The organism is Nostoc cycadae WK-1 (assembly GCF_002897135.1).
GTDB lineage: Bacteria > Cyanobacteriota > Cyanobacteriia > Cyanobacteriales > Nostocaceae > Nostoc_B.
In genome coordinates this window covers 57,672-173,014 of the sequence record NZ_DF978432.1, presented here as the reverse complement: position 1 = coordinate 173,014, position 115,343 = coordinate 57,672, and the positions used below count along the sequence as shown (strand labels likewise).

The 115,343-nt window shown below is 40.3% G+C and carries 110 protein-coding genes and 1 pseudogene (1 of these 111 only partly in view); 57 read left to right on the top strand and 54 right to left on the bottom strand.

What is annotated here, in order from left to right:
* Positions 1–65 precede the first annotated feature (65 nt).
* The 6 genes from lepB (at position 66) to NCWK1_RS18445 (ending at position 4,515) form a co-directional block, all read left to right on the top strand.
* On the top strand, positions 66–626 hold the full coding sequence (gene lepB / locus NCWK1_RS18470) for a signal peptidase I (RefSeq protein WP_103125726.1): 561 nt from the start codon (positions 66–68) through the stop codon (positions 624–626).
* A gap of 122 nt (positions 627–748) precedes the next feature.
* The gene (locus NCWK1_RS18465) at positions 749–1,747 is read left to right on the top strand and encodes an RNA polymerase sigma factor, RpoD/SigA family (protein ID WP_103125791.1); all 999 of its coding nucleotides are present in this window, start codon (positions 749–751) and stop codon (positions 1,745–1,747) included.
* A gap of 95 nt (positions 1,748–1,842) precedes the next feature.
* Entirely contained in the window at positions 1,843–2,220 is a 378-nt protein-coding gene (locus tag NCWK1_RS18460; RefSeq protein ID WP_103125725.1) for a sulfite exporter TauE/SafE family protein, read from the top strand.
* 121 nt (positions 2,221–2,341) lie between these two features.
* Entirely contained in the window at positions 2,342–3,178 is an 837-nt protein-coding gene (locus NCWK1_RS18455) for a sulfite exporter TauE/SafE family protein (protein ID WP_026081539.1), read from the top strand.
* Position 3,179: 1 nt separating this feature from the next.
* Positions 3,180–3,563 (top strand): DUF1634 domain-containing protein, encoded by a 384-nt coding sequence (locus NCWK1_RS18450; RefSeq protein ID WP_017307576.1) that lies wholly within the window; start codon positions 3,180–3,182, stop codon positions 3,561–3,563.
* A 253-nt stretch (positions 3,564–3,816) separates the two neighbouring features.
* Positions 3,817–4,515 (top strand): phosphatase PAP2 family protein, encoded by a 699-nt coding sequence (locus tag NCWK1_RS18445; RefSeq protein WP_103125724.1) that lies wholly within the window; start codon positions 3,817–3,819, stop codon positions 4,513–4,515.
* A 57-nt stretch (positions 4,516–4,572) separates the two neighbouring features.
* Here the strand turns inward: NCWK1_RS18445 and NCWK1_RS18440 are convergent, their stop codons facing one another.
* Positions 4,573–7,089 carry a heavy metal translocating P-type ATPase gene (locus NCWK1_RS18440; RefSeq protein ID WP_187308179.1) on the bottom strand — a complete coding sequence of 839 codons (2,517 nt, stop codon included), beginning with the start codon at positions 7,087–7,089 and terminating at the stop codon, positions 4,573–4,575.
* A 133-nt stretch (positions 7,090–7,222) separates the two neighbouring features.
* On the opposite strand from NCWK1_RS18440, the gene NCWK1_RS18435 reads away from it, so the two are divergent.
* The 7 genes from NCWK1_RS18435 (at position 7,223) to sigB (ending at position 16,256) form a co-directional block, all read left to right on the top strand.
* A complete protein-coding gene (locus NCWK1_RS18435) occupies positions 7,223–7,615 on the top strand; it encodes an ArsR/SmtB family transcription factor (protein WP_017307573.1) in 393 nt (130 codons plus the stop codon).
* Positions 7,616–8,015: 400 nt separating this feature from the next.
* The gene (locus tag NCWK1_RS18430) at positions 8,016–9,704 is read left to right on the top strand and encodes an efflux RND transporter periplasmic adaptor subunit (RefSeq protein ID WP_103125722.1); all 1,689 of its coding nucleotides are present in this window, start codon (positions 8,016–8,018) and stop codon (positions 9,702–9,704) included.
* Between the two features lie 120 nt (positions 9,705–9,824).
* Positions 9,825–10,325 carry a helix-turn-helix domain-containing protein gene (locus NCWK1_RS18425; RefSeq protein WP_103125321.1) on the top strand — a complete coding sequence of 167 codons (501 nt, stop codon included), beginning with the start codon at positions 9,825–9,827 and terminating at the stop codon, positions 10,323–10,325.
* Positions 10,326–10,330: 5 nt separating this feature from the next.
* Positions 10,331–10,897, top strand: a complete 567-nt coding sequence (locus NCWK1_RS18420; protein ID WP_103125322.1) for an IS630 family transposase — start codon at positions 10,331–10,333, stop codon at positions 10,895–10,897.
* A gap of 228 nt (positions 10,898–11,125) precedes the next feature.
* Positions 11,126–14,317 (top strand): efflux RND transporter permease subunit, encoded by a 3,192-nt coding sequence (locus NCWK1_RS18415; protein ID WP_103125721.1) that lies wholly within the window; start codon positions 11,126–11,128, stop codon positions 14,315–14,317.
* 162 nt (positions 14,318–14,479) lie between these two features.
* Positions 14,480–15,166 (top strand): SanA/YdcF family protein, encoded by a 687-nt coding sequence (locus tag NCWK1_RS18410; protein ID WP_103125720.1) that lies wholly within the window; start codon positions 14,480–14,482, stop codon positions 15,164–15,166.
* A 91-nt stretch (positions 15,167–15,257) separates the two neighbouring features.
* On the top strand, positions 15,258–16,256 hold the full coding sequence (gene sigB / locus NCWK1_RS18405) for a sigma-70 family RNA polymerase sigma factor SigB (protein WP_103125719.1): 999 nt from the start codon (positions 15,258–15,260) through the stop codon (positions 16,254–16,256).
* A 29-nt stretch (positions 16,257–16,285) separates the two neighbouring features.
* On the opposite strand, the gene NCWK1_RS18400 is transcribed toward sigB, so the two are convergent.
* The 5 genes from NCWK1_RS18400 to NCWK1_RS18380 all read right to left on the bottom strand — a co-directional run bounded on the left by NCWK1_RS18400 (position 16,286) and on the right by NCWK1_RS18380 (position 22,326).
* Positions 16,286–16,870, bottom strand: coding sequence for a hypothetical protein (locus tag NCWK1_RS18400; RefSeq protein WP_222838797.1), 585 nt, complete (start codon positions 16,868–16,870; stop codon positions 16,286–16,288).
* 117 nt (positions 16,871–16,987) lie between these two features.
* The gene (locus NCWK1_RS18395; protein WP_103125718.1) at positions 16,988–17,653 is read right to left on the bottom strand and encodes a cation diffusion facilitator family transporter; all 666 of its coding nucleotides are present in this window, start codon (positions 17,651–17,653) and stop codon (positions 16,988–16,990) included.
* Positions 17,654–17,732: 79 nt separating this feature from the next.
* Positions 17,733–18,110 carry a hypothetical protein gene (locus NCWK1_RS18390; RefSeq protein ID WP_103125717.1) on the bottom strand — a complete coding sequence of 126 codons (378 nt, stop codon included), beginning with the start codon at positions 18,108–18,110 and terminating at the stop codon, positions 17,733–17,735.
* Positions 18,111–18,312: 202 nt separating this feature from the next.
* Positions 18,313–19,236, bottom strand: a complete 924-nt coding sequence (locus NCWK1_RS18385; protein ID WP_103125716.1) for a cation diffusion facilitator family transporter — start codon at positions 19,234–19,236, stop codon at positions 18,313–18,315.
* Between the two features lie 3 nt (positions 19,237–19,239).
* Positions 19,240–22,326 carry a heavy metal translocating P-type ATPase gene (locus tag NCWK1_RS18380; RefSeq protein ID WP_245894932.1) on the bottom strand — a complete coding sequence of 1,029 codons (3,087 nt, stop codon included), beginning with the start codon at positions 22,324–22,326 and terminating at the stop codon, positions 19,240–19,242.
* Between the two features lie 133 nt (positions 22,327–22,459).
* Between NCWK1_RS18380 and NCWK1_RS18370 the strand changes: the two genes are divergently transcribed.
* Positions 22,460–22,891 (top strand): ArsR/SmtB family transcription factor, encoded by a 432-nt coding sequence (locus tag NCWK1_RS18370; RefSeq protein WP_103125715.1) that lies wholly within the window; start codon positions 22,460–22,462, stop codon positions 22,889–22,891.
* Between the two features lie 82 nt (positions 22,892–22,973).
* Here NCWK1_RS18370 and lnt read toward each other — a convergent pair whose 3' ends face one another.
* On the bottom strand, positions 22,974–24,605 hold the full coding sequence (lnt, locus tag NCWK1_RS18365; protein ID WP_422730874.1) for an apolipoprotein N-acyltransferase: 1,632 nt from the start codon (positions 24,603–24,605) through the stop codon (positions 22,974–22,976).
* Positions 24,606–25,987: 1,382 nt separating this feature from the next.
* Here lnt and NCWK1_RS18360 point away from each other — a divergent pair.
* From NCWK1_RS18360 to NCWK1_RS18325, 8 genes are all read left to right on the top strand, one after another.
* Positions 25,988–28,003 carry a heavy metal translocating P-type ATPase gene (locus tag NCWK1_RS18360; RefSeq protein ID WP_103125713.1) on the top strand — a complete coding sequence of 672 codons (2,016 nt, stop codon included), beginning with the start codon at positions 25,988–25,990 and terminating at the stop codon, positions 28,001–28,003.
* Between the two features lie 87 nt (positions 28,004–28,090).
* Positions 28,091–29,026, top strand: a complete 936-nt coding sequence (locus tag NCWK1_RS18355; RefSeq protein WP_103125712.1) for a vitamin K epoxide reductase family protein — start codon at positions 28,091–28,093, stop codon at positions 29,024–29,026.
* Positions 29,027–29,168: 142 nt separating this feature from the next.
* A complete protein-coding gene (locus NCWK1_RS18350) occupies positions 29,169–29,432 on the top strand; it encodes a TFIIB-type zinc ribbon-containing protein (protein WP_103125711.1) in 264 nt (87 codons plus the stop codon).
* A gap of 72 nt (positions 29,433–29,504) precedes the next feature.
* Positions 29,505–30,497: a cation diffusion facilitator family transporter gene (locus tag NCWK1_RS18345; RefSeq protein WP_103125710.1), complete on the top strand. Its 993-nt coding sequence runs from the start codon at positions 29,505–29,507 to the stop codon at positions 30,495–30,497.
* Positions 30,498–30,898: 401 nt separating this feature from the next.
* On the top strand, positions 30,899–31,459 hold the full coding sequence (locus tag NCWK1_RS18340; RefSeq protein ID WP_245894931.1) for a ZIP family metal transporter: 561 nt from the start codon (positions 30,899–30,901) through the stop codon (positions 31,457–31,459).
* 771 nt (positions 31,460–32,230) lie between these two features.
* Positions 32,231–33,880, top strand: a complete 1,650-nt coding sequence (ltrA, locus tag NCWK1_RS18335; protein ID WP_103125708.1) for a group II intron reverse transcriptase/maturase — start codon at positions 32,231–32,233, stop codon at positions 33,878–33,880.
* A 121-nt stretch (positions 33,881–34,001) separates the two neighbouring features.
* Positions 34,002–34,853 carry a CPBP family intramembrane glutamic endopeptidase gene (locus tag NCWK1_RS18330; RefSeq protein ID WP_103125707.1) on the top strand — a complete coding sequence of 284 codons (852 nt, stop codon included), beginning with the start codon at positions 34,002–34,004 and terminating at the stop codon, positions 34,851–34,853.
* Positions 34,854–35,551: 698 nt separating this feature from the next.
* Positions 35,552–36,223: a L,D-transpeptidase gene (locus NCWK1_RS18325; RefSeq protein ID WP_103125706.1), complete on the top strand. Its 672-nt coding sequence runs from the start codon at positions 35,552–35,554 to the stop codon at positions 36,221–36,223.
* A 93-nt stretch (positions 36,224–36,316) separates the two neighbouring features.
* On the opposite strand, the gene NCWK1_RS18320 is transcribed toward NCWK1_RS18325, so the two are convergent.
* The 3 genes from NCWK1_RS18320 to NCWK1_RS30460 form a co-directional block, all read right to left on the bottom strand.
* Entirely contained in the window at positions 36,317–37,237 is a 921-nt protein-coding gene (locus NCWK1_RS18320; RefSeq protein WP_103125705.1) for a cation diffusion facilitator family transporter, read from the bottom strand.
* A gap of 131 nt (positions 37,238–37,368) precedes the next feature.
* Positions 37,369–38,535 carry a hypothetical protein gene (locus tag NCWK1_RS18315; RefSeq protein ID WP_103125704.1) on the bottom strand — a complete coding sequence of 389 codons (1,167 nt, stop codon included), beginning with the start codon at positions 38,533–38,535 and terminating at the stop codon, positions 37,369–37,371.
* Between the two features lie 318 nt (positions 38,536–38,853).
* Positions 38,854–39,045 carry a CbtB domain-containing protein gene (locus tag NCWK1_RS30460; RefSeq protein WP_103125703.1) on the bottom strand — a complete coding sequence of 64 codons (192 nt, stop codon included), beginning with the start codon at positions 39,043–39,045 and terminating at the stop codon, positions 38,854–38,856.
* A gap of 280 nt (positions 39,046–39,325) precedes the next feature.
* Between NCWK1_RS30460 and NCWK1_RS18305 the strand changes: the two genes are divergently transcribed.
* The gene (locus NCWK1_RS18305) at positions 39,326–40,651 is read left to right on the top strand and encodes an Nramp family divalent metal transporter (protein ID WP_103125702.1); all 1,326 of its coding nucleotides are present in this window, start codon (positions 39,326–39,328) and stop codon (positions 40,649–40,651) included.
* 86 nt (positions 40,652–40,737) lie between these two features.
* Complete coding sequence (locus NCWK1_RS18300) at positions 40,738–41,421, top strand: tetratricopeptide repeat protein (protein WP_103125701.1); 684 nt, start codon at positions 40,738–40,740, stop codon at positions 41,419–41,421.
* Between the two features lie 425 nt (positions 41,422–41,846).
* Here the strand turns inward: NCWK1_RS18300 and NCWK1_RS18295 are convergent, their stop codons facing one another.
* The gene (locus NCWK1_RS18295; protein WP_103125700.1) at positions 41,847–42,533 is read right to left on the bottom strand and encodes a protein kinase family protein; all 687 of its coding nucleotides are present in this window, start codon (positions 42,531–42,533) and stop codon (positions 41,847–41,849) included.
* 290 nt (positions 42,534–42,823) lie between these two features.
* Between NCWK1_RS18295 and NCWK1_RS18290 the strand changes: the two genes are divergently transcribed.
* The 10 genes from NCWK1_RS18290 (at position 42,824) to rppB (NCWK1_RS18250) (ending at position 52,941) form a co-directional block, all read left to right on the top strand.
* The gene (locus NCWK1_RS18290) at positions 42,824–45,943 is read left to right on the top strand and encodes an efflux RND transporter permease subunit (protein ID WP_103125699.1); all 3,120 of its coding nucleotides are present in this window, start codon (positions 42,824–42,826) and stop codon (positions 45,941–45,943) included.
* Between the two features lie 35 nt (positions 45,944–45,978).
* Entirely contained in the window at positions 45,979–46,521 is a 543-nt protein-coding gene (locus NCWK1_RS18285) for a hypothetical protein (protein ID WP_073597752.1), read from the top strand.
* A gap of 33 nt (positions 46,522–46,554) precedes the next feature.
* Positions 46,555–46,914 (top strand): DUF190 domain-containing protein, encoded by a 360-nt coding sequence (locus NCWK1_RS18280; protein WP_073597753.1) that lies wholly within the window; start codon positions 46,555–46,557, stop codon positions 46,912–46,914.
* An 11-nt stretch (positions 46,915–46,925) separates the two neighbouring features.
* Positions 46,926–47,840, top strand: coding sequence for a cation diffusion facilitator family transporter (locus NCWK1_RS18275; RefSeq protein WP_073597754.1), 915 nt, complete (start codon positions 46,926–46,928; stop codon positions 47,838–47,840).
* 10 nt (positions 47,841–47,850) lie between these two features.
* Positions 47,851–48,009 (top strand): hypothetical protein, encoded by a 159-nt coding sequence (locus NCWK1_RS29645; RefSeq protein WP_187308177.1) that lies wholly within the window; start codon positions 47,851–47,853, stop codon positions 48,007–48,009.
* Between the two features lie 192 nt (positions 48,010–48,201).
* A complete protein-coding gene (locus tag NCWK1_RS18270) occupies positions 48,202–48,990 on the top strand; it encodes a hypothetical protein (RefSeq protein ID WP_017307562.1) in 789 nt (262 codons plus the stop codon).
* Positions 48,991–49,035: 45 nt separating this feature from the next.
* The gene (locus tag NCWK1_RS18265) at positions 49,036–50,022 is read left to right on the top strand and encodes an RpoD/SigA family RNA polymerase sigma factor (protein WP_017307561.1); all 987 of its coding nucleotides are present in this window, start codon (positions 49,036–49,038) and stop codon (positions 50,020–50,022) included.
* 328 nt (positions 50,023–50,350) lie between these two features.
* A complete protein-coding gene (locus NCWK1_RS18260; protein WP_017307560.1) occupies positions 50,351–50,794 on the top strand; it encodes a DUF2808 domain-containing protein in 444 nt (147 codons plus the stop codon).
* A 31-nt stretch (positions 50,795–50,825) separates the two neighbouring features.
* The gene (rppA, locus tag NCWK1_RS18255; RefSeq protein ID WP_017307559.1) at positions 50,826–51,563 is read left to right on the top strand and encodes a two-component system response regulator RppA; all 738 of its coding nucleotides are present in this window, start codon (positions 50,826–50,828) and stop codon (positions 51,561–51,563) included.
* Complete coding sequence (gene rppB, locus NCWK1_RS18250; protein ID WP_102205967.1) at positions 51,541–52,941, top strand: two-component system sensor histidine kinase RppB; 1,401 nt, start codon at positions 51,541–51,543, stop codon at positions 52,939–52,941. Before rppA (NCWK1_RS18255) ends, rppB (NCWK1_RS18250) begins: the two co-directional genes overlap by 23 nt.
* Before the next feature lie 66 nt (positions 52,942–53,007).
* Here the strand turns inward: rppB (NCWK1_RS18250) and NCWK1_RS18245 are convergent, their stop codons facing one another.
* Positions 53,008–53,340 carry a YnfA family protein gene (locus NCWK1_RS18245; RefSeq protein WP_102205968.1) on the bottom strand — a complete coding sequence of 111 codons (333 nt, stop codon included), beginning with the start codon at positions 53,338–53,340 and terminating at the stop codon, positions 53,008–53,010.
* 229 nt (positions 53,341–53,569) lie between these two features.
* On the opposite strand from NCWK1_RS18245, the gene NCWK1_RS18240 reads away from it, so the two are divergent.
* The 8 genes and pseudogenes from NCWK1_RS18240 to NCWK1_RS18205 all read left to right on the top strand — a co-directional run bounded on the left by NCWK1_RS18240 (position 53,570) and on the right by NCWK1_RS18205 (position 61,178).
* A complete protein-coding gene (locus NCWK1_RS18240) occupies positions 53,570–54,898 on the top strand; it encodes an Nramp family divalent metal transporter (RefSeq protein ID WP_103125698.1) in 1,329 nt (442 codons plus the stop codon).
* A 60-nt stretch (positions 54,899–54,958) separates the two neighbouring features.
* On the top strand, positions 54,959–55,636 hold the full coding sequence (locus NCWK1_RS18235) for a tetratricopeptide repeat protein (RefSeq protein ID WP_102205970.1): 678 nt from the start codon (positions 54,959–54,961) through the stop codon (positions 55,634–55,636).
* A gap of 493 nt (positions 55,637–56,129) precedes the next feature.
* A pseudogene (locus NCWK1_RS18230) lies at positions 56,130–56,768 on the top strand (efflux RND transporter permease subunit); the annotation flags it as partial.
* A 160-nt stretch (positions 56,769–56,928) separates the two neighbouring features.
* On the top strand, positions 56,929–57,432 hold the full coding sequence (locus tag NCWK1_RS18225) for a hypothetical protein (protein ID WP_103125697.1): 504 nt from the start codon (positions 56,929–56,931) through the stop codon (positions 57,430–57,432).
* A 383-nt stretch (positions 57,433–57,815) separates the two neighbouring features.
* A complete protein-coding gene (locus NCWK1_RS18220) occupies positions 57,816–58,745 on the top strand; it encodes a hypothetical protein (RefSeq protein WP_103125696.1) in 930 nt (309 codons plus the stop codon).
* Positions 58,746–59,116: 371 nt separating this feature from the next.
* On the top strand, positions 59,117–59,602 hold the full coding sequence (locus tag NCWK1_RS18215; protein ID WP_245894930.1) for a DUF2808 domain-containing protein: 486 nt from the start codon (positions 59,117–59,119) through the stop codon (positions 59,600–59,602).
* Between the two features lie 261 nt (positions 59,603–59,863).
* Positions 59,864–60,352: a DUF2808 domain-containing protein gene (locus tag NCWK1_RS18210; protein WP_103125789.1), complete on the top strand. Its 489-nt coding sequence runs from the start codon at positions 59,864–59,866 to the stop codon at positions 60,350–60,352.
* A gap of 352 nt (positions 60,353–60,704) precedes the next feature.
* Positions 60,705–61,178: a DUF2808 domain-containing protein gene (locus NCWK1_RS18205; protein ID WP_103125695.1), complete on the top strand. Its 474-nt coding sequence runs from the start codon at positions 60,705–60,707 to the stop codon at positions 61,176–61,178.
* A 558-nt stretch (positions 61,179–61,736) separates the two neighbouring features.
* Here the strand turns inward: NCWK1_RS18205 and NCWK1_RS29640 are convergent.
* A complete protein-coding gene (locus NCWK1_RS29640) occupies positions 61,737–61,907 on the bottom strand; it encodes a hypothetical protein (protein WP_155950516.1) in 171 nt (56 codons plus the stop codon).
* Between the two features lie 255 nt (positions 61,908–62,162).
* Here NCWK1_RS29640 and NCWK1_RS18195 point away from each other — a divergent pair, with 255 nt between their 5' ends.
* From NCWK1_RS18195 to NCWK1_RS18165, 7 genes are all read left to right on the top strand, one after another.
* Entirely contained in the window at positions 62,163–62,864 is a 702-nt protein-coding gene (locus tag NCWK1_RS18195) for a DUF305 domain-containing protein (protein WP_103125693.1), read from the top strand.
* A gap of 144 nt (positions 62,865–63,008) precedes the next feature.
* A complete protein-coding gene (locus NCWK1_RS30455; RefSeq protein WP_219724891.1) occupies positions 63,009–63,140 on the top strand; it encodes a YHS domain-containing protein in 132 nt (43 codons plus the stop codon).
* A gap of 16 nt (positions 63,141–63,156) precedes the next feature.
* Positions 63,157–65,331 carry a heavy metal translocating P-type ATPase gene (locus NCWK1_RS18185; protein WP_187308176.1) on the top strand — a complete coding sequence of 725 codons (2,175 nt, stop codon included), beginning with the start codon at positions 63,157–63,159 and terminating at the stop codon, positions 65,329–65,331.
* Between the two features lie 36 nt (positions 65,332–65,367).
* Positions 65,368–65,589, top strand: coding sequence for a DUF2933 domain-containing protein (locus NCWK1_RS18180; protein ID WP_017307545.1), 222 nt, complete (start codon positions 65,368–65,370; stop codon positions 65,587–65,589).
* A 27-nt stretch (positions 65,590–65,616) separates the two neighbouring features.
* Complete coding sequence (locus NCWK1_RS18175; RefSeq protein ID WP_017307544.1) at positions 65,617–66,270, top strand: methyltransferase family protein; 654 nt, start codon at positions 65,617–65,619, stop codon at positions 66,268–66,270.
* A gap of 17 nt (positions 66,271–66,287) precedes the next feature.
* A complete protein-coding gene (locus NCWK1_RS18170; RefSeq protein ID WP_103125692.1) occupies positions 66,288–66,983 on the top strand; it encodes a TVP38/TMEM64 family protein in 696 nt (231 codons plus the stop codon).
* 198 nt (positions 66,984–67,181) lie between these two features.
* On the top strand, positions 67,182–67,655 hold the full coding sequence (locus NCWK1_RS18165) for a universal stress protein (protein WP_017307542.1): 474 nt from the start codon (positions 67,182–67,184) through the stop codon (positions 67,653–67,655).
* A gap of 22 nt (positions 67,656–67,677) precedes the next feature.
* On the opposite strand, the gene NCWK1_RS18160 is transcribed toward NCWK1_RS18165, so the two are convergent.
* Together NCWK1_RS18160 and NCWK1_RS18155 are read right to left on the bottom strand one after the other, a co-directional pair.
* Complete coding sequence (locus NCWK1_RS18160) at positions 67,678–69,006, bottom strand: hypothetical protein (protein ID WP_103125787.1); 1,329 nt, start codon at positions 69,004–69,006, stop codon at positions 67,678–67,680.
* 32 nt (positions 69,007–69,038) lie between these two features.
* The gene (locus NCWK1_RS18155; RefSeq protein WP_010993914.1) at positions 69,039–70,133 is read right to left on the bottom strand and encodes a cysteine synthase family protein; all 1,095 of its coding nucleotides are present in this window, start codon (positions 70,131–70,133) and stop codon (positions 69,039–69,041) included.
* An 860-nt stretch (positions 70,134–70,993) separates the two neighbouring features.
* On the opposite strand from NCWK1_RS18155, the gene rppA (NCWK1_RS18145) reads away from it, so the two are divergent.
* Both rppA (NCWK1_RS18145) and rppB (NCWK1_RS18140) read left to right on the top strand, forming a co-directional pair.
* Positions 70,994–71,689: a two-component system response regulator RppA gene (rppA, locus tag NCWK1_RS18145; protein WP_103125691.1), complete on the top strand. Its 696-nt coding sequence runs from the start codon at positions 70,994–70,996 to the stop codon at positions 71,687–71,689.
* Positions 71,686–73,089: a two-component system sensor histidine kinase RppB gene (gene rppB / locus NCWK1_RS18140; RefSeq protein ID WP_103125690.1), complete on the top strand. Its 1,404-nt coding sequence runs from the start codon at positions 71,686–71,688 to the stop codon at positions 73,087–73,089. The genes rppA (NCWK1_RS18145) and rppB (NCWK1_RS18140) overlap by 4 nt, the downstream gene beginning before the upstream one ends.
* Before the next feature lie 155 nt (positions 73,090–73,244).
* On the opposite strand, the gene NCWK1_RS18135 is transcribed toward rppB (NCWK1_RS18140), so the two are convergent.
* The 4 genes from NCWK1_RS18135 to ssb all read right to left on the bottom strand — a co-directional run bounded on the left by NCWK1_RS18135 (position 73,245) and on the right by ssb (position 75,973).
* Positions 73,245–74,192: a ParB/RepB/Spo0J family partition protein gene (locus NCWK1_RS18135; RefSeq protein WP_103125689.1), complete on the bottom strand. Its 948-nt coding sequence runs from the start codon at positions 74,190–74,192 to the stop codon at positions 73,245–73,247.
* Positions 74,189–74,959 (bottom strand): ParA family protein, encoded by a 771-nt coding sequence (locus NCWK1_RS18130; RefSeq protein ID WP_053458067.1) that lies wholly within the window; start codon positions 74,957–74,959, stop codon positions 74,189–74,191. Before NCWK1_RS18130 ends, NCWK1_RS18135 begins: the two co-directional genes overlap by 4 nt.
* Positions 74,960–75,096: 137 nt before the next feature.
* Positions 75,097–75,516, bottom strand: coding sequence for a hypothetical protein (locus tag NCWK1_RS18125; protein WP_103125688.1), 420 nt, complete (start codon positions 75,514–75,516; stop codon positions 75,097–75,099).
* Between the two features lie 73 nt (positions 75,517–75,589).
* Positions 75,590–75,973: a single-stranded DNA-binding protein gene (ssb, locus tag NCWK1_RS18120; RefSeq protein ID WP_017307534.1), complete on the bottom strand. Its 384-nt coding sequence runs from the start codon at positions 75,971–75,973 to the stop codon at positions 75,590–75,592.
* Between the two features lie 235 nt (positions 75,974–76,208).
* Here ssb and NCWK1_RS18115 point away from each other — a divergent pair, with 235 nt between their 5' ends.
* On the top strand, positions 76,209–77,384 hold the full coding sequence (locus NCWK1_RS18115; RefSeq protein ID WP_103125687.1) for a hypothetical protein: 1,176 nt from the start codon (positions 76,209–76,211) through the stop codon (positions 77,382–77,384).
* Between the two features lie 41 nt (positions 77,385–77,425).
* On the top strand, positions 77,426–78,124 hold the full coding sequence (locus NCWK1_RS18110; RefSeq protein ID WP_103125686.1) for a hypothetical protein: 699 nt from the start codon (positions 77,426–77,428) through the stop codon (positions 78,122–78,124).
* Between the two features lie 3 nt (positions 78,125–78,127).
* Here NCWK1_RS18110 and NCWK1_RS18105 read toward each other — a convergent pair whose 3' ends face one another.
* The 5 genes from NCWK1_RS18105 to NCWK1_RS18085 form a co-directional block, all read right to left on the bottom strand.
* A complete protein-coding gene (locus tag NCWK1_RS18105) occupies positions 78,128–78,799 on the bottom strand; it encodes a hypothetical protein (RefSeq protein ID WP_103125685.1) in 672 nt (223 codons plus the stop codon).
* 78 nt (positions 78,800–78,877) lie between these two features.
* Positions 78,878–79,753, bottom strand: coding sequence for an AAA family ATPase (locus NCWK1_RS18100; RefSeq protein ID WP_103125684.1), 876 nt, complete (start codon positions 79,751–79,753; stop codon positions 78,878–78,880).
* Complete coding sequence (gene holA / locus NCWK1_RS18095) at positions 79,750–80,709, bottom strand: DNA polymerase III subunit delta (protein WP_103125683.1); 960 nt, start codon at positions 80,707–80,709, stop codon at positions 79,750–79,752. Before holA ends, NCWK1_RS18100 begins: the two co-directional genes overlap by 4 nt.
* Before the next feature lie 123 nt (positions 80,710–80,832).
* A complete protein-coding gene (locus tag NCWK1_RS18090) occupies positions 80,833–81,615 on the bottom strand; it encodes a hypothetical protein (RefSeq protein ID WP_103125682.1) in 783 nt (260 codons plus the stop codon).
* Positions 81,616–81,703: 88 nt separating this feature from the next.
* Entirely contained in the window at positions 81,704–83,521 is a 1,818-nt protein-coding gene (locus NCWK1_RS18085) for a 3'-5' exonuclease (protein ID WP_103125681.1), read from the bottom strand.
* A gap of 141 nt (positions 83,522–83,662) precedes the next feature.
* Here NCWK1_RS18085 and NCWK1_RS18080 point away from each other — a divergent pair, with 141 nt between their 5' ends.
* Positions 83,663–84,289 carry a 2-phosphoglycerate kinase gene (locus NCWK1_RS18080; protein WP_103125786.1) on the top strand — a complete coding sequence of 209 codons (627 nt, stop codon included), beginning with the start codon at positions 83,663–83,665 and terminating at the stop codon, positions 84,287–84,289.
* Between the two features lie 114 nt (positions 84,290–84,403).
* Here NCWK1_RS18080 and dnaX read toward each other — a convergent pair whose 3' ends face one another.
* From dnaX to NCWK1_RS30450, 15 genes are all read right to left on the bottom strand, one after another.
* Entirely contained in the window at positions 84,404–85,693 is a 1,290-nt protein-coding gene (dnaX, locus tag NCWK1_RS18075; RefSeq protein WP_103125680.1) for a DNA polymerase III subunit gamma/tau, read from the bottom strand.
* Positions 85,694–85,757: 64 nt separating this feature from the next.
* The gene (gene dnaN / locus NCWK1_RS18070; protein WP_103125679.1) at positions 85,758–87,092 is read right to left on the bottom strand and encodes a DNA polymerase III subunit beta; all 1,335 of its coding nucleotides are present in this window, start codon (positions 87,090–87,092) and stop codon (positions 85,758–85,760) included.
* Positions 87,093–87,171: 79 nt separating this feature from the next.
* Positions 87,172–88,164 carry a DUF5895 domain-containing protein gene (locus NCWK1_RS18065; protein ID WP_103125678.1) on the bottom strand — a complete coding sequence of 331 codons (993 nt, stop codon included), beginning with the start codon at positions 88,162–88,164 and terminating at the stop codon, positions 87,172–87,174.
* A gap of 111 nt (positions 88,165–88,275) precedes the next feature.
* Positions 88,276–88,563, bottom strand: coding sequence for a hypothetical protein (locus tag NCWK1_RS18060; protein ID WP_103125677.1), 288 nt, complete (start codon positions 88,561–88,563; stop codon positions 88,276–88,278).
* Positions 88,564–88,783: 220 nt separating this feature from the next.
* Positions 88,784–89,839, bottom strand: a complete 1,056-nt coding sequence (locus NCWK1_RS18050; RefSeq protein ID WP_103125675.1) for a DNA methyltransferase family protein — start codon at positions 89,837–89,839, stop codon at positions 88,784–88,786.
* Positions 89,802–90,149 (bottom strand): hypothetical protein, encoded by a 348-nt coding sequence (locus NCWK1_RS18045; protein WP_103125674.1) that lies wholly within the window; start codon positions 90,147–90,149, stop codon positions 89,802–89,804. Before NCWK1_RS18045 ends, NCWK1_RS18050 begins: the two co-directional genes overlap by 38 nt.
* Positions 90,146–90,829: a hypothetical protein gene (locus tag NCWK1_RS18040; protein ID WP_103125673.1), complete on the bottom strand. Its 684-nt coding sequence runs from the start codon at positions 90,827–90,829 to the stop codon at positions 90,146–90,148. The genes NCWK1_RS18045 and NCWK1_RS18040 overlap by 4 nt, the downstream gene beginning before the upstream one ends.
* Before the next feature lie 44 nt (positions 90,830–90,873).
* A complete protein-coding gene (locus NCWK1_RS18035) occupies positions 90,874–91,731 on the bottom strand; it encodes a ThiF family adenylyltransferase (RefSeq protein ID WP_103125672.1) in 858 nt (285 codons plus the stop codon).
* The gene (locus NCWK1_RS18030; RefSeq protein ID WP_103125671.1) at positions 91,719–92,315 is read right to left on the bottom strand and encodes a Mov34/MPN/PAD-1 family protein; all 597 of its coding nucleotides are present in this window, start codon (positions 92,313–92,315) and stop codon (positions 91,719–91,721) included. Before NCWK1_RS18030 ends, NCWK1_RS18035 begins: the two co-directional genes overlap by 13 nt.
* A 2-nt stretch (positions 92,316–92,317) precedes the next feature.
* On the bottom strand, positions 92,318–93,040 hold the full coding sequence (locus NCWK1_RS18025) for a prokaryotic E2 ligase family D protein (RefSeq protein ID WP_103125670.1): 723 nt from the start codon (positions 93,038–93,040) through the stop codon (positions 92,318–92,320).
* Positions 93,037–93,765, bottom strand: coding sequence for a hypothetical protein (locus NCWK1_RS18020; RefSeq protein WP_103125669.1), 729 nt, complete (start codon positions 93,763–93,765; stop codon positions 93,037–93,039). The genes NCWK1_RS18025 and NCWK1_RS18020 overlap by 4 nt, the downstream gene beginning before the upstream one ends.
* Positions 93,766–93,808: 43 nt before the next feature.
* Positions 93,809–94,231, bottom strand: a complete 423-nt coding sequence (locus NCWK1_RS18015) for a hypothetical protein (protein ID WP_103125668.1) — start codon at positions 94,229–94,231, stop codon at positions 93,809–93,811.
* Positions 94,232–94,236: 5 nt separating this feature from the next.
* A complete protein-coding gene (locus NCWK1_RS18010; RefSeq protein ID WP_103125667.1) occupies positions 94,237–94,719 on the bottom strand; it encodes a hypothetical protein in 483 nt (160 codons plus the stop codon).
* Positions 94,720–94,721: 2 nt separating this feature from the next.
* Complete coding sequence (locus tag NCWK1_RS18005) at positions 94,722–95,738, bottom strand: bifunctional DNA primase/polymerase (RefSeq protein WP_103125666.1); 1,017 nt, start codon at positions 95,736–95,738, stop codon at positions 94,722–94,724.
* A 51-nt stretch (positions 95,739–95,789) separates the two neighbouring features.
* Positions 95,790–95,915: a hypothetical protein gene (locus tag NCWK1_RS30450; protein ID WP_281259137.1), complete on the bottom strand. Its 126-nt coding sequence runs from the start codon at positions 95,913–95,915 to the stop codon at positions 95,790–95,792.
* A 345-nt stretch (positions 95,916–96,260) separates the two neighbouring features.
* Between NCWK1_RS30450 and NCWK1_RS18000 the strand changes: the two genes are divergently transcribed.
* Positions 96,261–97,451, top strand: coding sequence for a hypothetical protein (locus NCWK1_RS18000; RefSeq protein WP_146034007.1), 1,191 nt, complete (start codon positions 96,261–96,263; stop codon positions 97,449–97,451).
* Between the two features lie 367 nt (positions 97,452–97,818).
* Here the strand turns inward: NCWK1_RS18000 and NCWK1_RS17995 are convergent, their stop codons facing one another.
* The 5 genes from NCWK1_RS17995 to NCWK1_RS17975 all read right to left on the bottom strand — a co-directional run bounded on the left by NCWK1_RS17995 (position 97,819) and on the right by NCWK1_RS17975 (position 103,808).
* The gene (locus NCWK1_RS17995; protein WP_103125664.1) at positions 97,819–98,565 is read right to left on the bottom strand and encodes a hypothetical protein; all 747 of its coding nucleotides are present in this window, start codon (positions 98,563–98,565) and stop codon (positions 97,819–97,821) included.
* A 100-nt stretch (positions 98,566–98,665) separates the two neighbouring features.
* Positions 98,666–101,386 (bottom strand): DEAD/DEAH box helicase, encoded by a 2,721-nt coding sequence (locus NCWK1_RS17990; protein WP_103125663.1) that lies wholly within the window; start codon positions 101,384–101,386, stop codon positions 98,666–98,668.
* Positions 101,387–101,480: 94 nt separating this feature from the next.
* Complete coding sequence (locus tag NCWK1_RS17985; protein WP_187308175.1) at positions 101,481–102,314, bottom strand: glycosyltransferase family 2 protein; 834 nt, start codon at positions 102,312–102,314, stop codon at positions 101,481–101,483.
* Positions 102,311–103,501 (bottom strand): bifunctional 5,10-methylenetetrahydrofolate dehydrogenase/5,10-methenyltetrahydrofolate cyclohydrolase, encoded by a 1,191-nt coding sequence (locus NCWK1_RS17980; protein WP_103125662.1) that lies wholly within the window; start codon positions 103,499–103,501, stop codon positions 102,311–102,313. Before NCWK1_RS17980 ends, NCWK1_RS17985 begins: the two co-directional genes overlap by 4 nt.
* A 64-nt stretch (positions 103,502–103,565) precedes the next feature.
* Positions 103,566–103,808, bottom strand: coding sequence for a hypothetical protein (locus tag NCWK1_RS17975; RefSeq protein ID WP_103125661.1), 243 nt, complete (start codon positions 103,806–103,808; stop codon positions 103,566–103,568).
* A 35-nt stretch (positions 103,809–103,843) separates the two neighbouring features.
* Between NCWK1_RS17975 and NCWK1_RS17970 the strand changes: the two genes are divergently transcribed.
* The gene (locus tag NCWK1_RS17970; RefSeq protein ID WP_103125660.1) at positions 103,844–104,257 is read left to right on the top strand and encodes a hypothetical protein; all 414 of its coding nucleotides are present in this window, start codon (positions 103,844–103,846) and stop codon (positions 104,255–104,257) included.
* Between the two features lie 230 nt (positions 104,258–104,487).
* Positions 104,488–104,871: a nuclear transport factor 2 family protein gene (locus NCWK1_RS17965; protein WP_103125659.1), complete on the top strand. Its 384-nt coding sequence runs from the start codon at positions 104,488–104,490 to the stop codon at positions 104,869–104,871.
* A 150-nt stretch (positions 104,872–105,021) separates the two neighbouring features.
* Here NCWK1_RS17965 and NCWK1_RS17960 read toward each other — a convergent pair whose 3' ends face one another.
* The 10 genes from NCWK1_RS17960 to NCWK1_RS17920 all read right to left on the bottom strand — a co-directional run.
* Positions 105,022–105,849: a hypothetical protein gene (locus NCWK1_RS17960; protein WP_245894929.1), complete on the bottom strand. Its 828-nt coding sequence runs from the start codon at positions 105,847–105,849 to the stop codon at positions 105,022–105,024.
* Between the two features lie 2 nt (positions 105,850–105,851).
* Complete coding sequence (locus tag NCWK1_RS17955) at positions 105,852–106,307, bottom strand: hypothetical protein (RefSeq protein WP_103125657.1); 456 nt, start codon at positions 106,305–106,307, stop codon at positions 105,852–105,854.
* Positions 106,308–106,671: 364 nt separating this feature from the next.
* Positions 106,672–107,514, bottom strand: a complete 843-nt coding sequence (locus NCWK1_RS17950; protein WP_103125656.1) for a hypothetical protein — start codon at positions 107,512–107,514, stop codon at positions 106,672–106,674.
* Positions 107,515–107,542: 28 nt separating this feature from the next.
* Positions 107,543–107,761: a DUF6884 domain-containing protein gene (locus NCWK1_RS30515; protein WP_340641210.1), complete on the bottom strand. Its 219-nt coding sequence runs from the start codon at positions 107,759–107,761 to the stop codon at positions 107,543–107,545.
* On the bottom strand, positions 107,710–108,975 hold the full coding sequence (locus tag NCWK1_RS17945) for a DUF6884 domain-containing protein (RefSeq protein ID WP_245894928.1): 1,266 nt from the start codon (positions 108,973–108,975) through the stop codon (positions 107,710–107,712). The genes NCWK1_RS30515 and NCWK1_RS17945 overlap by 52 nt, the downstream gene beginning before the upstream one ends.
* A gap of 73 nt (positions 108,976–109,048) precedes the next feature.
* Positions 109,049–109,249: a hypothetical protein gene (locus NCWK1_RS17940; protein WP_103125655.1), complete on the bottom strand. Its 201-nt coding sequence runs from the start codon at positions 109,247–109,249 to the stop codon at positions 109,049–109,051.
* Positions 109,250–109,253: 4 nt separating this feature from the next.
* A complete protein-coding gene (locus tag NCWK1_RS17935) occupies positions 109,254–110,060 on the bottom strand; it encodes a hypothetical protein (protein ID WP_103125654.1) in 807 nt (268 codons plus the stop codon).
* A gap of 301 nt (positions 110,061–110,361) precedes the next feature.
* The gene (locus NCWK1_RS17930; RefSeq protein ID WP_103125653.1) at positions 110,362–112,872 is read right to left on the bottom strand and encodes a hypothetical protein; all 2,511 of its coding nucleotides are present in this window, start codon (positions 112,870–112,872) and stop codon (positions 110,362–110,364) included.
* An 86-nt stretch (positions 112,873–112,958) separates the two neighbouring features.
* Positions 112,959–114,746, bottom strand: coding sequence for a type IV secretory system conjugative DNA transfer family protein (locus NCWK1_RS17925; RefSeq protein ID WP_103125652.1), 1,788 nt, complete (start codon positions 114,744–114,746; stop codon positions 112,959–112,961).
* 142 nt (positions 114,747–114,888) lie between these two features.
* Positions 114,889–115,343: the 3' end of a hypothetical protein gene (locus tag NCWK1_RS17920; RefSeq protein ID WP_103125651.1), read on the bottom strand. The gene runs 958 nt beyond the window's last position; the window shows 455 of its 1,413 coding nt (coding positions 959–1,413); its start codon lies beyond the right edge, outside the window; it ends in the stop codon at positions 114,889–114,891.

Genomic DNA, 115,343 nt, shown 5'->3' with positions numbered 1-115,343 from the left:
TATTTGCTCACTAATAACTTTTAGGGTTTATCTCTGTCTAATACTTGTTATTTATTGTCAACATTATGTCTAATATTCGTCAACAACAACCACATCCCTCAAAGAATGAAAATATTGTATTTGAAACAATTAAAACAATTGGTTTAAGCTTGGTTCTTGCTTTTGGTGTTCGCACCTTTGTTGCTGAAGCCCGTTATATACCCTCTGGATCAATGGAACCAACACTCCAGATTAATGACCGCTTAATTATTGATAAAGTTACCTATGACTTTATCTCACCTCAACGGGGTGATATTATTGTTTTTAATCCAACAAAAAAACTACGTTCTGAAAACTATCATGAAGCTTTTATTAAACGTGTAATTGGCTTGCCAGAGGAAACAATTGAAGTTAAGAATGGACTAGTTTATATTAATGGTTCGCCTTTAAAAGAGAATTATCTTGAAGCTAAACCAGACTATCAATGGGGGCCTGTAATTGTACCAAATAATTCTTATCTAGTTCTTGGAGACAATCGCAATAACAGTTATGACAGTCACTATTGGGGTTTTGTTCCCCGCAATAAAATCATAGGTCGAGCCATTGTGCGCTTTTATCCCTTCAACCGAATTGGATTTGTCAATTAAACTGTTTATTGAATAAAATTCATTATTTCATTCTAATTTCATTTCTTGATGCCATACTAACTACACAGAGTCACAAATTATTTACTCCAAGTCAATCAGTATTTATGAAGGTTCAAAAAACTATGAAAAATATATCTCATCCATCTATAGAAGTAAGCGATAAAAATGAAAAATCCTTATCCAATGCTGATATTGTGCATACTTATCTGCACGAAATCGGACGTATTCCTTTGTTAACTCATGAACAAGAAATTGATTTGGGCAAACAAGTACAACAAATGATGATTTTACTTACTGCCAAAGAAAAATTAGCTACTCAATTAAAGCGTCAACCTACGCAAAAAGAGTGGGCTGAAAATATAAATATCAGTGAAGCATTACTAGTGCAACAACTACACCAGGGACATCAAGCCAAGCAAAAAATGATTAGGGCTAATCTACGACTTGTAGTGTCTATTGCTAAGAAATATCAAAGACGTAATCTAGAATTTCTCGACTTAATTCAGGAAGGAAGTTTAGGTTTAGAGCGAGGAGTTGAAAAATTTGACCCTAGCAAAGGGTATAAGTTTTCAACTTATGCTTATTGGTGGGTTCGTCAAGCAATTACACGAGCGATCGCTCAACAAGGACGCGCCATCCGTTTACCTATTCATATTACAGAAAAACTGAATAAAATCAAACGAACCCAACGAGAACTAGCTCAAAAATTAGGTCGTACTCCTACAGCAGTTGATATTGCTGAAGAACTATCTTTAGACCCCAAACAAGTTCGAGAATATTTACTCATAGCACGTCAACCTGTCTCTCTGGAATTACGAGTTGGCGCAGAACGAGAGACGGAATTACAAGATATGTTGGAAGATGAAGGAGTTTCTCCTGAATTTTACACCGATCAAAAGTTTCTCCAACAAAATATTCAAAATTTATTGTCAAAACTAACTCCCCAACAACGGGAAATATTAACTTTACGTTTCGGTTTAGTAGATGGAAATGAACTTTCCTTAGCGGAAATTGGTCAACGCATGGGTGTTAGTCGAGAACGAGTAAGACAGGTAGAGCTACAAGCTTTGAGTACCCTACGCAGGTATAAAGAACAGGTGCGTAGTCATCTCGCTAGTTGATGCTGAGAGCATAATACGAGTAGCAACATCAATTTCAGCTAACAAAAAATTCTGTGATACTAGCAAAAGTACATTAATTAGGAATAAGTTTAATCATGACTAATATTTGGCTTTGCATAATTTTGGGATTGATAGCAGGAATTGTTAGTGGCATGACAGGCATTGGTGGTGGAATAATTATCTTACCTGCTTTGATTTTTTTCTTAGGATTCTCTCAGCACCAAGCACAAGGAACAACATTGGCTTTGTTAGTTCCACCAATAGATTTATTAGCAGCATGGACTTATTACAAGCAAGGATATGTAGATATAAAAGTAGCTGCACTTCTCTGTCTAGGATTTATTTTAGGTGGGTGGTTCGGTGCCAAAATAGGAACGATTTTACCGAGTGGGGTTTTAACTAAAATATTCGCCTTGCTACTAATTATGAGTGCTGTTAGAGTTTTATTTGCAACCCCTAATGATTCCGTATAATTAATTATTTCTTAACTTGTTTATCATATAATGCAGGCGTTGCTATTGAGTTTTTTAATAAGCAACGTTTAATTTAGAAGCGAGGGTGCGTTGGCGTGACGCGCCCACCGGAGGTGTTCGCTTGAATGTTTTAGAATTTACTCTACTAGTCTGGATTAGTTCTGCTACGGCAGGCTTTTTGGGAGCGTTGACAGGCTTAGGTGGTGGAGTGGTGCTTGTTCCTCTGTTAACTTTGGTTTTTGGTGTTGACATTCGTTACGCAATCGGTGCTTCGCTAGTATCCGTAATTGCAACTTCTTCCGGCGCTGCTTCTGCTTACGTCAAAGAAGGCTATACTAATTTACGCTTGGGAATGTTCTTGGAAGTAGCAACGACATTTGGAGCGATCGCAGGTGCAACCATAGCCGCTTTTGTTTCCACTAGAATACTCGCTGTGGTGTTTGGATTTGTTTTACTTTACAGCGCCCATCTCTCGCGTCAATCCCGTCCTGAACACTCAGCTGATACTCCACCTGATCGTTTAGCAACTCGTTTAAAGCTAAATAGCACTTACCCAACACAGTCAGGTGAACAACCTTACAATGTCCATGCTGTTCCCGTAGGATTTAGTCTGATGTTTGTCGCCGGAGTGTTTTCCGGGTTACTTGGTATTGGTTCTGGCGCACTTAAGGTACTAGCAATGGATCAATTCATGCGGATTCCGTTTAAAGTTTCTACTACTACCAGTAATTTTATGATTGGGGTGACAGCAGCAGCTAGCGCGGGTGTGTATCTGAAACGAGGTTACATTGACCCTGGACTAGCAATGCCTGTCATGTTAGGAGTACTTTTAGGCGCATTGTTGGGAGCTAAGGTATTAGTAAAAGCAAGAGTAGGCGTTTTAAGAAATATTTTTAGTTTAGTCATTGTGCTATTAGCTATTCAAATGATTTTTAACGGCTTTATTGGGAGAATTTAAAATGTCCCAAAATCGACACAAGTTGAGTGAAAGACAAGTCGAAATTTTGGTCGGTAATTTGTTAAGATATGGCGTACTTTTAGCTTCAGCTTTAGTCTTGCTTGGTGGAGCTTTATACCTAATTTATCACGGCAAAGAAACTCCTAATTATCAAATATTTCGTGGTGAACCTCCAGCTTTTCGCTCTCCTGAAGGAGTTGCAAACTCAGCATTATCAGGTCGTCGTCGTGGCATTATTCAACTTGGATTGTTGTTATTAATTGCGACTCCTGTTGCTAGAGTTGCTTTTTCTCTATTAGCTTTTATCCGCCAGCGAGATATCACCTATATTATTTTGACTTTGATTGTTTTGACTGGGCTGATTATTAGTTTTATAGGTAGTTAATAAATAAGAATTAAGTTTAGTCATAGTTGGAAACCTCGTTACTTAGTGTATCCCAATTTAGCTGCACTGCCCTATGTAGTAGTAGCTCTGGCAAGGGCAGATTCAGAGGATAGATTACTAGATTACTTTAAACCAGGTACTTAAAAGCTTAGTTTCAATAAAGTAACTAAATTTTTGATTTAAAATTATCTTTTCAAGTTCTTGACTATTATTTTGTAAGCTATAAATTCATAACAGATTTAGACATAATTCAATGATACGAAAAATTTCTACCTTTTGGTTACGACATATATATCCTCGTTTAGCTCCTTTAATTGCCACGATTGGTGTAGTTGGACTCATAGTTTGTCTACTGATTTTGTTTATTGTCTCCAAGCTTGCTGAAGAAGTTCTGGAAAAAGAAGCTTTTGCATTTGATACATCTTTCTTATTATGGTTACATCAATTTGCCAATCCGAGTCTTGATAATTTAATGTTATTTATTACGAATCTTGGTAATCCCAAGACAGTAGTAGTAGTCGCAGCAATGACTTTAGGAATACTTTGGTGGCGACGTTACCGAGTAGAAACATATATTTTTGTGCTTACTTGTATAGGAGGGTTAACTCTAAATACAGGTTTAAAGTTATTTTTTTCAAAACCCCGTCCGCAACTTTGGACACTTTTGATTTCTGAAAAATCTTTTAGTTTTCCTAGCGGTCATGCACTAGGCTCTATGGTAATGTATGGTTTTATTGCCTATATACTAGCTACTAATTATCCTAAATTTTCGCGGCTAATCTATGTTGTCGCAGTTATTCTAATAGCGGTAATTGGGATTAGTCGGCTATATTTAGGTGTCCATTGGCCCACAGATGTAATTGCAGGATATAGTGTTGGATTTTTGTGGTTAATGATATGTATCACGATGCTGAAACTACAGAGATTAAGGCAAGGGCAATTACTAGAGTAAAACATTCAATAACGTTCGCTAAACGTTACTCATTCCAGTAGAATATGCGTCATTTACTTAATTTTTCAAAGTTTTGGTTTTAAATAGCCGCATTCCATTTGCAGTTACTAGCAGGGAAGTTCCTGTATCAGCTAAGACGGCGATCGCTAAACCAACAAACCCAAAAGTCCCTAATAGCAAAAATAAAGCCTTAGTTACCAGAGAAAAAACCACATTCTGTTGAATCACTGACACAGTACGTCGGCTTAAATCTACTGCGTAAGCAAGTTGTCTCAAGTCACTACCTACCAGCACCACATCTGCTGTTTCTAAAGCGATATCAATTCCACCCACAGCAAAACTAATATCTGCCGTAGCTAAAGCGGGTGCATCGTTAATGCCATCTCCAACCATACCTACTACTCCGTGACGACGCAACTGTTGAATTACTTGCAGTTTATCTTCAGGTAACAGTTCTGCCTGATACTCTGTAATTCCAACTTGTTGGGCAATTTGCTTGGCCACAACAGTGCGATCGCCTGTCAACATCACCAACTGCTTCAATCCAACCCGCTTCAACTGTCGCAGGGCTTCTGTTGCTTCCAAGCGGATACCATCAGAGAGTGCGATCGCTCCTAATAATCCTTCATTTGTCCCTACAAGTACCGGAATCTGACCCAGTTGTTCAATTTCAGTTAACAAAGATTCAGCTTCATCAGACAAGCAAATACCTTGGTCTGAAAACAACCGTCGATTACCAACTAAATACAACATCTGACTTAAGTTTGCCTGAATCCCTTTACCGGGTAATGCGGTAAAATCAAGAGGCGTTGCTAACTCCAGCCCTAAATCTTGAGCCTTTGCCACAATAGCTTTTGCTAAGGGATGTTCAGACTGTTGTTCTAAGGAAGCGGCAATCTGTAATACCATATCTGCACTTACTTTCCCCAAATCATAAACCTGCTGCACAATGGGTAGCCCTTGGGTAATTGTGCCAGTTTTATCAAAAGCAAGGGTAGTCAGATGTCCAGCAGTTTCCAGTGCATTACCCCCTTTAAATAAAACGCCCTGCCGAGTTGCAGCACCAATAGCACTGACAACTGAAACTGGGGTAGAAATGACTAAGGCACAGGGACAAGCAATTACTAGCATGACCAGTGCGCGGTAAAGCCAGACGTTAAAAGGTTGAGCAAAAGCCAAGGGCGGTATTAGAGCAATGGCGATCGCTGCTAAAATCACTATCGGAGTGTAGACCTGTGCAAACTTATCCACCCATTGCTGTGAAGGTGCGCGGCTTTCTTGAGCTTGTTCCACCAAATTAATAATTTTGGCAACGGTTGTATCGCTAGAAGTGTGCGTAACTTTGACTTCTAAAAAGCCTGTCTGATTTAAAGTGCCAGCAAAGACAGTATCTCCAACAGCTTTATCTTCTGGGATTGACTCTCCTGTAATTGGAGACTGGTCAATGGCACTGTTACCAGAAACAACCACACCATCCAACGCCACACGCCCTCCTGGTCGAATTGTCAAAATTTCACCTAGCTGAATACTTTCGACCGGAACTGTAAATTCCTGATTCCCGCGCTTAACTGTAGCAGTAGGTGGAGTCAAATCCATTAGTGAGCGAATGGCATTGCGGGTACGACCAAAGGTGAAAACTTGTAATGTTGTGCCTAAAGAGAACAAAAAGACAACCAGCCCCCCTTCAAACCAGTCTCCTAAAATCACTGCCCCAATCACCGAAATAGTCATCAGCAGATTCATATCGGCGCGGCGCAAGCGCAACTCAAACAAACCAGCCCGTGCGATCGGATAGCCAGCAATTACTATACCAATGCCATAAAAAGCTCGTGCAATCCAGATGGGTAGCACTAAATACTGAGTAAGTAAACCTAAAACTAAACCTATACCTGCAAGTATGACACTCTGTCCTCGACGATTTTCAATCCAGAATCTCCAGCTTGTTAAGTCGGATTTTTGTTTTTGTTTGGACTTGTTTATTGGCTGAGAATGCTCGTGGTCATGACCACAAGCATCAGTGTGATGATTGGAACTTGTTTCAACACCCTCCTCGACCGTGTAACCTAAATCTTGAATCCGGTCATAAATTGCTTTCTCATTTACCAATTGTGGGTCATAGGATATATGCAATCTTTCGCTGGCAAAGCTGACTGATGCTTCTTGTACGCCTATGATCTTCTGCACCCCAACCTCAATGGTTTTGGCACAACTGCTACAATCCATCCCGCTAATTTGTAGCTGTAGCGTTTGCAGAGAAACTATATCTACGTTATGGTCATGATTTTGGTGGTCATGGTCGTGTTCACCGCCACAGGAATGAGTATGCTGATGGGATTGCGCCTGATGACTTTGCTCTATCGTATAACCCAAACCTTTAATTTGGTTATAGATACTCTTTTCACTCAATACCTCTGGATCATAAGAAACCCTAGCCTTACCAGTTGTAAAGTTTACCGTTGCTTCTGTCACACCATGTAACTGTTGCAAAGCGACTTCAATTGTCTTGGCGCAGCTTCCACAGTCCATACCGCCAACTTGCAAAGTTTGGGTTTTGAGGGAAGGAGTTTGAGTCATAGCAGCTTTAGAATCAAGGCAAAAAGTTAACTGCCAATATTCTAATACAACAATTGAACAACTATTCAATTGTACAATGGTTATCATTTTAGGTATTATTGAGATTGATAACCATTGCTAAGTAAAATTTGCTATGAATAAGCACAAGAAAAAGCAGGACTTAGAGTTAATTCCAAGTTCTGACACCCCTACCTGTGATACTCATCTGGTGCATCTAGATAATGTACGCTCATCTCAAGCTCAAATCTTACCGACAGATAAAGCACAACAAATGGCAGAAATTTTTGGGGTGTTAGCAGATACAAACCGTATACGCCTCCTATCAGCTTTGGCTTCTAGTGAGTTGTGTGTTTGCGATCTAGCTGCATTAACCAAAATGAGTGAATCAGCAGTTTGCCATCAGCTGCGGTTATTGAAAGCTATGCGTTTAGTCAGCTATCGTCGAGAAGGTCGGAATGTTTATTATAGTTTGGCTGACAGTCACGTTATTAACTTATATCGCTCTTTAGTGGAAAATTTAAATTAATAAAATATTGAAGTTTTAACTTATTGGTTTATCAATTTTATTCTATAAAAATCAAAATACATAAAAAAAATTATATATATGCTTTGCGTATGCCTACAGCAATCCCAATGCGTATATGTATTATATATTTTTGAGGTATTTTGTAGTTATGAATAATGTAAAATTCTAAACACGAATATAGCCTAAATATCATAGTTATTCCTAACAAAAATTCCAACTAAAAATTTCACCCAAATTTCATATCGATATGAAACACTGGAAAAAGACTACTATTCAAACTCCTTAAACTACTCACAAAAGCGATGTAACTACCTAAAGAAAGCGGTAGTCCAAATTTACACATTAAATGCCAACATCCAAAACGATTCTGCTTTCTCACTAACTTAGGACACAACAAGCGATGGGAATCTCTAATTTGTTTCAATGTTCTGCTCCACTGCGTTATGTTTCGTTGACAATGTTGAGTTTGTTACTACTAAATACTCCTACTACTGTTTTGGCTGGTGCTGGACACGACCATAGCGGTGCAAGTTCATTTCAGGGTAGTGGAAGCGAAGCACCTGGTTCTGTTGAAGTTGACGCAGAAACCGCAAAATTGCTAGGAGTTAAGGTCGAACCAGTGCAACGCCAACGATTAGCTATCGGCATTAAAACTACTGGACAGATTGAAACCTTACCTAGCCAGAAAGTGGAAGTCACCACCCCAATTCAAGGGGTAAAAGTAGTTGAACTGCTGGTAGAGCCAGGCGCATCAGTGAAGAAAGGTCAACCTGTCGCTGTTGTAACCAGTCCAGATTTAGTGACATTGCGCGTGGAATCTCAAGACAAATTAGCACAAGGTCAGGCTGATTTACAGCAGGCTGAAGCTGACTTGAGGCTGGCTCAACAAAATTACGATCGCTATCAACAAATAGCCGCAGCAGAAGTCGCCCAAGCTCAAAGCCAAGTAGCATTCGCTCAAGAAAAGTATGAGAAAGATCAAGTGTTAGCCACTGAAGGTGCTTTGGCACGTCGCAACGCTCTTGAATCTCAAACCCAACTAGCAGAAGCTAAAGCTAAACTAACCACAGCCAACAGCCGCCGCGATGTCATTGCGGCTGAAAATCAACTCAAACGCGCTCAAGCAGCAGTTAGCCTAGCAAAGTCCAATATTAATCGCAGCAGTGCTATTTATGAAACTCGCCTTTCTCAACTAGGAAACCGTGCTAATACTAAAGGACTAATCACAGTAACGGCTCCAATTTCAGGCAAGGTTATTGATAGGGAAGTTACTATCGGTCAATCATTTCAGGACGCGGGTGGTAAATTAATGACGATCTCAGATGATAGTCAGGTTTTTGCCACAGCGAATATCTATGAAAAAGATTTAGATAAAGTGAGGACAGGTCAACAGGTAAGGATGAAGGTTGCTAGTGTGCCTAATCAAACCTTTATAGGCAGGATTACACGGATTGGCTCAGTAGTCGAAGGAGAAACGCGAGTAGTACCAGTACAAGCCGAAATCAATAACGCTAGAGGGCAGCTAAAACCCGGAATGTTTGCCGAACTTGAAGTTGTAACAGACCAGACATCTACAGCTACTTTGGCAATTCCCCAGTCTGCTGTAGTAGATGCAAATAATAAGAAATTGGTCTATGTCCGAAACGGCAATGCCTTCCAATCTGTTGAAGTTGAGTTAGGACAAACCTCTGGAGATTTAATTGAGATTAAAAGCGGTTTATTCGAGGGAGATTCAGTAGTTACCCAACGTGCGCCACAACTTTATGCACAGTCATTGAAGGGTGGTAGTAAATCCAACGAAGGAGAAGAACAGGAACAAGCACATTCAGAGGAAACTGAGGCTAAAGCTAACAGTTTCCCTCTACCTTTATGGTTACTAGGTGCAGGGGGAGGAGTGGTGATCGCAACTTTGGCTTTCCTAGCTGGTAGTTTCTGGTCTAGCCGTCGTAACCGTTCCCGTTTAGTACCAGTAGGTGACGGTTTTAATTATGAAACCGAGGTTTATATCGACAACCACAAACAACCAAGCTCCTCTACTCCCGCCATTTCTGTTGAGAAAAATGACAAGGATACTCATTCCAATTACTAATAAAAAATTTGCGGTGCTGATTAAGAGTATGAATTTATCGGGCTACGCCCCGCTAACGCTAATACCATTTCACTAAAAAAATGATAAAGGTAATTAGGGAAGAAATATGAGCAGAAGTGTATGGCAGGAGTCACCAAAGTAAAAATAAAAGAGTCAGCCGAGGAATTACATGATCTGCTGAGAAAACAAAAAACAGCATTAGGGAAAGAACGAATAAGCGCGTTGTATTTACTGAAGATAGGGCATGTAAAGACAATACAAGATTTGGCAGTGGTGTTGGGAAGAGGGAGTGCGACGGTACAAAGGTGGTTAAAGGCTTATACAGAGTCGGGAATTACCAGTCTAGTATCAAGAAAGAAGGGATCAGGGCGACCACCAATTATTAACACGGAAGTAAGAGAGCAACTTTTAAAAGAACTGGATGACCCCCAGGGATTCAAAAGTTATGAAGAAATCCGAACATGGTTAAAAGCGGTGGAGGGGGTAGAAGCTTCATATAAAGTAGTACACGATACGGTGCGTTATCAAATGAAAGCGAAGCTAAAAGTGCCGCGTGCAGTAGGTATAAAACACCAGGAAGAAGCGGAAGAAGAATTTAAAAAAAACTTCCCCAATACTTAGAAGTAATTAAAAAACACGTCATACCAGAAAAAGACAAAAACAGAAGCATCAGATATTGGTGTGAGGACGAAAGCCGTGTGGGGTTGAAAACTGAAGCTGGCAGATTAATTACAATAAAAGGTACCAAGCCTGTTGGTATCATCCAATGGAAACGAGAGAATTTTTATTTATATGGATTGGTAGAACCATTAACTGGAGAATACTTTATCTGGGAATTTTCTCATTTAAATGCAGCTTGTTTTCAGGTTTTCTTAGAAAAGTTCTCTGCTACTTATGCCCAAGATATACATATCATTCAGTTAGATAATGGTGCTTTTCATTTTAGTCAGCATCTTCAGATACCAGAGAATATAATTTTATTGTTTCAACCTCCACATACACCACAAGTTAATCCCATCGAGCGATTATGGGAGGAAGTTAAAAGACATTTGGCGTGGGAAAGCTTTGGAACGTTAGATGAATTGAGGTATTTTATCTGGAAGCGTTTAGAGAAATTAAACACATCAATCGTTGCTTCTATTACAGGTTGGGATTTTATTCTTGATGCTTTATTTGCATCAGATTTTTCGTGAATTGGTATAACACGCAGTACCGCTTTCGCGTAGCGTCCCGTAGGGAAGGCAGAACCCGCAGGGTGGCGCAGAGAGTAGGAGTTTTAAATCCCTGATTTTTTATTTCATACTTCAATTCAGCAGCGCCAAAAAATTAATAATGTGGAATTTGAAATTCTCTCTTATAAAGTTGTGGATTTGAAATAATTAACAACTAATAACCAACAACAATTAACAACTAAATAGATAATGATTAGTACAGTTGCTAAATGGGTAATTTCTCGACGGTGGTTAGTAGTGATTGCGGCACTTATTTCTACAATAATCATATTATTTAATACTATCCCGCAAATGCCGTTGGATGTTTTCCCCAACTTTGCACCTCCCCAGGTCGAAATTGAAACAGAAGCTCCCGGACTCGCTCCTGAAGAAATAGAGTCTCTGGTGACATTACCAATTGAAAGCTCAATCAACGGCACACCAGGGATTAGCGCAGTTCGTTCTTCCTCCTCAGCAGGACTTTCTGTAGTCAGAGTTGTTTTTGGCTGGGGAACAGATATCTATCAAGCCCGCCAGTTAGTACAAGAACGACTGCAACAAGTAGTAAGTAAGCTACCTGAAGGAATTGAAACACCAAGACTCGCTCCTATCAGTTCACCTATCGGCACTGTATTAAAATATGCTTTCACAGTGGAAGAGGAGGGACAGAAAGGAGAAACATCCATCCAAAACCCAACATCTAAAATCGACTTGATGGAAGTACGCCGAATCGTTGATTGGCAAGTTACAAACCGCCTTTTAGCAGTTCCTGGCGTTAGTCAAGTACTAGTGTATGGCGGTGATGTACGCCAGTATCAAGTATTAGTATATCCAAACAAACTCAGAGCTTTTAATGTATCCTTACAGCAAGTATCTGAAGCAGTACAGGGGGCAAATGTCAATGCTCCTGGTGGCTTTTTAATCAGCCCTGACAAGCAAACTCTGATTCGGGGAATTGGTCGAATTGAATCCTTGGATGATTTAAAACAATCTGTAATTGTTGCCCGTCAAGGAACGCCTGTACGCTTGGGAGATGTTGCCGAAATTCAAATTGGCGGTGCGATTAAGATAGGCGATGGCAGCTTAAATGGTAAAGATGCTGTAGTGGTGATGGTGAATAAGCAACCTCTAGCTGATACTCCCACCGTCACCCGTGCGATTGAAGCCGCAATATCTGAGCTAGAAGCAGGTTTACCGAAAGGAATTAAAGTAAATGCAACCTTCCGTCAAGCTGATTATATTGATGCTTCAGTAGAAAATGTTAGATCAGCCTTGGTGGAAGGTAGTATTATTGCCGCACTTATCCTCATTCCTTTTTTGATGAATTGGCGGACTCTATCACTTTGCTTGTTAGATTTTGTTTTGACTTTTGTGTTCTCCTTACAAATATTATCCTGGCTAGGCTTGGGGCTAAACACTATGACTTTAGGCGGATTAGCGATCGCCATTGGGACAGCAATTGATGATGCCATTGTCTATGCAGAAAATACTTATCGCAACCTCCGCCAAAATAAACATTCTGCCAATCCGCGTCCGGTACTAGAAGTCATTTTTGAAGGCGGACAAGAAGTCCGAGAATCTCTCCTCGGTGCAACTTTAATTACTATTGTCGTCTTTTCTCCAATATTTGCCCTCGCAGGTGTAGAAGGCCGAATTTTTGGACCAATGGGAATGACTTATTTAGTGGTGGTTATGGTTTCCAGTTTAGAATCATTACTATTGAGTCCGGCTTTGTGTGCAATTTTACTTCCACACGGAAAAATGCCGTTAAAAGAACCATTAATACCCCGAATTTTCAAGCGGCTGTATTATCCTTGTTTAAATTTTGCTATCCGCAGTCCCATGATCATTATCTCTGGGGCTGTGGCGGGGATGATAGCGGCAATGGTGATTTTTCCAGCTTTGGGACGGGCTTTTTTACCAGAATTTCAAGAATCAACTTTGGTCAATACTTTAGCTCTTTATCCAGGTTCATCTTTAGAAGCTACTAACAGTGCCGCCTTTGTGTTGGAGAATAAACTCAAAGATGATCCCAGGTTAAAATATGTGCAGTTACGCGCAGGACGCGCCCCTAGTGATCCAGATGCCGCACCCGTAAATCTTGGTCATCTCGATATTGGGCTGAGTGACAAAGGAATGGAAAAGCGTAAAGAAACAGTAGAATGGTTGCGGGAAGAATTTAATAAAGTACCGGGTGCTGCTGCAAATATTGGTGGATTTATTTCTCACAGAATTGATGAAATATTATCTGGAGTAAGAAGTCAAATTGCTGTGAAAATATTTGGACCAGACTTAGAAGAACTCCGCCAAATTGGTCAACAAGTTGAAAGTGCAATGTCATCCGTGTCTGGGCTTGTAGATTTACAATTAGAACCGCAAGTTCCCATCGAACAGATTCAAATAAAATTTGACCGTGTTGCCGCATCACGTTATGGTTTAACAGTTGGGCAACTATCTGAACTTGTCGAAACTGCGCTCAATGGTAAAGTAGTATCGCAAGTTTTGGATAAGCAACAAAGTTTTGATTTAATTGTCTGGTTACAGTCAGAATACCGTAATAATTTACAAACAATTGAAAATTTGTTAGTTGATACCCCTTCCCAAGGTGGAAATGAAGGAGGAAATAAAATTCCTTTAGCTAACGTGGCTAAAGTTACCTATGGCACTGGCCCAAATACCATTAACAGGGAAAATGTTTCCCGTCTAATTGTAGTATCTGCTAATGCTCAGGGCAAAGATTTGCGATCGGTAGTCAATGAAATTAAAAATAAAGTCAAGGCACAAGTGCAATTGCCCTCTGGATACTTTATTCAGTATGGCGGTCAATTTGAAGCCGAAGAAAGAGCCTCACAAAATATTTTGATTTTCAGTGCCATTTCCTTCGTAGTGATTACGGTATTAATGTATCTTTCTGTCAAATCCATTGCTTCTACAGCAATGATCATGATTAACTTGCCCATCGCTTTAGTCGGAGGTGTAATTGCTGTGGCACTAACAGGGGGCGTTGTTTCAGTCGCTTCCTTGGTAGGTTTTGTGACTTTATTTGGTGTAGCTACTCGCAACGGACTACTTTTAGTAGACAATTACACTACTAAATTTGCTAGCGGAATGTCGTCAAAAGAAATTATTATAGCCGGGTCAATGGAAAGACTAAATGCTATTTTGATGACATCCTTCACATCCGCTTTGGGATTAGTACCGTTAGTAATTGCAGTGGGGCCAGGTAAGGAAGTTTTACAGCCACTTTCGATAGTGGTTTTGGGTGGTTTGTTTACTTCTACAGCATTAACCTTGCTGGTTTTACCTGCTTTGTACTCGAAGTTTGGTAGGTTTTTATTACCTAAGCGAAGTGCGGTTGTTGAGGAAAATGGGAAGGTAGCTGGGGTGGTGTTGGAGAATTAATTAGCATCACTAAGTTAAGCGCAGATGGAACAGTAATTTTGCTAAATTAGAGCCAGTGAATTCTTTACTGGCTGATAACATAAGAATTAATTATAGGTACACATAAACTTCCAATAATGGGCATCGCTGATTCAATAAAATACTCTGTACAATATCACTTTTATGAGATTTTTTGAAAAAAGTATAGGGGGAAAATATTTCAAGTTGTTCCGTTACCTGCGATGGATTTTGCTAGGTTTAGTAATTAGTGTATTAGCAAAACCTTTAATAGCAACGGCTTATATAGGTTTAATGACGAATGGCTCCCGCTACCTTCAACCAGAATTAGTCCCAAAAGAACAGGTTGCAATAGTATTCGGTGCAGGAATTCTTCCCAATGGTAATCCCACACCCATGTTGTCAGACCGTGTAGAAGCTGCTGTCAAACTTTATAAAATGGGAAAGATTAGTAAACTCTTGATGACAGGAGATAACAGTACAGTTTCCTATAATGAGGTCAGGTCTATGCTGAAATATGCCCATGATCTGGGTGTACCGATGAAAAACATTACCCTAGATTATGCAGGTTTCAGCACTTATGAGAGTTGTTATCGCGCTCATAAGGTTTTTGGTGTACATAAAGCTGTTGTCATCACTCAAAATTATCATCTTCCCCGCACTGTTTATACCTGTCGCCAATTAGGACTGAAGACAGTTGGTTTAGGAACTCCAGATATAGAAATTTATGGACTACGAGGAATGATTCCCGATTTATTACGAGAATCATTAGCGAATGTCAAGGCTTTGTGGGAAGTTGACATTACCCGTCCCCGACCTACTTTTTTAGGACAGTTTGAACCAATTAATTGATGAAGTTTTTAAAATTTATCATCTCGATTATTTTGTGCTTATTTATTTTTATGTAAACATTTGATTTTATTCAATTGAGGCTAACATATTTATGCCTAATTCAACATCCCAAGTGACTAAACTTAAGAGCAAGAATAACGAATTTTCATCTACAGCAGATATAGTGCGTATCTATCTTCATCAAATTGGACGTATACCTCTGTTAACCCATGAGCAAGAAATTTTTTTTGCTCAACAAGTTCAGCAAATGATAGCAATTATTACTGCGAAGGAAAAACTATCTGAAAAATTACAGCGTGAACCCACTCTGCAAGAATGGGCTAACAAGATGCAGTTGAAAGAAGATGTGCTGCTGCAACAACTCAGTCAAGGAAAAATTGCCAAGCAGAAGATGATTCAGGCTAATCTGCGGCTGGTGGTGTCTATTGCTAAAAAATACCAGAAACGCAATATTGAGTTTCTAGACTTAATTCAAGAAGGTACATTGGGGCTAGAACGAGGGGTAGAGAAATTTGATCCAACTCTTGGATACAAGTTTTCTACTTATGCTTACTGGTGGATTCGTCAGGGAATTACACGAGCTATCACACAACAATCCCGCACCATTCGTTTACCCATTCACATGGCTGATAAGCTGAACAAAATTAAGCGTGTTCAACGAGAGTTATCTCAAAAGCTTGGTTACATTGCTGGCGTGACGGAAATCGCCCAAGCCCTCAATCTGGAACCTAGTCAGATTCGAGAATATTTGCAGCTTGTTCGTCAACCTGTTTCCTTAGATATGCGAATTGGGTTTGAGCAGGATACCCAATTACAGGATCTGCTGAAGGATGATGGAATGTCTCCCGAACGCTACGCCGAACGAGAATTGCTCTATCAAGACATTCACAACCTATTAGCAAACCTGACTCCCCAGCAAAAGGAAGTCTTAATCTTGCGCTTTGGTTTAGCAGGTGAATACGAACTTACCCTCGTACAGATTAGTCAACGTATGGGCATTTGTCGGGAACGAGTGCGACAAGTGGAACAACAAGCTCTCACACTTCTACGAAGATATGGGATGAACATACGCAGCTATCTAGCTGGCTGATGTTCCTTAATTTTGAAAGCTTGTAGTGGTTATTTGACTTTCGTCCTTTGCTTTAGCCACCAAAAGGTTCCCAAACCTGCAATCATGACACCGAGCGCCATAGCTCCGGTAAACCATTGATTCCCAGACTTGGTTGACTGACTTGATGGTAATTCTTGCTCAATTTTTTGGGAACTTGTAACTGGTGCTGATGTCGATGCTGCTACACCACTAGCTACTATTACCTCATACTGCATCTGGAAGGATTTAAAATTACTTTCGACTTTGGGAGTGCAAGCTAACTCTAACTGATAAGCTCCTGTTTTAGGAAAAACAACATCTGCACCAGGAATACCCTGATATCTCTCAACTGAAATCGCTTGCACCGTAGGCTGTAATACAGGCGAATCTTCCTGTTTACGGGGTTGAGAGTAGACAGCCATTTGGCAATTCGCCTCCGACACTGGCAAGATTTTCCCTCCCTTGCGGGTGAGTGCAACCCAGACTCTCGCTGTTTCTCCTGCTTTGGGACTGTGATTTGGTTCAACGTGCCAAGTACCAGCCACATCCCCCGATAGTTGAATGTTATGTGCTAACACTGGGGTGACGAGCAGTGACAGAAATACCGCTCCCATCAAGCTTATATTAATCTTTGATTGGTGTGACATTGTGGTGCATGGCAGCTGGTAGTCGAATTCTTAACTATAGCGATCGCTTCTGTCAAGAGACAAGGTGTCAAACTGAACCGAACGTCATAGCTTGCAAGTAAGTTGAAACTGCCTCAGACTATCTTTAATTAGAGAAATAGCACTGATGCTCAAAAACAAGGCAACTAGTAAACTAGATACTGCATCTGCCCATAGCCAATTAAAAAAATAAACACAACCAGCAGCCAGAATTACACCGATAGAACTGCCAGCATCAGCAATCCCGTGTAAGAAAACTCCCCGCAGATTTAAATCATGATGACTGTGTTTGTGCAATGGTTGGATACTCAAACCGTTAATTACTATGCTCAAGGTAGCTACAATCAGCATGGGTAAGCCTGATATAGGTTGAGGATTTTGAAGACGTTCCACAGCTTCTAAAGCAATGAAACCAGCTAAAGTTACTAAACTCACCCCATTTAGTAACCCTATCCAAGCTTCTATTTGCTGGTACTTAAAATTCGTTTCACCTGAAGATTGACGCTCTGTTAACCAAACCACTAACACTGTCAATCCCAAAGTCACCACATCGGAAAATAGGTGTCCCGAACCTGCTAAAAGTGACAGGCTACCTCCCCCAATTCCAACTCCTAATTCTATTAAAAATAAGCTACTCCGTAGCCCGAAAATTACCCAAAGTAAATTTAACTTTTGCGTATCATCTACAGTTTTGGTGTGGGAATGTTGCAATTTTGGGTTGGTAAAACTCATCTTTATTTTTTACATTCAAAGCTTCTAATTTAAAAATTGAGGATAGATGAAAATTAAAGCAATGGAATATAACGGATACTCAACGATGTTTTAATGCCGGTGACAGTATTGAATACATTTGAAATAGCCGAATATAAAGCCTAGCATCTTTGTGTTGTTGCCACTCAATCCAGGCAATCACCCATTGAAGTTTGCTATGCAGTAATAACCAATACCAAAGACGTTCGCTCCAAGTATCTAAATCCTGGGGTACTATAACATTCAAGTGTAATAACCGGATGGCGTAGTTAATAGCAGATTTCTCGGCATTTCTAGCAAGGATGAGTAACAATTGTCGTCGATATACCAAAGCTTCCCGTTCAGCCAAGGCTTGGTAAAGACGGAATGCAGATCGTTTATGACGATAACTGCGTTGGAGTCTAAAACACAGGAGCGATCGCAGTATGTCTGTGTCCATAAAATTTACCGTCTTAGTTAAGAGTAAATTGCAGAACGAGGAGATAGAAAGAGAAACAGAAATTTATTGCTCCAGATGCTCTTATGTTTCAATTTACCGATTACCATGACCAAGCAAATAAACCTTTCCCCTTTTACCGGACTTACACCCATTATTTTTGAATTGGTGAACTACAAGTTTATCCACCCTTACTTAATTAGTTTTAAACAACGTTTTCTTCAGCAAGAGGACATGGGTAACTCGGATCGCCAGTTTCTATCTGAAACGTGGTGTGTTCAATTCCAAAATGATCTTGAAGCTCTCGATTTACCTGGACTAAAAAAGCATCGCCGGGATGTCCTGTGGGCATTACCAAGTGAGCTGTAAGGGCTGTCTCTGTGGTACTCATACCCCAAATATGAAGGTCATGGACACCAGCTACATTGCGGAGTTCAGCTAGGTAAGTACGGACGGCAAGCGGTTCAATACCTGCTGGTACAGCATCTAATGCCAGGTTTAGAGAGTCTTTCAACAGTTGCCAGGTTCCAACTACGACAACGACAACGATAATTAAACTCACAACTGGGTCAAACCACAACCAGCCAGTGAAAACAATGGCGATGCCAGCTAATACAACCCCCAACGAAACTCCGGCATCAGCCGCCATGTGCAGAAATGCTCCTCGAATATTTAAGTCCTTTTGACGACCGGACATAAACATCAAGGCAGTAACTGTGTTGATGATAATTCCTACTACAGCAACGCCGATGACTGTACCTCCCGATACTGAGCTAGGTTCGCTAAAGCGGCGAACTGCTTCCCAAGCGATCGCACCCATCGCTAGAAGGAGAACAAGTGCGTTGATCAGAGCCGCTAAAATTGAGGAACGACGCAATCCGTAGGTATGCCGTCTGGTTGGGGGTCGCTGGGTGAGGGCACTTGCTCCCCAAGCTAATAGTAGTCCCAATACATCACTCAAATTGTGACCAGCATCGGCAACCAAAGCCAGCGAGTTTGCTCGGTAGCCATAGATTGCTTCAACAATCACAAATCCGATATTGAGGGCAGTACCAATTGCGAAAGCGCGGTTGTAGTTGCCCTGTCCGTGTTCATGTCCCTGATGCTTGTGGCTGTGGTTGTGTACCATTGCTTAATCCTTAACAGTCTTGGTTTTAAATAGCCGCATTCCATTTGCAGTAACTAATAAGGAAGTTCCTGTATCTGCTAAAACGGCTACAGCTAACCCAACAAATCCAAAGGTTCCCAATAGCAGAAACAAACCTTTTGTTACTAAAGAAAAGACAACATTCTGTTGAATTACAGATACAGTGCGACGGCTTAGTTCTACTGCATAAGCAAGTCGTCTGAGGTCACTTCCCACAATCACGACATCTGCTGTCTCCAAAGCAATATCAATTCCACCAACCGCAAAACTGATATCCGCAGCAGCAAGTGCAGGGGCATCGTTAATACCATCCCCAACCATACCTACTACTCCCTTTTGACGCAGGAGTTGAATTTCTTCAAGTTTATCTTCGGGTAGTAGTTCTGCTCGGTACTCTGTAATTCCAACTTGCTGGGCAATCTGTTTAGCAACAGCAGTGCGATCGCCTGTCAACATCACCAACCGCTTTAATCCAACCCGCCTCAACTGTCGCAAGGCTTCTGTCGCTTCCAAGCGGATGCCATCGGAAAGTGCGATCGCTCCTAATAAACCTTCGTTCGTCCCTACTAACACCGGAATTTGACCGAGTTGCTCAATTTCAGCCAACAGAGATTCAGCATCACCAGATAAGCGAATACCTTGGTCTAAAAACAACCTTTGATTGCCTATGAAGTACAACTGCTCCCTCAAGTTCGCCTGAATCCCTTTCCCAGGTAGTGCTGTAAATTTAATAGGTGTTTCTAACTCCATGCCTTGCTCATGAGCTTTGGCTACAATTGCCTTGGAGAGCGGATGCTCAGACTGTTGCTCAAGTGAAGCTGCAATCTGTAACACCATGTTTGCGCTTACCTTGCCAAGGTCATAAACCTTTTGTACAACGGGTAGCCCTTGCGTAATCGTACCAGTTTTATCAAAAGCAAAAGTAGTCAAACGTCCGGCGGTTTCCAGCGCATTACCCCCTTTGAACAAAACGCCCTTACGAGTTGCTGCACCAATGGCGCTGACAATTGAAACAGGAGTAGAAATTACTAAAGCACAGGGGCAAGCTATTACTAACATCACTAGCGCCCGATAAACCCAGACGTTAAAAGGTTGAGCAAAAGCCAAGGGCGGAATTAAGGCAATGGCGATCGCAATCAAAATTACAATTGGGGTGTATATCTCTGCAAAGCGATCCACCCACTGCTGAGAAGGAGCGCGACTCCCTTGAGCTGATTCTACCAAATGAATAATTTTAGAAACAGTTGTATCACTAACAGTGTGAGTTACTTTAACTTCTAAAAAGCCTGATTGATTCAACGTCCCAGCAAAGACAGTATCGCCTGGAGCTTTATCTTCTGGAATTGACTCTCCTGTAATTGGCGATTGATCAATGGCACTGCTGCCAGAAATAACTATGCCATCCAACGCCACGCGCCCTCCGGGTCGAAGCGTCAAAATTTCACCAACTTGAACACTTTCAACGGGAACTGTAACTTCTTTATTTCCCCGCTTGACAGTAACAGTAGGTGGAGTTAAATCCATGAGAGCGCTGATAGCATTGCGCGTACGACCAAAGGTGAAAACTTGCAGTGTTGTACCCAAAGAAAACAGAAACAGGACTAGCGTTGCTTCAAACCAGTCCCCCAAGATCACTGCCCCAATAACTGAGATGGTCATCAGCAGATTCATATCGGCGCGGCGCAAGCGCAACTCAAACAAACCTGCCCGTGCAATAGGATAGCCTGCAATTACTATGCCAATTCCATAAAAAGCCCTTGCTATCCAAACCGATAGTGCCAAATGTTGAGTCAGCAAACCCAGGACTAACCCCACTCCCGCTAAAATTACGCTCTGTCCTCGGCGGTTGTTAATCCAGAATTTCCAGCTTGCTGGGTCGCGTTTTTGAGTTGGTTTCGAGATTGAATTATCGTGGTTACGAGTGTGGGTATGTTGATGAGAGCTTGCCTCACCAATCTGTTCAAATGTATAACCCAGAGTCCGAACTCGATCTGAAATTGTCTGTTCATTTACCTGTTGGGGGTCATAGGATACCTGCATTCTTTCAGTCGCAAAGCTAACCGATACCTCTAAAACTCCAGCGATTTGCTGCAAGCCAACTTCAACAGTTTTGGCACAACTGCCACAATCCATCCCACCGACTTTGGCCTGTAACTTTTTACTAATGCCCGCTTTAACGTGGCCATGGTCGCTGTTACAGTCAGGGGTGTGATTATGCGGCTTTACATCCTGACTCTGCTCAATCGTATAACCTAAAGCTTTAACTCGGTCGGAAATTGTTTTTTCATTAATCTGTTGCGGATCGTAAGATACTTGCAATCTTCCAGTTGCAAAGCTGACTGATACCTGAAGAACGCCTGCTATTTGCTGCAAGCCCACCTCAACTGTTTTGGCACAACTGCCACAGTCCATCCCACCGATTTTTGCTTGTAGTTTTTGAGGAGAAGCTACTTCCAAATGCTCATGGTCGCTGTCACGGGAGTGGGTGTGATGATGGTCGTGGTTGCCATTACAGTCAGGGGTGTGATTATGGGGCTTTACCTCATGGCTTTGTTCAACCGTATAACCCAAAGCTTTTACTCGGTCGGAAATTGTTTTTTCACTAACCTGTTGCGGATCGTAAGATACATGCATTCCTTCAGTCGCAAAGTTAACCGATGCCTCTAAAACCCCGGCGATTTGCTGCAAGCCAGCTTCAACAGTTTTGGCACAGTTACCACAGTCCATTCCACCAACTCTTGCCTGTAGTTTTCCAATAACGGCCACTTCAACATCACTGCGATCGTGATTATGGTCGTGTTCACCTTCACAAGAATCGCTGTGATTATGAGACTTTACTTCACTACTCTGCTCAACTGTATAACCCAAGGCAGTTATACGATTTATAATTTCAGCTTCTTTCAGGATCTCCGGGTTATATAAAACTTCGGTTTTTGCAGTTGCAAAGCTCACCGACACTCCCATCACGCCGCGCAACTGCTGTAAGTCTGCTTCAATTTTCTTAGCACAGCCTCCGCAGTCCATACCATCAACTTGCAAAAACTGGGTTTTGAAGGAAGGGGTTTTAGTCATGGCAGCTTTACATAAAAAACTACAAAGTTAACTTTCAATATCTTACTACAACAATTGATAAACTATTCAATTGTACAATGATTCTCATTTTAGGTATGATTGGAATTGATAACCATTACTTACGCACAACACCATGAACAAGGGCAAGGCAAAACAAGACTTCGACAACCGACAAAACTCTGATGTGCCAAGCTGTGATATTCATTTGGTGCATTTAGATAATGTGCGTTCAACTCAAACGCAAATATTAGCAACTTCTAAAGCACAGCAAATAGCAGAAGTTTTTGCAATCCTGGCAGATCCGAATCGCCTACGCCTCCTCTCAGCTTTGGCTAACCAAGAGTTGTGTGTTTGCGATTTAGCCGCATTAACAAAAATGACCGAATCAGCTGTTTGTCATCAACTGCGATTATTTAAAGCGATGCGTTTAGTCAACTATCGTCGAGAAGGTAAAAATGTCTATTACACTGTGGCTGACAGTCATATCATTGACCTGTACCGTTCTGTAGAGGAACATTTAGATGAAAATAATACAAGTACAAACTTTGTTACGCAACGTGTTTAGCTTTCAAAAATGTTAAGAAAAACTTTGCTTTTTTATTTTTTTGATCTACGATGAGTACTGATTAAAGGGAAGTAGCTACTAGTTACTTACTTAACCAGTCATCTAAATTAACATACCTAATGCTGATGCCCGTGATAATGCTCACCAATAACATCGGTGTTAGCCAATCGCCCCAACGCACATATAAGGTCTGCGTATGCCGCCGATAAACTGTATGTGTATGAACATCATAAGTATTAATCCTAGAAATCCATAAAGTTCTACCATGAGGGTTTACGATGCCGGAATAGCCTGTATTTGTGGCTCGAACTGCCCAGCGGTCAGTTTCAATAGCCCGCATTACATCCTGAGCATGGTGCTGGGCTGGCATTGCTTTACTATAATGGGCATTGTTAGATGCTGTGAGGATAAACTGCCCACCTGCTGCTGCCTGACGTTGGAAATGCTGGGCAAAAGCCGACTCGTAGCAAATCCCCACAATTGCTCGACCAAAAGGTGTCTCAAATAGCTGGTTTGGCTCCCCAGCAACTAGGTTAGCCTTCAAAGGTGAAAGCCTATTAATGATACTGCCTAAAACTTGCTCAAAGGGAATGTACTCCCCCAAAGGTACCAGCTTTACTTTGTCATAACGACTGAAAGTTTCGCCAGTGCCGATGATACTAAATAAACTATTTGTATAAGCACGCCCCCGCTCTCCATACGCTCCTACCCAGGTAACAACGCCTTTATCCAAAATGGCTAAATAGAATGACTTGCGCTTTAATTCATTCAAAAAAAATGGTAAGGCTCCTTCTGGTGTTAAAACCGCCTGGACTCTTTGGTTTGCTAAAGTCTGATAGCCATTAGTGTATCTTTCCAAAGCTCGACGCTTACCTTCTGAGAAAAGCTTGATGTTGTTGGGAATGTTCCCCTGAATAATGCCCATCTTCAATGCCGCCTCTGGTTGCTCTCTGAGAGGATGGCTGTACAGTCCAAATCCGAGCAGGTGCAACCCCACCAATAGGCCAATGGCTAGGTTTAAATAGCTCAAGTTAAGGTGGATGGAATTTAAGCTTATGGAAATGTGATAAATCGTATCTTTGCCACGGTTAATCCACGCCTCTGCCATCAATCCATTTACTGCTACGAGCGCAGCTGTAACAGTACTAGGGCCAGAGAGTTGACCCAAATGCAAAATCGCCAGATTATAGGGACTCTGAGTAAAAGACAGGGAAGTCCACCACAGTGGCCCAGTGCTCCAGATTGCTTCAAGACTACACCACAGCGCAACGCCAATTAGGACACGATAGCATATTGGAATTGGGGAATTGGGGAATTGGGAATTGGGAGGAATTAAAAGTGGGCAGAGAAACGTCATCCCAACTGCCCAGATGACGACTAATGCAGTTCCCCAGAAGGTGATGAAAAGCCAGCAAAAGAGGGCGATCGCCAAGCTTGCCCACCAGTTCACTCCCATCCAAGTCATAGGGTGAATTCCAGTGATCCAGGACAGTGCAAGTCCGTGATAGCCAATGCCCCACCAAACTGAAGGATGAAAAACGAAGGATGTACGCTCTTGGCGTTTGGGTTCCCCATTCCTCGAAAAGAGGGTTAAGGGCTTTTTCTGCTTCGCTCTGGTAATAACCAATACCCAGAGAGGAGCCAAGGCAATCCATGCTAGAGGCCATGCCCCCACGGGCACGATACTAAGTCCCATCAAGATACCACTTACCATTGGCAGGTAGAAGTTAGAAGGCAGAAGGCGAAAGACAGAATAATAATTCTTCATTTATCAAAGTTGGTCACGGCAAAAGTTTTTATTCCTATGGGAATTGCGGTTATCAGATAACCCACACTGTCCTTAAGTTTTATACACTTCTAGAGCCAGTGAAGAGGTTTTAACTTGTTTCTACCAATGGTAGTAAACGAGAAACATCTATATAGTGCATAGTGCCATTTCAAAGTTCATGGATTGTTAATTGGAGACAAGGGCTATGTCAGTTAGTTCCTAAATAAGAGCTGATTCGTAAATAAAATCTTAAGGATACCTAATCCAGTACTAGGCATGACTTTCAGAGAATAAACGCTTGATTGGCTCAAACCACTGAAATCCTTAAGAGATAAAGACTTTACTCTAGTTTACAAATTAGCTCTAAGGAGTAAATATCCTTATATTAGAACTACGGTTCGATTAATGAAAAGTTTTTAAGATAAAAGCCTTGTTGAACAAAAATTGTAGTCTCACTATACTTTCAAAATTCAAGTCGGGTTCCTATATGTTCAAATTTTGTAAAACTATAGCAGTCCTAAATCATTTGTGAAAATTATATATCTCTTTCTTCTTTTTTCCCTTTGCGCTCTTAGCGTACTTTGCGGTTCGTTTTCAAATTTTATATTTTTCACGAATCAAATAGGACTGCTATAAACATATAAACGTTTGAAATATCTAAAATTAATACTCAAAAACTCTGCGTATAATCAAAGAGCCTTTTTACTAAAAACTAAACATGAGCAGCGGAGCAAATGGGTCAATCCTTTAATCTGCCTGACTGAATATAAATTATTTTAATATTAAACATTATCTACAAATATTGGATTTTGTCTATTCAGTATCACAATACTTGAAACAAAAAGATATCACTCATAAAAAAATTAGAGCAGCTAACAGCTGAAGCTGTTTGGTGATCGAACACTACTGTAGTACCTTTAGTACCTTGAAATCATTACTTAAAACAGCAATTTTTGACAATAAAAATCATTCTTATTAATATCTAAATTGTTAATGATTTTTATTCTCGCACGGAGATTTATAGAATAATAATAGTTCTCACTCCAAATTATAATTTAATTTTGACTTGAGACGTTGAATCAACAATGGTTTTCATCTAAAATCAAGATTTATAGCCATTATTTTAGCTTGACTAAAAGCTAAATCTTTGACATAAATTAAGTAAGAAGTGGGCAGCTTTATCAAAAAACTTATTGAGTTAGCTATGGAGCTATTTTTAAGATTAATTAGAGATAAACATAAGAAAACTGTTTTCTCCGTTATCGGTTCTGCTCCTGTAGCATTTCAGATTTCAAACTCTGTTCTTCGCTGTTCAAAGAAATACAATCATGCCAAAGTCACATTCAAACCATTCGGATTGTTGCGGTCATGATGACGATCATAGTCAGGTTAATCACAACCCCGGAGTCCATAATCATGACCATGACGATGACCATGACCATGATCACGGGCATAATCATGGTGACGGAGATTTCAGCCTCAAGAAGGAACTAGCTCCTGTTGTTTTTGTTGTTATTCTGTTTATCCTCGGTTCAATTTTTGAAAAACAACTTCACGATACGCCTTACTCGGTTGGTGAATATCTAGTTTTCATCCTTGCCTATCTCTTAAGTGGCTGGAATGTCTTGACTAGCGCTGGTCGCAACATCCTTAAAGGCAGAGTCTTTGACGAGAATTTCTTGATGACTGTGGCGACCTTGGGCGCAATTGCCATTCACAAACTACCAGAAGCCGTCGGCGTAATGTTGTTCTTCAAGGTTGGCGAATTATTTCAGGAAGTCGCAGTTAGTCGTTCTAAAAAATCGATCAAATCTCTTTTAGAGATACGCCCTGACTATGCCAACTTGCAGACAAATGGAAAAATCGAAAAAGTATCACCAGATCAAGTAGCGATCGGGGATGTTATCCTTGTCAAGCCTGGGGAAAAGATTCCCTTAGACGGTGAGATTTTACAAGGTACTTCTCAACTCGATACATCGGCTTTAACCGGAGAATCAGTGCCTCGCACTGTGAAAGTTAAAGAATCCGTGATGGCTGGGATGATCAATAAAACGGGCGTTCTCAGTATCAAAGTTACCAAACTCTTTGGTGAGTCTTCAATCTCTAGGATTTTGGAACTGGTACAAAATGCCTCTAGTAAAAAAGCTAATACCGAGAAATTTATTACCAAGTTTGCCAGATACTATACCCCATTTGTCGTTTTTGGCTCACTAGCAGTGGCTCTACTTCCCCCTCTATTTATTTCAGGAGCAACCGCAGCTGATCGATATCTATGGGTTTACCGCGCCCTCATCCTGTTAGTTATTTCTTGCCCCTGTGGACTCGTCATTAGCATCCCACTGGGATACTTTGGTGGTGTTGGGGGTGCTGCCAAGCGAGGGATTTTAGTCAAAGGCTCTACCTTCCTAGATACGCTCACAGCCGTTAAGACAGTCGTTTTTGATAAAACAGGAACCCTGACTAGAGGTGTTTTCAAAGTAACGCAAATTCAACCTCAGAATGGGTTTAGCGAAGCCGAGCTACTTGCTTTGGCTGCAAAGGTAGAATCGCAATCTAATCATCCTGTCGCTCAATCTATCCGAGAAGCCTACGGGAAAAAGATTGATTTATCTGAAGTTCAAGATTACGAAGAAATAGCCGGTCACGGCATCCGAGCTAAGGTACAAAACAAGGTAGTTATTGCTGGAAATGACCGCCTGTTGCATCTAGAAAACATTGAACACAATGCCTGCAATGTTGAGGGTACAGTCGTCCATTTAGCGGTAGATAATCGCTATGTTGGGTATATTCTGATTGCTGACGAAATTAAGGAAGATGCGGCACAAGCAATTATTGCCCTAAAGAAACTGGGTGTTAAGCAAATCGTGATGTTAACGGGAGATAATGAGGCAGTCGCTGCAAATATTGCTCAAAGGTTGGGTCTAGATTCTTACGTAGCTGGGTTACTGCCTGAAGGAAAAGTTGATGCAATTGAAAAACTCCTTCAAGCAGCTGGAAAAGATCATAAGGTTGTCTTTGTCGGTGATGGAATTAATGATGCACCCGTTATTGCTAGAGCCGATGTGGGTATGGCGATGGGTGGGCTAGGCTCTGATGCGGCGATTGAAACGGCTGATGTTGTACTCATGACAGATGCACCTTCAAAAGTAGCTGAAGCAATAAAAGTTGGCAGAAAGACTCATCAAATTGTTTGGCAAAATATTATTTTTGCCATGTCTGTCAAAGCTGTATTTATCGTACTGGGTATTCTTGGAGTTGCAACCATGTGGGAGGCAGTTTTTGCGGATGTCGGCGTCGCTTTAGTTGCCATCTTTAACTCAACCCGAGTCATGAGCACGAATTGATCTGGAAATAACAACGCTGATAGATACTTGCAACCTGCTCTTGTAACTAATGTCTTTCATTAACTGCATTTTGAGTTAAATAGTGTCATGAGTCGCCAACGTTCTACTTCCTGGATTCATCGCTGGTCGCGTCTGCTAATAGCAGCGATCGCCACTGTGGGTGTAGTGGTAACGGCTTATTTAACAACGGTCAAGTTAGCAGGAGGAACGGCTGTCTGTCCTACCAGTGGATGCGATCGGGTTCTCTCAAGCCCTTATGCCACGGTTTTTGGTCTACCTCTCACCCTGTTTGGCTTCCTCGCCTACGCCAGCCTGATAGTTTTTGCAGTTACTCCTCTATTTGTGAAGTCAACACACAAGAAACAACTCCCTTCAAAACTAGAGAACTGGACCTGGCTGTTGATGTTTGGAGGTGCAACGGCAATGATGATTTTCAGCGGCTACTTGATGTATCTGCTAACTTTCCAAATCAAGGTAGTTTGTATCTATTGCGTCGCCTCGGCACTCTTCTCCACCAGCCTATTTGTACTAACTTTAATCGGTCGTGATTGGGAGGACATTGGGCAATTGTTTTTTGTTGCGATCGTAGTTGGGATGATTACCCTAATTGGGACGTTGGGTATTTATGCTAACGTTAATAACCCTGTTGCTAAAATCAACAGTTCTATTCCTGGAGAAGCAGGCTTACCTATTACCACCACTTCCGGCGCAGCAGAAATAGCTCTAGCACAGCATTTGAAACAGGCGGGAGTCAAAATGTATGGAGCATACTGGTGTCCCCACTGCCACGCGCAGAAGCAACTGTTTGGTCAAGAGGCGTTTAGTCAAATCGATTACATTGAGTGTGACCCCAAGGGCAAAAACCCACAGACAGACCGCTGCCAAGCCGCCAAAGTTAAGGGCTATCCAACCTGGGAAATCAATGGTCAATCTTACTCTGGTACACAATCTTTGGAGAAACTAGCAGAGTTATCTGGCTATAGCAGACCCCGTAATTTTAAGAATACGGTTTCTCAACCTTAGCTTAGGAATTGCGAAGAAAGCTTTATAGAACAACGGGTTAGAGAATACAAATTGCTTCTAGTTTTATCTGCTACTTATAGCAACTGTAGCAAGCCGATATCTGTAGACTGTAAAGTTAAATTTTTTCAACGAGGTGAAGATTATGAAGTGTCCTGTTTGTCACATTGAACTAAGACGGGCAGATCGTCAGGGGGTTGAAATTGATTACTGCCCTGAATGCCGAGGAATTTGGTTAGACCGTGGTGAACTTGAGAAACTGATTGAACGATCAACTACGATGCCCTTTGAAGGTGAAGATCATCGAGGTGGACATTATAAAGAAGGGGATCGAGGTAGGCATCAAAGAGAAGAGTATCGAGGTGAGCGTAAACGTAAATCATTTCTAGGAGAATTATTTGATTTTTAATTAGCAATTTCTCTTACCGAACGCTCTTTTTTCAGTGATGTCCAAATTGGCTTAGTTTTCGTATTGAATCAAATGATTTCTAATGAAACGACACATTTATCAAAAGAATGTTGTGATGTTAACAACTTGATCGCTGATCGTGACGACAGACCATCCCATCTGAGCCATACAAAATTTACACAAGCTACACAAAAGCTACGGCTCCTTTGGATGGTTTTGGGACTGCGGAGTATTTTTTTCGTGGTGGAACTGGGAGTTGGCCTAATTAGCCACAGCCTTTCACTTCTAGCTGGTGCGGGGCATTTACTCTCGGATCTGGTTGCTCTGGGATTGACGCTACTGGCAACAAAGCTGGCGCAACGTCCTGCCGTAGGTCAAGCTACCTTTGGATATCAGCGCTTAGAAATTTTGGTAGCGTTGTTGAATGGATTGGCACTGATAGCGATCGCACTTTTCATTGCTTGGGAAGCCATCAATCGCTTCCAATCCCCAGAGCCATTGTTAGGCTTACCGATGCTGATGGTAGCAGGACTGGGTTTTGTAATTAACAGCTTGAACATCGGCTTGTTACACTCTGATAGCTATCATGACCTAAATCTGCGGGGTGCTTTCCTTCATGTAATTGCCGATGCTGCCAGTTCCGTGGGTGTAATTCTAGCGGCAATCTCCGTTTATTACTTCAATTGGTTGTGGGCAGATGCCGTCGCCAGTTTACTCGTTGCCTGTCTGATCACGCTCAGTGCTATTCCCTTAGTTCGGGATAGCTTGAGAATTCTGATGGAATATGCTCCTCACAACCTTGACGTGGCTAAGGTTGAAGCTGCCCTGAGTTCCCTTGCAGGCGTCCGACAAGTGCAAAAGCTACACATCTGGACAATTACATCTGGGCAAGTGACGCTATGCGCCCAATTGGCTGTGGAATCTCTGAGCGCCCAAGAGCGTGATAGACTGCTCTTTCAGTTGCAAAACTACTTAACTCAAGAGTTTGGCATTAGCGAATCTACTGTACAGATAGTAGCTTTTGATGAAAGCGATGTCGTTAGCGTTGAGGGAATATGTAATTAATCAATTAATGTAGTATTTATGACAAATATTGATATTAAATAGACAGTCAATTCCGCAGGTGCTGTTTGGCTATACGCAAAGGCTATATGTCTTTCAGGCACTGAGTTATGGGGTGTTACTGATTACATCTGAGAGTATTTATTTCCAAAGCCTATCAGGTCAGGCAATTTTTCCAACAAGAAATAGCAAGTCGGCTCGAAACTGAGAATTGGATATTATGTCTTCCATTAAGCGTTTCAATAACCATAGAGGGTACAACATTGGCTAGCGTACTCCTGAATGTGTTGACCTACACCCTGATCCCCGTGGCATCGGCTACCGTAGGTGGGGTAATTGCTGCATGGCGAACGCCGGGAGCGAGGCTAATAAGCTATGTCCAGCATTTTGCAGCGGGTGTGGTAGTGGCAGCAGCAGCGGGTGAATTGTTGCCGAATGTAGTCCACGAAAAGTCGTTATGGGCGGTCGTGATTGGTGGTGGACTTGGAGTTTTGGTAATGCTTGCCGTGAAGGAACTGGCGAAGAAAGCCGAAGGCTACATAAGTTTGATTGCAACGGTGGGTGTAGATGTTCTGATTGATGGACTCATTATTGGGATTGGGTTTGCGGCGGGAGCTAAAGAAGGAATCTTGCTCACTATTGCTTTGACTATCGAACTTTTGTTCCTCAGTTTGTCCGTTGCAGCTATGCTCAGCCAAGCTAAGGCATCGCGTGGGAAGGTAATAGCTACAACTTTTGGGATTGCCTTGTTGCTCCCACTCGGTGCTGTGATAGGTGTGGTTTTGCTTGCGGGGCTTTCAGGTTCTACATTGGCAGGATTCTTTGCGTTTGGGCTAGTTGCACTGCTGTACTTGGTAACAGAGGAACTGCTAGTTGAAGCACATGAAATACCCGACACCCCCTTAACCACTGCAACATTCTTTGTGGGGTTCTTGTTGTTAATTATTATCGAGGAAACGCTGTAGTAGGTTGATTGATGTTAGGGAGATTTAATAAAAAAATGCCCCTGTTGAGGCACGCCCTGGGGGGCGAAAGCGCCAAAATAAGCGTCGTATAGCAACAATTTCCTTGATACGCAAGAGTGCTTTTTTCGCGGGCTTGTGCCTTATGGACAAAAGCTGGGTATAGGGGTGCGACCCGAACTGGTCGTTTAGAAAGGGAAGCCCACTTCCCTAGCGGATTCATACCCGCTACTCTCACGGAAAAGACTCTGCGAGAGTCTGGTCACGTCCAAGTAGGTAACGAAACAGACGGAGTGCAGACCCCGAAAGTAACCGAGACTAGCAGCCTAAGCCGGTTAGGAGCGAGAGAGAGTCATCAAACGGTGAACTAACGTGAACTATTGTTTTAAACTGCGTTATCCAGCAAGGAGCTAAATAAGGCTGATAAGCTCCAACCAAAAGGTAAGCAAGCGGATATTTAACTCCCTGTTTTAAATATCGTATGAACAAAATCTTGCCGCAGAAGAAATAGCACCTAATTGATGACATAAAAACTAAACGACACAACGGGGTAAACCCTACAGAGTCTAGAAAATGTCGATATTTCTAGTAAGCCAACCGTAAGGAAAGCAGAAATCTCTGGAGGGGAGAGGATGGATGAAAAAGCGAAGGCCTATCTGTAATGGATAGGATAGAGGTTCAAAATTTGCCTCTAACCGAAAGGAAAGCAGACTTCATCTGGGTCTTATACGAAAGAACTAAATGTCAAAGAAACTTAATCCGAGGACAAGTTAGATGCAGGCAGTAATGTCTACAAACGGACTAAAGAAACAACTTGAAAACTGGAGCGAAATTAATTGGCGTAAAGTTAACAAGCTTGTTAAGAATCTACGACATAGAATCTTTCGTGCAAGAGAACTTGGTAACTTCCGAAAGTTGAGAAACTTACAGAAGTTGATGCAAAGAAGCTACGCAAATCTATTATTATCTGTTCGACGTATTACTCAAACCAATAAAGGCAAAGCAACGGCAGGAATTGATAAAGAAATAATCAATACCCCAGAGCAAAGAGTGATTTTAGTTAATAATTGGAACGGCGGAAATCTACAACCTACAAAACGGGTGGAGATACCCAAATCCAACGGTAAGAAACGACCGCTCGGAATCCCAACCGTGCGGGACAGAATCGAACAAGCAATAATAGTTAACTCACTAGAACCTGAATGGGAAGCCGTGTTTGAACCAAATTCTTATGGATTCCGACTCGGTAGAAGTTGCCTAGATGCAATTAGTCAGAATTATATCAGACTGAAAAGCGATAGAGACAAATGGGTTTTAGAAGCTGATATTAAAGGATTCTTTGATAATATTGCCCATGAATCCATCCTAAACATGATTAGCAAGTTTCCGAAAAGGAACCTAATTGAAGGATGGTTAAAAGCTGGATTTCTGTTCAGAGGGAAATTTAACCCAACGAACACTGGTACACCACAAGGTGGGGTTTGCTCGCCCCTACTTGCCAATATCGGATTGCATGGATTAGAAACATTCATAAAATCCACCAATCCAAAACTTGGAGTGGTTCGCTATGCTGATGATTTTATCGTTACAGCTAGAGATAAATCCTGTCTCGAAATTGCCCAAATTCAGATTCAGCAATGGTTATCTAAAAGAGGACTCGAACTCAGTTCGGAGAAGACGCTAATTACGTCAATGGAAGATGGTTTTGATTTTCTTGGTTTCAACCACCGCCACTACAATGGCAAACTGCTTATCAAACCCTCGAAGAAAAAAGTCCTAGATTTTTGTAAGCGAATTGGGAAAGAAATTAAAGCAATGAATGGGAGCGAACAAGAGAAAGTTATTCAAAAACTTAATCCAATTCTCCGTGGTTTTGCTAACTATTACAAAGGGGTAGTAAGCAAAGAAACTTTCGCCTATGTTAAAAGCAGAACATGGGAATACCTTTGGCGTTGGGCAAAGCGTAGACACCCAAACAAAAATACAAAATGGGTACACAAGCGTTACTTTAAAACCATCAATGGCAATAAATGGACGTTCGCTACAACAACCAGCGACCGCCGAGGGAAACAAAAGGATTTAATCCTATACCCAATAGCGCACACGCCCATCGAACGCCATGTAAAGGTCAAGGGTAAAGCCTCACCAGACGACCCCTCACTCGGAGAATATTGGGAAAAACGCTACCAACAATATGGAAAGAGCTACTGGGAAAAAAACTCTCGGAACCATAAAATCGCTCAGAACCAAAATTGGACTTGTCCAATCTGCGGTGAACCATTATTCAATGGGGAAGAAATTGAAACCCATCATATATCTCCTGTTGCCCAAGGTGGACTAGACGACCTAGAAAACCTTCAGCATTTACACAAAGCGTGTCATAAACAGGAACATTCAAAAACCAAGTCAACTCGCTTGAAGTAAGGCTTGAGCCGTGTGAGTACGAAAGTCTCACGCACGGTTCTCAGGGGAGGGGAGAGCGGTGACGCTCAAACCTTACCCAACGAGAAGCTCAGATGAGAACTCTCGATAGTAAATTGATCAAATGCCAACACCTAATTTGAACTTTGCTTATTTTGCTCGCTATCCCGCACCCGCGCGGTTAGGTATCTTTGTGCTGGCTTTGCTCGTACTATGGCTACCTTTTGCTGCACCTATCTACTTACTTTGGGGTACTGGCAACACAGTTAGTATCATTACTATGCTCGTGTTGTATAGCGATTTCGTGTTTCTCCTGCGACTATGGGGAACAAAAGTTCATTTCTTACCCCACCCACTTGAGAGTCACGGTTTAGTACGAACTAGGAAGAACGGGTTGGAGCTATTAAGGGGACTATGTTTGGGACTAATCAGCCTTTTGTGCCTGTTTTTCTTGGAAGCTAAATTTGGCTGGTTAATTTGGCAACAAACTCCCCAATTTTTACCCAAGATTATACTGGAAGGATTGCTTGTAGCTTTGGGAGTTGGGTTAGCAGAAGAGCTGCTGTTTCGAGGCTGGTTAATGGATGAATTGCAATTTGATTATGGTTCTAAAGCGGCTTTATGGGCTAGCAGCACCATTTATGCAGTGTTGCATTTCATCAAACCTTGGGCAGAAATTTTGCGGACTTTACCTAGTTTTCCAGGGCTATTGCTGCTTGGTCTAACATTGGGGTGGGCAAGGCAATTGTGTAAGGGGCAGTTAGGATTTGCTATTGGATTACACGCAGGTTTAGTTTGGGGCTACTACATTATCAATGTAGGGGATTTGTTATTATACACAGGTAGAGTTCCCGTTTGGATAACGGGTATTGACCGCAATCCCCTAGCAGGAATAATGGGGTTGCTGTTTCTTATTTTAATCGCTCTGGGATTACACGTAATTTCAGTAATTAAACGACGGCATAAATACAGCTAATTAATATGCCTAAGCCAGTGAGTCACCTATCAAAAGAATTTAATGATTTTTATCAAACGCTCTATAAAAATTCTCTTAGTAGATAAAATTTTATTTTCTTTGTTTTGTTGCTGGTTTAATGCTATTTTAGCTTTCTTGTGTGAGGATAAGTTTTTTTGAAAATTAGAATCATTCCTATCATTTATTGGATGGTTAATAATTTTATTTTAATTTTTGACTTTATAGAATAATAATAATTCTCAGACTGGCTCAGGAGTTAAAATGCCCCCACAAAGTAAGTTTGACAACTTGTCTTTTAACGCAGGTAGTGGTTTTGTGAGAAGGTTCCAATAAAATGCGATGCCACGCTTATCAAATATCAATAAAACTCTAGGCTGCACGCTGTTTGTAGCCTTAGACTAGCTTAATCGTTTTGGGCAGTGTAGGCTAGTTTTTTTTAGGCGCTTGTAGTGGCAGTAATCAAGAAGCTAATAAAAACGCCGATGCAGCAAAATCAACTACAGAAACAGGTGCCAAAACTGAAAAGTAGGATTTTATATTCTAGAAATAAGTGATGATTAGAGACTTAAGCTACTGAAATTTAGCCTATGCAATCACAAAATAACCTAGTAGTGATAAGTTGATCAACTCTGACATAAAATAAAACTTAATTCTCAATGCAACCAGGCATCGGCTGAATCTGATGAAGAGAATAGACAATAGTAATGGTAAGAAATCAATCTGTAGGGCGTATATTGATGTTGCTCTGTTTTGGTACAGCAATTCTATCTCTCGCTGTCCATTGGCGCATTAGTGCTTCTATGAAACCTTATAGTAAGGCGGCTACAAGTGGAAATGCCATAGCTATTGAAGCTTCAGTAGCAAAGACGCCAAGGAGCTTGATACAGAGTAAGAAACAAAATACAACTGTAAATAACTTGCTTCCATCATTATTGGCTCAAGTTTCAGCTAAACAAAAACCATCCAGTAACCTTGCCACTAATGAGATGCAAGTAGTCGTTGATTTAAGCGATTACCGCGTTTATATTTACCGCTTAGAGCAGGTCATAGCTAGTTACCCAATCGGTGTAGGTAAGAAGGGTTGGGAAACTCCCACAGGTTCTTTTCAGGTAATGCACAAGCAACTCAATCCCATCTGGCGTCACCCGATTACTGGCAAAGTATTTCCACCTGGTCCTGATAGTCCTTTAGGAGACCGATGGGTTGGTTTTTGGTCAGATGGACGTAATCAAATTGGCTTTCACGGTACACCGGATAGTGGACAAGTAGGCACTGCCGTATCCCACGGTTGCTTGAGAATGCGTAATCCTGATGTCCGATTGTTGTATAAGCAGGTAAAAATGGGGACACCAGTGGAGGTACGCCCTTAATAAATAGTCAGGAATCAAGAGTAAATAGCATGGCAAAGAAGGTAGTTGGACTAGACGCAGGGGCTGAAACTATAGCTGGTAGTGATTATCCAGTCATCTTTGCAACTTGTTACTCGTCCGCTCCAACTCCAGATCATCCCAGGAGGTAGGGTCTTCCAAAGGTTCTAAATGTGTTGTCACACTCGTTAGAGGCAATGCCTGGATGATGGCAAGCTCAATCACCTCGCACAAATCATGCCCTTGCCGAACTGTCCAAGCTCCAGGTACAAGAACATGGAAGGAGACAAAGCGGCGCGTTCCAGCAATGCGGGTTCGCAGCGCATGGAATTGGATACCTTGGCGTTTGTATTCGTTTAGAATTTTGAAAATTACGTCAATTTCTTCAAAAGGCAAGCCAGCATCCAGCAGCCCGGAACCAGTTTCCCGCAGCAAACGAAATCCTGTCCAGACAATATTTGCTGCTACTAACAGAGCGATAATCGGGTCAAGCACGTCTAAGCCTGTTACCTTAACCAGAAGAATTCCGAGTACTACACCACCTGAAGTCCATACATCAGTAAACAGGTGGTGAGCATCAGCCCTGAGTGTAATGGAACGTAACCGCCGCCCCGCCCGCAGCAAAACAAAGGCAACAACGCCGTTGACTGCCGTTGCCAAGAGCGAGAGTACTAATCCTAATCCCATCTGGGTTAGCGGTTCTGGATGCAACAAGCGTCCCCAAGCTTCAATGGCTATAATGATGGCTGCCACTATAATCAATATGCCTTCGGCTGCACTCGAAAAGTATTCAGCTTTGGAATGCCCAAAGGCGTGTTCTGCATCAGCTGGTTTAGCAGCATAGGTCAATGCCCACAGTGCCACCAGTGCTGCCACGAGATTCACACACGACTCAATGGCATCTGAGAGCAGCCCTACCGAACCAGTTAGCAGGTAAGCCCCAAACTTCAGGACAATTGTGACGACTGCCGCTACAATCGACAAGAAAGCATAAGAGCGAGCTGTTCGACTACTCATTAAGGTCAAGCAACAGAGATTCAGAGCTAACAGTAACAAATCTTGCTTTAACCTTCATCATCCTTAAGATGACTACGGAGGCGCTCCTATACTAATTAAATTTAGCTAGATTGAGAATAAAGTGCTAGATACTAGCTTACCCTCACTTTTGGTGTTCGCCGCTGTTGTATTAGCAATCCTATTGCCATACCAATACCGACAATGGCAGTAAAGTAGAATAAACCAATCAGCCGGATATAAATCGGTGGTGCAATTCCCTTAACTTCTATCTCTTGGGCTACTTTCACCTCAGAAAATTGACGACTAGAACCAGGGTTGGGAGTTGCTGACACCTCAACTTTGTGAGGTGAGCCATCAAAAAATTGTTCTAGCCACGTTAACTTGCCTTCTGCGTTCGGAATTCCTTTGTATGCAAAGACTGTGAAATCATGTTCTAGAGCGATCGCTTTGACTTGTAACGTGACATCTTTAATAGGTAGACCTGTTGCGCTATCCTTCACCTGCACTGTTAGATTAGCAAGTTTGCCTACAGTTGCGTTTTTATCTCCCTCAAGGCGGACTGACAACCCCTGAGATTTCTGGACTGAGGGTGCAATAGCTTCAGTAGTGCTATTGTGTTCGCTGCCATGAGCTTCAGCAACTTCTGCACTAATGTTAATAAACAACAGAGTTACTATAGCCACTACTGTTAAGGCACTTAATAGCAAACGCACTGAGGTTGGTGCAATTTCTCCTTGTCGCAGTTCTTGTTGTCCGCCGATAACCCAACCACCCAACAATCCAAGTGATAGTAAAATAGCTGCGACAACAGCAAAATATTTATACTTGACTGGATTTTCGTGGACGTTTAGATTCAAGGTTTGCTGATATGGAGCAAAAGCGTTTGCTATCAAAGGTGACACATTCACCCGCAATTGGTAATTACCACGAATCGGTAATATCTGCTCAACTTCTAGCTTTCCATCAGGTGCAGCCGCATCCATTTGCAGCAATTTTGTTCCCTCAACAATCGGAAAATCTGTTGTCAACCAAGGATGGGGCTGTGGTGTCAGAATTTGTAAACTGATTAAAGCATTTTCTAAAGGTTTACCCGCAGCATCAACAGCTTGTAACGTTAAGGTAACAGGAGACTGTTGTTTTTGTGCTTCTGCTTCAAAGGGAAGAATATGCTCTAAAGGTGGATTAGTAGAAAGTAGCACTCTGGGTGCAGGAGTTTGGGAAACCCCTACAAAGGAATAAAGAATTGACAACGCGATGCAAACAGCGCCGATCGCCCCAAACAGTCGATATTTTTTCATAAAATCTTGCCTTCTGTGTGCAAAATGCGTATCTTTTAGTACCGATACATTGACAGCGCTAAATGAACTCATTCCACCTAATAATGCTTCTGTTGATTAAAAGTGGAAAAATTACAGTCAAAGTATAAGTGATAAATTAAACATGCTATCAAATTAAGCTAAGACAATGTAGAAATCGTAAGCGAAGCATATCTACAAATCTAAATTGATTTGGTAGTAAAAACATTGGCGCGAAAGCCGCGCCATTTTAGTGTCCTTAATTTGTTGGGCGTTTTAGTAAACTTGAATACATCTAAAAAATCTCAGAATTATGATGATTTAATGACATGCAACGCCTAAAGTGTGGTGACGTACTGAGTGAGTTGTATTGTGAACCGCAGGATAGGTAGAGAACAATACAGTCCAGATAACCAAAGAAGATAGCAGCATGTAAAGAGTTACTTGAACAGGCTTGGATAGGGTAATACCTGCGGTCTTTTGCAATACTGGATTAGAAGAAAAAGCAGTCATTTTTGACCTTCCATAGTTAAATTGGCTAGTTCATCAATCAAGGCACTTTACTACTTGATTGCAAAAACATATACGATCAGCCTTGTTTTGACAAGGGTGTATAAAATGTGTTATGCAATTTGACTTGGCTAAATCTTCACATAAATATTTTTGATGATAGTTAAAAATACTTCTTTTTATGCATGAGTGCATAGAGCAATATCTATATTGAGTATATTGATATTTCTGCCAGTTTTTTTGACATTATGAGAGAAATATGAAAAACTCTCCGGCAGAATAGATGACTATCCCAGAAAACAAACCCAGCTTACCAGAGGTTCACCGCAGCATCAGAGTCCCTAACAGCAAGAGCTTTTGGCGCAAAATGCTGGCTTATGCAGGGCCAGGATATCTGGTTGCAGTGGGATATATAGACCCTGGAAACTGGGCAACAGACATCGCTGGGGGAGCTAAGTTTGGCTATACCTTGTTGACAGTCATTCTGCTGTCGAACCTGATGGCGATATTACTGCAATCGCTATGTGTACGTTTGGGAGTTGCTACGGGGCGAGATTTGGCGCAAGCTTGTCGGGACTATTTTGGCCAAAGGGTAAGTTTTTGTTTGTGGATACTGTGTGAGATTGCGATCGCCGCTTGTGACTTGGCGGAACTGCTGGGAAGTGCGATCGCCCTGCAACTTTTATTCGGTATTCCTTTGGTATGGGGTGTGTGCATCACTGCGCTGGATGTCTTGGTATTGCTATTCCTGCAAAGTAAAGGCTTTCGCTATACAGAAGCCCTGGTAATAATGCTGGTAGCAACCGTAGGCTTTTGTTTCACAGCAGAAATTCTGTTCTCCCGACCTAATATGGGGGGGATTTTGTTGGGGTATCTGCCTAAGAAAGATATTTTACAAAATCCAGAAATGCTCTACATTGCCATTGGCATTTTAGGCGCGACAGTGATGCCTCACAACTTATATTTACACTCCTCTATTGTGCAAACCCGTGATTGGCAACCTACTACTGAAAAAAGATGGGAAGCAATTAAGTTTGGCACAATTGATTCAACTTTTGCTCTATCATTGGCACTGTTTATCAACTCAGCGATTTTAATTGTATCTGCCGCTACATTTCATTTTTCTGGTAATCAGAATGTGGCAGAAATTCAAGAAGCTTACAAACTGCTTTCACCATTGTTAGGTGTTAGTGCTGCTAGTGCCATCTTTGGGATTGCCTTACTTGCTTCTGGGCAAAGTTCGACACTAACTGCAACTCTGGCTGGGCAGATTGTCATGGAAGGCTTTTTACAATTTCGCCTTCCATCCTGGTTACGGCGTTTAGTTACACGTCTGCTTGCTATCATTCCAGCGTTGATTACAATTATTATCTTTGGAGAACATAGCACAAGCAGCCTCATAGTTCTTAGTCAAGTTATCCTTAGCTTGCAGTTACCCTTTGCAGTAATTCCATTGGTAATGTTTACGAGTAACCGTCGCTTAATGGGAGAATTTGTAAATCCTTTGTGGCTCCAATCTCTAGCTTGGCTGGTTGCTATTATTATCGTCGGGTTAAATGTTTGGTTGCTATTACAAAGTATTTTGGTTTGGCTGGGTTTAAATCTCTAAATCTGTTTAAACCGCTTAGGATGGATCTAGTCGAGGACAATCCCGTGCATCTGTCTTGATATATCTATCAAGGAGAAAGTCAAGCTATGAACTATATTCACAAAGCTACTATCATCTTAGGAATAACAACTAGCGTACTGAGTGGAATACCTGTTGCTGTCTATGCTGCACAGGAAGCACCAACGCGCATCCAACAGATGAATTTTCAGGAATACTATAACCAGGGTGTGCAAAAGCTTGAGCAAGGTAACTTCAACGGCGCGATAGAAGATTTTAGTCGGGTAGTACAGTTAAATCCCAAATACTACGAAGGTTTTTGCCTAAGAGGTTTGGCAAAGTCTCAATTAGGAGATTTTAAAGCAGCCGTTATTGACTTCGATCAAGCACTGCGATTAAATCCCAATCATACAGATGCTTACAACAGCCGGGGGACTGCTCATGCGGAACTAGGAAGCATTGAAGCGGCTATTACCGACTTTAACCAGGTACTAAGAATTGATCCAAAGTCTGTAGATGCTTACTACAATAGGGGCTTTCTGAATTATAGACAGGGAAATCATAAACTGGCGATCGCAGATTTTAACCAAGCACTACAAATCAACCCCAACTTAGCTGATGCCTACGGCAACCGAGGACTTGCTGAATATGCTTTAGGCGATCGCAAAAGCGCCATTACCGATTTACAGCAAGCTGCAAATCTGTTTCAACGGCAAGGAGATACCCCAAGGTATCAGCAAACACAAGCTCTCCTTCAGCAGATTCAGATGTAACTAATTCAAATAATTGTCAAACCCAACTTTTCAAAAAACCTTACGAAATAGTTGGGTTATTCAATTTTGTTATCGAATTGTTGAGGAAACTATGGGCTGCTTTAGCTCAATTTTTTCCAGTTATTACCGCCATTTTGTGATTGAAAGACATTATTGATAGTCTGCTGATTTAGCTCATACGCGCCAAAGGGTAACACCCGCTTGTGTTGTCACTTTCTCTATTATTTTTCCCCTGGCGATTGAATTGTCTGACAAATGAGACTTGGGTATGATAACCGAGTTCGACTTTAATAAAAATGAACTTAATTCTGGATAAAATTTAGTTTTTGTGAATAGCGTCACCCTTGGCTATACAATTAACTCTATATTGGGTAATTATTTTGGCTAGAATATAAACAGTTAAGTCTGTTTGATTGCTAGATAAATCACCGTTGCTTTAGCCCGGTGAGGATGTCAAGACAGGAAGTTTTGAAAGAAGTTCCTAGACGATAACATTTGCGGATCATATCTAAGGCAAAGTATGGTACGCGCAATCGAAGTGGGTAAAACACGGGGAGATATAGGCAGTAATAAGCCTTTTTCAGGTCATTCCACTTTGAGCAGGCTTCTGGATGCAGAAAATCTGAGATGTCTACGACTAATCCTTTGCCTTGGTGCATCATGACATTACGACCGTGGACATCATGAGGGTGGAGTCCACGACTTTGAGCATAGTCAAGAGCTTTATCGATGTCCTGTATTACTTGTTTGGGAATAGGTAAACCCAAGTACATACAATCATAGAGCGTTGTTCCATAAAGCCGTTTCAAGACTAAAAAGGCATCTTTAGCATAGAAACATTCAGAGAATGCCGGATGAGAACCTAGACGATGGTAAACTTCTACTTCCTCTTCATAGCCTGGCCGTCCTGGGGCATAAATCTTGACTACAGACTCAGAGTGGTTAGGGTGATAGACTACTGCGGCATAATTTCCTTTACCAAGCAGCCGCCAGGGTTCTGGAAGATAGCTAACCTTGATTGGATTCCGGGGATTGACGCTTTCAATTTGTAAGCTAGGCAGTAGTTGCTGATAAATACTTTCAAGCAGCTGCTTTGGAGGCGATTTGTCCATATTGGATAAGTATCTTACACCCAAGAAGAAATTAAACTACTTTATGTCAACTATTACGGTAACAATTGGAATCACGTAAAATCATCAAAGCTGACGTTTGCCATTGATGGTTTGTAACAATGCTCAAAAATTCATCCCACGCTTCCTGAAGGGACAGACGTGGGGCAACTTTAAGTTGAAGCTAAAAATTTCATCTCAATTTCATCTTCATTTGGGAGAGTAGGTAAAGTACTTGATCTTTAAACTTACTTAGCTGCACAGCAAGCAGACATCCCTTAACGCTTCTAAAAATGCTTAATTCTATTGTTAAATGGTCGATTGCTCAACGCTGGCTAGTGGTTATTGCCTCCATCCTCATATCTGTTTGGGGCTTTCTCGTCCTTACACAAATGCCACTGGATGTATTTCCCAACTTTGCTCCACCGCAAGTGGAAATTATGACCGAAGCTCCAGGACTAGCACCAGAAGAGGTTGAATCCCTAGTTACTCGACCAATAGAAAGTGTGATTAACGGTACTCCCGGACTAGAAGCATTGCGTTCTTCCTCAGCCGTAGGTCTTTCGGCTGTGAGAGCGACTTTTAGCTTGGATACAGAAATTTATCGCGCCCGCCAATTGATAACGGAACGGTTGCAACAAGCACGCAGTCAACTACCGCAAGGTGTAGAAGACCCAGAGGTTCTGCCGGTTAGTTCCCCCTTGGGATGGACTGTCAAATACGCCTTTACTTCTGAAACCACTCCTTTGATGGAGGTCTGGCGGATTGTCAACTGGCAAGTGAAGAACCGCCTGCTAGCTGTCCCTGGTGTAAGTAATATCGTCATATTTGGTGGGGATGAACGTCAGTATCAAGTGCTGGTAAACCCAGATAAGCTGAAGGCGTTTAATGTTTCCCTTGATGATGTCACCAAGGCAGCACAAGCAGCTAACGCCAATGCACCAGGGGGATTTTTAATTACTCCTGACCAAGAAACATTGGTGCGAGGGGTAGGGCGGATTGAATCTATCGAGCAGTTGAAAAAATCAGTAATTAAAGCCAAAAATGGCACACCAGTTCTGTTGGAACAAGTGGCAGATGTACAAATAGGTGCAGCACTCAAACGCGGCGATGGCAGTTTTGCGGGTAAAAAAGCGGTAATTTTGACAGTCAACAAACAGCCAACAGCAGATACGCCAAAAGTAACGAAGGCGGCTGAAAAAGCAATGGAGGAAATTCAAGCAGGTCTGCCCAAAGATGTCAAAATTACAACTACTTTCCGTCAGGAAGATTTTATCGAAGCTTCGCTTAAGAATGTTGAAGAAGCTTTGCGTGATGGCACGATCATCGTTTGTGTCATCTTGATTTTATTTTTGATGAACTGGCGCACGGTGATTATTAGTTTGAGCGCAATTCCTGTGTCTTTGTTGTTAGGAATGATGATCCTGAATTGGACAGGACAAGGCATCAATACAATGACTTTGGGCGGATTGGTTGTTGCGATTGGTTCGGTGGTGGATGACGCAATTGTCGATATGGAGAATGTCTACCGCCGTTTGCGAGAAAACCAGATAGCAGGCAATCCTGTACCACCACTGCAAGTTGTTTTTAATGGCTCAGTGGAGGTGCGGGTAAGCGTACTGTTCTCGACAATCATTATTGCAGTCGTCTTTGCACCAATTTTTGCTCTTTCCGGTGTAGAAGGTCGGATTTTTACACCGATGGCTGTAGCTTATTTGCTGTCAATTGGTGCTTCTACCTTAGTAGCACTGACATTGACTCCAGCACTGTGCGCCCTTTTGCTAGTAAATCGGCGTTTACCAAGTACAGAAACTTGGGTTGAACGACTTTCTCATCGCCTGTATCGTCCACTTTTGAAATTTTCTATTCGTCGCCCCAAGATTATTTTGACAGGTGCGATCGCTGCCTTTGTGGCTTCAACGATGATTCTACTCTCGTTAGGGCAAGTTTTTTTACCAGAATTCCAAGATCGCTCTTTAGTAATCGCCGCAGTTTTAATGCCTGGTCAATCTCTGGATGCGACTAATCAAGTAGGGTTAGCGATCGAAGAAGCCCTGAAAAAAAATCCTGGGGTTGAAACGGCTCAATTGCGCTCTGGACGGGCTGTAGGGGATACTGAGGTAGCTGGTGTAAACGGGGCGGAAATAGATGTCCAACTCAGCGAGGAGGGAGGAAAAGATCGAGAAAAAACAATTGAAATGATTCGTAAAGAATTTGATAAAATTCCCGGAGTCGTTCCCAATATCGGCGGGTTCATTTCGCACCGGATGGATGAAGTGCTTTCTGGGGTACGGAGTGCGATCGCTGTGAAAATTTTTGGACCCGATTTGGAAGAACTCCGCACCCTTGGTCAACAAGTACAATCAGCTATGGGCGGTGTTTCGGGTCTAGTAGATTTGCAACTAGAACCGCAAGTACCAATTAAACAGGTACAAATTCAATTCGACCGCAATGCAGCAGCCCGCTATGGTTTAACTATTGGCGAATTGTCAGAGATAATAGAAACTGCACTGAATGGGCGAGTCGTTTCCCAAGTATTGGAGCAACAACAAACCTTTGATATGGTGGTTTGGTTGCAAGAGAAATACCGTAACAATATTGAAATTATCGGTAATTTGTTAGTTGATACACCCAACGGACAAAAAATTCCCTTAGCCCAAGTCGCAAAAATTGACTACGGTACAGGCCCCAATACTATTAACCGCGAGAATGTCTCTCGTTATATTGTTGTCTCCAGCAATGTGGCTGGACGTGATTTAGGTTCTGTGATTAAAGATATCCGGGACAAAGTTAAGCAAGAAGTACAATTACCTCCCGGCTATTACATTGAATACGGCGGTCAATTTGAAGCACAAGAAGGAGCTACAAAAACTTTACTTTCGGCTGGTGGATTAGCTTTTGTCGCTATTGCAGTTCTGATTTACTTTGCTGTCAAGTCGATTCCTGCCACCATCATGATCTTGATAAACTTGCCCTTAGCCTTAGTGGGTGGAGTCATTTCCATCGCTTTAACTGGTGGTATTCTCTCTGTAGCTTCAATGGTAGGATTTATTACCTTATTCGGCGTTGCTACACGTAATGGACTATTACTGGTTGAGAACTACAATTCTAGGATGGCAGAAGGACAACCTCTGCGACAGGCTTTGATGGAAGGGTCAGTAGAAAGGTTGGCTGCTATCTTAATGACGGCGCTATCATCGGCTCTGGGTATGGCACCCTTGGTAATTGGTAGCGGAGCCGGAAAAGAAATCCTCCAGCCGCTAGCCGTTGTAGTGTTAGGTGGATTGTTTACCTCAACCGCTTTAACCCTGTTAGTGCTTCCGGCTTTGTATGTACAGTTTGGTAGATTTTTGGTGCCGAAAAAGACTGAGCCAATTATTCAGCCAGAAATTGCAGGAGAGGCAAGTTTTTAGTTGTTAATTGACCAAAAATTGAGGAATGTAAATCAATGAAATTTTTGAAACCCAGCTTCGTAATTTTAGGTAGTGTAAGCTTGCTTTTCTTAGGTGCTTGTAGTGGCAGTAATCAAGCTATAAATTCAGAGAATAAATCGGCATTAACAACAGAAACGGCTGCCAAAACTGAAATCGCAGCGAAAGATAATCACTCGGAAAATGATGGTCATTCTCATAGTAAAAATAATGCTCTTGAGCATTCCGAAGATGGTAAAGGTGAACATTCACATGGCGGTCAAGTTTTAGAGTCTGGGCAGTATCATTTGGAGTTTGTTACTGAAGCAAAGGATAATGAAACTCATTTAGATTTCTATTTAAAGAAAGGAGAAAAACATACTACAGTTTCGGATGCAAAAGTAACTGCTCAAGTTCAGCTACCTGATGGTAGTCAAAAATCGCTTCCCCTCACTTATGAAGCTAAAGAACAACATTACCATGCTGTACTTTCTGAAAAAGCAGCAGGTGAATATAAAGTTGCTATTCTTTCTGATGTCAATGGTGAAAAAGTAAACGGTCGCTTTACCTTCAAGCGATAATTAATAGCAAGTGGTAGCGATAGGATAACAGTTATGGTTCAACAGTACAATTACGAACCAATTAAATGGAAGGAGCTAACAATCTATATCAGTGAGTCTGATAGTTGGAAGCACCAACCACTTCACCAAACTCTATTGGGAATCGCCCGCCAACAGGGAATAACAGGGATGACGGTGATGCGAGCAATTTCTGGATATGGCAAACATGGAATTTTTCGCACTATGAACGAGCTAGATCCATCTATTGAGTCTTCTGTGCTACCACTTGTCATTACAGTTATTGATAGTGAAAGTGTAATAACCGAATTTTTTTCCTTGGTCAAAGATATGCTTAAAGATAAGTTTGTCACTTGTCAAAGCATAGAAATTCTTTCGCCATTAGTAACGCTTTAAGGGCAGTATTCATGTCTCACAATCACAGTCACGGACACAGCCACGAACCGACTAATTACAACCGTGCCTTCATTATTAGCGTTGCTCTCAACACTGGATTTGTTGTCATTGAAGTAATTTATGGGTTAGCTGCCAATTCCCTTGCCTTACTTGCCGATGCTGGTCACAATTTGAGTGATGTTCTAGGTTTGTTACTTGCCTGGGGAGCAAGCTTCCTCGGTCGTCGCCAACCGACACCACGCCGCACTTACGGGTTACGTCGCTCCTCGATTTTAGCAGCTCTATTAAACGCTATCCTCGTACTTGTAGCTTCTGGTGCAGTTGCCTGGGAAGCCATACAGCGTTTTGCTCAACCTAGTCCAGTATCAGGTAGTACAATTATCGGCGTGGCTGCGGTAGGTATTGCCATCAATATGGGAAGTGCCTTGATGTTTCTGCCTGGTCGTGAAAGAGACTTGAATATTAGGGGAGCCTTTATTCACTTAGTTGCTGACGCGGCGGTGTCTTTGGGTGCAGTCCTGGCTGGTATTGCGATTGTTACCACTGGTTGGCTATGGTTTGACCCAGTTGTAAGTTTGATGATCGTTGTCGTGATTATTGTGAGTACTTGGCAATTGTTCCAAGAATCTTTGAACTTAGTCACAGATGCAGTACCAGCAGGTATTGAACCACTTGCAGTCCGTACATTCTTAGCTGAACTTCCTGGTGTATCTAGTGTTCATGACTTGCACATCTGGGCAATGAGTACCACAGAAACAGCTCTCACTGCTCACTTAATTATGCCTACTAGAAATCCTAATGATGCTTTTTTAGTTGAGGTAAATCAACAACTTCACGACCATTTTGGTATCGAACACACTACAATTCAGATAGAAACAGGCGATCCAAGTTATCCATGTCCTCTTGCTCAAGAAAACGTGGTTTAAATCAATTGAGTTGAGTATATGGATAGAGAATTTGGTGGCGATCGCATTTAGAATAGTTACTGTGACTGAATACCCAATCATCTTAGCTTTGCGATCGCCAATCATCAAAGTAAAAGTAATAGTTATTCAAGTAAAATTTGCCGTTTTTAATATATACGAAAATAACTAAATCTGGAAAATTTTTATAAAATACGGATTTTTCATCTTAATTTCATCCTGTTTTTGTAAAGTAGAGTTTAGAGATTTAAACTTTAAATCTTATAGCTATTTAAAATGCCACAGTTGTCTCACTAAATTATGGGTGCAACTAGAATTGTGATGCTTATAAATTAAGATGAAATCAAAGTCATCATCTCAAAAGATGAGCTTTATTCCTCGCTCTATCCTGCGGACGATAGGAAAATTTCAACAGACGTTAGATCCAAATGCCGAAGCAAAGGCTATCGAAGAGTTTCGCGTTTCTCGACTGCAAACAATTTCCTACCTCCGTTTTCTGTTAATTCTGATTGTAGTTCCATTACTGATAAATCAGCTTTCTAGAAACTTTTTCATCGCTCCCCTAATTGAGAAGTTTTGGAATTCACAAGAGTTAAATATTTTCTTAAATTATTCTCAAGAAGAAAAAGCTTTAGCGGAACTCAAAAGATTTGAGCAAAGTGTTTATTTTGAAGCTCGAATAAGTAAAATCACCACATTCTCTGACGAGCTTGTTCAAAAGAAGATTAAGAAAAAAGCTATTGCGTTAGTAGCAGACAATAAAATTAAAAGTATTAATGCAGTAACAAATGTTTTTACAGATATACTTACAGCCATCACATTAATTATTTTAATCTTAATAGGTAAGCAGCAGCTATCCATTCTTATGTCTTTTGCTGGCGATATAACTTATAGTCTAAGCGACTCCGCTAAGGCTTTTTTAATTATTCTATCTACAGATATATTTGTCGGTTTTCACTCTCCTTATGGATGGGAAATAATTATAGAAAGTACTTTAAAGCATTACGGTTTACCAGAAAACAAAAGTCTTACTTCTTTATTTATTGCTACTGTTCCAGTAATCATGGATACAGTTTTTAAATATTGGATATTCCGCTACCTCAATCGCAGTTCTCCTTCAGCTGTGGCTACTTACCATAACATGAATGAATAATTTATAAATATATCTAAATCTTTACATACAAAAAATACTGAAATTATGCCAACTCTCAACATGATTACAACAACTTCAAATACTAAATTCAGCACAGATATAGTTCGGAATTATCTGCAAGATATTGTTCGCGTACCATTGTTGACTCATGAGGAAGAAATTGTATATAGCAAACAGGTACAGCAGATGATGGTGTTACAGAAGAAGAAAGAAACTTTGAAGAAACAACTCAACCACGAACCCTCTCAAAAAGAATTAGCCAAATATGTACAGCTTAGTGAAATAGAAGTGAAGAATATTTTTCAGCAAGGTACACAGGCAAAGCAAAAGATGATGGCAGCAAATCTTCGTTTAGTGGTTGCTATTGCCAAAAAATATCAAAGAAGAAATTTGGAGTTGATGGATTTAATTCAGGAAGGTTCATTAGGTTTAGAACGTGGCGTAGAGAAATTTGACCCCACTCGTGGCTATAAATTTTCTACCTACGCTTATTGGTGGATTAGCCAGGCAATGACACGAGCAATATCTCAGCAATCACGAACTATTAGACTGCCAATTCATATTACCGAAAAGTTGAACAAACTAAAAAAAGTGCAAAGGGAATTATCTCAAAAACTAAAGCGCAGTCCTAGTATGTCTGAAATTGCAGAAAAAATGAAATTAAAACCTGCCCAAATCCGCGAACTTGTGATGATATATCGTCAACCTGTTTCATTAGATAAACAAGTGGGTGATAACGAAGACACAGAATTGCAAGAACTTTTAACAGAAGTTCCAGAAGCCTCGCCTGAAATCCTAGTAACTCAAAATTTAATGCGTCAAGATATCTATCTCTCACTGAGAGAATTAACTCTACAGCAGCAACAAGTCCTAATTTTGCATTATGGCTTGGAAGATAATTGCGAACTCACCTTGACGCAGGTAGCTCAACATCTCAACATTAGTGAGAGGAGAGTTCGTTACTTAGAAAAACAAGCACTGAGTTACCTCCGTCTTTGCCACACAAATCTACAACACTATATTTTCAGTTAAATATATGACAAAACATCAGTACGAACATCTTGGTTCTTCAACTGTTTGTCAATATCGTTATAAGCTGAAACGAGGTTAGAGAGCTTTGAGACTATAAAGAGATACGTTTAGGAAAAAGTTACAGATCCATCAAAGGTCACTTATTTGTTTTTTAAAAAAATCCCTGTAACTAGCTAAAATTTCACCCAAATTTCATCTCACTTTGTCAAGCTATTAAGAGGTAACATCTTTCAACGAAGATGATTCTGATGATTGATGGATCTAGTAAAGTGATTATAAAAGCGCAATGATTAGAATACTGAGATATACTGCTATTTTTGCCTTGACTATGGCAGTTTTAGTTCCAGCTACTTATGCAAATTCTACACCACAATCTAGTAGCTTTCCTCACGTTATTAGCCTAGTGGAATCTCCTCAAGGTATTCGCCACTGGAGAATTCTCAGGCATACTTTAAAAATAGCAGTTCCCGAAAATAGCAAGGCTATTTCTCAGCTAATTATCGAAGCTCCAGCTAACATTGTTCTCAGAGAAAATATTGATGTGTCCGAGGAATCTGGTAAAAAAATTGCTGCAAAAGTTTCTATTCAAGGCAAAAAAGCTACATTAGAGTTTGCCGAATCAGTCGCTTCTGGAACTACCATCATCGTAGAGATGAATAATGTTAAAAAAACAGCAGTGACTACTGGTGATAAGTTCTACAAGATATCTACCATTTTCGCTGGTACGAATGCAGAGTTACCAATTGGTGTCGCTCAATTGCGTGTAATTTAATGAATAAATTACTAAAATACATCTGCTGCTTATGAAAGTTTTGCTTGTTGAAGATGAGCCGGATCTGGGTGCATCGATTCAGCGAAAGTTGAGTAAAGAAAGATATATTGTTGACTGGGTTTTGGATGGAAATGAAGCCTGGACTTATCTAGAACATGATTGGACTCAATATACACTGGCAATTTTTGATTGGTTGTTACCAGGAATGTCAGGCATAGAACTATGTAAGCGATTACGGGATCGGGGTGATGCTTTACCCGTGCTGATGCTAACTGCTAAAGATAGCATGGCAGATAAGGTAGCAGGACTAGATGCAGGGGCAGATGATTATTTGATCAAGCCGTTTGGCATGGTAGAACTGCTGGCACGGTTGCGGGCTTTGCAAAGGCGATCTTCCTTTGGAGGTACAGCACTTACGTCTCAGTTCCAGTCTTTACAATTGCAAGTTGGTGGTCTGATCCTAGACTGCGGTAATTGTACAGTTTCTCGACAGTACCCTAATGGTGAAAATAAAATAATTTATTTAACAAAAAAAGAATTCCAATTATTAGAATACTTAATGAAACGTCCCAATACAGTTATTACCCGCGACCAAATTTTAAATCATCTGTACGCTTTTAGTGCAGAACGGGTTAGTAATGTAGTAGCAGCTCAAATCCGACTTTTGCGACGCAAATTATCGGAATATGGTTGTGATGGGCTAATCGAAACTGTTCCTAGTATGGGTTATCGTTTCAATCCTGGCAATGCAGATTCGACTATTTCGTAAGACTCGCTGGCAATTGGCTACCTGGTATGCGGTAGTTATGGCTCTAATTCTATCCTTATGCGGTTTCGTAGTTTACGAGGTAATCATTGATGCTTATGTGGTTTCTATCAACCGGGAACTGGAATCGGTAGCAGGTACACTACATGATGTAATTGAACCGAATTTGAAACAACCTGGTATTACAGAGCTAGTTTTCCAGCAAGTTTTACCAAATATTTGTTTAGCTGAGTCCAGTTGTCCTACCCAAAAGATCCTAAGCCACAGTCAAAGCACCCATAATGAACACGGTATTTTTAGTCCTGTATATAAAGATAAGCAATATTACATCCGTTTTGTCGATGGTTCAGGACGTTTAATTGCGGTAGCAGGTTTCCAAGCTAATGAACTGCCACCGACTGTGGAAACCCAAGTGTGGCAAACAGTCAAAGACTTACAAGGCAATCGTTACAGTCAAAAGTCTCTACTGCTGCACACTCAAGATAATCAAGATTGGGGCTATATTCAGGTAGGGCGCAATCTCAATGACCTTGATAATCGTCTCGCTGCTTTGAAATTAATTTTGGCGGTGGGATTGCCAATTACGGTATTGTTAGTTGGCGGTTCTAGTTGGTGGCTGGCGGGGTTAGCAATGCGGCCAATTGACTCTTCGTATAAACAAATGCAACAGTTTACGTCTGATGCCTCTCATGAGTTGCGTACTCCTCTAGCAGCGATTAATGCAACGGTAGAAACTTTATTTGATATGGATTATCTGCCGGAGGAGGCGCGAGATGTTTTGGCCTCTATTCAACGTCAAAATCATCGACTAGCTGAACTAGTTCAGGATATGCTGTTACTGTCTCGATTGGAACAGCAAACGCTAGCGACACAACAAGTACATTGCTGTCTGAATATTTTGATTAATGATCTCATAGAAGAATTTTCAGCGTTAGCGGCTGCGGCTTCTTTGCAGCTAACATCTTTGGTGTTATGCCAAGAGCTTTTATACGTGATGGGAGATGAAGACCAACTGTTGCGTGTGCTTTCTAATCTCATTGCCAATGCTATTCAATACACCCCTGCTGGCGGTTATGTAACTGTTATCCTCAAACGCAGCAACGGTAATGCTGTAATTGAAGTTCAAGATACAGGTATTGGTATTGCATCGCACGAGCAAAAGCGGATTTTTGACCGCTTTTATCGAGTGAATAGCGATCGCTCGCGTCGTACTGGTGGATCTGGATTGGGATTAGCGATCGCGCAAGCAATTGTTCAGGCTCATGGAGGTAGTATACAGGTGCAAAGCCAAATTGGTAAGGGTAGCACCTTCATCGTTCACTTACCCTTGACAGACGAAGCGAGCGATCGCGTCGTACTGAGGGATCTGGATTTGGGTTAGCGATCGCGCAAGCAATTGAGAATTGAATACTCTCCTAGAGAATCTAGTAGAGTAAACTCCTCTTTTCTATGCTCTGGGTGCATACATGATAATTAACACACTCAGTAGCGCCAAACAAGCTCCTAGCATATCGTAGTAATCTGGAGCTACCCCATCTACTTTCCAACCCCAAAGCATTGCCAGCACAATAAATACCCCTCCATAGGCAGCATACACTCTACCAAAGTTAGCAGGCTGGAGAGTAGCAAGCATACCGTATAAAGCTAACCCAATACCTCCGGCAATTCCCCACCAGACAGGCTTTCCATCCTTTAACCATTGCCAGACAAGATAGCCACCGCCTATCTCAAACAAGCCAGCCCATATGAAGTTAAGTAAGGACTTTAGTATTTCTTTCACTCAAGAATATCCTATCTATTATAAAGATTCTTTACGAACTTCAAATCTTATTTGATTTGTGTTTTAGCAAAAGTATAAAAACACACGGTAGTTATAAGTGGTAAGACAAGATTTTTACTTTTTAAATCTTGAGGAGATTAATATTCATGCCAGATTTTTTCAAATAATGAGAAGAATATGAAAAAATAAATTATGAAAAGAATATGAGAATATTTCATAGCAAAGTAGAATGACTCCCCCAGAAAACCGACCTAGTTTACCAGAGGTTCACCGCAGCATCAGAGTCCCTAACAGCAAGAGCTTTTGGCGCAAAATGCTGGCTTATGCAGGGCCAGGATATCTGGTTGCAGTGGGATATATAGACCCTGGCAACTGGGCAACAGATATCGCCGGGGGGTCTAAGTTTGGCTACACTTTGTTGACAGTAATTCTGCTATCGAACCTAATGGCTATATTACTGCAATCGCTATGTGTGCGTTTAGGTGTTGCCACAGGACGAGATTTGGCACAAGCTTGTCGAGATTATTTCAAACCAAGGGTAAGCTTTTGTTTGTGGGTACTGTGTGAGATTGCGATCGCTGCTTGTGACTTAGCGGAACTATTGGGAAGTGCGATCGCACTGCAACTTCTATTTGGGATTCCTTTAGTGTGGGGTGTTTGCATCACAGCACTCGATGTCCTGGTATTGTTATTCCTGCAACACAAAGGCTTTCGCTATACAGAAGCTTTGGTAATAATGCTAGTAGCAACTGTAGGCATCTGTTTTACAGCAGAAATTCTGTTCTCTCAACCTGATGTGGGGGGGATTTTATTGGGATATCTACCTAAAAAAGAAATTTTACAAAACCCAGAAATGCTCTACATTTCCATTGGCATTTTAGGGGCAACAGTGATGCCTCACAATTTGTATTTACACTCCTCTATTGTGCAAACCCGTGATTGGCAACCTAGTACTGAAAAAAGATGGGAAGCGATTAAGTTCGGCACAATTGATTCAACTTTTGCTTTGTCATTAGCACTATTCATCAACTCAGCGATTTTAATTGTGTCTGCTGCAACATTTCATTTTTCTGGAAATCAGAATGTGGCAGAAATTCAAGATGCTTATAAATTACTTTCACCACTGTTAGGAGTCAGTGCTGCTAGTGCTATTTTTGGCATCGCATTACTTGCTTCTGGGCAAAGTTCGACATTAACTGCTACTTTGGCAGGACAAATTGTTATGGAAGGCTTTTTGCAATTTCGCTTTCCTTCTTGGTTACGCCGTTTAATAACCCGTCTGCTTGCCATCATTCCAGCGTTAATTACAATCATTCTGTTTGGTGAAAATAGTACAAGTAGCCTCATAGTTCTCAGTCAAGTCATCCTCAGTTTACAGTTACCATTTGCAGTAATTCCCTTGGTGATGTTTACAAGTAATCGCCGCTTGATGGGTGAGTTTGTTAATCCCGTGTGGTTAAAATCTTTAGCTTGGTTAGTTGCTATTGTTATCGTTGGCTTAAATGCTTGGTTGCTATTACAAAGTCTTTGGGGATGGCTATTACAAGTTCCCAGTTAAAATAAAGGAACAGATCCGTGGCAATCCAATGTCATGCTGCAAGAATGAAGGGGTAAAGCCATGAAATATATCAAGCGAACAATAGCCATTCTGGGAATAATGAGTTTACTGGGTGTAATGCCTGCTGCTGTTTCTGCGCGAGAAGTACAAATACCTTTGAAGGCGACGAACTTCCAAGAGTACTATAAGCAAGGGGTGCAAAAGCTTGAGCAAGGCAACTTCAATGGTGCGATCGCAGATTTTAACTCTGTAGTACAGATGAATCCACGGTTTTATGAAGGTTTTTGCCTTCGTGGTTTAGCTAAATCTCAATTGAGAGATTTCAGTGCAGCCATTTCTGACTTTAATCTAGCGCTGCGGTTAAATCCCAAGCATACAGATGCTTATAATGGTCGGGGAATTTCTTATGTAGAACTAGGAGATTTTCAGAAAGCAATTGCCGACTTTAACCAGACAATAAAGATAGATCCGACTTCACAAGATGGTTATTATAATTTAGGACTTGCTCATTTTAGACAAGGAAATCATCAGCAAGCGATCGCAGATTTTAATCAAGCACTACAAATCAATCCCAATCTAGCTGATGCCTATGGCAACCGAGGACTGGCACAATATGCTTTAGGAGACAGTAAGAGTGCTGTTACAGACCTTCAGCAAGCTGCAAAACTGTTTCTTAAACAAGGTGATACCCAAGCTTATCAACAAACACAAGCCCTGATTCAGCAAGTTCAGCGTTAATAATTTGTTTAGGGTAATGATATCAGTGTTAATAAACCCGGTTTCCTTACGAATCGGGTTCGTAAAAATTTAAATGCACACAATGATTTAGATTTTTGTGAGTAACAAGATTTTTTTTTGAGTTTCATACTAAATAAAATTCGTGTCAGATTGAATCGTTTTATCAAAAAATGATAAGCCACAAGAATACTAATACTTGAAGTCAGAAGAATACACAGAAACTTCAGCATCAGTGCAGTCTTCCATTGCACAATATAGAAGCCCTGACTTTTCCCGTTAAGTCTCTTTTGCAAGCTGCCAACCCTCGCAAAGATCGTGTAATTTGCCTGACTGAATTTTCTTTAAGAGCGGACAATAATTTTTTCCTTGTTTAGCTTCACATAAAGCATTTAAGTCTTGATGATATTGAGTGCAACAAAATCCTAGCTACACAACATCACAAATCTTCAACCTTGATTTCATCTTGATTTCATTTTCATTTGAGACATTAAATAAAGATGTACGCGATCGGGTTAAGCAAATTCAACTATCTGGAGGATACTATGTACAATTTGGCGGTCAGTTTCAAGCACAGGAGGAAGCAACGCAGACATTAATCATTGCAGGTGCGGTTGCGATCGCAGTAATTTCCGTACTGATTTACTTTGTCATTAAATCAATTCCTGCCACTGTAATGATTATAGTTAACCTACCACTAGCATTAATTGGTGGTGTAATCTCCGTCGCCTTGGGTGGTGGTATTATTTCCGTTGCTTCAATGGTTAGTTTTATCACTCTATTCGGTGTAGCTACTCGTAATGGTTTGCTTTTAGTGGATAACTATAACAATCGCCTAGCTGAAGGAATACCACTTAAAGAAGTAATCGTTGAGGGTTCGATGGAACGCTTGGTGGCAATTCTGCTAACAGCCCTTGCATCAGCACTTGGTATGGTTCCCCTAGTAATTGGTTCTGGTGCAGGTAAAGAAATTCTACAGCCTTTAGCGGTGGTGGTGTTAGGAGGTTTGTTTACTTCCACTGCTTTGACATTGTTAGTTTTGCCAGCTTTGTATTCCCAACTCGGGAAGTTTTTGGTTCCGAAAACTACTGCACCAGTACAAAATCTTGAAGTTACTCAAGGTTCAGTTGTATAAAAATTTAAGTTTTTATTTGTTTTCTATCTTGCATCAGTTAATGAAAATTATCAAATATCAAAGAGGGTAGCTGGAAAAGGGGTTTTCAAAAATAGGTGCAAGAACTAGGTCTACCCAAGTTTGTTTCAATTTTTAACTAATCCAGATGAGGAGTAAATCAATGCAATCACTCAAACTAGGCTTTGTTATTTTAGCAAGTACAGGACTATTATTTTTAGGAGCTTGTGGTAATCAAGCATCTGAATCTAATAGTAATTCATCAGTACCAACCTCTGAAACCACAACTAAAACAGAACCTACAACTAAATCAGAAACCGTTGCCAAAACTGAGTCATCTGGTCATAGTGAAGCTAATCGCGGCGGTCAAGTTGTTGAGTCAGGTGCTTATCATTTAGAGTTTGTACCTGAGAAAGAAGATAACGGAACGCATATAGATTTCTACATCCAGAAAGGCGATAATCACGAAGCAATACCTAACGCCAAAGTAACAGCTCAAGTTCAGATACCTGATGGCAGCCAGAAAACTTTAAATCTTACATACGATAAAGAAGGTAAACACTATACTTTTTTGCTACCAGAAAAAGCTTCCGGTGAATATCAAGTGAAAATGCTTGTGGATGTTGACGGCAAAAAAGTAGACGGTCGTTTTAGTTTTAAGAACTAAATCACCTACAAGCAATTCTAAAAAAACAATCATTTCCTAGCAGCTTTTACTGTACTCTTTACGGTTTTGGGTTAAATTCATAGCTCTCGGAAATTTATTGAGTTGGGATTACTAAACTCTATGATGCTTTAGTCTTGCTTGTACTAGGGGTAGAGATAGTTGGCTACTGCTGCTCTAATAAATGAATAATTCTACCGCTTTTGGTAATTTACCTGATTATGAAATACTGGGCGATCGCCAAGAATAGTAAATAGTGTCGTGGTTGATTTCATCCTGATTTCATCTTTTCAACCTAATGTTGTAGTTAGCGCAGTAGTTCTACTCTGCTTACTTTGTTTATGCCTTGTTCAACACTTAAAACGGACTAGCTGGAAGTAAACTTTATGAATCGTTTTGTTGCTGTATTAGTGAAATCCACTATAGGTATTGCTGTCCTTACAACCCTGCTCATAGCTCAAGGTTGCTCACCACGAGTAAAATCTCAGGAAGCTGCTGCTGATAAAGAAAAGCCTACTACAGCACAACCAATGGGTAGTATGGATCATCAGGAGCATGAGACAAGTAAATCAGAACACCAAAAGGGTGGTATAGATCATTCAGAACATAGTGGTAACAAGGTAACTACTCAGGTAAAACTCACTACTCCAAAAGATATCAAGCCTAATACTACTGTGCCTTTGGTAATTAATGTGCAAGATAAAGATGGAAAAGCGATCGCCAATTTTGATACATTTCAAGAAAAACTGATGCACCTGATTGTGGTTAGTGATGACCTCCAGTTTTTCAACCATATTCATCCTATTTATAAAAACAATGGACGCTTTGAAGTCCAGGCTAATTTTCCTCAACCAGGTAGTTACACGCTTTTCAGTGATTACAAACCAACTGGAAACACAGAACAAATCTCCGTACTCAAAACACAACTTCCGGGTAAAAGTCCATCCACACCACCAATTGACCTAAAATTAAATAAGACTTTTGGTGATATTAAGGCTAATCTCACCTTCTCTCAACCAACATTAAAAGTAGGTGAAGAAGTCACCTTGAGCTTCGATTTAAAACAAACGTCTAATAATCAACCGGTTCAAAATTTACAACCATATCTGGGAGAACTAGGACATTTAGTAATTCTCAAACAGTCGTCACCATTGACAAGAGCCGATTATATTCATGCTCATGCGCTAAAAAACACTCCATCTGGAAAGGTGAATTTTATGACCAACTTTCCGACTCCTGGTACATATAAAATGTGGGGTCAATTCAACCGCAATGGCAGAATTCTTGTGGTTGATTTCGGGGTAAATGTTCAATAATTATGCTAAATATTCATCTAGATTTCATCTCTATCCATTTATACTAATATTTAGCCGTTTAAACTTACGCTTTAATGCAGATTCAGGCTTTTTAGCTGTGCTGTCATAGTGCAAATAAAAGCCTGATTTCTTTTTAAGAAATAAAAAAACTTTATATCCGAAAGCTAGTTTGTTTTTTAGTTTATTTTTCAGATTTAAATTATTGAATTTTTCGTTACTTCATCAAAGTTTTACTTTCGGACTGGCTACCTAACACAACATCAACAAATTATTTTTTGAACAAGTCAAAATTTCACCCTAATTTCATCCTGACCTGTCAGACTTATTATGTAAAGGTCTATTTAGTAGAAAATTGTAACTTATTTTACATAATGGCTGTTTCACAATTCAAGATGAAGAAAATATGGATTTACACAGGTACAGTGTTTGCTCTTGGCACTATAGCTTTCATTTGCATGACCAAGGCAAATGCTAAGGAGACTAATGTTGATAAGAATTTGCAATATCCTACTAATAGCTGGCGTTTTGTAAAACATACTTTTCGGTTAAATATCCCCAAGAATAACAACGCTCTTTCTCAACTTATTATTGAAACTCCATCTACTGTAGCAGTGAGTAATGATATTGATGTATTGGATGTGAATGATCAGAAAATTAATACTAATATTTCCGCCAATGGTAGACAAATTATTATAGAGTTCCCTGAAAAGGTTATTTCTAACACTAAGCTCTTAGTTAATTTTAATAAGGTTCAACAACCAGTTACAGGCCCGGATTCTGTATACCGCTTTTCAGTGAAAGTTGTTGGTAGTGAGGTAGAGATTCCCATTGGTTTAGCTAAATTTCCTACATTTTAATATTTAGATTTTTATGTTAATCAAAAATTTCATCCAGATTTCATTATGACCTGCCAAACTTGATTAATAAAGGTAGTAGACCTTTTTGACTTAAAACAGTAAACGAGTTAATGAGAAGGCTTTTAACTTCTCTTAATTCTTGTGTGAATGTAGGAGATAGATAATTCTGTCTTTACCTAGTTGTTATGTATTAGTTGATAACGGCTTACTAAACACGAATCTAAATATTTGCTGATGTTACTGATTAAATTAGGAGTAAATATGAAAAAACTGGTAGCTTACATTGCTATATCTACTCTAGCTGCTGCATTTTTAATTCCTGCCAACTATGCAAGTGCCAATGAAGAAAATGATAGTCTTCCTCATGTTGAGGGTAACTATCAATTTCCTCCGACTCGCTGGGCGGTTGTTAGACATACTTTGCGAGTACACGTTCCTAAAAATAGTAAAGATGTTTCGCAGTTAAATATTGAAGTTCCAAGTACTGTAAGGTGGAGCAATGATATGAATGATATTGTTGTAAACAAAGAGAATGGTCAGAAAATTAACGTTAATGTTTCTTTGAATGGTAAGACTATACTACTAGCTTTTGCTGAACCAGTTGCTCCTAACACTAAGCTAGAGATTGACATCAAGAATGTCAAGCAACCATTTCTTGGTAATGGGCCTGTTTATTATTTATCTGCTAATCTCATTGGTAGTGATGTAAAAATACCTATAGGTGTAGCTAGATTTCGTATTAGTCCTTAAAATCTTTGCTATCCAAATAAAGCTCCTGATAGTTAACTGATTTTTGAGTTAACTATCAGGAGAATTTTTAATTGATTTTAAAATTTGAATATTTGATAGTTTAACCATAAATAATTTTGAGTAATTACGTTTAGCAACTACATTTTAAATTTCTTTTGGCATAACAATATTTCATCTTTATTTCATCAATAGCTTTCATAATTATAAATATATAGAATCCCATTTGATTGTTGAAAAGTCAACCTGACTGAAAGCCTGTCAAATAAGGTTTGGCTTCTCAGTATACATAGCAAGACTCAAGTTGGATTCCTATAGAGATAGTTCATTGATTAACTAAATAAGGAGAATATCGATGAAAAAGCTGATTTACACTGTTACTTTTACCTTAGTTCTTGCATCTTCAGTTACTACTGCTTGGGCTAAAAATCCAAATGATGCTAAATTTTCTCATCTAGGCAATAGTGCTGCTGTTCCTAATGTTGCCCGTATCCCAGATGCTACTCATAAATTTGATGTTCATGTCCAAGGTAAAGCACTTTCAGAATTGGCGATTGATTTACCAGAAGGAATAAGTATTAATAAAGGAATTGAAGTCCAAAACAAATTAGGTCAAAAAATTCCTACAACGGTTTCCATTAACAACAAAAAAGCTACTGTAGCTTTTTCGGAACCAATAGTTCCTGGTACAACTATATCAATTCGTATGAAAGGAGTTAAGACTCCAGATTATGAGGGAACTTGGCATTATCCTGTATCTGTTAAAAAGATTGATATGAAAGAAGAAATTCCACTTGGTTTAGCTCGGATTCAGACTTACGGTGGCTAGGCTGATTAACTGCTGTTAATTTTGGGTGTGGCTGGCTGTCAACCAAATTAATCGGTAGCTGTAGGGTGGGATAGTGGATTTTGCCTACCCTATATCATCTTGCCAGAGTTAGTTATGAAAAAGTCAATTTATGCGGTTGCAGCATTTTTTCTAACAGTAACTTCTTCATTTCCTTGCTGTCAGAAGAAAAAATCAAATTTATTACAAATTATTAATATTGTATTTTTTAGACTTGACTCTCCTGTTAGGTGGAGGATTGAAAATACTAGTAAGGTAATTGTTGGTCAATATTATGGCAAAATAAATGTCAAATTCAGATATTTACAGCTAATTGCCCTCTTTGTGAGGATACAGTTTGTACAGCGTAAGAACTAGCTGGCTCAAATTGTGAAGTATTAGTTGATGACTTGTGTTCAGTTCAGGAGCAGCAGACTTATCTAGCGAAAGTTGAACAGTATGGAGTTCAGTCAATGCCAGCAATCGCCATCAACGGGGTGCTGGTGTTGACTAGTAAAGCAACTCATGACCAATTGCTAGCAGTCGATGTGGGACAATCCCTTAATCTAAGTAGGCATGGATGTTACACAAATGCCAAAAAGCGCGATCGCCCACGGTAGATTCGGAGACCATCGCATCTATCACGACACCAACGAAGATGCGATCTACTGAAAGCAGTCCTTTGCTATCGCCTTGATTTGTAAAGAAACGTGTACAGAAAAAATATTTCATCCTCTTTTCATCTCTAGGTGAAAAGCTTAAAGTATAGGATTTTATGGAAGATAGAAACATCTGACTAAGTGCTTGAAAAGAAAATTAGCTTAATTGTTTCAAGAAAATGAAGCTTTAAAAAAGTCTTAATTACCGCTTTCTAGTTGAGCAATTTTATTGAGTTAATCGAAGATTTTTTATCTCACAAGTTCCTCACAATCTCTCGATAATTTCATAAAGGTAAGTTGTTTTTAACTCCTAAAATGAGGTGGTGCTATGAAAACAAAAACATTTTTTTATGGCTTGGCTGGTCTATTAACCAGTAGTACGCTCGCTGGATTAGTAATTTTAAATAACGCACAAGCACAGGTTGCAAACTCAGAACACAATACTCATCACCCATCTACAGAAACTACTCCTCCTCCCCAAAGAGGGATGATGACTAATATGGATCAGCATTTCATTGAAATGATGGTTCCCCATCACACTCAAGCAATGGAAATGGCTGATATCGCATTAAGTCGCGCTCAACGCCCAGAAATTAAAAAGCTAGCAGCAGCGATTAAAAACGACCAAAACCGTAAAATTCAGCAAATGAAAGCTTGGTATAAGGCATGGTATGGGAAAGAAGTACCTGTAACAGCCATGACTCGTCAAGAAATGATGTCAATGCATCAGCGTATGTGCCAACAGATGAACCCAGGCATGATGAAAATGCCGATGAACTGCAACATGATGGGTATGAAGGTAGATTTGGCAGCCTTGAAAGATGCACCAGATTTCGACAAAGAATTTATCCGTCAGATGATTCCTCATCATCGCATGGCTCTAATGATGTCGCAGATGGCTACTAAAAAAGCTACCAAACCAGAAATTCGTAACTTAGCTCAGTCCATCATTAAAACTCAAACGGCTGAAATTAACCAGATGGAGCAATGGTATCAGGCTTGGTATAAGTCAAAGCCTGAAGCAAGTTGAATTCCAGGCAGGAAGCAGTAGGATAGAGAATTTGGCTTGTTTCTTTGATTCCTAGCAGGTGGTTTACCGCAAGTGCATCTGCTCTCAAGGAGGTCAATTATGTGAAATTTTTTTAGACGCAAACGTCAACAAGATAGTGACAACATTGCTGTAGACCCAATATGTGGCATGACTGTAGAAAAGGCTACAGCATTGAAATTAGAGCGAGACGGACAGACTTACTATTTTTGCAGCCAGAATTGCCTGCATACCTTTGAATCACAATCAGTAAGATGAAGGAGTTCATTGAAAAATGGCAAGAACTCACGAGCATCACGGACATAGACACGCAAACATTGTACCCCAAGGTGGGATGGCGAAAGACCCTATTTGTGGCATGACAGTACCTAAAGCCACATCCTTGAAGACAGAACGAAGTGGACGCACTTACTATTTTTGTAGCCAAACTTGCTTAAACACATTTTTAGATCCTGAGAGAGAACTCAAATCTATGCGGACTCGCGTCACCATTGCGATGACGGGGGTACTATTTTTAGCAATTCTGCGAGCGGCTGCATTTTTGGGACTGGCAGCAGGTGTAAGTATCTTAAGCTGGGTGCCGATTTCTGCTCTACCCTGGTTCACCTGGGGAGTCTGGCTTTTTATCCTGGCTACCCCTGTACAGTTTATTGGGGGCTGGTCATTTTACGTGGGAGCGTGGAATGCCATCAAAAGCCGCAATGTAAACATGGATTTCCTGATTGCTTTAGGAACCAGCGTTGCCTATTTCTATAGTGTGGCAGTGATTTTCTTTCCTAATGCTCTACCTGTTGGAGTCGAGGAGCGAGACGTTTATTTTGAAGTTTCTGCCGTCGTCATTGCCTTTGTTTTACTAGGCAAGTATATGGAAGAAATTATCAAAAAGAACTCATCGGCAGCAGTACGCAAACTTCTAGATTTAAAACCTGCCACCGCCAGAGTCATCCGAGATGGCATGGAGATGGAAATCCCGGCAGAGCAAGTAATGGTAGGCGAAACCATTATTGTGCGTCCGGGAGAAAAAGTACCAACAGATGGAATTGTGCTGGATGGATCTTCATCTGTAGATGAGTCAATGCTGACAGGGGAGTCACTACCAGTGGAGAAGCAAGCCGGGGCTGCGGTAATTGGTGGTACTTTGAACCGAACAGGAGCGTTCAGTTTCCAAGCGACTCGTGTCGGCTCAGAAACTGCTCTGGCTCAAATCATCAAAATTGTGGAGGAAGCTCAGGCAAGTACGGCTCAAGTCCAACGGTTGGCGGATAAAGTCACGGGCTATTTTGTGCCTGCGGTTGTGGGAATTGCTGTGCTTGCTTTTCTTGGTTGGTTATTCGTGGGGAATTTCCCGCAAGCTTTACTGGCATTTATTGCTGTGTTAATTATTTCTTGTCCCTGTGCTTTGGGTATTGCTACTCCCGCCGCATTGATGGTTGGTGTGGGTAAGGGAGCAGAAGCCGGGATTTTGATTCGGGGTGGGGAAATTTTAGAAAGGGCAGAAAAGCTCTCTACCGTAATTTTTGACAAAACTGGAACCTTGACTCGTGGTGAGCCTAGCGTGACGGATATTGTACCCTTGGCAGAACGCCCAAACGATGAAATTCTGCGGTTAGCGGCGGCGGTAGAAGCAGGTTCAGAACATCCTTTGGGTGAAGCAATTGTGCGAGCAGCCAGACACCAAATGCTAGATATTCCCAAGGTGAGTAATTTTGAGGCAATTCCCGGACATGGGATTCGGGGAGAAATCAATCGAGATAGGATTTTACTTGGTAATCGCCGTTTGTTCCGCGAGCAAGGCTATCAAATAAATCCGGCAATAGAAGAGATACTGACTCGTTTGGAATCTGACGGTAAAACAGCCATGCTGGTTGGTTGTAATGGTTTGCTAATGGGGATTGTGGCAGTAGCAGACACCATCAAACCTGAAGCCAAGGAAGCGATCGCTGCCCTGCGGCGGGAAAAAGTTAAAGTTGTGATGCTCACTGGAGATAACCAGCGTACTGCCGAAGCGATCGCCCGTCAACTAGGAATCGATAAGGTAATTGCTGAGGTATTACCCGGCGATAAAGCCCAAGTCGTTAAAGATATTCAACGACGCGGCGAAGTTGTGGCAATGGTGGGAGACGGTGTTAATGATGCACCCGCCCTAGCAACTGCTGACATTGGTATTGCGATTGGTTCTGGTGCAGATGTTGCCAAGGAAACAGGCGGCATCATTCTGGTGAAAAACGATGTGCGAGATGTTGTCACCTCGATTCGCCTATCTCGTGCCACGATGCTCAAAATTAAACAAAACCTATTTTGGGCATTTATTTACAACACCATTGGCATTCCCATTGCTGCCTTCGGTTTCCTCAACCCAATTATTGCCGCAGCTGCGATGGCTTTGAGTTCCTTATCAGTGATTGTTAATTCATCGCTTTTGAAAGGATTCAAATTGTCAACAAATTGAATTGCAATTGCTAACTGCATTGGGGGGAAAAATTCTATGAATCATCAATCTAGTCAAGATAGTTGGTGGAGATCGCCCGCCAAAATAGCCTTATATGTTTTCCTGGCTATTGCTGCATTTTTTCTCATCACTGAACACTTAGCACATCTAGCTGGAATTCTGCCCTACTTGTTACTTCTAGCCTGCCCATTCATGCACTTATTTATGCACGGTGGACACGGCGGACACAGTGACGGAAATGATCGTTCATCTCGGTAAAAAATATCAATCAACAGGAAAGAAGAAATGAACAACGCACCCGCCTACGGTCTTTGGTCTTTAGTGATTATCAACTCTTTGGTATTTATTATCTTTGCCTTCAGCTTTACAAAACCAAAAAGTCCTCGTGATTGGCGATCGTTTGGTGCTTTTTCTGCTTTTATCGTGGCTTTGTTCACTGAAATGTACGGCATACCTTTAACAATTTACCTACTTTCAGGTTGGTTGCAAAGCCGCTATCCAAAGTTAGATTTCCTTTCCCATGATGCAGGACATCTCTGGTGGACACTGCTGGGTATGAAAGGCAATCCTCACTTTAACCTGTTGCATATTTTGAGTAATGTCTTAATTTTTGGTGGGTTTATCTTATTGGCATCAGCTTGGGAGGTTCTGTACAAAGCCCAGCGTTCTCACACATTAGCTACTACTGGCCCCTATGCAACAATTCGCCATCCCCAGTATCTAGCTTTTATCAGTATCATGTTTGGTTTTTTGCTTCAGTGGCCGACAATTCTCACATTATTGATGTTTCCGGTGCTGGTGTGGATGTATACACGACTGGCACGCCAAGAAGAACGTGAGGTGCGAGCAGAATTTGGTGCAGAGTACGATGGCTATGCCAGCAATACACCAGCTTTTTTCCCTCGTCTGGGAGACACCACCAAGAAAAGTAATACCTAAAAGGGAGAACTAAGTAAGTGAAAAGACAGGAAAGAATCAAGATCCTGTTTAATCGTCAAAACGCCTTTGCGTTGGCAATTTTGCTCTTATGTTTAGCCGTCTGTTATTGGCTACTGAATGCCCAGGTAAATATATTAACACCAGAAGGATTTAGACAAACTGTAAAGAATTTAGGGTTACTTGGGCCATTTGTCTATATTGCTATCTTGGCTTTATCTGTAGTTATTAGTCCTATTCCCAGTGCGCCACTCGCAGTTATAGCTGGCACTATTTGGGGGACATTCATGGCAGGAGTCTACAGCATAATAGGAGGTTTTATAGGTGGTTTAATTGCTTATTTTTTGGGGCGTACTTTGGGGCGATCGGCAATAAAAGCTTTAACTGGTAAAATCATTTATTTCTCGAAAAACAAAGGAGAGACATATCTAAGCTGGTTAATTTTTATTACTCGGATGCTGCCAATATTTTCTTTTGATTTGATTAGCTACGCTGCGGGAATCGCTGGTATTTCTCTCCCTAAATATACTCTTGCTACTTTTTTAGGCATGATTCCTTCAACATTTTTGCTGACATATATGGGAGGAGCATTAAGCGTAGGAACACCTTTAGGAATAGCTATTTCTGTTATTTTCCTCATTGTAATTATCGTGTTGCCTTGGTTGATTAGACGCTATAACTGGCTAGGAATGAGAGATATTGTCCGTGTGGAATAAATATATATTTTTTTGATTTCTTAAAAACTTAAATTTTTTCGATTGCAATTATTCAAGCTTTCCACTCAGTTAATCAGAGGTGAATTATGGTATCGCAAAGTCATCATCGAGAAAATCATCATAATGCTCAATTCAGCAACGCCAACATATTTAAGTACGTCAATTAGGTTTATTTACTAAAAGCTAAGGAATTGTTTTATGTTTCAGAAAATTTTAGTGGCAATAGACTGTTCTAAAGTTAGCAAGCGTGTTTTTGAAAAAGCACTTGCTCTGGCAAAACTCACAAAGGCTAACCTTATGATATTTAACGTTTTATGTCCTGAAGAAGAGGGATATCTAGATACTGCTGACATTTTAAATTACTATGATCCCGATAAAGACAGTGAAGCTGCACAACACAGCCAAAAAATGTTGGATAAATTCTCCCAGCCAAAGTTAGAGATGCTGCGTTTATACGCAACAGAAGCAACAGCAGCAGGTGTATACGCAGAATACAAACAAGACTTTGGCAACCCTGGTGAAACTATTTGTGAATTTGCTCGGAATTGGCAAGCAGATTTAATTATAATTGGCAGGCGACATTGGCTTTCAGGTATAGAAGAATTTGTTTTAGGTCGTGTTAGCAACTATGTACTGCATCATGCTTTTTGTTCAGTGTTAATAGTGCCATAGTTGCTAGTCAAAATTAATCCAATTATTTACTTTGCAGCGCGAAAAAAAGCACTATTATTTCACTAATCACACCTGCAAGCATTCCATAAGCTGCTGAATTAGCTCCGCTATGTCTGGTAAAAATTAGGGTTCCGCATACTACTAAAGTAAAGGTTGCAGCAACTACTGTTGCTATGTTGATGAACCAGTTTTTCCCCCTGTGAATTAGTAGCCCTTGAAACGTATTTTGCAGAGCTAAGAGCAGGGGAAAACATGAGAGTATTTGTATAACTGGACGAGATGCTTCTACAAGAGAGGGATTATTCCCCAAAAACTGACGCAGTAAAAATAATCCGTTATCTGTAAACCCAAGAAAAAACGGTATGAAAGTAAAACTTAGCCCGACAATCATGACAAAAGCAACCAGTGTTCGCCTAGAAGTTTCTTCATAAGCAGAAATGATCACTTGTTGAATCATCCGTGTACCGTTAGCAACTGAAAGAACTAGCCCCCACGCCGCAGGCCACACTGCGAGGGCAAGACTACCATCAAATGAGCGAGCAATCAAACTCAAAAGTATGGCTCTTGCACCCCAAACCAAAAGCATTGTTGAGGCTAAAGGAAGGTAATAAAAGGTGACTCCACTCAAGGTTTGAGGCAGTTTCTTAGTCTCAGAATATCCTTGTTGGTTAAGAATAGAAATAGCACCAAGACGCATACAAAACCATGTCACCAATACTGCCTCAATGAGTATGGCTCCCATCATGGTGATACCTGCCAATAATGCGCCATCTAACCGTAAAGTTACTCCCACTGCCAGCGACACAATTACCCAAGTCAATCGCGCTACACTTGCCCAACCTACAGCTATGCTCTTTTGAGCGCGGATCAGTAACCCTTGAAAGAATCGCCGCCAAGCAATCACGAAAGGCCACAGGAACATTAGCAGAAAAGCAGTTCTTCCTCGTGCAGCGATTGATGAGCTAACGCCGAATAAATCAAGCAGTAGCCAGTTATATAAGGGTTTCCAAGTGAGGAACAGAAAGATACCACTCAGAGCTAGTCCCGCAATTACCGTAAACTGCCAAAGTACGCGACGAGATTTAGCTTGGCCTCCCAGTGCAGTTGAGGCATGAAGAATCATGATAATGGGGCTTTCCAGAAATACGGCAACTCCTTTGACTACCCCGACTCCAGCTAATGTCTCTTGCGGAAAAGATAGGCGGCTAAGTGCAGATGTCTGAAGCGGATCTCCGAGAGTCATTGCCACATCAGATAGGGAAAGTGGAATAAACTGCTTCAGTAGTGCTAGTAGCGATCGCCCTGAAGCTGTATTATTACCTTCCTGTCCCTGCTGAGGTGAAATGTTCATGATTTTTTTTAACATTAATCTATGATGAGCCACTAAAAATACAGAGGAGTCAGTGAGGCGATCGCATCATCAAGATGTTCCCCCTGTTTCAAGGTAAATCCATGATGATCAAGCCAATCGGAATCGTAGACTGTCTCAAGGTATCTATCCCCTCGGTCTGGATTGATCATCAAAATCCGCGCACCCGCACCAAGAGAGCGCGCCAGATGCAAACCACCAGCGACAATTGCCCCTGTTGATGCACCAAGAAGCAATCCTTCACGACTTGCAAGTGCATGACACACCGAGTAAGCCATATCCTCTGGTATCACGTAAGCGCGATCGAGCATTGAAATATCCAGATTTGGTGGAAAGAAAGATAACCCAATACCCGTCATCTTGTATGGTTTGGCTGGCGTTCCCATAATCACTGAACCCACCACATCAACGCCAACAATACGTATTTTGGGAAATCGCGGTAGGAGATAACGAGCTATTCCCATTATTTGTCCCGCCGTGCTAACACCTACCACGACAGCATCAAGTTCACCAGCAAAGTGGGCTTCAATTTCCCGCGCAGTGTAGTATGAATGTGCCTCAGTATTCCAAGGATTCAAGTGCTGACATGGATACCAAGCATTAGGGATAGTTGCGGTAAGCTCATGCGCTCGTTTCATTCTCGCCTTTTGCATAGAGCCTGATTCGTCTGCTTCATGTAGCGGTACATCCACAAGTTCCGCACCATATGCTTTCAGCATTCGTCTAAACGGTGGCGCAGTTTTGGCATCGACAACAATAATCACTCGATACCCTCGGACTGCTCCTACCATTGCTAAACCAACGCCGAAATTTCCTGAGCTTGACTCGATAATCGTACCACCAGGTACAAGTAGTCCTTCTTCCTCCGCACGCTTGACGAGGTAAACTGCATTTTTCTCCTTAATTGATCCTCCAGGATTGCAGCTCTCAAGCTTTAATAAACACTCTGATTCAATACATACACGGGATATGTTTCCAAGCTGTACGATCGGGACATTTCCTAGTGCCTGGGTAACATTGGCAGATACAAAAAGATTGTATCTCTTACGATTGTTGTATTGCGAACTAGAAAAGTTCTCGGACGATAAAGTTTTGGGAAAAGAATTCATATTGAATATTGAAACAAATGAGGAAATTACTGTGGCTGCAACTTTGTAAACTTGCTTACTTGCTAAAGCTCTCTTATGTCGTATTTACAGCCTAAATTTAGTGATATTTGTAATAAACTTGATGTCATGTACAAATGTCTTGGAATACCTGATTAAATCAGCCGCCCCAATTATTGGTAGGTTTGCTTTTGTGCTATGGCAATTGGTGTGTCAGCTTTACGGGGCATCACTCCTAGTTAATAATCAATATCTAACAGGTTTATTTTTTCAAGCCAATTCTCAGAAATGCCTGTATTCATTCATGAATAGACTAGATATTTCTATCCTGAAAGATAAATATGAAATTAAGATGAAATTTCAGATATTGTCTTAAATAATTTCCAAAAATCAGTAGCTATGATTTTCTCATTGTCATTAAATTGACTTCCATGATTTGCTTTGTATACACTATTGCTTGCATGACGATGAAGCTTAAGTTAATGGAGGGTTTGTTTGTATAGCGTCAAACTCGAATATGAGAAAAATAATGCTAATGAACTTTCTTGATGTGACAATGAACACCAATAGTTTATAAATCAGTTTATAAATTTTCGGGAAATAGCTGGAATTTCATCTTAGTTTCATCTTTACCTGTCAAAATAAATAGTGACTCAATAGACTCTTGCAAATACTTAGTTTCTGTAACTCCTCAAACTAAGACCACACCTATTTTGGCAAGTCAATCTACTGAGTCCTTTTTCACTGTTAACATTTTGCTATTTCAAAAAAATTCTGTAAAATTTTATACTTAAATTTTATATAAATGTACAGATGAAAAAGTTTTTAAAAAGATATCAACTTACTGTTGACAGGTGAACTCTATGAGAGTGTTACTAGTCGAAGATGAACCAGATTTGGGTGCTGCTATTAAGCGAACTCTTACCCAGCAGAAGTACTTAGTTGATTGGGTACTCGATGGTAATGATGCCTGGGCATATCTAGAAAATCAGTGGACACAATACACGCTAGCTATTTTCGATTGGATGTTGCCAGGAATATCAGGATTAGAGTTATGCAAAAGGCTACGTTATCGTCAAAGTCCTCTACCTGTTTTAATGCTGACAGCTAAAGACAGAATGGAAGATAAAGTGACTGGGCTGGATGCGGGTGCAGATGACTACTTGGTAAAGCCATTTGGGATGGCTGAATTATTGGCTAGATTGCGGGCATTGCAGAGGCGATCGCCCCAATTTCAGCCCCAAGAATTAACTGTTGGCAACTTAACTCTAGATTACGGCAACAATATGGTTGTTAGTCAAAATAATACAGGCAAGAAACAGGAGATTTCCTTAACTAATAAAGAATTCCAGTTACTAGAGTATTTTATGAAACACCCAAACCAAATTGTGACTACTGAACAAATTCGTAATCAGCTTTGGGAAGTGAGTGCAGAACCCATAAGTAATGTAGTAGCTGCTCAAATGCGTTTGCTGCGTCGCAAACTAAACAATAGTGGGTGCGGGAATATGATTGAAACTTTGCATGGTACAGGATATCGTCTCAATCTCACGCCATGAATCAAAATAAACTGTTTAAGCAGACCCGCCTGCGTTTAGCCTTGTGGTATGCGCTCGTTATGGCTTTGATTTTAAGCCTGTGCGGATTTGGTATCTACAGAGCGATTTCCCACGCCCATTGGATGACATTAGATCGAGAACTGGAGTCTGTTGCCGGAACACTACACGACAGTATTGAACTAAAATTACAGCAACCTGGTGAATTAGAACCAGTTATACAGCAGCTTTTACCCAATATTTGTGTAGTTGATAAAAGCTGTATTCAAGAGCAGTTAAGTTCCAAACGCCATATTTTAAGCGCAATCAATCAAGGTAATTATTATGTGCGTTTTTTCGATAATTCCGGACGCTTAATTGCGATCGCCGGAACTTATCCAGAAGGATTACCCGTAGCCTTTAACAAGGAACTTTGGCAAACTCTGAAAGACAGCAAAGGACACTTCTACCACCAAATTTCATTTGTTCTACACACTCAAGAAAATCGTGATTGGGGTTACATTCAAGTAGGGCGAAGCCTTGCAGATTTCAACAGTTATCTTGTTGCTGTAAAACTCATTTTAGCATTGGGATTACCAATGGTAATGGCTCTGGTTGGTGTTGCTAGTTGGTGGTTAGCAGGGTTAGCAATGCAACCAATTTATCGCTCATATAGACAAATCCAACAATTTACAGCCGATGCTGCACACGAGTTAAGGACACCTTTAGCAGCAACCCAAGCAACAGTAGAATCAGCCCTTTTGATGCCCCAAATAGATGAAATAGAAGCACGGGACATTCTGCAAACTCTACAGCGTCAAAATCAGCGACTCACAACTCTGGTTACAGATTTGTTGCTGCTGACTCGTCTGGATCGTCAACCAATGCCAATGCCACGAGACATTTGCTGCTTGGATGATATTGTTAATGACTTAATAGAGGAATTTGCAGCCTTGGCGATCGCATCTGATGTAACATTAACATCTTCAGTACGGGTGTCAACTTCTTTAGATATTATTGGTAATGCAGATCAGCTTTATCGCTTGTTCTCTAACTTAATTATCAATGCAATTCAATACACACCAAAAGGAGGAAAGATAACCGTTTGCCTAGATCGCAGTGACCATTATGCTGTGATTCAGGTTCAAGATACGGGTATTGGTATTCCGCAGCATGATTTGACTAGAATTTTTGACCGCTTCTATCGAGTCAATAGCGATCGCTCCCGTAGCACTGGCGGTTCTGGATTGGGATTAGCGATCGCCCAAGCAATTGTTTTGGCATATCACGGCAGCATAGATGTGCAAAGTGAATTTGGTAAAGGTAGCACTTTTACTATTAAGTTACCTTTCGATGTCCGTCCACTTGATAGCGTTCGCTCTATTTACCCATTTAAAATACTATATCGTCGCTCACATCAATAACACTAAGATTAGTACTGTTGTAAAAGCTCCTAGAGACAGATTGCTATCCAAACTGTTTACAAGCCTTTATAGAGTGAACTGGCTCTGGTTGATCAGGTTCTATTCGCTAGAATTTTTTTGAGATCACCTGAACTGAATCATTGGATCAAACCGAGCTAAGAAGCGTCTTCCTTCTTTTCTTCTAAAAGTGCTTCAATTTGGTCAAAAAGACGATTAACTTTTTTGACTTTTTTCTCATCATCCCAGATTTTGCTCTTGATGAGTGCTTTGTATATTTTGCTGGTTCGTTCCTTGTTTTGTTGTTGGGGAGACTGGGGTTTACTTTCTGATTGAATTTGAAGAATATCTCCCACTAACTCTTTGATTACAGATAATGAGAGATTTTCTTCAATAGCTTTTTTTAAAATATTTTGCCGTTTTTCATTGTCCTTAATCCGAGCAATTTCTTTTGACTTTGTGTATTCTATCTGACCTTGCTCTAATACTGCTTGGATATCTGAAGGTAGTTTAAGTAGAGGAAGGCGGTTTGATACAAATGACTCCCAGGATATCTTACCTATCTGTAGAAATATTCTTTGTATCGCAAGTGCTTCTTCACTAACCATAACGTTATGGTTAGAATTTCCCTTAGTCTCATTATTCATCTGATATAGAAGAGAGACTACTGCTTCTTGTTCAATATTGAGTTCTTCAGCAAGTAGTTCGAGAATTCCTATAGTTTCCTCGTAGGCATTAAGGTCTTCCCTTTGAAGATTTTCAACCAAGCGGAGTTTGCGAGCTTTCTTTTCGTCACACTCAATAATGACTACAGAAATTTCCTCAAGTTTTGCAATTTCACAAGCTTTGAGACGGCGTTCGCCAGCTATCAGCTCGTACTTGTCTCCCTCAAGCTTTCTGACGACTATGGGTTCTAGTAACCCCACTTCCTTAATGCTATCGGCGAGCGATTTGAGTTTTACAGGGTCGAAATAGCGACGAGGCTGACTTGGTGGAAGGATAATTTGCGATAACAGTAAAGTGCTATTGGGTAAGGATTGTTCTGCTTCGTCTCCAAATAAATTATCGAGTCCGGTGAGTTTTTCTAGTTCGCGTCTTTGGCTCATAATTTAGTAATATATTTTGTAATTTCTTCGAGTATCTTGACTGCGGGGTGGTTTTTCTTGTGGAGGGCAAGCGGTAGATGTGCCTGGGTTGCGTCAGGAAAAGCTGTTGATTTAGGAATGGGGGCAGTAACGTGTATCCGTCCTTCAACCTGTTGTTTAATTTCTTCTAGTATTCCTGTATCTTGAAGATTACGATTATCGTATTTGGTTGGAATTATACAGGCAATTTGTAATTTCTGGTGTCCTCCTTTTTTGAGTCGGGCAATTGTTTCTAGCAGTTGGTTGGTGCCAAGATAGCACTTATATTGCGTTTCAACAGGAATAATAACGTGTGAAGCAGCTACTAAGCTCATAATGCTTAGGATTCCTAGAGAAGGCGGGCAATCAATCAAAATGTAATCATACTGGTCAAGTACATTTGATAGCACAAACTTGAGCCGTTGGCGGTTGTCGATGGTCAAGTCATGAAAAATTTTTTGCTCCGTACCTGCCAATTGGATATTTGTTGGTACAATGTGCATCCCGTGAATAGGTTTTTCCCATATATACAGGGGAGTTTCTTCAGCAATCGCACCATAAATAGTTTGTTCAGTTTGCAGCTTGACTTCCCCTAATCCCATAAAAGCTGTTAGTGATGCTTGTGGGTCCATATCCACAAGCAGTACACGGTGTTTTTTAGCAAGATGGTATCCAAGATTGTGTGTAATAGTCGTCTTAGCTGCACCACCTGACTGATTGAAAGTGGCAATTATTTTGGTTGATGACATATATTAATGAAGCGATATTGTGAACCCATGTCAGCGATTCTACCAAACAGTGGATTTTTATTTTGGATTTTTGAAAAAAATAACGCTAGTTCAAACAAGTGAACCTGTCTGGACTAGCATTATTCAGTTAATTGGTTCTAAAATGGGGGTTCTTCGTCTAGGTCTTCATTTGTCGAAGTAACGTTATCTTCTAGTAGTTCCTTAGCAAAATCGGGAGTTTCAGGCGAGTGAGAGTTTTTGCTAACTTGGGTGAGTTCGTTAATCGGTTGTGCTGAGATAAAGTTTCTAATTACGAATGTGGCAATCTTTTCTTTGTACTCACCTCTGTTATCTACCACTAAATCAAGATATCCTTCTGCTGTACCATGTACGCCTTCCCCTTGTTCGTTGATGAGGACAGCAGGTGCGCCTTTGGAACGGAATGGTATCTCGTCAGTAACGACTCCTTCCTTGGAACGGTAGTAGAATTCAGCAATCCCAAAAGCAATCAAGGAACCTTCTTTGTCGTGGGTTGTGTTCACTGATTTAAGATTAATAGTTGCAGTATTATGAATCATGGTCGTTTGGTTTGTAGATTGATTAGATGGTTGATCGCCTATGATTTATACTGCATAGGCGATTTGTAATTTTCTAAAAATTTGCGTTAGCTACAGCCTGTGTTTCGTTTGGTACAGAAGTAGATGTAGATTCTTCCTTACGGGGTGAACCTAGTAATTCGATGGCGTTGATTGTGATTACAGGTTTTTGCCGCATAGTGCCAGAATTTTTATCAGCCCAACGATCAAATCCAAACTCACCAGTAATTGCAATCTGAGTCCCTTTACGAACGTAATTTCCGATCACTTCTGCTTGATTTCCCCAAGCGACTAAATCAAACCAAAGGGCTTGTTCACTTCTGTAGGGCGGTCTTACTGCAATAGAGATTGAAGCTTTAACTGCTCCCGACTCGAAATATTTCAGGTCAGGTTCTTGTCCACATCTGCCAACTAGCATGACTTTGTTGATATAGTTCATAAAGCGAGAATCGATATATTTCTTTTATTGCTGCGTCAGCATTAGTTTTTTTAGGATTTATCATTTTGACGAATTGTTTTATTTAAAGCACACTTTTTGATTCATACTTGTGAGTTATTTTTTATCCCTGTTTCTCATAGCATTGCGGTTTTTACTAAGGAACAACAAATTATCTTGTGCTATGGTGGGATCGCAAATGTCGTCGTATGTATCTAAAAATTATAAGTAATGACTTATGCTTGAATATCTTCTCCTGAAGCGAGTAAGTATTTGTAAGCTGATGCTCTTGGCTTTGATGTGGATACAGTTCGATGAAGACAGCCAAAGTCAGCTTGCTCCTGACTACTCTTCACCTTTGCAAGTAGAAAATCTTACTTGGTTAGGAGAAACATCTGTTGGAGAAGAGGTTGAGCATTTTTGTGATGTTTCCAATACCGCTAGGATAGGCGTTTGGGGAGAAAATCTAGAACTGAAGTTAGTAGATTTAATTGCTGATTTACCAACTTGTTTGCACGATGCTTCATGGTTTGCTCTACTGGCAATTACTATGATGTTGGTGGATAAGGAATTAGAGGGGATATGCGTACACCCACAAGATGAGTATTTTGCCCGGACTCTTGCGCTTGAAAGTTTGGCAGATTTGGGTGATTCTTACTTAGCCAAAGGACATCCTTATTTAGATTTTCCTTTATCGTTAGAAGACGCTCAATCATTACTGCCAGTTAATAGAAAGCAAGAGCTAGAAATAGAGTTAGAGAAATTTATTGTTAATACTTATGAACATGATTTTGATGATGAAGCACCAGATATCTGTGAGTTTTCATCCATCTACTTGCAAGATATTTTAAAAGAGTTTTTTGTTGAATCTGACTGGCAAGGTGATATTAATCAAGAGGCGGTTGCACAGCTTCAAGAAAAGTATGGCTCACAATATTCAGAAGGTGCATTCTCTCCTGAAACTAAGGAACACGAGCGTTGGGGCAAAACCCTTGTTTTTCTTAAACAGTTTATAGGTTTGGATTTCAGTTTTATCGAAAGCCAAAGTGATTTGTTCCTTGATGAATCTCAAGCAGCTGATTTACCTAATTACTTCCGTATCAAGATCCGTTTAGAACGTTGGCAAGACCGAACAGTTGTTTTATCCCGGTTGGTTCATACTTTAGTTCATTTTTTACTGGTAGGACAAAATTATCATCCTAGTCATATACAAGATTTGATGGCTATTCCAGTTTCTTCACGGGCTATATCCAGCCTACAAGCTTGTTTAGGTGTAGCTGCTTACAGAAGTGGTTATTACATGGCTGCTTCAAATATTCCCGAATCAGAAATTGGGCGGAACTGGTTGCTACAAAAAGCTTTTCCTAACCTGCTTGAGTTTTATCAAACAGGTCGTTTTAATGGAAAACAGTAATTAATATTCTGCTGTTGGTTAATAGAGACAAATTTATATTTATGAAAAAATATTTATTTATAGGATTATTATTCTTACTGGCTGGATGTTCATCTCCAGAAAAAGAAAATAAAGTTTCAGCTATAGAATCAAATCCTTCACCTACGCCTTCATTATCTTCAGCTAATGTTAATAATGCTACGCCGTCGTTAAATTCAGAAGTGTTACCTGATTTATCAACTAAAGAGAAGCTTGGAGAAGTTAGTGCAGAGAACGACTTAATTGACTCGTTTTATTTTGATGGTAATGGTGTAAAAGTGAGTTTGACTGTAGCGGCTGATAAAGCTTGTTTTATCTACGTGCGGCGCAGTACTCCAGACCGAGTTGGTGAGGTTGAAATTGAGTCACTACAGCGCGAAAAGTTAGGTCTATGGCGTTCGTATAATACTCAGCGTCTTCTAACTCAACCTGCTGGCAATAGACTAAGGGTCTATTCATCAAGTGAGGAACTTTCTTCTACTTATGAAAATCCTGCCATATCACCAGAAATTCTTGTAGCAGCAAAAGAATTGAAGGAGCGTGAAAAATCATTTAAATTACTTTTGCGTCAGGACTTGAGGGCAAGTGATTCAGCAAGACGAATTTATGTCAATCAGTGTCAGAAATTAGGCAATTTTTATTACAAGGAAGAACTTCCTCCTCTCACGGACAAAGAGAGGAAGGAATTTGGGAGGAGTGTTGAAAAAAGTACTAACAATTAGTTATTAAAACAGTGACAATTGCTCCATCTTAGTATTACTTTCAGTTGAATTTGCTGTAACAGGGTGTTTGTTGTTCTTTGAAGACTTTTTACCCCATCCCTCTTTCGCCGCGTGTTTGACTACACGAGAACGAATATCAGCAGCCAGGGTTTCATAATCAGAGCGAATTTTGTCATACGAAACCGGAGTTGTACCCATCTTCTCCCACAGGTTTTCGTAGTTAAAATTCTTGAAAGGTCTGTGCCTAACGAGGGCATTATAACTTGCCCACAGATAAACATCTGTCCATTCGGATGATAGCGGCACTTCAAAAGCAATTGGCATCATCAGTGCAACAACTTCACTACTAGAGGCAAGTTTACCTACTTCTCCCTTGTCTATCTCTTGTAAAGCTGCATCTAATCTATCAACTGCGATCGCGTGCCAAACCCAAGTGGGAATTGACTGTTGCCAGCCGTTCTGCTGAGTGACAATTGGCCCAGCGATGTACTGAACAATTTCACGACTTGCTCCTGCTAGATCGAGTAGGCTGGCTGTTACAGCTTTGTTAATCCCTTGGCTGGTTAGTAGTTGAAGTATCTTTCTAGTGCTAGGGTTTAATATTTCGCTGGTTTTTTGGCTTTTACTGTTACGGATGGTTTCTTCAACATCGAATAAACTGTGCTGCTGGTTCATATCTTTATATGTGTAAACAAATACTGCCAGCTAGAAATACTTCTAACTGGCAGTGCTTTTTGATAATGGTGTGTTTTACTATGGCAGAAGTAGGTTATCCCAAACGCTTCTAGGAGTAACGTGATGCAGTAATTGCTTTCTTGCTTGGGTGAATTTAGCTAGTAGCTTAGTGCTTTTTAATTTCTGCCACCAATTATATTGCAGGTAGGTAAGCAACCATAACTGCGTCTGGTGATTCCAGCTTGAGATGGAGTTACTCAAACTGAGTGCCTTGAGGATATCGTCAGGAGGCACTTCCAGTTCCTTTGTGATTTCTTGAGAGATGGAAGCTAACATTTTAATATTGGCGATCGCTTGACCAGGACTGCCAGAACTGATAGCTAGTATTTTTTCTGTTACCTCAATTTGTTGGTCTTTAAGGACAGAAATAACCTCCTCATCAGTTAACCTTTGGAAAGGTATGATTTGACACCTACTCTTGATAGTGGGTAATAGCTTTTGAGGATAGGATGATATCAGAATAAACGTTCCAGTTTTGGGTTCTTCCAGCGTCTTGAGAAGTTTGTTAGCGGCAGTAGGATTGAGCATATCTGCTTCATAGATAATCACTACCTTTTGCTTGCCCTCGACTGCACTAGTTGAGAGAAATTCAATTACCTCGCGCACCTGTTCTACTCGGATAGCAGGGACACTTTTCTGCTGGGAGGTGTTTTCGGTATAGGTTGGTTTGATTTGTAAGATGTCTAGATGTTTAGATTCTCCTGCGATCGCGGAGCGACTTTTTCTTGAGAGTATTGCATTTGCGAATGCCAAAGCAATTTTTCCTTTGCCTACTCCCTCAACTTCGCTGCTAAATAGGTATGCGGGAGCAATTTGATTACGTTCGATTGCTTCAGTTAGTAGAAGTTTGGCGGTATGTTGTCCGATGATTTCTGTAAATAAGTTGTTTTTCATATCGTGCAAATTTCGATAATTCGACTAGTTAAATTGTTAGTGCCGCTTTTGAGTTCCGTTTCGAGTTGTAAAAGTAAGGTAAGGCTGTTTTTCAGTTTTTGAATGCCTACAAACTTGATTTCATCTTTGAGGTAATACAATCTTTTAGGGTTCTTCAATTCGGCTATTTCTGCAATCTTCATGTCAGATAATTTAGCTTCTACGCCAACTTTAGTTATTAGCCAAGTGCGAAAAACTGACGTAAGAGTTGCTACTATTTTGAGTGGATGTTCATTACTATCTACTAGTTTATCAACCTGCGCTATTGCCAAGTTTGAATGATTTCTTAACATAGCCATAGTAAGCTTTTGGTAGTCAGTATTGTGATTACTAACTAATTGTTGTATTTCCCCAAGAGAAATAATTTTTTCACTTGCATAGACAGCAAGTTTAGCAAATTCGCTATCGGCTCGTGCAGTGTTATTACCAATTGCTTCGACTAGATAATCGGTCACATCCGGTGTAAGTTTAACTTGATGGATAGCTGCATACTTCTCTATCAAATTAACTATCTCCTTTTTATCCCAACAAGGAACGAGAAGAAACTCTTCTTGTTGAGCATATTTTAAGATAGTTTTCACTACTGTTCTGCGGGAATCTGGCTTTTTGTTACTAGTAATTAAAAGAATGTTACTTGCAGGTATTCGAGAAAGTTGATTTTCAAGTTCTTGGTTATTATCCTCATTTGATAAGCTTCCAATTAAATAATCGCTATCTGTATGAACAATTTTGTTACCCTCTCCAAAGGGTAACGTCATAACCTCAGTAAAAACCTTGGCAGCAATATTTTTCTCATTTCCAGATAGCTTAATGTAGTTAAAAGCTTTCCATTCAGCATGAACATTTTGATTCAGCAAATAGTTTATTTTTTGATTGAGCGAATAGGTATCTTCGCCGTAGTATAGGTATACTGGCATCACAAATTAGATAAACATCTAATTATCATGCGTTAGTTATAAGCAGTGGTAAAAAAAAGAAGAGTTAGTATTAACTCTTTCTGCTTGCTTGGTATTTATTATGTGTGACCAGTAAACACTTACTTAAGTTTGTACTGGTTGTACGAAATTTTGAATTGAGTCTTTATCAATATGGTTATCTACTGGTTTATTGCCCAAGTATTTGCGCCAAGAATCTAACTGTTGAATGTACTCTATCACTCCGCTATAACCAGTTACATTGTATAGTGTAATAGCTGTTTCCAATTCCTTTAAGCTGGCTTGTTTCTCTGAGAGAATTTTGACTATAGCTTCGGGAAGTTTAGTGTCTTTACCAGTATCTAAATGTAAGTGTGGTGTGTTTTCTAGTAATATTTCTTGTCCACATAGAGTAACACCATCATCTTCTATATTTGTAGTATGAAGTTGAACACTAATCTCTGATAAAGGAAGAGTATGTTGAAGAAATTTTTTAACTTTTTTGGTTTTAGTATTTCTCCTTTTTGATTTAATGATAACTGGGTTGTTTGGTTCTGCAACTTCGTAACATTGGGGGAGTTCTAGAGATAGTTGACCTGTTAAGTGCCATGATGCACTTCGTTTTTCTGGTGGGGTAATGCGATAAGAGAACTCAGCTGTTTTCCTGGGGTCGCCAGACTTTCTTAATTTGACCCACATGTTGTAGCTGATAATTCCTTGAATGTAAGTTTTTGGGTCTAATATTACTGGGTTTGTGTTTTCCCACCACTCAATTTGAACTACGCGATCGCCATCTAATTCGTAGATAGTTCTAACTCTGGCATTAGGATGAGACGCAAGGAATGAGTTTACCCAAGCCTTTTGCTTTTTATTAAGCCTGGGCTTGCGAGAAGAGGACTTATTTTTCATTAGTTACAGACAAGTGAGAATGTATGAATTTGAAAAACCTTTATATTTAGTGGCTTCAAAATTTACCTAAAATCTCAACTTTGTTCATTTAGAAAAGAGATAACTGACGTTTGTTACTTTCTAGTGTTGTAGGAGCAGCTATTTTGAGAATTTCTTCTCGCCTTTTTTCGATAAGGTGAAGATAGTATTGACGGGAATAAATTTCATTAATGCTGATATTAGTTATGCCGCTAATTCCGTAATAGTAAGTGACTACATCTCCAGGTTTCCCTAGTTTGAGGATTTCTTTTTCGCCCTCTTTGATTTTGCGTGTGATTGCAAGTTTTTCTTTTGGATATTCCCTTGATAAAATCTGGGATTTGATGTGTGCATAATAATCTTCTGCTACTGATACATTTTGAATTAGCAGGGTTAAATACTCAATAGAAAACTCTTTCTCCAGTTGAGAGCGATCGCGGTTGCGCCAGTTGCCTTTAGTGATGATTTTCCCGTCTGGAAGCCATAAAAGGTAATTTTTGGTTCCCCGTTCGGGGATAAACATAGCGTCGGCGATAAACTCTAGCTTGACAGTTATCCCTTTAGGCAATTGAGATTGAAGTAAACTACGTACCTCTTCTGGGTTGGGATGGGTGAAAAACACTCCATCGGTGTCAACTTCCACAGGAGTACCACCGTGCCGAGTGATAATTTCAATCATTAGCTTGAGTACTTTTCGACTGTAGGCTGTAACTAATGCAGCAGCCTCCATATCATTGAAGGCGAGTTCAGAGGTACCGAAGAATCCAAACTCGGAGTTAGCTAAAACCTTGACGGATTCTCTTTTTTCCTTAGCAGCAATATCTCCAGCAGATGCAAGTTGTTCCAACCTAAATTTTTCATTCACCAAATATTGCAGAATACTTAGTCCAATACGTTCTGTATCTTTAATTGAGCAAATACCCTTATCTAGCATTGCCCAAGGGTGCATTGAGCTAATATCTGCATATCCAACCCTTCTATACAGTCCAGGAATAGAGTAAGCCATCCCTCCTTGAAATTTGTACTTGCGATCGGGTTTTGGTTTATAGCCTGGATAATGATGCTCAAATATTCGTTCCCATTTAGTACCATTACCAGCAAGTGTTAGCTGCTGGAGATTCATTTCCGGTACAATTAGTGCTTCGTAATAGTATGAGGGTACAAGTCTATTCGCAATTAGCCGGGTGTCTTCAAGGTCGTAGACAAGATACTCTTTTAGGCGTTTCCATCCCTTACTGTTGGGGCCATCTTTCCAACAAGCGAGAATTTCCTCATAGGGAAGAACTAGCCTAGTGTTCTGGCGCAGTCCCATGTCCAATACAGCCTTTTTGAGCGATCTGCCGTTAGTTAGCTTTTTGGCTATGAAATCCCACCTCAGAACACATATATAAATGTCTACGTGTTGGCTATTTCGGATGAACACCTCCTGAATTTTTAGTGGCTCACCCCGTACTTGGGCAGTACGAATAGTCCGAGATTTAGATGCAACTTTAAATGGGTGTTTTATACCGTGCAAGTTGCATCGAGTAATAATAAATGGAATATCAAATGACATCCCGTTATATGTGAAAATGACATCTGGATTTCTTTTACTGAGATGGTTGATAAATTTGGTCAGTATTTTAGCTTCTGAGATATCCATGAAAATAGTAGAATATCCCCATGAATCCATACAACCAATAGCATAAATACGGCTTTCAAATGGGTTTATTCCTGCTGTTTCGATATCAACAAATATTTGTAAAAGTTCCTGATACGGCTTGAGTTGTATTTTGGGCTGCCAAGGGTTTATTGGAGAGGGGTCTTTCCAATAAATGTTTAGTTTGTCTTCATCAACAACGATTATTCCTCTAGATTTTTTTACAAAATCTCTGTGGTTATAATTCATTAATTAGAGATTTTCCTAATTCATGTTGATATTAATTTTTAACTATCAACTTAACTGCGTATGCTGCTGTGGTAGTAAATGTTAATTTATTTGGTTATTTTATTAAATAAATACAGAAATAAGCATGGTTCATCAGTACTTATGAATGAATTAAGCAATAAAACACGAGTGATTTTAATTGGTGGCTCCTCTCATGTAGGCAAATCCACCCTTGGCCAATCTTTGGCGGCGAGGCTTGGTTGGAGTTATCGTTCTACAGACAAACTCGCTCGGCATCCTGGACATCCTTGGGTGGGTGCAAATAGAAATGCTATTCCAGAACACGTAGCAGAACATTATGGAACTTTGTCTGTTGACGCTCTTTTTGTAGATGTATTGTCGCATTATGAGAAAAATGTGTTACCGCAAGTCGAGATTATCGTTCATTCTCATGCGTCTGATTTATCAACGGAATGCCTTATCCTTGAAGGCTCTGCATTATGGCCTGAATTTGTAGGGAATTTAGTTAGCGAAAATGGTGTTAAAGCGATTTGGCTTACGGCTAGTGACCAACTCTTCTCTTACCGAATCTTTAGTGAAAGTAATTTTTATAATGTAAGTGAGGATAAAAAGCACCTAATTCAAAAGTTTTTAGACCGTACCCTATTATATAATAAACGCATGAGGGAGAAGGTTGAACATCTCGGATTTATATGTATTGACGTAGAATCTGTGTCAGTGGCAGACGAACTTTTAAAAAAATGTATGGAAGTGATACAGGTTTGGTAAATGGGGTTTTTAAGAGAAAATAAATATTAAGCCACTTAGTAGTTTTGGCATTTTAATTGTTACTGAAGAACTATAAATAGAGGGTTATAACCATAGTTATAACCCTGTTTACAGTTAAGCTTGCTGTAATTGTTTTTGTTGCAGCTTTTGGACAGCTTCTACCCAAGCAGGTGCCTTTTTACCATTAATAGGTGTTAGCTTTTGCCAGTGTTCTTGTAACTGCACTTGTGTTAAGTGGGGTAACTGTTCCTTCCCCCAGTTAATCGCATCTTGAGCAGTTTTCCAATCTTTCCAGGGTTGTGATTGGTGACTACCCTTGTTGGTTGGCACTATCTCGATAAGTGTAGCTTCTAACCAAAGGTGCGCGTCTTCATCCCGCATGAGATTTTGGCGTGCCATTAAAAGTGCGATCGCATTTCGGATCTGGTCGATATTCCACAACTGCGAGATACTTACTAATTCCTCCCAGGTGTCCTCTTCTAGCTGTGTAAGATGTCTGCCATTGGGATTAGTTTTGCACACAAGTAAGTCTTTGAGGAAGTTGACAAGACTTGTATGGATAGCAGTTGGCTGTTTACCAGATTCAATCCAATCTTGAAGGATGCCTAAATTGCCCGTAATTTCTCCTTTGATGATATTTTCACAGACGGTGAGTAAATCGTATTCAGGAATAGTGCCTGATAGTTCCCAAACCCAGTTAGAGGTAATTTCCTCTTCACCTAGTAAGGTTAACTGGTCTAGTAGTTTAAGTGAGTCGCGCAGATGTCCCTTGTTTGCTTTAGCTACGGCGGTAACTGCTGATGGCGCAATGTTGATACTTTCTTGGTGAGATATTTGTTCTAGGTAGCTTGCAACTAGCGAGACAGGAACTCTCTTAAAGTCAAACTTTTGGCAACGGGAGACAATGGTTTCTGGAACTTTGTGTAACTCGGTTGTGCAGAAGATAAATACTACATGACGGGGAGGGCTTTCAATGGTTTTGAGGAGTGCTTGCCACGATTGGCTACTTAGGGCATGACATTCATCAATAATGAATATTTTGAATCTACTCTCCACTGGTGCAAATTGGATAGTGGATATAAGCTCTCGGATCAGTTCTACCCCACTATTGCTTGCTGCATCCAGTTCGGTTACATCAACAGAAGAAGATGCTGTAATTCCCTTGCATGAATTGCATTCTCCACAGGGCTTAGTTTTCGGCTCATTGCTTGATTGACAGTTGAGGGATTTAGCGATGATGCGGGCGGTACTGGTTTTGCCTGTACCTTTGGGGCCGCTAAATAGGTAAGCAGGTGCAATCTTTTGGAGAGCGATCGCATTTATAAGAGTGCGAACGATATGTTCTTGCCCAATAACTTCACTAAGAGTCTGGGGACGGTATTTGAGATGTAGTGGTTGGTACATAGTTTTGATGATTAAAAGTGTTTTATTTACTCCTTACCAACTGCACTGATAAGGAGTTTAATTTTTAAGCAGTCGCGGCTTCTTTTTTCGTTCGTGACGAGCGTGAGGTTGACTTACCTTTAGTAGTATCTTTCGCCACTAAAGATGGTGATTCTATTTGAGAATTTTCACTATCATTTGTTGCCTGCACTACATCTGTTACTTCTTCAGTGCTAGGCTCAGGTTGAGTGCTGGCTTCTGTCTTTGTACTTTGGTTATTTACCTTTTCAAACCCCTGCTTAATTTCTACAGGCATTACCAGATACAGCTGATTGAGCAGTCCTCCCATTGGGCAGATAATGACTGGTTGCGTAGGTTTGTTACACCGCACCACGATTTCGTCAGTACTGATGTGCTTCAATCCTTCGATAAGGTAGTCGATATTTAATCCAATACTGATGTTTTCTGAATGATTAGTTGCTGGTTTCATCAGTACCGAGTCAACTGCATCCCCGATATCAGTAGCTTCGGTGTATAGTGTTGCCTGTGTAGCTTCCAATTCCCAGAGAATTTTGACAACCTTTTGCTTGCGTTCAGCTAGATAACTTACCCGCTTCAGTGCGCTCTCAAATCCCTTGCGTTCTAATGTAAATTCATACTCAAATGTTCTGGGAATCAAACTATTGATTTTGGGGTATTCTCCCTCTAAAAGTCGGGAAATGACCTTTGTATTAGGAAGACTAAACTCAATAGTTTTATTTGATAGAAGAATATTGCACACGCTTGTATCGGCACTTTGAGAGAGAATTTTGTTTAACTCGCCAAGTGACTTACCTGGAACAGTAAAGTCAATTGGGTCAGAATATTCGCTATCAAGTATTCCTGTGACTAGTGCTAATTTGTGACCATTTGTACTAGCAGCTTGCCACTTATTGGTATCAATTTTGAAGTTGACACCAGTTAAAACTAACTTTGTTTCGTCACCATTGGTGCAATAGAGTGTCCCTTCAAGTGCAGCTTGGAGTTTCTTGGCACTTAAATTTACTTCTATTGGATTTTCTCCCTTGGGAAGAGTTGGAAACTCGTCAGGTTTTCCGCCAATCAGACGGCATTTACCGCTATTGTGAGTAATTATGCAGGCTTGGTTTTCTACCTCTAAGGTAATTTCTCCTCTGACATTGTTAATAGTGTCAGTTAATAGTTTGGCTGGTAGTGCTACCTGACCTGACGTTTCTACATTAGCGGTCGTTGTAGTATGAATTGTGAGGTTAAGGTTTGTTCCTGTTGCTGATACTATCCCATCTTCATTTGCTATCAGTAAGACATTTCCTAAAATTGGGTCAGTAGGCTTAGGACTAATTGCGAGATAAGCGGTTTCTAGAATTTCTGCGAGTTTAGATTGTTCAATGTTTAGTTTCATTTGTTACTTTGCTTTTAGTAAATGATGTTTGAACGGGTGCTAGAAATAGCACCCTTTTCGGTTACATGAGATAGTTTTTTTAGTATGGCAATTCTTCCATCTCAGTACTGTATGCTGTATAAGTCTGACCTGCTGTACTAGGAGGAAGTGCTGCTACTGGCATATCAGCTGCACCTACCAGGCGATTATGTTCTGCTACAACAGTTGATGTTTTACCGATGCGGTGAGAGAATTCGGGATTTGCCTGCATTGTGGTTTGGATATCGATTTCTTTGCCTTCTGAGAAGAATTCGAGAAAATCGCTTCCATCGGGGTTTGGTGATTTATATGAAGTGACAACTGCTACCCAAGATTTATCTCTTTGGTTGACTGCTTCTTTAGGTTCAAGAGATGGCGTAAAAGTGGGTTGAAATACACCGAGGCGATGAAACTCTGCACGTTTTTCAGCGACAGTTGCATTAGTAAATCGGGCAAATGCAACCTCTAGTTCGCGTTGGAACTGTTTATAAGCCTCGCCAAATTTTGACGATGCAACGCCTTTAATTGATAAGACAATTGGTACTGAGTGCAGGTTATGATTATTTTCATCAACAAGTTGCAATAAGTAGAACCTTCTCAATACTGCGGCATCTTTGCCAAGTGCTTGGTACATTTCGTACCCATCAGGTGATTCGTACACTCCTACAATCTTGCCGTCATCGCGCTGTTCAATATATCTGGGAGAAACATCAAGAATGTGCATCCTGGGCGATTGCAACAACACTCCCATTTCTGGCGTGCCACTAGAGAAGGTGTGCTTGTGTGTAGGTTCTTGTCCTTGCCAGTTAATTGCTGCTAAGTATTTATCTTTGATAAACAACCCGACTTTTTCTGCTTCCATGTGGTTAATGACTTGGCAGATGCAGATGTTACTAATCGGCGCATTGTACTCAGGATTTGCAAATTTAGAAATAGCTAATTTACGCTTTTGTATGTTTGTATTATTCTGAACTGTTTGTTCAGGGGGTTCAGACTGGGATACTGTGCTTTCTTCAGTAGTAGAATTAGTAGGCTTTGCTTGATTTCTTGCCATAATTTTAATTAATGGAAATCAATATTTAATGCGTAAAGCAAAAAGTCGTTGTAAAAAATCAAAGTCGTCTGTTATTAAGACGACTTAAAAGATTGATTGATACTTAGTTATTTAGATAAACTTTTCATCACACTCTCCCCTTAAGCCTGTAAAGCTGTCAATGCAAGTATCTTCCTGAATAATTTCAGTTTTAGTATTTATAAGTGTCTGGTATATTTGCTGAAAATTGATGATAATCTGTCTTAGAACAGATGTGTTTTCAGTTGTGAAAGTCAGTGACACAGATGCCATGCTTGAATTATGAATTGCGACTGTTTGTTCTTCAGGAGATCCATAACTAGTTATTTGACTGTCTTGACCAGGAATAAATCTATAAGAAGCAATAGTTTCAATTGCCATATCTATCTCCTTGTTCTTTGGAATTTGATTTCAAGCATTTTATTACTAAGTTTGGTGATATTACTGACCTTCCAACCAGCAAGCTTGCACTTAGTAAGTGCTACTTCTAACTCTTGCTGTGTAAGAATTTTGTATCTCATATATTGTCCCCATATAGGGAAGATATACGTGACATATTTAGTTTTATCAATTTGGCAGTATGCCATGCGTTTGTAGTACACTATGGTTTAATGAGTTTAATGATTCTGGTAGCTACGTTTGTAGGGTTATTTGAACTCAAGAAGGCATCTTTATCTACCATTTCTACATAGCTATTATTGGCTTGTAGCCAGCCTTTGAAGGTTTTGTACTTACGATTGAAGAAAACTGATTCAGATATAACTGAAACTAATACACCACCCGTTACGAGTAACTTCCAAGCCTGGTAGATATGTTGGACAAGTTCACAAAATGGAGGATTCATGATACAGGCATTGTATAAATGACTGGGGTTAAACTCCAGAAAGTTTTTCCCTACGAGATTAAATCCTTTGAGTTCTAGAATTTGTCGTAAATCGTAATTAATCTCAACCACCTCTAGTTGAACATTAGGGTAGGTATTAGTGATATACTCAGCAATATTTCCACTACCTGCACTAGGCTCTAAAATTTGCCAATTTGGTTTAATATCTGCCAGTTGAACAAGCCGTTGACAGACTGGTTTAGGAGTAGGGAAGAAATCTCCATCTTTCATGCCAATGATTTCTAACTCAAGCTTATTGAGTAGTTGCTTGGTAGTATCAATTGCTTCAGGTTTTACTACCTGTTGAATTTCTGTTATTGCGGATATGATTTCGCTTGGTGTATGTAATCCGGCGCGACTTAAAGACTTTACCCAGTCTTGGTAATATTCGCCTGCCAATTTTTCGTGGACTTTCTGAATTGTTTCTCCCATTTGGGAAATTCTAAATAGGGCTTCTACTTGGGATTTGTGAGATATACCGCGTAGTATTGGTGGGATATTTCCTACTTCCCACATTTGTGCGATCGCAAATAGCCAAGACTGGATGATTTCAAGTTCAATTCCTTCTTGGATGATCCCTTGAGCTATAGTTTTACGACGCTTTGTCACCCTTTGATTTCCAATAGCAGGATTTTTCTTTTGGTCGATTGTTGGCTGTATGGAAGCAGCTAAATTACGGAGGGCTTCTGCTTTTTCTAAATTAGGAATATTAAAAATATCTGCTATGGGTGAATTATCATCGTTGTAGGGTAGATTTAGTAGAGATAGTTGCATTGCTTGATTCCTTTAAATCTTTGACGGCGCATTCAAGAATTAGGGAGGTTGGTACATTCCAAGCTTTTACCTCCCATTCAGTAGCTAATCGTTCTGAGTGACGGATAACTGCACTACTACATTTGTTTTTTCTGACAAGCCAATCTCTAAACTTTTCGGCTTGTTTTTTGCTATCGAACCCGAAGTAGCTGGTTTTTCTATTTCCCAAGGGGTCAGTAATAGTCGCTACCCGACGCGAGAGAATATTGAGCGTCCAACCACTGTTAGAAGTGAGTTCGATTTTCGTGATATTTAATTCTGTTGGATTCATATTTCAACTTCCGGAATTGCTGCTAAATATTCCATAGTTGATATTTCTTTTGCTAGCCATTTATCATGTGCTTCTTGAGGGGTCATTTTGTGGGCTAAAAGTTTTTTCTCCTTATCATCTTCTACAAAAGGAGCAAGTGTTTGTTCTAGTCGGGCTTGGAAATTCAAATGTTTGTCTTCTGAATAAGTAAACTGGTAAATACTATCAGTATTAACGAACAAGTAAACCAGGCTAATTTGCTCCAATGGTATTCCAGTTTGTTCGTATAGGAGAAATAACCTCAGTTGAGTTTGCCACTTGCTCTCAAGAATTTCAAATTTAGGAGGTTTTTGAATTGTCCAGTCAAACCCAACTACTTGATTTTCACCATAGATAATAAGGTCGCACTCGCTGTAGAGAAGAATATCGTGGCATAAATATTGAAGTTGAGCGTTCCATTGTTTGTTGCCAGGAATATTTAGAAAAGGTTTTACCTTATCGACCCAGTTATTAATTTGGGGGTATGCCTTCAATAAAGCTTCGACTGGTAGCCCTAACCCAATTTGTTGCATAATGAGGTGAAACTGACCGCCAGCAACTTCAGATTCACTTTTGATAGTTAGATTACGAGAATTTATCGTTGATAAACATTCTGGATTCTGTTCAACTAGTTCAAGCGTTTTGTGATTAAATCGATTCATGAAAATATATCCCAAATTTAGTTTTTGGGATATATTTGCGTAAGCTATTTGTGGTAATTTGTTTGCGGAATATAGTATTTTTTAAGTTGGTCGATGCTTGTATATAAACTTCGGGTTGACATTGCGGTGAGGTCAAAATAACTGGCGAACTTTTTCAACCCCCCAGTGAGGGTTAATTCTAGTAGATACTGGGCTGCGATCGCACTCGTCATTTTATTGACGAATAGTGATTGATAATTCCGTGCTTGAATTTCTGCACATGAAAGGTTATTGTCAGTAAGTTCTTCCGGTTGAGGAACTAGCAGTTCTGGGTGAACCAGCACCGGGGAGGGAAGATGCAACCAGAATTGAGGTTTGTCTGGGTTATTGGAAGCTTGGACTATATCAAAATTAGAGTGCGTTCCAATTACTACTTGTCCAGAGTAGTTGCTGTTTCCACAATCCAGCCAAAATAGAGATGCTGGCTCCTTTGCACTGTTTATTTTAAGAACAGAGTGAATTTTGCTCCTGGCTGTGCTGTTATCGACACAGCCAATAATTACCGTTAGGGTATTCCACCAACTGGCCGTGCGAATCATGTCTTCTTCAAACCAGTCGCAAACGGCTGTAATCTCTATTCCATACTTGGCACTGCATCTAGCAGCCAGTGTTTCTGCCTTTGGTAGCCCAATTTCAGCTTGTTGATAATTTTGGCGGCTGATATTTTTGAGTTCGACAGTATCGCCATCAACGATCGCAAAGTTAATTTCTTTCCTAGTGCGCTGGAGTTGCAGAATAATTCGACATAAATCTTCTGCAAGAAACCCGCCTGTTCCTCCTACTCCTACTAAGACGAAGTTGATACGAGTATGATTGCGAGGTAAGACGGGTAAAGCTTGTTGGTAAGTAGTTAATTCGAGCATTTTACCTGTGGCGGCAGTTCAAATATTTGATTGGGGTTGATGTCGAAAAAGTGATTGTATATCCCGATGCGGGTATAGATTGTGGGAATGGTATTCAGTGTGCCAATAATCGCGAACACTCGAAATTTGCCTTTTTCTTCTTGATTGTCTGCACTTGAAGGATAGGCAGCTAGAGTTCCATGACTGTGCATTTCCACCAAGCATTCTGTATAGTTTTTATCAAGTACGCTTTCTAAAGATAAGACGTGAGTAGAGGACGCAGTTTGCAGTGGTGTGTGACACCACCATTGGTTGTTTGTCACTCCCAAGTAGAATAGGATTTCCTGTTGGGGGTTGATACTAGCAGCATTGATAATCTCGGCGATCGCTTGACTGGGGACTTTTGGGACTTTCAGACGAAAGTAGGGTTCAAGGGGTTGGAGTCCAGCGACTTGAGTTTGAGTTAGTTGCAAGCAAACCTCTAACTCGCGGCGGTGCGATCGCAAAAAAAGCCCATTTGCTGCCAGCCAGTATTCCTGGAGTTTTTGACTGTAGGGAGGAAAGTTATTACTTGTAGCGAAGTGATAACCGATAAAAGGATTCATTGTTAACTGAACAAATGATTGATAATGTCTTCTGGAGTTGTGATTTTCCAGCTATGAACGGGAACAAGGTCACTTGAAGGGTAGGATTTAGCTTTAGATTCGTGTAATTTGATTAGCTGGTTGCAGATATTATCAGGATGAGTTTTTGACTTGCCTTGAGACAAATCCTTGTTAAAAGGTGATTTCCAGAATAGATCCCAAACTTGGCTTATGGTTGCAGCACTGCACATACTGAGAGAATTTCCCCCAAAGCAAATACTAGAGTCGTCCCAAACGTTAGGTAGAGGAGGCTTGTACAGTTGTGCGTCTGGTTTAAATACCCTGCCTTTAACTGCCCACAGGTAATATCTACTACCGCATCCAGCAAATAAGAATGCAGGCATTGGTACAGTAATTACTTCAGGTTCCTGTCCTATAATTTGAATTTGATATTTTTGGGGAGAGTAAAATTGAATAATAGCCTCTCCCTCTGGATTTTTACCCCACCAAATCGTGTTGCTAGAAAGCCATCCAGACGCGGCAGTTTTACTTGTGAAGGCTTTCTCTACTGCTTCAGGAGACAAGAATTTATATTTAGACTCTTTGCCTTCGCGTTCGACTAAAATAAACTGTCCTTTGAGGATAATTAACTGCCCTAGTAAATCATCTTGGGGAATATTGGCTAGCAGGATTTGAGAGACATTTTCTAAGTTGATTATTGGTAATATATTTGTGTCTACATTCATGCTTTTGATGCTTGGTTCCAAATTTTAACTGCTGCTTTTCGAGCAGAAAGAGATGTTTCTAACAAATGGCTAACCTCATTTGATTTCTCCATCATCGAGACGGCTTCTCGCCACTTTTGAGCGAGAAATACGATATTCTCATAAGTCCATTCCAGCCAATCGCTTGTTTCATACGTAATATCTAGCCAAATATTTTCAGTTGAGTAATCTATAATTCGTATGGCTATATCTAAATATTTCAGGGGACTTTTGTAACGACGACACAGCTTTACAAATTTCTCGAAGTAAATTTCTTCTGCTGGAGCAATGTAGTCAGGAGTAAAACCAAAATTTAGTTTCCATTGGCTGATATTGTACCCTTGCCCCATCAATGAAAGTAGGAACTTTTCTGAGTATACCAGTTCTTCAAAATCTTCATTCCACCACTCAAGTCTTTGTGGTGAAACTAGAATACTATCACGTTCGGGATTAAACTCGATTTCATCGATATATTCTACTGGGAATAGATTTTCATTCACTAGGTTAATAAATTCAATTTCTCTATCTAGATAAGCACTGCTTGGATGTGATTGGTTATTAATAGGTATGGTTGATTCTAACCATTCTTCTGGAAATAATCTTTGATACAGACTTAAGATTTTTACTCGTTCCGAAAGATTTTCTAGATAATTAATTGCTGTTAGACAAGTAATGGGTATTTTGAATGAGTGTATGTTGCCAAGCATAATGAATCAGCCGCTACGAGTTATAGCGGCTATAGATTTTTGATTACAGTACAGGATAATTACTCGTAATAGCAGGTTGCTGTTTAAGGCTTTGAGCAACTTTTTCGCTATAGGTTTCCCAAGATTGACCGAGCTTGATAGCTTTATCTATCTCAGGTTGTAAGGTAATTAAATTTTCGAGATTAATTTGACTGTTTATCTCTAGAAGCTTTATCTGCCATCCTAACTTTAGTGCAGGATTTATTTCTTCAAAACTGTTTTTCAATCCTCTAAATTGGCTTCCTTTAGTACCTGCTTTTTTGACCAAACGAATTGAAATTGTATCATCAGTTGTTTGTCGTTCAATTTCGGCATTAGCATACTCTGGAAAGTAGACGCTAATCGCTGTTTTGAGTGTATTGTCATCCTGGGCGATCGCCTCATCCAGAGGAATTTCTTGTCCTTCAATAATAGCAATGTACTTCATGGTAATTAAAATAGTGACAGTTGGTTGTTAGGCGCAGGTTTTTTATCTTTATCTTCAGGTAGGTTACGCTTTTGTACTTGTTTTGATTGTTCCTGTCGATTCTGCTCTGTAGTCTGCTTTTCCATCCTTTGTTGGCAGATATTTAGCATTTCTGGGAGAGATTTTTCTAAATCCTGTAGCCAGTTATTTATGATAGGCTGAGATTTAATCTCAGCTATGGGAATTATCTTAATAATCGGAGGTGCATCTTGAATTCCAATTGAGACAATTGCTTTCTCAGGATTTGGTGTTAACTGAATTGTTATTATGGCGGTTTTTGTAAAAACTATCCCGCTAGATGAATCTTGACTTATAACTTCAGTATTTACTGATTCATCTAATGTCTCTTCTAAATTGCTATTATCCTGAATATCAGGATTAAAATCTTTACTGCTATAGCTATTTTCCAAGCCAGTTGCATTCTCGTCAGGTGATGTTTGATTACTCATGATTAAGAGAGATTAGCTAATCTAAATAAGGTGCGGATAGTAATACCTGTCTTGTTAAAAGACTGCCATTTGTAGGCGCATTCGCCTGGTTTGTACTTAGGAGAAAATTGGCTCCAGGTGTCCCATGCCTTAAATAAAATGGGACTAACGCTCTTGAGTGCCATCCCGACTTGAATCCACGAATGGTAATCATCTGCAAATCGAGGGTGGATGACTTCGAGTAGTACAAGTGCGGTTTGAATATTGGTTTCTATTGAGGGAATTAAATGAGCGTATCTGTCTACCCCATATCTGCGGTTATATTTTTCTTTGGGTAGGTTAAACTTTCTTGTTTTTTCTTGTTTGGCAAGCATTTGGGCAATTACCCAATCGGGAGCTATTTCTATTTGGCGTTCAGATGGACTACAGCCGGGAAGCCATCTGTAATTTCTACCTTCTGGGTGAAAGGATGGGGGAAGAATTGAAGCTAGGTTTTTGCCTCGAAACTCCAGGTGTTCGTCCTTCCCAGTTTTGATTTTACGAGATTTTACTTCCCAAGCTTTTGATTTGGGAATGAGGTATAGGCGTTGGCTGCGGTATTTCCTCCCAGAGGTAAATGCAATTGTGGGAGGGAGATATTTTTGAGCGCGATCGCATAACGACTCCATAGGAGTATCGTGTAACGACTCCGTAGAAGTTTCGCTGATGGGTGTTAGCTGGTTGAGTTCTTTTGGTTCTAGGTGTTCGTTAATTTGGATGATTTGTCGCCAGGATGTTTCCCCATCGCAGTCAATAGCTACTAAGTACCCTTGAGGATGATTGAAACCGCAAACCAAGGCTACACCAGTGGGGGTGATAAATCTGTTATTTGTCCAAAATTTTAGCCGACGGCGGACGAGTTCAGTTTGTAGTTCTTTGGGAGAGTAAGTATTTTTTTCCCATTCTTTCCCTAGAGGACGTTTACCAAAGGTAGGAACGATTCGCCATTCTTCGGGTAAGTTGTCAAGTGAAGATACCAAATGACGGATTTGGGCATGCATGAGTTCATAAAACTTTTTATTAAATGACTCCTGCACGCTTATTGCGTTAGTTTATGTAGTGGTTTTCATTTCTGTTGGCTCTGGTTCTACTTGAATGATGCGAACTCTACCCATCATTTGTTTTATATTTCTCTTAACGTAGAAATTATCCTCAATTGCCAGTCCGTAATGGTACATATTGCAAAGTTATTTTCGTATTTCACGCCTTTTCTCCCATATTTTCAGTCTCAAAGGCAAATGTGACAATTTTATGTTGAGCATATCTCTTGCCGATGATGCTCCCAGCACCATCCCAACAACTAGTCGTTTTTGTTGCTGAATATGTAGCATCCCTGCCTTGTTTAGTCTATTTAACTACGGAGCTATACTTAGTCGTGCTTCTTCAACTGCTGTAATATTTTGCTATCTTCATTTGTTTTTTACGTGTTTACCTGACTAGGTGCAATATCTGAGTTTAGTCTTCTTGTGTTTATACTCATTTTGAGTATAATAGTTCAAAATGAGTACAAAAAAGAAGTTGTTATGATGGCACTTTCACGCCCTCGCTTACAGGTTGTCCAGAATGACGAGATTGCCAAGGCAATTGAGACAATTCGCAAACACCGTCCCGGACTCATCAATGATTCGATGGTAGTTACATCAGCCTTGGTGGAATATGCGCTGGCTTTAGAGTCAGACAAGCCCCGACAAGCCAACTATCAAACCCCCTACGGCATGACGATCGTGAAAACAGGTGGTGTAACTTGTGAAACCGGAATCTTCCAGTTTCTGATTCGGAACTTCAACCGCATCGCCGCCATTTTCGCGCATATTGACAATGAAGATGATACGTTCATAGATTACATTTCACGGGGAGATAAGCCTGTCTATACCTTTGTTTTCAAGGGAAAGGGATTTACTGATTTTGAGTTTATCCATATCGCAACTGATGGGTCATCGCTGTTTGAGGAGTGCCTGACGCTGCTTGTATTAGATTTCAAACATCATCGCGATGATATTCGCTTTAATGTTATTTACGCTAACCAGTTTGAGGAGAGATGGGGGCAGAAGTCTGTTAGTGATTATGTTCCATCCCTTGATGAAATGGCTAGAGCATTTTTTCAGGATGAAAGCTACTTTTTCGGTGGCGGGGGTGGGGAAACTTCATGTACCTGGGATTTAAACTGGGAAGCTGATACTACTGCCTATAAAGGGTTTGAGATAACAGACACACGGTTTATTGACTATTCTCATGCACTTGTAGGGTTGAAACCGTCTTCCGTTGCAACAGAAAAATATGGTGTAGAAGTCTTAGTCCGTTCTGGTGTGCTAGCTGTCGGTCGAGATTTGCTACATCATCGATATCGATGTATGTGTGATGGATGGACAGAGGAACGACAGGATCTAGATTTTTACGAACTGGGGTGCATCTTTGGTCAACACTTTGGATATAAAGCTATTTTTTCACCTGCAAGATTTCTTAGCGAGATCGCTAGCAGCACGATCAAAACCACACCTAACGCGACTGTGTATGTTGAGAAGGGTAAGCGGATCGAAGTATTGCCCATGAAGTGGGAAAATTCATGGTTTACCTGCACTGTTGACGGGAAAGCCAGCAATCAAGGATGGAGTCTCTTACATGATAACCCTAACCCTTTTAGACTCTACGATATGAATGATTTTTTCCCTGACCATTTAGAGCGGTACAAGCAAAAGAAAAAGAACCCCAAATAATAATCGGCGGGACGCTTAGCTCGACTTTATCCAAATGCTAGAACCTTTACATAACAATGGCTCTGGCTTACCAGATTTTTTCTATAATTTTCTGGATGGCGGTATAACATCACATGTGTGAAAAAGTTTAGCTCCTTGGCTGCAATCCAAACACCGTTGAGAATGGCTCCAACTTCAAATGGATAAAGTCGAGCTTGGGTTGTGTTGACAAATCCAACATTTGCGATAGCCGAAGGCTTAAGCTTCGCTTATCGCACTCTCAGATGATACACAAAGCGTCATCTGAACATCTTTTTTATTACTACCAGTAATTTACTGGTAGTAATTGATTTTTTATAATATAAATATTTCAGATGGTGATTATGTTTTAAGCCAATCTTTTGTTAAGTGCATTTTCGACTTGATAAGTCCCAAGAGTACAGTTTGCATTGCAAGGAAAGGTAGGAAATTCAAGATGGTTATTCATAGTTTTTGTTACCTTGCACAGTACCATTATCCCCTCCCTACCCTTCTTTTTTTGATTGTGATAGTAGCTGATAACCTCAAACTCATTATTGCCAGCCTCAAATCTACTTCCTCTATATTGAGAGATAGCATTGTTCCAATCTGGTTGCCAGAGCATGAGTGTATCTATTGCCATTGCTCTCACAGTTGGGTTATCTAATTTCATTAGGATATCTGGTAAGTAATGACATTGTTTGGCAATTACTTCTCGTGCGTAATTTATCAGCCAATACTCTGCTTCTCTTAAAAGAGCTTTTGATTCAAGATTTTGGCACACTTCATCGTAAACCTTAGACATTAAATATGCCCTTTGTTCAAAAACCATCCCATTAGTTCGCAGTTTTAAGTCTGATGGATAATTAATTATCAAATCAGCTAGTTCATCACTGATTTTGGGAAGAGGATATTCATTGTATTGTGGGATTTCAGGATGGGTTATTTTCACCTGATACCCTAGATTAACAGCATAATTTATAATAAAATCAATATTGTTAAACTCGACAAAATCTCCTATTTGAAAATTTGTTTCTGTAAGTAAATATGATGGTGCGTGAATAATTTGAAATCTTTTAGAGTTTGGATTTGAATCAGCTAATAGTTCGACGTACATCGCTTGTTCTCAAAACTTTCATCAATCTTGTGCGTAAGCGATGTATGTGGTTGAATTACTAAAAAAATAATCCTACCCAAGCTGGATAGGATTATCTTAACTATTGATTAATAGTTCTTGTCTCTGTTGTATTGATTATTTCCTTTAGTAGAGATAACCCAACTGATTTAAACAGTGCTTCGTTATCATCAGGACAGCGTTGAATTGTTGTACAAGAAGAGCAGCCGTATTTACAAGGACAATTATCGACTAGAAACTTTGCCTTAATAAAGGCAGTCTCTAAATACTTGATGAGGGTATCGCACATACCTGTACCATGTTCACAAGCATCAAAGAAATAACCAACTATCCTAGTATTAGATGGCACTTCTACTAACATGAAATCTATATCTCGACTGTTTGCTCCATGTTCGACAAGTGGTAAACTGAGTATAAGGTGATGAGCGAGAGTATGAACGCAAATTTGGGTTTCATTGCTTTCAAATAGTTGTTTCTCCTCATTGGTAATATATTTCTGTTTATTAAGTATTTCTTTTCTGTGATTTTTGACCAAAACTGAAAAATATTTTCGTGCATCAGCGTTAATTTCAACCCTGATACAGAATGTATTGTAGTTAAGAGCAAGTGATTCTTCGTACTTATTTTCCTCCAAGAGTTCGACAAATTCTCGTTCAATCAGTTGGGTTTTACAAGCAGGGCAAGTTTGTAAGTGTCCAGATAAATTTAAATTGAAGTTGCGACATCTGTTATTCGTGCAAGTCCATTTTTGTTCCAGCCTGTACAAGTTGTAGCCAGAAATTTCTTCTTTGATTTTGGCTGAAACAGGTGTAAATCTAGCAGCCCCTTGGGGAAGATTGATAATTTTGGCTTCCCCGACAATTTTAATTTCCTCGAAATTTAGGCTTCCTTCAGGACGACTAAATAAATTGGTTGCTTCAATTGGCTTGAGAATGGCTTTCCCTTCGGTTAAATTTAGTTCTTGTGATTTATACTGTACCGGGTTGCCATCAAAGTCTTGAGCAAGATATATAGCACTAGGGTAAACTTCTCTTAGTGCAGAAGATGCCGAACTTTCCTCAAACTCTTCTGCGCTATCTTGATTGATATAACTGATGTTTTGGTCAGTGTTGCCTCTAACTTTAATTTTTGAGTGGACATAACCGAGATTTCGATTAGTTGTCAGTCTTTGATTGTAGCTGAAGATTAGTTGATTATCACCTATTAGCTGTCGGGCGATCGCATTACCAGAACTACCAAAATGTCGGGCAATTTGAGCTTGTGTCGGTTTACTTTCTTTGCAACAAGCGAGAATATGCTGCTCCAAAGTTGTTTCATAATTGTGGTTAAAGTTGATAATTTCTGGAGGATCAGATAAAAGGCGTTCTGGGTAATTGGCGTAGTAAGAATCCATAATCGACCTTTTCGACGGAATAAACACCAATAGTCCTGCTTCCTGTCTCCCCGCACGTCCTGCCCTTTGGCGAAAGGCAAGAATTGAGCCGGGGTAACTATGTACGATAGTTGCATCAATACACCCAATATCTAGACCCGCCTCCAAAGCACTTGTAGATATAATGAACTTGACCTTCCCGCTTTGTATATCTGCAATAATTTTGTTACGCTGATTTGCCTTCATGCTCCCATAAAATGCTGAGATGGTTTCTCCCAGGTGGGGCAGTTGCATCTCGATTAAAGCTTTACGTATGGCATTAGTTAAAACCTTAACTAGTTCCCTACTATCGCAGAAACAAATCCCGACGATGCGTTTACTTACGAGCATGGCTGCGACTTGGGCAGTTTGGTAAAATGTATTATTTCGTGGTTTGAGGCTAATAAAAGTAATCTCCGAGCGTTTTGCCCCACTTTGGTCAATAATAGCAAGGTTACTTTGTTCTTCTCGATTAGATATCTTCTGGGCAATTTCGCTGCTGTTACTAATTGTTGCAGAAGCGAAGATGTACTGTAATTTTGAAATATCATTGCCGACAGATTCTATCATAAGTTGAGTTCGCCGATTAAGTAGTGCAAAATGCGAACCAAATATGCCTTGATAAAAGTGCATTTCGTCACAGACTATGATTGAAAGTTTTCTGATTGTTTCTCTAAATCCCCAATTTGAATCGAATTGGTAGTTGTTAAGTTCGTGGTTCCATACATCAGGAGTCACGCATAAAATTGAGGGTTGATTGCTGTAAAGTTGTTTGCGCTCTTGAGGAGGAATATCTCCATTAATATTGAGAATTTGGGGGCGAATATTTTCATCTAAGTGGCTAACAAAAGAACGTATTTTCTCTACCTGGTCAAATGCAAGTGCTTTCAAGTTAAAGAATACTAAAGCTGATTTACCCTTTAGACACTCATGAATGATTGGAATGAGAAAAGAGATACTTTTACCACTGCTGGTAGGAGTTTGGAGAATTATATCTTCTCCTTTTTTGTAAGCTTGCCATGCCTCGACTTGATGAGAATATAGTTGCGTGATTTCTGACTTACTTAAGGCCAGTTTAACTAGAGGGTGAATATCATCTGGAATGGGATAAAGTTTAGCTTCTTGAGCGGGAATTACTTCGCAGCTTTGTAGTTTTCCAGATCCATCAAGTATAGCAGCTATCTCTTGGTAGAGAATACTTTTACCTGTTGGTGCTTGGTTTAGAGGTAATAAATTACCGCTATTGACTTCATGCTCCCAATCGAAAATAATTTGGTTTAAACTACCCTTTTTAAAGTAAAGGTTTTTCTCAATGATGGCGGCGATATGTATAACACCATGTTCTTTGGAATAAACCTGCTTGTTTGCTTCTAACCATTCAGGCTGGTTCATAAAAAGTTACCTACTTGCTGTTTTACCAGGTAGGCGTTAGTCCAAAGTAGTGGTTTTGGTTATTGCTATACTATTGATGCTCTGCTTTATATTGTCAAAACGTAAATGCTTTTGGCGTTAATGAAATTTGTGCTTTAGTACTATAACTATCTACAAGCTGTTCTAAGCGTTCAACAATACTGCCTTTAAGGATGGAATAGTTAGCTTGATTAGTGACAATTAGCGATAGCTCAGTTGCCCATTGCTCGTAATTAGAACTACCAATAATACCAATAGAAGACTGGATATAGTTAACAAGAATGCTGTCATTGAAACCAAAGCCACTTTCACCCCAGATGCAAGCAGATTGCAGCAAATACTCGTAGTCTGCGAATACTTGAAACTGAGGGTTCCATCTAGGAGCATTGCTCCGATAGTGGACGAAACCATTGCTGTCGAATATCTCTTGTTGCCATAGAAGCTGCTGTAAGGAGCAGCAATTGCTAGGCGAAATAAAAGGCTTTCCTTGACGAACAACATTACCATTGCGGATGACATCGCGGCGGCGCTGCTGTCTTGCTATGCCATATCGAATATTGGGATGTTGTTTAAAGTACTGCCGCATTGAGCCAACAAATTCAGGAGCAATGCTATTGTCATCGTCCAGGTATGAAACAATGTCACCACCAGCTGCATCTAGTCCCAGGTTACGGGCGTAGCACAAGCCAAAGCCACTGCTCGGTTCAGGGTGTTCCATTTCAATGTAGATTATAGGGAAATCAGCTTTTGCCCTAATGCTGGTGATAATATCTCTAGTATCAGGATTAGTGCCATCATTGATGACGATCCATTCAAAATTGTGGTCAGTTTGACTTTGAATGCTTGGCAGTGCAGTAGATGCAAGCTGCACAGGTCTATTGTATGTTGCAGTGATGATTGATAATTTCAAAGCTCCATACCTCTATCATTTGATTGCGTTGTTGTTGAATCGATCGCAGCTTGAATTTGTTGCCATCTTGTTACGTCCTCGTTTGTTATACCTCTAGCGGTTTCAATTTGATTACTTGCAAGAGATAGCCGAATTAACGTTAGCTTTTCATTGGTTCTGGCAACAATCAAACTTTGCGTGGTGCTATTGAAGCGGATCTGGTAGTTACTGCCTTCCAAGACAAATAGGTTTTCTCTCTCTGTGCGAATGGATTGAGGGTAGGCAGTTGCTTGTTGTGCGAAGAACACTCTAGCTATGGGGGCTATTATAGTAGCACGTTGCATTTGTTCTTGCTGTAATTGCTGGTAGTTCCATTTCCCAAGTTCTACGCCCAAATCCATTTTTACCAAACGTTCTGCTAAAATTGCCATTTCTATCGGGCCAACACCTCCAGGGACGGGCGTAATGTTTTGGGGGATGCTGTAAGCACTACGATCTACATCGCCAGCAACACCAGAAGCAGTAGGTGTGAAGCCACCATCGACAATCAAGCGATGAGACGGGAGTACATAAGGAGTGAAAATTCCTTGTCTTCCGGTGACAGATACCACAATGTCAGCTTCAGAAGTTCTACTCAAGTCATCACCGTCTTCCAAACAGAAACAGCTGATTCTACTTGCTTCTAAATATTTGATGACACCATTACCTACAAAGCCACCTCCGCCGACAACTGCAACATTGGAATCCCTTTGTGCATAGGATTCAACAATTCTGGCGATTCCTTCAGCAGTAGCACAACTTTCAAATAAATTGTTACTTTTTCTGCGAACAATATCTATATCTTTTTGTGGTTCTAATAACCCAATTGAGCTTGTAAACTTAGTTGGAATTGGGTATTGAACAATAGCGGCAGTCACCTTACAATCTTCATTGATTGATTGAATAATTTCATCAAATTGCTCCACTGCAATATTGGGTGACAGTACAATATGGTTAGGATTAATGCCAATAGCGTTGAACGTTGCTACTTTTTGTTCTGCTGAGATTCTAGCTGCTTCGGATCTAGCTCTTAATTCATTAGTGGCATTTTCTGAAGCCTCAAATCTAATAATTGTTACTTCTTTTTGAGATGTTTGAAAAATGGATTTGTATTTTTGACATTCTTGCTTTACGTGTTCTCGTATTAACTGTCCGTCTATGAGTGTCATTTAATATGGCGTTAAATTTGATGAATAAAATTGTCTGGTACAAACAATTTTTCTGAATTCCTAATTAGAATTCATTGGAACTAGGGCGTTTAGTGATTTCACCAACTTCTTTACCGTTACAGGAAACCCAGTTGGTGACGTAGCGTTCAGTGTCATGGAAGCCACTAAATTCAATACTGTTACCAGAACACATATCTTTGAACCATTGTTCTGCTTCTTGTTCTGTATTGAATGTTCTAGCAGCAACTTCTTCTAGTGGAAGATTCCAGTTTGTATTGCCATATAAATCGCAAACATAATGTGTCATATCTGTTACTCCTTTAACAATATCTAAAAACCACTATGACAATTTTAAATCAACAACAACAGGCTGAATTAATTATCCAACAAGCTTGCAAGGAAAATTTTACTGATAGCGAGAAAGCTATTTACGATGACTTTATTCTGGAAGCGGGGGTAAAAAATCCAGCTAAGATGACTGAGGCTACTGCTGATGCTTTGATTAGATACCTTAATGGCTGCGAAGCATCTAACGAGTTTGTTGCTAATGTAGTAAATCGCCTCGCGCAAGTTGCCCCATCTCATATAATGACCAAGATTCTTCTTAGTGACAATGACGGTGATGGTGTACCTTTATACGAGGAATTAAAACTTGGAACAAAGGTTACGGGATTTGATACCTCTTTTGAAATAGCGGCTGCAAGACAAAGGCAATATCAATTTTCTCCAACTCAGAATTGCGATATGGAGTTGTAAGTATAACCTGAACATTATTAGGAATTTTATTGAAAATATAGATAATACATGTTGAAGTGCGAAATGTGGATATAAAACAACCTTCCTTAGAATAGAAGAATTAAAAACGGGAAATCCTCGAAATAAAGCTGACATCAGGCATGATAGTGTCGATAAAAAAAGCTTCAGCTAAACTCTGTACAATAAATTATTAAATTAGTCCTTACTGCATCTGCTTCACCGTAGCACTTATGTCAGATCAAAGAGTACCAGAAATCGAGCTGCTCCGTGCGGCGTATGCAGCCTTCAACGCGCGAGACATTGACGCTGCCCTTGCTCTCATGACTCCGGACGTGGTTTGGCCGAGAGCGTTCAAAGGCGGTTTTGTCCGTGGGCCTGAAGAAGTTCGCGCTTACTGGACGGAGCAATGGAGCGAGATCGATCCGCACGTTGAGCCGCAAACCTTTTACTTGGAGGAGGGCGGGCGCATTTTGGTCTCGGTGCATCAGGTCGTGCGTGACTTGGCTGGAGCAGTTCTTGCTTCGGAACACGTGGGTCATCGATTCACCCTTGAACACGGCTTGATTCAAGCTATGGAAGTCTGTCCACCTCCATCGTCCACCCCAAAGGCCTAACCACGCGCAAAGAGCGAACAGGCATTTCTAGGGTGGCCTTCTTCATATTGAGTATAAAAAATGCGCTACTGTTAATCGCAAGCGCATTCCCAATCGTGTACAGCCATCGCAATACTCCCAGCCCAATAATCAGGCGATTCCCTTGTAAGTTTAACTTTGGAAAATTACGCCAGTATCGTTATCTTCATCCCAAAACCACCAACCTTGAGATAATTCACAAAGAACGCGCATTAGTGCTAATTGTTGATGTGTGATTTCCCCACTACCGTAGCTGACGTTACTAGTGCCGTCCCATGATTTAAGAATTAATTCTAAATTGTATCCATTGCCCATAATCCAACTGGCGTAGAAGCAGTCTTTGGATATTTCTTCCATGATGGCCAGTAGTTCGAGTGCGGCATCAGGATTGGGTGATTTCATGGCTTCAAGTGCAAGGCGGAGGTTTTCTTCTCTGTCTGCAAGAAACTCCGAAAAAGCTGCTCTATTTGATGGTAAATTATCCTTTTCAAGTGTGATTAATTTTCCATTTACAATCTTGACTGGAGTTATATTTGAGTAGTCAGTTTGGTCATCTTCACTTGTCTTTGCTTTTATAGCTAAAGGATGCCAATGGATGCGTTCAATTTTATTAGTTTGAGGATTTGTCCATGCCCAGAATAGTTTGTGAGATGCAGCACCCTTAACTGTAAGATAAGTTCTTTTATGTCGAATAGGATAGTCTACACCTTCCTCTTTTTTCGCTTGTAAAAAATCTTCTATAGACGGATATTCTTCATTGGGATATGCCATTACACGTGGTGCTGTCGCATATGTGTAACCTGAGATGCTGCTATCACCATTTTTAAATGGTATCAGATTCCATTTTTCGTTTATTGGATTCTGTATCCAACACTCAAGTGATATTGTCTGTACAAACTGATCTAAAATCTGAATTGCACAAGGATAGTAAAGTGTGAGTTGTTGGTTGCTATTAGTCATTATTATTCCATCCATTCGATAGGGGATATGGTTTCCTTTTTGGCGGGAAGTATTTTAACTTCATAGCCATAAAGAATTAATTCGTGCAAAGTTGCTAGTAGTTGCTTGAGTGATATACTGTCCCATTGGCTGCACTCTAATATATGTTTCAATACCTGATCGGGAGCATTAACCACCCAAAGACTATGAATTCTTTTGTTCCTAAATCCAGCACATAATTGAACAATTGGTTGTAACTCAACTGTTATTTTTGGTATATGAATAATTGCTGAACTTATAGGGATTACTGGTTTATATTCTAAGTTTTTAGATTGTGAAAAATATGGGTCACTGTACCATTGTCCGTCGATTTGGTATGCAATCATTAGGTATGGCAATGCTTTAATCGCATTTATAGTTCCCCATCTAGCAGTTTGTCCTGCATGAAACCAGATATAAGAGCCGTTGTGTATTATCATGTGCAAGTTTTATAATTTGGACTTGAGGCTTTGCTTGTTCAGCTAATTGATAACTTCGTCTGTGGTAGAAAGTTTAGTTACTTTGTCTACTGAACAATGATTTCGTATTTGTATGAATACTTGGTTTCAAATTGCAAATATTATTCATTGCAGTAAACTTTATACTCAGGTACAACACTTTAGATATAAGTGATTATTTTCTAAATCACTTATAATCAATGTCTACCTTGCTGATGTGTGTAACAACTGTGGTAATTAATCTACTATCAATTTGATGTGCTTTTTAAAACTAAATGCTTGCTATAAAATAAAAAGTGCGCCTTTTTAATTCGATGGCGCACTTTTATTAAAAATAAATTGATAGTTAAACGTGGTGAAGGATAATATTTATTGCGTCTTGAGTGCTGATTTTATATTGTGTAGCAAGTTTATTCATGTTGGCTTCACCATTTGCATGATCTTTGATGATTGCTCGAACAATGTTTGGTGAAACATTAATCTCACTATTGGTAACGACTGGTTTGGGTAAAGTTTGAGAAATAAAGAATTCTTTTCTTCTTAATACATATATTTGACGATAATGTTCTTTTCTGGGTATCCATAAACAATTTCCGGGGGCAAAATCGCTCTCTTGATCGATACGAGATATAACTGTTCTTTCGGGTGCTAATCCCATATCTTTTAGAAATTGGGTAAAGTTATCACGCCAGGATGCATCAACTTCAATTCCGCACCCGCCATGATATTTGTACTGATGGTGGTTCTTGTTATAGCAGATACGCTTGATGTGTAACCAGGAGTTATACTCGTGGCTTTTGCAGTGACCGTGGATAGTTTTATCTGTCTTGAGGCTGTCCCGTTGCAAACATCCGCAACTTTGCGTAAGCCCTCTTTTTAAGCTATTTTTACTAACATATTTTTGGGTTCCGCATCTGCATAAGGTAAGGAGGAGTAGTTCACCTCTTTTCCCCTTAACTTCTACATCAGATATCACTGTTAGTCTCCCAAAATTTGCCCCAACTGGGATAGATTCTTTTCTTTTTTTACAACCGCAGTTAGTAGAGCGACCATTGGTGAGAGTGTGACTGTAGACAAGTTTTTGAGTTCCACAATCACACTTACACAATACTTGCTTTCCTTGTTTTTCTATTACAGTCCAACTACCGAATTTTCCACTTATATTAATTACTCGCTTTGTAGTCTCCATAACTCATTTTGGTGTTATTACTGCTGGGTTAAATATTTAAAACAAGCTGTTTTTCTTGCTCCAGTTCCTTCTTTATCCAAGCAAGTTGTTGTCCAATGGCTAGGTGCTGCATGGGTACTTTTATCTCGTATCCCTTCGCCTGTAAAGTGGGTGTTACCTCCTGTCTGTAAAGCTTGCCCGTCAAGAATACAAACTCTATTTCCAAAGACGCACTTGTATAAGGTTTTCTGCTACTTGTTCCGCCCATAGTATACGTTCCTGATGGGATAAGGAATAGGGGGATTTATCGTAGGGCTTGATGATTGTTTCTGGGTTAAGAACTTGATGTAAAGGTGACAGGATATACCATCTTGATTCTTTTTCTTCTACGTAGCGACGGCAAGCTTGAAAGTGCTGCGAACAATATAAGTCTTTGGCGGCAGCAGAGTAGGGAAGCTGCTTGCCACATCCAGCAACCAGGTAGATTTTTTCCTTGGGAATGAATTTTCTGTAAGTGCCGATCGCCATAGTGCCGATCGCCATATTGAGGTTGTGGGCGATTCTTCCCATAGTATGCGTCCGTCCTTTGTTTGTTAACCGAGGGTCAATCCTATGTCGGTGGAGAACCCTGCAAACATGACAGTTGCACTTTGGCGTGCAGTAGGCTGGCATCCGAATTAGTTTTTCCTCATTGTTGACGAACATCCCACCGCCTAGTCCTTCTCGGATAAAAGTTGAACCATCAAAGGATAATCCCATCTGAGTAAAAGCTTTGGCATACTGGGGCGAACATAGTCCAAAAACGTGTAGATGAACATTTGGCTTGTGCGATACTCCTGTGGAGTCGCTGTGCGATGGCGAAACGCCCGCCTTGTCCTGTCGGACACGCTTCGCGAACGGCGATACTCGTTCCGAGTCACTTCGTGAACGCACAACCTCAGTGATTGTTTTGATAATGTATAAGTTAGTTGAATACTCCCTTGCCTGGGGAACAAGGCCACCGATGCCGAGATGGCGGTATCCTAGTCCCAGAAGATATTTAGCTACTTCAAGGCGTTCACTAAGAGACTGCCCGTGGATGACTGCTAGGGGGATTCTATTAGGAAGATAAGTTTTAGCAAGTTGGATAAATGTTTTTGCTTGTTGAAGGTTATATTCTTGCCGTTCTCTAATATTTTCTCCTACAAGTAAATGGTCAGGACAAACAATAATATCACCAACTTTTGAACGTTCTCGATATCTATGAATAGACCAGTGGGCATCAACATATTTACCGTTGAGAGTAGGAATATCTTGGTCACGGTAGTTAAAAGATCCGCAGTCATGAATAATCAGACTATCTGGAACAATTTCTGCTTTTATAGCGAGTGAGTATAGCCAGCCCGCAGGCTGATATTCAAGCAACTGCCAAATCGGGATTTTTTCACCCTTGCTTCTGACAAAATCGCTCTTACCTAATACTGGATAGAAACCTAATTTCATAGTATTTAAACGAGCAAATTTTGAATTTTAATCGTTAAGTTAACCCTCTGCTTGGAGAGGGCTAATTAGTTGATTACTGCTTGGATTTATTTGCAATACTTAGAAGATACTGCCGCCAACGATTAGAGATTTTAGTAGCAAGAGAGCTAATATCACTTGCTGCAATTTTTTCTGCTTCAGTTTCAAAAGCATCATCAAAGTGAATCTTGGAGTGATACTCCATGCCATCAAAGTAAATATTGAAGCTAGGATTAAGTTGAAAATCTTGAATCATCTTTTTAACCTTCCTGGGGAAGATATAAACCCTTATTTTGTTCTGCTAGTCTATTTGTTTCATAATTATCAAGAATCATTTTCTTAAATTCTTCCCTTGTTGCTCGCAAGTCGCGGAATATTTTGTTAGTGGGATAGAAAAATACTGATTGTTGACGGCTGTAAAACCAGACTAGTTGATTGATACGATAGGTGTCATTGCTATCAAGCAGAACATAACTAATTTGTTGGTAAAAATTTTCTAGGGAGAAGGGATGCTTCTTGGCAGTTGTTCTTACATCAATAAGAGTATTTCCAGCGATTATCTGGCAATCAGCACCTCCAAGATATTCACTTAAAGGGTATGAAGCATTGCAGGTGATATTTCCGCTTACTTGATTAGCTACAGTTTGCCAAGTACGGGGTAAAATACCGATAATTTGAGATGTATCTTGAATACTAGGAAGCCATTTTTTGAAATATTCTGGTTCAAGTTGAAGGGTTTTTTCTCCTTGTAGAAAAGGTTGAATAATTTCATGAATGTTACGGCTACGTGCATAATTTTCTAATGCACCCAGTAGCATACACTTTAGAGCTTCTTCTTCAAGGGAAGTTGAATTTGTAATACAGTAATCAAAAGCATATTCTATTTTGAGGGCTGTTGCTCCAACCTGAGCAAGACAATTAGTAAACCATCTTTTATCTTCATAGATGCTTCCTAGATACTTAGCAAGTGCTTTGGCGATCGCATTTCCTACTAATGGAAAATCTACACCATCAACTGGCCTGATAATTTCTTGATTTTCTAATAGTTGGTTATGGCTAGTAATCATTTTAATAACTGTCTGGTTTAGTCTAGAGTCAAACCATCCCCTGATAGGTGAGTTTCTGTTTTTTAATTCGGATGTTAAGCTCACTTTTTGATTCTTCGCTTGAAATACTACATTGAGTATCTGCGTGAGCTTTAGGTAGTAATTTTTCCTTGGTTTGTGTTATTTAAAACGATTAACTAAGCATTAAAATAAATGAAAAGCTCGTTGAATTTGAAATTTGCAACTGATGTAAATTTACGTAACTTCTAAACCCAAGTTTTTATATTGCCAATGCAACTTTGCAAACTTGGTAACGGGTAATTTATAGTTCAACTTCTCTTGACTTGGTTTTAGGTGCAGCAGCAGCGACAGTTTGCTTTTGAGGGGAGGGTATGTGTTCAGTAGGAGTATATTGCTGCCGAATTTCTTCTCCTCGCCATACTTGTAAGTCATTCATAATATCTTTAAGCGGAACAAAATCGACGACTGTTTCTCCTTGCTTTTGTGCCTCAGTTGCCTTGTAGGTCATAATCTTGAAGTACATCTCTCGCTGGTCGGCAATTGGTAACTTGCCGTTGTTCTCATTTATCCGTTGAAGAATTTCTTCATTGCCTTGATTCATTGCCCCTCCCCAGTCAGGGCCACCATGCTTGACCATATTTGCCCATTCCCCGGCGATGTAAGGGTGAACTGTGACAGGCAAATCGCCAACTGCTTGTATTACTCGTTTTTTGGGTGCATCTGCGTTTGTAAAAGTAGATTGTTCGTTACCAAAGATGTGTTCCAGGTTGAGTTTGCTGGCGTTTTGGGCAATAAACTTAATTTGGTTGATATTGTACTCAGAGATATTCATCTTGCTGACTTCTTTGGTAATGCCAGCTTCGGTTTTAGTTAGGTCAAACCGGACAAGTTCCTGAGTACCTTTTTCTTCGGTAGTTTTAAATAATTGCAAGCTGGCTCGATTTTTTCCGGGGTTGCGCGATCGCTTGATGGTAAATTCACCTACTGTAAGTTCTTCCTTATCAGCCTGGATGAGGACATTATTCAGGGTGTGCAACATCTCATTTTGTTTAAATACTTCCAGCGTTTTAATTGTGCCGGCAGGTGCAAGACTTCCCAAGCTGTTTGCTACATCACGGATATCGGCATTGTTGAGGTCAGGTAGCTTGCCATTGTCACCTAAGTATTCTGCCACCATGAGAAACTCCTGACGTTCAACAGGTAACATCTCTGTAGGCTTTTTCGTGATTTTGGGTTCCTCTTTTTTGTTGAGTTTAAAATCCATCAAAGAGTTCTTCCACCCAAATAATTCATCACTGCGGCGGTGAATGCTAACAGTGTCTGCCTGTTGGCGAATCACAAATGTATCGCTACGGTAAATACGTGAACCATCTTGTTCAACAGTGCCGTATTTTTTTAACATTGCGATCGCAGTTTCAGCAATGTCTTTATTTTCCCCCTTGTAACGTTCCTCTCGCGCTTGTTTATCATTAATTTGATAAATAGGTACTTCAACCTGACGCGCCCACTGTTGTGCTGCTGGCTCTACATCTTGAGAATTAGCTACTTCTTGATAGGTAAATTCAGTTGCATATTTTTTTCGATTATTAGTTGCTTGTTCCTCTGGCTCTTGTGCAAAAAAATGATTGGGAGTTACATTTTTATTTACCTCCTCTTCAGCTTGATTTTGAGATTGATAGTTACTAGTAACTATCCGTCGAATTTGAATAGTTTCTTCGGACTGTGCGATTTCTTCTTGAAGATTATTGACGACATCATCTTCAAACCTGTTATCTACCTCTATTTCAACAGATAAGTTGATTTCTTGATTTATAGACGAACTGTTTTCGCTGTTTTCATCCTGTAGTAACTGTTGTGAAGTATTTGATTCGACTGCTTGAATGTTTGTTTCAGATTGTTCGCTAAGTGTCTGCTCTACTGCTTCAGAATAGTTTTTGACTACAGGAGATTGATAATAATCTATATCTGGTGGGGAGTCAAAGTCGGGTGGATTACTAATATCGATATCATCTAGAAAACCTACCGCAGCTTCCTCTTCTTCGTAACACAACTTAACTGGTGTGGTTACAATTTCAGAATTTAATGGTTGATTATCCTCGCTCAGTGTTACTGATAAATTATTTACTGGTGGAGTTACTTCTGTGACATCTGAGTTTCCATTATCAAATAATAACTCTTTTGTATCTTTATGATTGTTAATAGTGTCAGCAGATGGAGATAGTAGCTTAACTAATGGTTCACTTGCCACATCTATTATTTCATCTGGAGTAAGTATTTCAGTGATCAGATTAGTTGTACATTTACCTTCGCTATTTTGTTCGTAGATAACGATTTGTTTTTCTGAACCATCTGACTCTAGATAAGCTGTAATTTTCAGAGTATTATCACTTGTTTGCTGATAATCACTATTTAAATTGGGTACATCTTCTAATAATCTTGCAGCAATTGTTTGTGCTTGATAGTCAGTAAAAGGTTCAGTTTCTATTGTGTATTGACCTTCTACTAATAAATCGGGCATTAACACAATATCAGTTTCTTGATTGCTTTTTATACTTTGACTGGTTAAATCTACCTTTTCCCATTTATATGCACCAGGGGTAGATTCATCAGGTACAAGATTGTAAATATCTTTGCCAATTTCAACGGCAATTTTACTTGCTTCTTGGGCTTCTTTGAGTTTTTCGAGAATTACTTTAGTTATCTTAGTAAGTGCATTAATTAGGCTTTTACTTAATTCTCGACTTGTTTGAATTGCAGTAGCGGCTGTACCTAAATATGATTCATTAATTTGAGTGTGTCTGGAGTCAAACATATATTAAATGTGGTGAAAATAATCTATAAATTTAAACAATCTGACTGTGCTTTATAAAAACCAGTTGGTCATCAAACTTAAAGTTTTTAGAAAAAGCTCTTGTACGCATCAACAGGTAACGGTGCATTGCCCGCTTGTACGGGTGCTTGTGGGATAGGGAACTTCCGATCTACTTCCTTGACTCGTAAATCTAAATCTTCCTGTGTGGGTTTTTTCTGGGTACTTTTTCTAGCAAGCTCTTTGATGAGTTTATCCCAGCGAGCGTCATTTTCTTGTTCTAATTTAATGATATATTTGGGTATTTTGATGTTTTTTAATAGTGGTACTGAACCCTCATTTTTATTACTATAAGCTGGGTTGATAAATAGACATTTACCAGGTGGTAATTTGAGGAATTGGGCTGGCTCGAATAGCTTGCGAGTCCGTTCTTGTTCGCTGATAGATGTGCTGGTTTTACCCCCTCCTGTTGAGCGGGATTTTTGTTTATATTTAATTTCCTCTTCACCTAAATATGCAGAAAATAATCGTGCTGATTCTTCTTCACCAGGATTAAAAACAAATTTTGTACCGCACGCACCAAGGATAGCTTTAGAGATTTCTTTACCATAAATCTTTTCAAGCTGACCCATATTTTGCCAACCCAGGATACCGCAGAATCCTTCGGAACGAGATTCGTTAAGCCATCTAAATAAATCTGGAAGGAAGATACTTGGCAACTCGTCAAGACACACTACTAATGGGCCGTCTTCCTTACGTTTTTTGGCAATACTGCGGGAAACTACCATGTGAAGAATACTGGTCATCAGGGGGCTGACAGCATCGCGGCGTTCGCGGTCTAACCCGAAGATAATCATCTGTTTACGTTTTACCTCCAGGGGCAAGGTTGTTTTACCGACAAAGCATCCCAATGTACCCCTTGCCATGAACCGGGTGAACATCAATGAAGCACTACCAGCGATACCCGCTACAGTTTTCTCTGAGCCAGCCGAGCTAAATAATTGACCAAAAGCTATCCTAATCCAAGGGTTTAGTTCGGCTGCCATCAAGCGTTCGACCATCTTCTCGCTAGAAAGTATTGCCGCAGCCGTCATAATATCAGCGCGATGGCTATGCCCGCCGGAGGCATCGCCAAACTCTTTGGTTAGCATTAAAATAGCCTGCGTCAACTGGTCGCCGGCGGGGCCAAAGAAGGCATCCTCAGACGCATTGCCTAACAGGCGGAAGTTTTTGTTAATTACCGTAGCTAACTGCCGTGCGGTTTCAGCATCGCTACTGTCGCGTAAAAAATCGATTGGGTTACATACCTCTGATTCAGGAAATCCCGGTGCAAAGATATGTACGTCATACCCCTTAGATTTGGCATAACTGGCGATTTTGGCTTGACTGGCATACTTAAAATCGTATAATACTATACCAAAACCTTGGTCAATTGCAGAGTAAATCATCGGGTTGATAGCCGAGAATGATTTACCACTTCCGGGTGCGCCAATTACAGCAGTTCCCCGTTGGACATCGGGTACATAAACTGGAACTCCCCCACTCCCCTTGGGTAATTTTTGACCCTTGTATTTGTGTACTCCAATATATAAACTGGCACTATCACATTTAGGAGCGACGATTTGCTTGAGGGCTTTTTTCTTAGCTTGGGCGGTTTCCTTTGCTCCACCCCAATAGCTAGTAGCAAGCTTGCCTTTTTTACCATTACTAAAAAGCTGTAAAAGCAATAATAAGCCAATTCCCCCGGCCAGTGCCAAACCTTGAGGTGACATGAACTTATCTGTATACTTACTAAAGTCAGTATTGCTATTTTTATGAGCAGCTTTTACTTCTCTAACTGTCTTAGTTGTAGCAGTTGCAAACAGATAATTATTCATATTAATCTGTATTAATTGTATGAGGAAATCGAAGAAATATGCGGTGAAGTGAAGTTGCATATTTCTTCATTGGTTGTCTGATGTGTCCTCTCAAGTCAAAAGTTAAAGAGGATAAATTCTTCTATGATTGCCTTTTTACTTGTTAATTTTTAGGTACGGTGAGGGGTGTACCAAGGATAATTGGGTCTATCTCGCGGTAGGTGAAGAAGGGAACTGGGCCAATGAAGTAAGGCGAGCAACCCAAATCAACCCATCCCCGCTTGCAGATACGGAAGAACATCGCGGTGGTGATACTGCCGTCCGCTTCGTTAATATCCCAGATGACTTGTTTAAATGATTTCCCAAAGGGGTGGCGACCTGTAGGTTCTTTTCCACCGTTGAGGCTGCCCAAGATGCCAAATCCGCCTTTAACTTTTTGGTCTTTGCCGGACATCCATTGTGCGCCAGTCACAATATCGCTTCCCGAAACTTCGATGTGACCACAGGTTTTCTCGCACGGGACATTAAACCCAGCTTGGTAACTACCACTTATTGACTTCCAACGTCCACTTTCAAGGGAACCGAGGGGTAAGTCTACTTTGCCGATAAAGCTAACAT

Excerpts from the sequence above, each read along its gene's own strand:
- lepB (WP_103125726.1), top strand. The coding sequence starts at position 66 with ATGTCTAATATTCGTCAACAACAACCACATCCCTCAAAGAATGAAAAT.
- NCWK1_RS18060 (WP_103125677.1), bottom strand. The coding sequence starts at position 88,563 with ATGGCAATTGAAACTATTGCTTCTTATAGATTTATTCCTGGTCAAGAC.
- NCWK1_RS18430 (WP_103125722.1), top strand. The coding sequence starts at position 8,016 with ATGGGAATCTCTAATTTGTTTCAATGTTCTGCTCCACTGCGTTATGTT.
- NCWK1_RS18275 (WP_073597754.1), top strand. The coding sequence starts at position 46,926 with ATGTCTCACAATCACAGTCACGGACACAGCCACGAACCGACTAATTAC.
- NCWK1_RS18425 (WP_103125321.1), top strand. The coding sequence starts at position 9,825 with ATGGCAGGAGTCACCAAAGTAAAAATAAAAGAGTCAGCCGAGGAATTA.
- sigB (WP_103125719.1), top strand. The coding sequence starts at position 15,258 with ATGCCTAATTCAACATCCCAAGTGACTAAACTTAAGAGCAAGAATAAC.
- dnaN (WP_103125679.1), bottom strand. The coding sequence starts at position 87,092 with ATGAAACTAAACATTGAACAATCTAAACTCGCAGAAATTCTAGAAACC.
- NCWK1_RS18385 (WP_103125716.1), bottom strand. The coding sequence starts at position 19,236 with ATGGTACACAACCACAGCCACAAGCATCAGGGACATGAACACGGACAG.
- NCWK1_RS18175 (WP_017307544.1), top strand. The coding sequence starts at position 65,617 with ATGAACAACGCACCCGCCTACGGTCTTTGGTCTTTAGTGATTATCAAC.
- NCWK1_RS18400 (WP_222838797.1), bottom strand. The coding sequence starts at position 16,870 with ATGGGAGCGGTATTTCTGTCACTGCTCGTCACCCCAGTGTTAGCACAT.
- NCWK1_RS18390 (WP_103125717.1), bottom strand. The coding sequence starts at position 18,110 with ATGGACACAGACATACTGCGATCGCTCCTGTGTTTTAGACTCCAACGC.
- NCWK1_RS18360 (WP_103125713.1), top strand. The coding sequence starts at position 25,988 with ATGCCAAAGTCACATTCAAACCATTCGGATTGTTGCGGTCATGATGAC.
- NCWK1_RS18015 (WP_103125668.1), bottom strand. The coding sequence starts at position 94,231 with ATGAAGTACATTGCTATTATTGAAGGACAAGAAATTCCTCTGGATGAG.
- ltrA (WP_103125708.1), top strand. The coding sequence starts at position 32,231 with ATGCAGGCAGTAATGTCTACAAACGGACTAAAGAAACAACTTGAAAAC.
- NCWK1_RS17945 (WP_245894928.1), bottom strand. The coding sequence starts at position 108,975 with ATGAAATTAGGTTTCTATCCAGTATTAGGTAAGAGCGATTTTGTCAGA.
- ssb (WP_017307534.1), bottom strand. The coding sequence starts at position 75,973 with ATGAACTATATCAACAAAGTCATGCTAGTTGGCAGATGTGGACAAGAA.
- NCWK1_RS18045 (WP_103125674.1), bottom strand. The coding sequence starts at position 90,149 with ATGAATCCAACAGAATTAAATATCACGAAAATCGAACTCACTTCTAAC.
- NCWK1_RS18215 (WP_245894930.1), top strand. The coding sequence starts at position 59,117 with ATGGCTGTTTCACAATTCAAGATGAAGAAAATATGGATTTACACAGGT.
- NCWK1_RS17975 (WP_103125661.1), bottom strand. The coding sequence starts at position 103,808 with ATGACACATTATGTTTGCGATTTATATGGCAATACAAACTGGAATCTT.
- NCWK1_RS18415 (WP_103125721.1), top strand. The coding sequence starts at position 11,126 with ATGATTAGTACAGTTGCTAAATGGGTAATTTCTCGACGGTGGTTAGTA.
- NCWK1_RS17930 (WP_103125653.1), bottom strand. The coding sequence starts at position 112,872 with ATGTTTGACTCCAGACACACTCAAATTAATGAATCATATTTAGGTACA.
- NCWK1_RS18000 (WP_146034007.1), top strand. The coding sequence starts at position 96,261 with ATGATGGCACTTTCACGCCCTCGCTTACAGGTTGTCCAGAATGACGAG.
- NCWK1_RS18105 (WP_103125685.1), bottom strand. The coding sequence starts at position 78,799 with ATGAACCAGCAGCACAGTTTATTCGATGTTGAAGAAACCATCCGTAAC.
- NCWK1_RS18330 (WP_103125707.1), top strand. The coding sequence starts at position 34,002 with ATGCCAACACCTAATTTGAACTTTGCTTATTTTGCTCGCTATCCCGCA.
- dnaX (WP_103125680.1), bottom strand. The coding sequence starts at position 85,693 with ATGTACCAACCACTACATCTCAAATACCGTCCCCAGACTCTTAGTGAA.
- NCWK1_RS18260 (WP_017307560.1), top strand. The coding sequence starts at position 50,351 with ATGGCAGTTTTAGTTCCAGCTACTTATGCAAATTCTACACCACAATCT.
- NCWK1_RS18180 (WP_017307545.1), top strand. The coding sequence starts at position 65,368 with ATGAATCATCAATCTAGTCAAGATAGTTGGTGGAGATCGCCCGCCAAA.
- NCWK1_RS17925 (WP_103125652.1), bottom strand. The coding sequence starts at position 114,746 with ATGAATAATTATCTGTTTGCAACTGCTACAACTAAGACAGTTAGAGAA.
- NCWK1_RS18085 (WP_103125681.1), bottom strand. The coding sequence starts at position 83,521 with ATGAATTATAACCACAGAGATTTTGTAAAAAAATCTAGAGGAATAATC.
- NCWK1_RS18210 (WP_103125789.1), top strand. The coding sequence starts at position 59,864 with ATGAAAAAACTGGTAGCTTACATTGCTATATCTACTCTAGCTGCTGCA.
- NCWK1_RS18025 (WP_103125670.1), bottom strand. The coding sequence starts at position 93,040 with ATGAATGTAGACACAAATATATTACCAATAATCAACTTAGAAAATGTC.
- NCWK1_RS18090 (WP_103125682.1), bottom strand. The coding sequence starts at position 81,615 with ATGAAAAATAAGTCCTCTTCTCGCAAGCCCAGGCTTAATAAAAAGCAA.
- NCWK1_RS18300 (WP_103125701.1), top strand. The coding sequence starts at position 40,738 with ATGAACTATATTCACAAAGCTACTATCATCTTAGGAATAACAACTAGC.
- NCWK1_RS17995 (WP_103125664.1), bottom strand. The coding sequence starts at position 98,565 with ATGTACGTCGAACTATTAGCTGATTCAAATCCAAACTCTAAAAGATTT.
- NCWK1_RS18435 (WP_017307573.1), top strand. The coding sequence starts at position 7,223 with ATGAATAAGCACAAGAAAAAGCAGGACTTAGAGTTAATTCCAAGTTCT.
- NCWK1_RS18345 (WP_103125710.1), top strand. The coding sequence starts at position 29,505 with ATGATTTCTAATGAAACGACACATTTATCAAAAGAATGTTGTGATGTT.
- NCWK1_RS18030 (WP_103125671.1), bottom strand. The coding sequence starts at position 92,315 with ATGAATCCTTTTATCGGTTATCACTTCGCTACAAGTAATAACTTTCCT.
- NCWK1_RS18440 (WP_187308179.1), bottom strand. The coding sequence starts at position 7,089 with ATGACTCAAACTCCTTCCCTCAAAACCCAAACTTTGCAAGTTGGCGGT.
- NCWK1_RS17950 (WP_103125656.1), bottom strand. The coding sequence starts at position 107,514 with ATGGAGACTACAAAGCGAGTAATTAATATAAGTGGAAAATTCGGTAGT.
- holA (WP_103125683.1), bottom strand. The coding sequence starts at position 80,709 with ATGCCAGTATACCTATACTACGGCGAAGATACCTATTCGCTCAATCAA.
- NCWK1_RS17965 (WP_103125659.1), top strand. The coding sequence starts at position 104,488 with ATGTCAGATCAAAGAGTACCAGAAATCGAGCTGCTCCGTGCGGCGTAT.
- NCWK1_RS18020 (WP_103125669.1), bottom strand. The coding sequence starts at position 93,765 with ATGCTTGGCAACATACACTCATTCAAAATACCCATTACTTGTCTAACA.
- NCWK1_RS18220 (WP_103125696.1), top strand. The coding sequence starts at position 57,816 with ATGAATCGTTTTGTTGCTGTATTAGTGAAATCCACTATAGGTATTGCT.
- NCWK1_RS18265 (WP_017307561.1), top strand. The coding sequence starts at position 49,036 with ATGCCAACTCTCAACATGATTACAACAACTTCAAATACTAAATTCAGC.
- NCWK1_RS18290 (WP_103125699.1), top strand. The coding sequence starts at position 42,824 with ATGCTTAATTCTATTGTTAAATGGTCGATTGCTCAACGCTGGCTAGTG.
- NCWK1_RS18320 (WP_103125705.1), bottom strand. The coding sequence starts at position 37,237 with ATGAGTAGTCGAACAGCTCGCTCTTATGCTTTCTTGTCGATTGTAGCG.
- NCWK1_RS18465 (WP_103125791.1), top strand. The coding sequence starts at position 749 with ATGAAAAATATATCTCATCCATCTATAGAAGTAAGCGATAAAAATGAA.
- NCWK1_RS18350 (WP_103125711.1), top strand. The coding sequence starts at position 29,169 with ATGAAGTGTCCTGTTTGTCACATTGAACTAAGACGGGCAGATCGTCAG.
- NCWK1_RS18160 (WP_103125787.1), bottom strand. The coding sequence starts at position 69,006 with ATGAACATTTCACCTCAGCAGGGACAGGAAGGTAATAATACAGCTTCA.
- NCWK1_RS30450 (WP_281259137.1), bottom strand. The coding sequence starts at position 95,915 with ATGTACCATTACGGACTGGCAATTGAGGATAATTTCTACGTTAAGAGA.
- NCWK1_RS18110 (WP_103125686.1), top strand. The coding sequence starts at position 77,426 with ATGAAAAAATATTTATTTATAGGATTATTATTCTTACTGGCTGGATGT.
- NCWK1_RS18115 (WP_103125687.1), top strand. The coding sequence starts at position 76,209 with ATGCTTGAATATCTTCTCCTGAAGCGAGTAAGTATTTGTAAGCTGATG.
- NCWK1_RS18355 (WP_103125712.1), top strand. The coding sequence starts at position 28,091 with ATGAGTCGCCAACGTTCTACTTCCTGGATTCATCGCTGGTCGCGTCTG.
- NCWK1_RS17970 (WP_103125660.1), top strand. The coding sequence starts at position 103,844 with ATGACAATTTTAAATCAACAACAACAGGCTGAATTAATTATCCAACAA.
- NCWK1_RS18280 (WP_073597753.1), top strand. The coding sequence starts at position 46,555 with ATGGTTCAACAGTACAATTACGAACCAATTAAATGGAAGGAGCTAACA.
- NCWK1_RS18295 (WP_103125700.1), bottom strand. The coding sequence starts at position 42,533 with ATGGACAAATCGCCTCCAAAGCAGCTGCTTGAAAGTATTTATCAGCAA.
- rppA (WP_103125691.1), top strand. The coding sequence starts at position 70,994 with ATGAGAGTGTTACTAGTCGAAGATGAACCAGATTTGGGTGCTGCTATT.
- NCWK1_RS18005 (WP_103125666.1), bottom strand. The coding sequence starts at position 95,738 with ATGCATGCCCAAATCCGTCATTTGGTATCTTCACTTGACAACTTACCC.
- NCWK1_RS17955 (WP_103125657.1), bottom strand. The coding sequence starts at position 106,307 with ATGATAATACACAACGGCTCTTATATCTGGTTTCATGCAGGACAAACT.
- NCWK1_RS18050 (WP_103125675.1), bottom strand. The coding sequence starts at position 89,839 with ATGCAACTATCTCTACTAAATCTACCCTACAACGATGATAATTCACCC.
- NCWK1_RS17980 (WP_103125662.1), bottom strand. The coding sequence starts at position 103,501 with ATGACACTCATAGACGGACAGTTAATACGAGAACACGTAAAGCAAGAA.
- NCWK1_RS18165 (WP_017307542.1), top strand. The coding sequence starts at position 67,182 with ATGTTTCAGAAAATTTTAGTGGCAATAGACTGTTCTAAAGTTAGCAAG.
- NCWK1_RS18450 (WP_017307576.1), top strand. The coding sequence starts at position 3,180 with ATGTCCCAAAATCGACACAAGTTGAGTGAAAGACAAGTCGAAATTTTG.
- NCWK1_RS18225 (WP_103125697.1), top strand. The coding sequence starts at position 56,929 with ATGCAATCACTCAAACTAGGCTTTGTTATTTTAGCAAGTACAGGACTA.
- NCWK1_RS17940 (WP_103125655.1), bottom strand. The coding sequence starts at position 109,249 with ATGATTCAAGATTTTCAACTTAATCCTAGCTTCAATATTTACTTTGAT.
- NCWK1_RS18235 (WP_102205970.1), top strand. The coding sequence starts at position 54,959 with ATGAAATATATCAAGCGAACAATAGCCATTCTGGGAATAATGAGTTTA.
- NCWK1_RS17990 (WP_103125663.1), bottom strand. The coding sequence starts at position 101,386 with ATGAACCAGCCTGAATGGTTAGAAGCAAACAAGCAGGTTTATTCCAAA.
- NCWK1_RS18410 (WP_103125720.1), top strand. The coding sequence starts at position 14,480 with ATGAGATTTTTTGAAAAAAGTATAGGGGGAAAATATTTCAAGTTGTTC.
- NCWK1_RS18240 (WP_103125698.1), top strand. The coding sequence starts at position 53,570 with ATGACTCCCCCAGAAAACCGACCTAGTTTACCAGAGGTTCACCGCAGC.
- NCWK1_RS18065 (WP_103125678.1), bottom strand. The coding sequence starts at position 88,164 with ATGGCAAGAAATCAAGCAAAGCCTACTAATTCTACTACTGAAGAAAGC.
- NCWK1_RS30515 (WP_340641210.1), bottom strand. The coding sequence starts at position 107,761 with ATGGGCGGAACAAGTAGCAGAAAACCTTATACAAGTGCGTCTTTGGAA.
- rppB (WP_103125690.1), top strand. The coding sequence starts at position 71,686 with ATGAATCAAAATAAACTGTTTAAGCAGACCCGCCTGCGTTTAGCCTTG.
- NCWK1_RS18135 (WP_103125689.1), bottom strand. The coding sequence starts at position 74,192 with ATGAGCCAAAGACGCGAACTAGAAAAACTCACCGGACTCGATAATTTA.
- NCWK1_RS18040 (WP_103125673.1), bottom strand. The coding sequence starts at position 90,829 with ATGAATCGATTTAATCACAAAACGCTTGAACTAGTTGAACAGAATCCA.
- NCWK1_RS18035 (WP_103125672.1), bottom strand. The coding sequence starts at position 91,731 with ATGCTCGAATTAACTACTTACCAACAAGCTTTACCCGTCTTACCTCGC.
- NCWK1_RS18205 (WP_103125695.1), top strand. The coding sequence starts at position 60,705 with ATGAAAAAGCTGATTTACACTGTTACTTTTACCTTAGTTCTTGCATCT.
- NCWK1_RS29640 (WP_155950516.1), bottom strand. The coding sequence starts at position 61,907 with ATGAAATATTTTTTCTGTACACGTTTCTTTACAAATCAAGGCGATAGC.
- NCWK1_RS18370 (WP_103125715.1), top strand. The coding sequence starts at position 22,460 with ATGAACAAGGGCAAGGCAAAACAAGACTTCGACAACCGACAAAACTCT.
- NCWK1_RS18010 (WP_103125667.1), bottom strand. The coding sequence starts at position 94,719 with ATGAGTAATCAAACATCACCTGACGAGAATGCAACTGGCTTGGAAAAT.
- NCWK1_RS17935 (WP_103125654.1), bottom strand. The coding sequence starts at position 110,060 with ATGATTACTAGCCATAACCAACTATTAGAAAATCAAGAAATTATCAGG.
- NCWK1_RS18270 (WP_017307562.1), top strand. The coding sequence starts at position 48,202 with ATGAGCTTTATTCCTCGCTCTATCCTGCGGACGATAGGAAAATTTCAA.
- NCWK1_RS18195 (WP_103125693.1), top strand. The coding sequence starts at position 62,163 with ATGAAAACAAAAACATTTTTTTATGGCTTGGCTGGTCTATTAACCAGT.
- lnt (WP_422730874.1), bottom strand. The coding sequence starts at position 24,605 with ATGGTAAGTGGTATCTTGATGGGACTTAGTATCGTGCCCGTGGGGGCA.
- rppA (WP_017307559.1), top strand. The coding sequence starts at position 50,826 with ATGAAAGTTTTGCTTGTTGAAGATGAGCCGGATCTGGGTGCATCGATT.
- NCWK1_RS18285 (WP_073597752.1), top strand. The coding sequence starts at position 45,979 with ATGAAATTTTTGAAACCCAGCTTCGTAATTTTAGGTAGTGTAAGCTTG.
- NCWK1_RS18125 (WP_103125688.1), bottom strand. The coding sequence starts at position 75,516 with ATGATTCATAATACTGCAACTATTAATCTTAAATCAGTGAACACAACC.
- NCWK1_RS18130 (WP_053458067.1), bottom strand. The coding sequence starts at position 74,959 with ATGTCATCAACCAAAATAATTGCCACTTTCAATCAGTCAGGTGGTGCA.
- NCWK1_RS30460 (WP_103125703.1), bottom strand. The coding sequence starts at position 39,045 with ATGACTGCTTTTTCTTCTAATCCAGTATTGCAAAAGACCGCAGGTATT.
- NCWK1_RS18460 (WP_103125725.1), top strand. The coding sequence starts at position 1,843 with ATGACTAATATTTGGCTTTGCATAATTTTGGGATTGATAGCAGGAATT.
- NCWK1_RS18080 (WP_103125786.1), top strand. The coding sequence starts at position 83,663 with ATGAATGAATTAAGCAATAAAACACGAGTGATTTTAATTGGTGGCTCC.
- NCWK1_RS18445 (WP_103125724.1), top strand. The coding sequence starts at position 3,817 with ATGATACGAAAAATTTCTACCTTTTGGTTACGACATATATATCCTCGT.
- rppB (WP_102205967.1), top strand. The coding sequence starts at position 51,541 with ATGCAGATTCGACTATTTCGTAAGACTCGCTGGCAATTGGCTACCTGG.
- NCWK1_RS18380 (WP_245894932.1), bottom strand. The coding sequence starts at position 22,326 with ATGACTAAAACCCCTTCCTTCAAAACCCAGTTTTTGCAAGTTGATGGT.
- NCWK1_RS17960 (WP_245894929.1), bottom strand. The coding sequence starts at position 105,849 with ATGACTAATAGCAACCAACAACTCACACTTTACTATCCTTGTGCAATT.
- NCWK1_RS18185 (WP_187308176.1), top strand. The coding sequence starts at position 63,157 with ATGGCAAGAACTCACGAGCATCACGGACATAGACACGCAAACATTGTA.
- NCWK1_RS18100 (WP_103125684.1), bottom strand. The coding sequence starts at position 79,753 with ATGAAAAACAACTTATTTACAGAAATCATCGGACAACATACCGCCAAA.
- NCWK1_RS18155 (WP_010993914.1), bottom strand. The coding sequence starts at position 70,133 with ATGAATTCTTTTCCCAAAACTTTATCGTCCGAGAACTTTTCTAGTTCG.
- NCWK1_RS18305 (WP_103125702.1), top strand. The coding sequence starts at position 39,326 with ATGACTATCCCAGAAAACAAACCCAGCTTACCAGAGGTTCACCGCAGC.
- NCWK1_RS18315 (WP_103125704.1), bottom strand. The coding sequence starts at position 38,535 with ATGAAAAAATATCGACTGTTTGGGGCGATCGGCGCTGTTTGCATCGCG.
- NCWK1_RS18395 (WP_103125718.1), bottom strand. The coding sequence starts at position 17,653 with ATGAGTTTTACCAACCCAAAATTGCAACATTCCCACACCAAAACTGTA.